Raw genomic sequence first — 115,343 nt, forward strand, 5'->3', positions numbered from 1 at the left:
CTGAGAAGAGATATAGCGACTTTGATTTTCAAGATGGAGATTTCTTTGTCTTTGGTAAAGAAACGAAGGGTCTTTCTGCTGAAATTCTGGAAGCGGGTAAAGAAACAAAAATGCGCATGCCAATGAGTGATGCTGTGAGATCGTTAAATTTATCGAATTCTGCGGCTATTATTGTATACGAAGCCCTTCGACAACTGGATTTCCCTAATCTTGTTTAGAAAAAGACATTTTTTTTGTTTTTTTCAGCAGGATTCGACAATTTAATAACGAAATATAATGAATGAGCCGAAATAAATAGTAGCTACAAATTATTAGTTGAACAGGAGAGGTGTACGTTAGATATGAAACCTGCTGGTGTAGTTCGCAAAGTGGATCAGCTGGGTAGAATTGTTCTGCCTAAGTCCCTGCGTAAAAGGTATCAAATGAATGAAGGCGACCCGGTTGAAATTTTGGTACAGGGTGACCATATCATCTTGGAGCGTTACCGTCCAAAATGTGTTTTCTGTGGATCGATGGAAGGTGTAAGTGAATATAAAGATCGTTATATTTGCGCTGCATGCCTCTCGGAAATGACACAATTGCCAAGACACGCCTAGGAAGTACATATTTACACATTTAGAATTCTGACAGCCTATAGTTTTCTAAACAAAGAAACTGTCCCATTCGTAGACTTCTTCTACTTATGAGGCAGTTTTTTGTTTCATACTTATAAAAAATGCCTCAGAGCCAAGTGGCTACTGAGACATTTCTTGCTTATAAGCCTTTTGTTTTGTCGTCGTTGTAAGAAGAGGTAAGGATGCCGACCATAAATAACACAAATACGAACGTTACGATCCAAAAGGTTAATGAGAACGACATACTGGCACCTCCATTAGCAAATGTATTCGTTATCAAGATTATAACCTGCAAATCAATAAAAATAAACGCAAATGTGATATGTTGCATAGACATTTTACTATAATCATTCAAAAAACAGGAAATTCGTAGGAACAGCTCTGAGATTTCCATCCGATGGTTTGTTGACTACTCTTCCGTTGAAGATGAGCGAAGACGATCCTCCACCATCCAGATTATAAGCATCCATCACGCCCATGTTATATAGCTTGTTCTGAATTTCCTCTAGCTGTGCTCCAGAGCTACCTAGCTCATTATATCCATCCGCTACAAAGATGAGAAGCTGATCATCCTTATAATTACCGATAACTGTACGTGGCGCCCGATTAGGGGATGTTTTCCACTTTTCCGGGATGGGTACTTTGACGTTGTTCTTAAGTAGAACAGGCACAAAGGTTGCACCGAATACGGGTTCGAGTTGATCTAACTGTGCACGACTGTAGAATTTTCCGCCGATTAACTGGCCGGATTTATTGAGACCTACGAAGCTGAGATCCTTGAATGTCGGCTCGAAACCATTGAGATACTTTCCATCAACGACAGTTGTGCTTAAGGGATAGCGTTTTCCGGCTTTATCCGCAAAGCCTCCAGCATTAATACCTGCAATAGCGCCATGACTTTGTACAGCATGCATAGTGGTTTCTGCGCCACCAGTAGCCTCCTCAGCAAGACTCATCTGCATCGCAGTAGGATCCTTCAATTTGATCTTTAAAGCATAGGCCTTATAGTTACCTGGATTCAGCTGATACAGCTCGATTCTAATCCGGTCGCTGCTAAGGACCTCAGAAGGTATGCCAAGCTTGGCGGAAATCCGGCGGTTGTAGATAAGCTCAGGACGGCTCGCTTGAGTCTTCGCAGTCTCTACCAGCTTATTCATTACAGCAGTGGTTCCTTTATATAGCTTCGCACTAGCGCTGATTGCATCTATAGTGTAGGATACAGTGCCTTCGGCTAGGGTTAGATCCTTTTTTAGGTCAGCTGTTTCATTCAGAGGTCCTGAAATAGCTGTGAATTGTCCTACATCAAGATCCAGCTCGAGCGGTGGTCGATACCACCACATACATATCAGTAAACCTAAAAAAGGTGCGGTTAGAAGCAGAAAGAAACGGTTTACTCTTTTTACTGGCGTCATCATTTGATCAGATCCATTTTTTTCTTCAAGGCTTCTAACTGTTTGTTAACTTCGCTCAATTGCGTATATAGCTTATTACTATTGTCTGTCTTGGCACTAGCATTATCTTTAGTGAAGGTTAATAGTTCGTTAAAACTTTGCACAGTATTCTGCAATTCCTTCACCTCTTCAGTGAGAACGGCAATTTTTGATTCATAGTCGGTCTTCAGAACGGTAAGTTGCTGCTGGCTCTGAGTGCTAAGTTCGCTTAGCACCTGCTGCTTCAGATGGTTCGTGTAGCTGTATACAGCATATACACCAATTCCAATCATCACGATCCAGAACAGTAAAAACCATTTTACGGAAGGGCCGTTTCTCACAGCAGCACGGCGCGAGTGTACCGGTGACGTTTCCGCTAGCGGTTGCATTTGATCACCTCGGGTTGGTCTTTTTTTCAAGTCCCCATTCTATCAGACTTTGACTAGTTTCGCAAAAATGTAAGAGAGTGTGAAAACTAGAAAAAGTAATTGCATCCTATTAAACTACTGCGATACAATTTCTATAGATTGGAATTTCTGATAGACGTACTCAAGGTAACCAGCGAGAGAATAAACGAACAAGTCATCATACTTCCTTGCTTGCGTTTAAACCGGAAACGCTGCGGCGCTTTCCTTTCTGGATGATTATATAAAGCAGGAGGTCTGGGCATTAATGATGAAGGTTTGGCAGGTGGTTATTGTGGGGTGTCATCCTACAAGTATGCTGGGGACAAAATTGATTTTGGAAGAGGGAGGAGAGCTTAAAGTTCTAGGAATGTATTCAACTTGGGACGAAGGCGCTTCCATCGTAAGGGAAAAGAATCCCGAGCTAGTGCTGGCAGATTATCATATGCCTGAAGGTAATATTGAGAGTGTGCTGTTAAATATGAAAAAAAGCTCACCAAACTCACATTTTGTCGTGATGACGGATGAAGACGGCAGGGATCTGCTTCAGCCCCTCATAGAGCTAGGAGCCAGCGGGATATTCTCCAAAGGAGCATCTCCACATCAGCTTTTACAGCTAATCCTGGGTTTGCGAGTAGGTTTTCTTTCAATGCCGCTAGAATGGATAGAAAAAGGATCCTGGCCGATTTCGACATCTAAAGGACTGGATGATGTTCTGCAGCTGACGCAGACAGAGATGTTTATTATGGAGCGAATCGTACAGGGGATTACCTATGATAAAATAGCGCTTGAAATTGCAGTAAGTCGTCGTTCGATTGACAATTACTTGCGCAAAATTTATGTGAAGCTTGATGTTTCAACGCGAGCGCAGGCCATTGAGAAATTTGCTCTCTTTTCAAGACAAAACAGGCAAATCTACGCATAACCCAAGCTATACGACATAATGGCGGTAAAGGCGGAATATTCTTGAAATAGAAGAAAGCATATCACGTTGAATGGATAATCGTCCTTGGAAGAGGATAACTAAGCCATTTCTTCTTGGTACTAGGGAAGGGGGATTTCGCATGCTTTACCAATTTTCTGCTCGCGCGCACACACTGCTATCGTCACCGCTTCTAAGTATTCGCACCCAAACACGGAGAAGCTCCATGATATCGCTTGCTGAAGAATTACCAGCGGAAGAACTGTTCCCATTATCGCTGCTTGCCGAAGCAGCCTCTACGGTGATATCTGCAGATGCTGGGGCACTTCAATATGGTGATCCTGTAGGATATGGTCCACTTCGGGAGTGGCTTGCCGGGGATTGGCTCAGAGAAAAAGGGGTAACTGTTACTGAAGGTGGAGTTCTGCTAACAACGGGGAGCCAGCAAGCGATTGATTTGTTGTCGCGGGTGTATATTGATCCGGGAGATCGCGTATTAGTAGAAAATCCGACATCTCCAGGCTTCCTACAAACGCTTCGGATGCAGGGGGCTATCATTATTCCCGTAGAGGGTGACTTGGACGGGCTTGATCCAGATCATTTGCGGAAGCAAATTGAACTGCATAAGCCTAAGATGCTGTTCGCAACACCAAGCTTTACGAATCCAAGTGGCATCCTATGGAGCTTACAGAGACGGCGTGAGGTGTTGGATCTTTGTATCGCGTATAACATCCTGATTGTAGAAGATGATTCTTATGGTGATTTACATTTCCAGAAGTATGGTGAACATTGGGCCACAAGATATCCATCCTTGTATGCGCTGGAAAATATAAGTGATGGCGGACACGTATTATATATCGGTTCTTTCAGCAAGACCGTTGCGCCCGCGCTGCGGACGGGCTGGGCTGCAGGTAGCCGGGAAGTGATCGGGATGATGGCTGCTGCCAAGCAGATGGCAGACTGGCAATCGAGTGCATTAAATCAACGGCTCTTGCATCATTTATTGGATGTGACCGCTTTTGATCTTCGCGAGCATATTACGCAGCTCAACCGAGAATATAACACCAGACTGAAGTTAATGGTGGAACTGCTTAAACGACCAGCTTGGAAGGGAAGCTCCTACGATTTGCCGTCAGGAGGTATGTTCCTATGGGTATCTCCGCCAGAGGGAATGGAGGTTATGGCACTGCTGAAATGTGCGTTAGGTAAGGGGGTGGCATTTTTGCCAGGTCCGTTATGTAGTGTGGATGGAAGCGGAAATCACATTCGTCTTAACTTCAGCCATCCCGGTCGGGATGAGCTGTTGCTCGGGATGAATCTGATGAGCGAGGCGGTTAAGGAGTTCACGGCTCGGAGTTAGGTGGGGGGGCTGATCCATTGTACCCTGAAGAGTGTGCTTAATGAATGTTTAAGGAATCTGATGGATCGGACGTAAAAATGTGATGAGCAGGTTGATGAGCGGTCAAATGCGAAGGCAGATGTGCGATCAGATGCGCAAGGTGATGTGTTGGAGGATAAACTAGCAGCTCAGTATATTACACACCCGGAAAGTCATAACAGACAGAGTGAGGCATTAGGCAAGACGTAGAGTGGTGGGAAGGTCATTATAGGGAATTTCTCCCTATAAATTTCAGAAAAAGCCCTTTTTGTGGAGTAATCTATGCATTTATAGGGAGGAATTCCCTATATATCGGATTTTAGTGCGTATATTGAGTAATTATAGGGATGATTTCCCTTTAATTTAACTTGTCACCTTGAGATTAATGCTTCGAAGGTTAGATCTGTTTCTATGTTAACAAGAAGAGAAGCTTTAGCAAGGGATAGGAATAAGTAGTGGATAGAAAAAGAACTCGAAATTGAGTTCGAAGAGTAGTTTTGCTAAGCTAAAAGGTCTAGCTACTAGTAGGATATGAATGCGATATGAATGAGAAGTGGATCCGATATACATGAGGTACAAATGAGATAGGATTGAAATAAAAAAGCATCCCGAATGTGGGATGCTTTTTGGTGTTGTTTAGACACTTGTTATGTGTGCATTAGAATAATAAGTTTAAAATCCGAGTAAAGGATTAAATCCGAGTTAAAAGATTAGAATCCAAGTAAAGGATTAAAGTCGATAGAAGTTTTCTCAAGTATAGGCAAGCTAATTACTGAGATGATTGCTGTCATTGGAGGCGCCGCCAGTTATAGCGGCGTATTCCACTAGCGCGGCCTGACCGGCTGGGGTCAGGGTATAGCGTCCACGGCTGACACGGTGAAACCAGCCGTAGTAGTTGTGCTGCAGCATAGCGGCGGCGTTCGGTACGCCGCTACGCTTCCGCAGCTCGGCCGGAGAGATCCCGGCCGAGCGAGCGCTTGAGGCAGCGCTAGGGGCACCGCTTCGCGTGCCAGCCGCCGCTGCTCCTGTGCTGCCGTGTTCCCGGCAGCATGCCCCTCCGGCGCTGAGCTCAGCGCCGGGGCTCGTTCAGCGGTGCCTGCCGCTGAACGTCGGGCCGCTGCGAGCGAAGCCTTCGCAGCGGCCTTCTCGGCAGCGACGGCGGCTTCCGCCTCCGCTGCTTGCAGAGAAAGCGCGACACGCAGCGCTTTCTCGCGGTAGGCCGTCACGAGCTTGACGCGCGTGCTGCCACCGATGTTGTAGTCTCCGCTGCGCTCGCGAAACTCATAGAGCAGGCGCTCGCGCCGCCGCTTGTTGCTGCGCTGCGCTGGCGGCGTCTCGTCCGGCTCGACGAGCACCTCGACCAGCGGGGCTTTGGTCTTATAAAAAACAACGGTGACCAGTCCGAGACCGAGACGGCGGCATAACCCGCTAAGCTCGCCCCAGCGCTGGTTTACCGCTCCTTTTTTATCACGGACACGTTCCACTGCGAGATAGACCGTAGGACTGAGTTTTAGCCGCTCCACCCCTTGCAGAAGCAAGGCGAGGTTGAACGATTTTTTCATCTCTACGATTAGAGGGTGCTCTAAATCCTCACGAATACCCACCAAGTCGCAAGTCCGAACCTCACCCTTGATGCTGTATCCTTGCTTTTCAAAAAAAACCTTTAAAGGAGCATACAGCTCCGTTTCATGTCGTACCGCCATAGTGTCACTCCCGTAGCCCTTTATTTTCGGGTTCCCATTAAGGTTTTACTGCCTTTTTATGATTCTCTATTATAGCACAGCAAAAAAGAGGTCAACTATTCCGCGCTTGCCGCATAGGTATGTAATACACTTTTTAACGCTATAGGAGAGCAAGTAGGAGCGCAAGAGGAGGCAGCGAGCAATGGATATTTTTGAGCGAATAGCTTCGTATCGGGCTGAGAACGACCGTTTGGCGTGGAGCGGGACCTTCAAGCAGTATATAGAACTTTTGAGAAAAGACCCCTCTCCCGCTAAGACCGCTCACTCCCGCGTTTATGACATGATTAAGTCGCACGGCGTAGAGGACATAAACGGACGCAAACGCTATAAGTTTTTTGAACAGGAGATTTTTGGACTTGATCGTGCAGTCGAAAAGTTGGTCGAGGAATATTTTCATTCTGCAGCACGCCGGCTTGATGTTCGTAAACGGATTTTACTATTGATGGGACCTGTCAGTGGGGGGAAATCGACCCTAGTCACGCTGTTAAAAAGAGGTTTGGAACAATACTCGCGGACCGATGCGGGTGCGGTATATGCGATTGAGGGCTGCCCGATGCATGAAGATCCACTACATTTGATTCCCCTGGAGCTTCGTCCAGAGATTGAAAAAGAACTCGGTGTGCGTATTGAGGGCAACTTGTGCCCGTCCTGCCAAATGCGGCTGAGAAATGATTATGCGGGAGATATTGAGCAGGTGAAAGTGGCTCGTGTCATTTTGTCAGAAGAAGAGCGGGTAGGTATTGGTACCTTTAGTCCATCCGATCCGAAGTCGCAAGATATCGCCGATTTGACAGGAAGTATCGACTTTTCGACCATCACTGAATTTGGTTCGGAATCCGATCCGCGCGCTTACCGTTTTGACGGAGAGCTCAATAAAGCTAACCGTGGACTGATGGAGTTTCAGGAAATGCTCAAATGCGATGAAAAGTTTCTGTGGAACCTGCTGTCACTGACGCAAGAAGGCAATTTCAAGGCTGGTCGATTCGCGCTGATCAGTGCGGATGAAATGATCATAGCTCACACCAATGAAACCGAGTATAAGTCGTTTATTTCTAATAAAAAGAATGAAGCGCTCCAGTCCCGTATGATTGTCATGCCTGTTCCGTATAACCTTAGAGTATCGGAAGAGGAAAAAATCTACGCGAAGCTGATCGCCCAGAGTGATATGAACCATGTGCATATTGCGCCGCATGCGCTACGTGCCGCTGCTATTTTCTCAATCCTAACCCGTCTGAAAGAAAGCAAAAAACAAGGCATGGATCTGATCAAAAAGCTTCGCATGTATGATGGTGAAGAGGTCGAGGGCTACAAAGAAGCAGATCTTAAGGAGATGCAAACGGAGTATTTGGATGAGGGCATGTCCGGAATTGATCCGCGGTATGTTATCAACCGGATTTCCAGCGCTTTGATCAAAGGTGATCTGCAGTGCATGAACGCACTGGATGTGCTTCGGGCAATTAAAGACGGCCTGGATCAGCATCCATCGATTACGAAAGAGGAGCGGGAGCGTTATTTGAACTTCATCTCCATTGCTCGCAAGGAATATGACATTCTGGCCAAGAGCGAAGTGCAAAAGGCCTTCGTCTACTCCTTCGAGGAATCCGCCAAGACATTATTTGAGAATTATCTCGATAATATCGAAGCCTTCTGCAATTGGTCCAAAATCCGCGATCCGCTTACGGATGAGGAAATGGAGCCAGATGAGCGGTTAATGCGTTCGATTGAAGAGCAAATTGGCATCTCCGAGAATGCGAAAAAAGCGTTCCGTGAAGAGATTTTGATCCGTATTTCCGCGTATTCACGCAAAGGGAAGAAATTTGAGTACAACAACCATGACCGCCTGCGGGAAGCGATTGAGAAGAAGCTATTCACAGATCTCAAAGATATCGTCAAAATCACCACCTCGTCCAAAACGCCGGATGAAAGTCAGCTCAAACGGATCAACGAGGTATGTGCTAGACTGATTGATGGGCACCACTACTGCCCAATTTGCGCCAATGAGCTGCTGAAGTATGTGGGAAGTCTGCTTAATCGGTAAAAAAGAGTTCCTTTATGCGGCAGGGTGTTCCAAAAGCCATAAAAGTGGCTGCGGAGCACCCTTTTTTGCCCTTTTTTTAATTCCTCCTGTTACCCTCCTTCTGTTGATCTAAACGCCTCCGACCCCCCATCTGACTAATTTGGTTGTTACACGTAGGAAGATCGGAGCTGCTAAAGGACACAGATGACCCTAAAAGTTGATTTTGAGCACATTTAGAAGGTTATCGGACTCCATAGACGCTATTAGCAGGAAAAATGCTAAATATGACCCACTTATTGAGTAATAGCTGCACTGGAGTCCGAAACTCCGCTCAAAAGGCGATATTTTTGCAAATAACTTCATCTGGGTCCGAAAGCGAATGGGGATCGATGCATTTCATGATTGGGACAAGCTCTTGTTGTTGTACAGTAATCATGCAGCTCAGCAAAACAGGAACAATTCTCTTCACTCGCAGTTGATATAATGAAATCACCGTACGGGGGAAGGCTGGTGCTGCACTTGAATTACAGTAAAGATATAGAGAAATGTGTTGAATATATTGAAGCTCATATCAAAGAAAATATAACCGTGGAAGAAATAGCCGCTGAGGTTGGATATTCGGTGTTTCATTTTTGCCGAGTGTTCAGCTTATGCAAGGAAATGTCCGTGATGGAATATGTGCGGAGCCGGAAATTATCTTTAGCGTCGATTGAATTGTTTGCCGGTAGAAGGATCATTGATATTGCGCTGGACTATGGTTTTGAGACACAAAGTGGATTTACTAAGGCCTTCCGCAAGGCTTTTGGCTATAGTCCGACACAATATGCCGCAAGGATGGACGGATTTGCTAAAGGAAAAACAATTGAAATCGGAGGTTATATTATGAAGCCTGTTATTGTTCGCAAGCCTGCATTTAAGGTCGCTGGTTATGGGATCCAAACTAATGTTGCGGGAAGTATGTACACTAAGGATGTTGCTTCTTTTTGGAGCCATTATGAAGGTGAGAATTTGGAGTCCAAAATGTATAAACTACTAAACCCGCCTAAACACGGAGAAGTCGGTTTGTGTATACCATCCTCGGATAATGGCAATGCGACCTATCTTCTGGGTGTTATTGTGGAGGACTACTCCAAGGTGGAAGATGATATGTTGACGATGGATGTGCCTGAAGCCGAGTATGCTGTGTTCACAACACCGCCAGTGGACACTACAACGGATATTGAACAAGTGGAATTTGTGCAGGTCATAAAAAGCACTTGGAAATATATCTTCGAAGAATGGTTTAAGGATAGTGGCTACGTCTATGATGACAGTAAGCTGGATTTCGAGTTCTATGACGAACGCTGCCATTCGCGGCCAGATACGGTGATGGAGATTTATGTTCCTGTGAAAAAATCGACTGAATGATTTAAACGAAATTCTCATAGCAAATGCTGCTCGGTGATGATCGTAACTTCGGGGAATGTTTGGACTTTCGGTCGCTGTTGTCTCTGGATTTATTGATTATTCCTTAGCGGATTAAATCCAGAAACAAAGGCGAACGCTACGCTCCTACAGTTCCAAACTTCCCCTACGTTACTTTCACCTCAGCAGCATTTGCCATGTTCTAATTATTCAGTCGATACGGGGTGTCGACGCAAGAAGGTCCGCAGCGGGTTATACGCTGCGGGCTTTCTCATTTATTCAAGCTGAAGATGGATTGATTAGGACATGATTGACGGTTATCCCCTCCCGTAGTCTAATAGAGTCAATTAGACGTGTAACTTGATAATCTAGGGGAGTGGAACAGATGATTAGAGAAGCGAAGGTAGAGGACTGGCAAGACATAGCTGAATTATTAGAACAACTGGATTATCCAGAAACTAAGGCGTTCTTGCAAGAAAAAATAGAGAAGCTAATCCTGCATCCGGACGAGGAGCTATTAGTTTTTGAGGAAGATCATAAAGTAGTCGCTTGCATTTCCATGCATTACATACCTCAATTAGGACTTGCGGGAGATACTGCAATCATAAGTTATCTCGTGGTAAGTAATGCCATTAGGAGCAAGGGAATTGGACGGCTGCTTGAGGAATATTGCACTGATTTAGCTAGAAAAAGAAACTGTGACCGAATTCAAGTACATTGTCACTCCAGAAGAACTGATGCGCATAGATTTTATGCTCGACAAGGATTTACTGAGGCTCCGAAATATTTTTCAAAGATGTTAAATGAATCTGAATAATCAATAGGCATAATAAAGAGCGGTAGATCAGGACGTACTACGCGTCCTGGTCTGCCGCTTTATTTTTCAAGTAATAGAGCACTCTTCACTTAGTCCACTTTTAAATAAACTTCCGCTGCACCTTCTTGCCATCATACGAGAACCGCGCCTTTTTATCCTCCACGACGGTCTGTAGATGAACGGTGCGCCCCCATAAGGAGTAAATATGCGGGAGTGTGCGCTCGAGGTACTTCAGATCCAGCTCGATACTTTCATAGCGGTGGGTGATAAATAATTCGCCATTCTTCTCGAAGTCGGCATCCTCAATGACCAAGTAAGGAGACCCGCCATTGACTCGAGCGAGTACCAGTTGATCACGTACGTTTTCCCATGCTTTGTCGGTGATTTTCCATTCCGGGCCTTTTTTCTCAAAAACATAAAGATCGAGGTCGTTCACCAGTTCCTTGGACAGATAGCTACGGATAAAAGAGGTATCAGACTCCAATTCGCGAACCTCAAATATTTTCTCGCGGTCCCAGCGGCGTTCGATGTCTTCAAAGATTTTTAGTCCCAGGTAGTATGGATTCAGGCTTTGCCGTGAAGGCTGCACGACGGAGGAATTTAGTTTAGCGTATTCTACGGTTTCCTCAACCGTCAGATCCAGTTCACGGACGATGCGCTGATGCCAGTACGAAGCCCAGCCTTCGTTCATGATCTTCGTCTCCATCTGCGGCCAGAAGTAGAGCATTTCATCATGGAGCATCGTCATAATGTCGCGTTGCCAATCCTCCAAGACGGTGGAATATTGCTGGATGAACCAGACAATATCTTTTTCCGGCTCAGGTGGGAAAGCACGGTTTCCGGATGGTGCTTCCTGTGGCCCAGAATTGCTCTTGTCTAGATTCCATAACTCGTCATACGGATTAGTTGATTTGGATCCACCCGGAGGAGCATCCTTGAGTTCTTTCATTTTGGCTTCCAGCAGATGGGTCTTACCTAGCTTGCGCGGCTGGATCAGGCTGGGATCTATATGCTCTTGAATGGCCAGCACCGAATCAATGAACTTCTCCACAGCATCGGTGCCGTAGGTTACTGAATAACCGGCGATTCGGTCCGCTGTAGCCGACATGCTCTCGACCATATCCCGGTTGGACATGGAGAAACGCATATTATTTTTGAAAAAATCACAGTGCGCCAGCACGTGAGCTACAATCAGCTTGTTCTGAATCAGGGAGTTTCCGTCGAGCAGGAAGGCATAACAAGGGTTAGAGTTAATGACGAGCTCGTATATTTTACTCAGCCCGAAATCGTATTGGGATTTCATTTTGTGAAACGTTTTTCCGAAGCTCCAGTGACCAAATCGTGTAGGCATTCCATAAGCACCGAATGTATAAATAATATCGGCAGGGCATATTTCATAACGCATAGGATAAAAATCCAAGCCAAAGCCAGTAGCTATTTCCGTAATTTCAGCAATCGCCCGCTCCAGCGCATTAATTTCTTCGCTTGGCATGATTCTGTGCTCCCTCCTATCATTCTGTAGATCCAACCTGAATAAACCCTCACGAAATGGGGTTTGGCTTCAAATAGATGGGTCGATCAATGTAGTTCATATTATGTATATGGATGGGGGAAGGGCATTATGACGAACTCTTCCTCGCTGTCACTGTATGTGGAAATTCCATCTTTAAGTTGGAAGCTACAGTATTGCAAATTTAATTTAATTAAATATAAATAAGTTTAAATGAACATCGTTTCGGTATTTACAATCGCCAATGCATGTGCTACTTTAGCGATGTAACCGTATTCATATATAGATTTGTTAAATGATTAATGAAAATATAAATCTTGTTTGGACCATTTCTTATTTAGCCTAAATCTAACAAATGGGAGGGATAGGGTGGAAAGCTTATTCGGTTGACGTTGTGAGATACAGAAATGAGCAGATGCACTGAGTATAGCTGCACATCCCAGTGTCAGCTCCTCAGTTATTATGATTATGGAGGTAAAAATGCGCAAATTCAAAATAAACATTTTATGGAAATTTCTACTTTCATATATCATTGTCTTGTTGTTGCCGCTTTCTGTTATTATTTTTTATTACTATCCATATTCCAATTCGATTGTAAAGAATAATATATTGGACTGGAATACACATATTACCGAGCAAGTAGCCAGCAGTATGGATCTGTTTATGCGGCCGATCTATTCTCTTCCTACTTCGATTGTAGCTAATCCTGAGATCAAATTATCCCTTTTAAAAAATGATGCATACCAGAGATACGTCGTAGCTAATGAGATGAAGAAATACAAAACAACGGATACCCTCTTGAATGATACTTTCTTATATATCAAACAAAGTGGGTATCTGTTCTCAAGTACAGGGTATATCTATGAGCTGGAGCGCTTTATGAATCCCAAAAATGGCTATGTATATACTTCTTGGAGTCAAGAGCATTTCAGCCAAGAGATCAATGAAATCAACTCGATTCAAGTTCGTCCATCAGAGGATGTTACCATTCTTGGCGAAGGCCGAGTTAAGATGATTACGGTGATGCTTCCTCTTCCTCTAGGCGTCGACCAATCCGAAGGCTGCGTCATCTATATGATCAGGCATGATACGATCGAACGAATGATGAAATCAGTGTCTAATAGCTATTCAGGTGATTTCATCATTCTTGATCAACATAACAACCCTATCTTCTCACTCAACCAACGTGATGATTTGCGTGATGCGAATTTCAAGCAATTTATTCAACAGCTGCAAGCATCGCCATCAGGCGGTGAAATGGATTATGACGGAGAAGCTTATATTGCCTCCCAGACCGTTTCCAAGCAGAATGGCTGGAAATACATAAGCATGAATCCGCTGGAATCGATACTTCTAGAGACGAAGGAAACGCAGCGCAATACAATCATTCTGGTTATATCCATCCTACTCACTGAGATCATTATCATCTATTTATCCATCCGTAATAATTACGCCCCGATTAAGTCTCTTGTCCAATTCTCCAGGCATGCATTTAAAGGCAACACGGAGAGTGGTGGCAATGAGTTTGATATTATACGCTCCACAATCCAGAATCTGTTCCAGTCAAAAGAGCAATTAGACCGGAATGTCCAAAGCATCGTTCCGAAGTTACGCGATAATATTCTATATGAAATCATAAGTGGACAGTACTCTTCACTCCAAGACATGCTGCTAGAGGCAAAGTCCTATGGCATCACCTTTACGTATGCGAAATGCACGACTGTGGTCATCAATGTGGTTGGAGATATCGAGCAAGTATTTGAAATTGTGAAGAGCGTTGAATTACAGCCCGAGGACGCACTGGAAGGGTATTTTATTCGAAGTATTCATAATGATGATATTCTATTTATTTCCACACATACAGCGGAGCAAGCATTACGGGAGATGTTCATGAAGCTACAGGGTGAGATTGAATGGGTTACCGGTGCTAAGCTTGTGATCGGAATAGGAAATACCGTTGATAATCCAGGTGAATTTCACGCTTCCTATATTAATGCGCTTAGAACAGTCGAACATTTGCGCATCAAGAATGAAGATTCCATCCTGTCCTTTCATGATCTGATGCAGCTGCGGAATGAGCCTGTACCTTATCCAGCAGAAACGATACAATCGCTGGAATTGTTCATCATGACGGGTGATGTCACCGAAGTGCAGAACACCGTTCATCGACTCATTGAATTTCTTCAACATGATCGAACGCCTCCTTATATAATTCGGGCTGTATTTGTAAATATCTCGACCATTATATTAAACAATCTGATCCGTTTGAAGCATCAGGGGAATATGGAGCAGCTTGGGATCACATCGTTTCATAATCGAATTACGGTAGCCCAAATCACTGAGATTTTAGAGAAAAGCGCGGATATATTATGTGAATTGATGGCTAGTTCACGTACTTCCTCTAAGGCTGCTACATTGGATGAAGTGCTTCAATATATTCAAGAGAATCAGTTCGATATCAACTTCTCACTACAAGCTGTTGCCGATCACTTTGGAATGTCAGTGTCGAATTTTAGCCACTATTTCAAGAAGAACGCCGGGCAGAACTTTAAAGATTTTATGGATGGGCGCCGAATCAATCATTCGAAGCAGCTGCTTATCCATTCCGATGAAACCATTGATTGGATTGCAGGCAAGGTGGGCTATACTAACCCTTCCAGCTTTATTCGCGCCTTCAAAAAACATGTAGGGGTCACACCTGGGCAATTCAGATTGTTTAACAAGTGAATGTCTTCTTGTCTATTGTAGATATAAGCTAAGGGGGGGTTCAATATGCGAGGAATGAGACGATGGGTTGTAGTGGTATGTATGCTTATGCTACCGGTGATTACTCTGCTTCAGGGATGCAGTGCGAATAATGAGTCTGACTATGCTAGAGAGCACATTGCAGAGTTGCAAGACAGGGTACAGATTAGCGTGATGACACCTACACATCAGCTATCCAAGAATCTTCAGGATATTCCTTATTTGAATCACATCGCTTCTGATGCAAACATTCATGTGAACTGGATGCAGAAACGTAACGGATGGGAAGAAGCGAAAAGCGCTGCTCTGACAAGCGGAGAATTGCCTGATGCTTTTTTGGCTGGATTGACCGATCAGGATATCATCGGGAATAAGGATGAATTCGTAGACCTTAGCGAATATATCGATAAATATGCCCCGAATATCAAGAGAATGTTTGAGGAAGTTCCCGAAACCAAACGGGTGAGTACATTTCCGAATGGGATGATGTATTCTCTTCCCGGTGTAAGACCGATTAATACAGATAGCTATAATGTCTTGATGATTAATAAGAAATGGCTGGATAAGCTAGGGCTGACAGAACCGACCACGCTGGATGAACTGCGCGAGGTATTAAGCGCCTTTCGCAATGGAGATCCCAATGGCAACGGGAAGCAGGATGAGCTTGGAATGGACTGGTGGGCAGGTGCTGGAGGAAGTCTGGGGAGCAGAGGTCTATTTAGTGTGACCAGTTTGCTCGGCGCTTATGGAGTGACGGATAATTTCACCGAAGAAATGATCGGAGTGACGAAAGGGCAGATCCGCTTTTTGTTCGAAAGTGATGAATATAAGAGCCTAGTCTCTTACCTGGCAGAGCTCTGGAAGGAAAAGCTGATCAATCCTGATGTGTTCACGCAAGATTATTCCGGGATGAAAGCGAGTGCGCAACAAGATGATGTGGCAACGGTTGGTGTGACCTTCGGCTGGTCATTAACAGATCGTGTAGGTAAATGGGCCGATGAATATGTGGCTTTACCGCCTCTGCGTAGCAGTATTAATGTGGAGGCATTATGGCCAACGAGTCCTTCTCGCGTAAGAATAACAACCAATCTGTTTAGCATGACAACAGCTAACCCGCATCCTATCGAGACCATTCAATGGATCGATCAATTCTACTCCGAGGAAAATTCGATCCAAGGCTATTACGGCTCCATACCTGATTATGTGACTAAGGAGCCTGACGGCATATATACCATAGTTCCCGCTCCAGAAGGTGATCAGGATACACAGCAATGGACGAATGCTCTCGTGGATAATGGTCCGCTATACTTTTCGCAGTCATTGGAGAACAAAACGATTGTTCCTCCCGCGGTAACGATACGAAGAGAATTGGACAGCATCTATAAAGCTTATGAGCCTAAACCTGAGGACATCTATCCGATGATAAAATTTTCGTCAGAGGAGCTTAATGAGATGGCCTTGGCCAAATCGGATATATTTAAACTGGTGGATGAGAAATTTGCGGAATGGATTATGAATTCAACTATAGATAAAGAATGGGATCAGTACATTAATCAGCTGAAACAAATAGGATTGCCAGTACTGTACAGAATATATCAACAGGGGTATGAGGATTATTATGCTCAACCAAATTTGAACGTCAACAATAATTGAAAACGCATTCAAAAAAATACCCGAAATCTCCGTTTTGTTAACGCTTTCAAAAATTGTGAATGCTTAAATTCTTGTTCGTATACAGCTGCCTCAATCCCGGTTTAAAGTTGCGTTGTAGCCTTCATGTGAAATGCGAGCAGCTAGAAACAATAAAGGGTATTCCCGTTGCTCGCCTCGCAGTATGATCCTACGCTTTAAACCAAAAAAAGGGAGGTTCGTTGTATGAGGAAATCTTTGTCAAAGGTAATGAAGCCCGTATTAGCACTTAGCCTATTTGGAACAATTCTTGCGGGGTGTGGAGGCGGGAGTAATGATGGTGCCTCTTCTTCTAATTCAGGTTCGTCAACGAATTCTACAACCGGTACAGTAAAACTAAAAGGGATCATGCTAAAACATCCTCTTACGCAAGAGTTATCCAAAATGGAATGGTTGACCAAGGTTGAGGAGCAAGTGGGTGTAGATATTGAGTGGCAAGAAATTTCAGCAGACTGGGATCAGAAAAAAGGCGCTTTGTTAGCCGGAGGAGATATTCCGGATATTCTTATAGGACCGAATGTGATCACGGATGCTGATTTTGCCCAGTTCACCGGACTCTTTCAGGATTTAACTGAGCTGATTTCAACAGGTGGTCCTAACGTTCAACAGATGTTTACAGAAAAGCCGGAGACCAAATTAATCGCTACACAGCTGGATGGCAAAATATACGGTTTACCGAAATATCAACGCTTCTGGCCGGATACGGTAAGTCGGCAATATATCAATAAACAATGGCTAGACAATCTGGGTCTCAAGGAGCCGACCAATTGGGATGAATTGTATAATGTGCTCCTGGCGTTCAAAGAGAAGGATGCCAATGGAGACGGTGATATAAATGATGAAATTCCTATGGATTTTGCTCCGGTGGGGACGACGGGATTTGGTTATTTTCAGCCACAAATATTGCTTGGCAGTTTAGGTATTACATTAACGGATAGTAGTGGTCAAGGATATTTCACCGAGGGTGGCCAGATTAAAAATTACTTTGTGGATGATCGATACAAGCAGTTTGTGGAATTCATGAATAAGTGCTGGCAGGCAGGCTTAATTAACCCGGAAGCCTTCACTCAGGATTATTCCAAATTCCAATCGGTTGCGCGCGGCAGCGGGGACAAAGCGAAGGTCGGCTTCTCATGGGGTTGGGAAGTAACGGATCGATTCGGCAACACCTTGGCTCCGCAATATGAGTCGATTGCTCCTCTGAAAGTATCGGCTGATTCGAATATCAAGATGTCCTATGACTATGACGGATACTCACTGAATTTCGGCGGCAATATGGTCGTCATGTCTGCTAAATCCAAGAATAAAGAAGCAGCAATGAAATTTATCAATGAGCTGTATAATCCTACAGTTAGTATGCAGGTGTTATTCGGATCGCTTGGCACGAACATTAAAGATAATGGAGATGGAAGCTACGCGGTCCTGCCGCCTGCTGACAGCCAAATGGACCCAGGCACATGGAAGTGGACATCCACTTGGGCGGATAATGGACCTACATTTATCTCCGATTCATTGAAACTGACACTTGGAACCGATATGCAATCTGTTGGCAAACAGACAGAGCCGCTGCAGGCGGTCCTCAGTGCGATTGACAAGGATAAAGATATTTTACCAAGCATGTTCATTAAATATAACCCGGAAGACAACAATGCCATGGTGTTAGTGAATACAAATATGATTAATCTGGCGATGTCTAAGTTCTCGCAGTGGGTGACTAAAGGTGGAATTGACAAGGAATGGGACTCCTATGTGAGTAACATTAAGCAGATGGGACTGGATAACAACTTGTCCACTATGCAGAAATACTATGATGATTACAAAAGTAAGAAATAAGCTGTAAAGATTTATAGAACATCCGGAGACAGCTTTTCTTTACAGGATGAAGAGAAGCTGTCTCCTTATTAAGGAGGCTTATGATGTCCTCAATTACGCCCAAGAAATATAGAAGAAATTTAATGGAGCTTAAACGCGACTATCAATTATGGGTCATGATTATTCCGGCGATCGTTGTAGTTATCATCTTCAATTATATTCCAATGTATGGAATTCAGCTTGCCTTCAGGGATTATGATTTCTCGCGTGGATTGGCAGGTGGGGCCTGGCGCGGTCTGCATTATTTCTCGCAATTCATCAATAACTATCAGTTTTGGGATTTGATGAGAAATACAGTGATTATCAGTATCACAACAATCGTTCTTGGTTTTCCTGCACCGATCATACTGGCGCTCATACTGAATCAGGTGAAATGGTTCCGCACTAAGAAGCTGCTGCAGACCATCGTATATATGCCACATTTTATCTCAATTGTAGTTATGGTTGGATTGCTGAATGTTCTCCTGTCACCGAATACAGGAATCCTTGGTCAACTGATCTCCAAGCTTGGCGATACGGACATTAATTTGCTCGCCTCCACGAACTCTTTCGTCCCGGTGTTTGTGATATCGGATATATGGCAGCATGCTGGATGGAACAGTATTATTTATCTGGCCGCATTATCAACAGTGAGTCCTAGTCTCTATGATGCTGCCAAGATTGACGGAGCGAACAAATGGAAGATGATTCTGCATATCGATATCCCTGCCTTGGTTCCGACAATCATCATATTATTTATTCTGAGTATGGGGAATGTTCTGGGAACCGGATTCGAGAAGGTGTTCTTGATGCAGAATTCATTGAACCTTCCCGTATCAGAGGTCATTTCCACCTATGTTTATAAAATCGGTATTCTTTCCAATCAATTCAGTTATTCGTCAGCCATCGGATTATTTAATACCGTCATCAATTTTTTCTTTCTGGTTACCATGAACTGGATTTCCAAACGCAACTCAGAGATTAGCCTCTGGTAAATGGAACGAACATCGAAAGGTGATGCTTATGCAGGCGACAACTATTCACAAGCGCAGCACGGGTGAGATTCTATTTGATATTTCGATCATTATCTTATGTGTTCTAATTTTCCTGATCGTCGCTTATCCCTTGTACTTTGTTATTATTGCTTCTGTCAGTGACCAGACATTGGTCTCCACAGGAAAGGTTACTCTTTTTCCCAGAGGAGTCAGTTTCTTTGGCTACGAGCAAATTTTTCAGGATATGCGTATTTGGATCGGGTACAAGAATACCGTTATTTATACAGTCTTGGGAACGCTGTTTAATCTGCTTCTTACGATCCCTGCAGCGTATACACTATCCAGACAAGAGTTCCGTGCACGCCGGTTCCTGATGTTTTTCTTCGTATTTACATTATTTTTTAATGGTGGACTAATTCCAACGTATATCCTGATGAAGGATTTATCCTTGACCAATTCGATGTGGGTCTTCATTATTCCCTTTGCAGTGAATGTGTTTAATCTCATCATTGCACGCACGTTCTTTGAAGCTTCACTACCTAAAGAAATTTATGAATCCGCTTCATTGGATGGATGTACTCATTTTAAATTTTTCTTCTATATTGCGATCCCTTTATCTAAGTCCGTCATATCGGTCATTGCGCTGTATTATCTGGTAGCACATTGGAATGATTTCTTTACTGGGCTTATCTATATTCATTCGAATGACCTGCAGCCGTTACAAATCATTCTGCGTGATATTCTATTATCCAACCAGGTTTTTTCCCAAGGCGGAGGCTCGGGCGGCAGTGCAGGCGGATATGCCCAGCAATTTGCTGACCAGGTTAAGTACGGAGTTATTATTGTATCTACTTTACCGATTCTCATTGTGTATCCGTTTATTCAGAAATATTTTGAAAAAGGTGTTATGATCGGTTCGATAAAGGGCTAGGAGAACAAACAAACACAATCAGCCGGCGAGATATATTCTCGGCCGGTTATTTTTGTTCTCCAAAATTAAGCATTGCATCACATGATTCCGTCTTTGTTGAAAACAGTGGAGATATTTTCTGAAATTTCCATTGACGCACATTTAGTTTTCAAGGTATATTAAACATTGTTTTAAACAGTGTTTAATTGTATGACGAGTTGAGGAGAGTTCTATGACGAAGGAGAAGATTTTGGACGCCACGCTGCATTTAATTAAATCCGAAGGGATTGATAGTGTCACTATTCGGAAGATTGCTAGTGAAGCTGGCACTAATGTAGCGCTAATTAATTATTATTTCGGGTCGAAAGAAAAACTTATGCATGAAGCAATGAAGATGATCCTGGAAACATTCCGCTCGGCGTTTGATATATTCGATGTTGTGGAATATCCGCCAATCGAACGACTGAAAAAATTTATTTTGACGTATGCCTTATTTCTTAAAGATTATCCTGATTTGCTCAAGCGGATTCTTGGCCATGATCCACTGTTTGAATCGGTAGCCGAATATGTACATTTTATGAAGCAACAAGGGTTCGAGAAATTAAGTGCAGTCATGACAGAAGTGACAGGTGTAACAGATCGAAAGACCGTATTGTTGATGACACAGCATATGTTTGCAGCCATTATGTCACCGTTCACCAAAGTGAATCCTGTTACTAAATGTCAGCCGAACAACTGCATTCAATCGTCTCTACTCGATATTCCTATATCTATTGAGGAAAGTATCGACTTGTTTTTCGAGCATTATTTTCACAAATATTCAGTCAAAATTTAGAAAGCAGAGGTATCACAATGACTTCAAATGCTGCAACAAAACCCCCTACGCAGGAAGGCGACACGTTCTCCCTGAAAGCTATTCTGCCACCTTTGCTTGCGATAATCGTCGGTATGATTATGGTTATTCTGGACAGTACAGTTGTTAACAATGCAGTTCCTAAACTTGTGGAATATTTCAATACTGATCTAAAGACGATTCAATGGGCTATAACGGGGTACACATTGGCACTATCCGCAGTCATTCCACTTGCTGGTTGGATGACCGATAAATTTGGATCAAAGCGTATTTTCCTTGTAACGATTGTGCTGTTTACATTAGGGTCTGTTCTATGCGGCTTAGCCCAATCACCTGAACAACTGATTATATTCCGTATTATTCAAGGTCTAGGCGGAGGTATGGTTGCACCGATCGGGATGGCAATGGTATTCAAATTAGCTCCACCCGAACGTCGCGGCTCTATTATGGGTGTTCTTGGAATTCCAATGCTGATGGCGCCAGCTTTTGGTCCTGTAATATCCGGTTATCTTGTCGATTATGTAAGTTGGCACTGGATCTTCATTATCAATTTGCCAATTGGTATTGTGGCCTTCATTTTAGGCAAGAAATACTTACCGAAGACTGAACCGCAGAAGTCAACACATCTTGATATTCTCGGAATGTGTCTTGCACCGATCGCGTTCGCTATGCTTGCTTATGGTGTGAGCGAAGGGGGAACAGATTGGTCTTCAACAGGTGCTATTGCAGGCTTAACCATCGGTGGTATCGCATTAATATTGTTCATTGTGGTGGAGCTTAGACAGAAGTATCCTTTGCTTGAACTGAAGGTGTTTAAATCATCTGATTTCACTCGCGGTATTATTCTTACTTGGATCGTACAGATGGCATTATTCGGAGCTACGCTGATGATTCCTTTGTATTTACAGAATATTAAAGGTTATACCGCACTTCATACCGGTTGGATCGTGATGCCGCAAGCGTTATGCGCCGGTCTTATGATGCCGATTAGTGGTAGGTTGTTTGATAAAATTGGAGCTCGTCCATTAGCGTTCTGTGGCTTGAGTGTTATCGCCACCGCGATGTTTATTCTCTCGACCGTAACCGTGGATACACCGATTTGGATGGTTATTGCCGCGGTTTGTGTGATGGGGTTAGGTATGGGGTCCACCATGATGCCTCTTAATACACATGTATTAAATTCAGCACCACGTCATTTGGTTAGCCGTGTGACACCGTTGACTTCAGCGGCTCAACAGGTTGTCGTATCGTTCGCAGTAACAGGTCTTACAGCTTATCTGACCTCTCATACAAATACTCATATGGCAACAATCGGAAAGACAGGAAACCCGCAGACTGCCTTAGTAGCTGGCTTTGGAGATACATTTCTCCTAACCGCTTGTATCGTATGTGTTGGTATTGCAATGTCCCTCATCCTTCGTAAGCCGAAGATACAACAAGCTGAAAATATCGGTGAAGAAGTAGATCCAGCGATGATGATGGGTCACTAGTCTTATAAAAGCCCCCCAAGAGGGTCACTTTATCATAAGTGTCCCTCTTGGGGGGCATTTCTTTACAGTGACTTTCTATTTCCTCCAAATGTCCAATTGCTTCTGGATCTCCGTACGTACTTTATCAATACCTGCTTCATACAGCTCATGGTTGAATTTAGGGAGAATGGTATCGACATCAACACTGCCTGTCATGAGACTTGGATAATATTTGCGCCAGACAATCTCAATGTTGTCAATTTGCTCATTTAGCTCTGACAGATCGGGAGTAAAGCCCAGTACTTGGGACTCCACAACCTTGGAGTTGTTGATGCGGAATTGCTCCCACTTGTTTAGTGGGTCAGGGTAGATTCCACCTAATGTACTTAAGATAAACCAGTTTCCCTGAGTGTATTGTATGCCAGTGTAGCCACCGTTCGCCTTGGGAAGAGGATTTCCTTGACTGTCTTTTATCGAACTTAGGACAACCTGGTCATTCTGATCCAGTGTATAATGAACGCCTTCAATGCCGTATTGAAATAAGTTACGCAGGTCAGGATCGGTATTCAATAAGTTTAGAAATTTGATGCTCTCCACAGGATGCTTCGTATGTGCATTCACAACCATCATCCCTCCGCGCACAGCTTCTGTAGTTGCCACCTCGGGTGTTACTGGATTGGTGACAATTTTATACCCCAGATCGTTACTCCAGACGCTCTCAGAGAGTGGACCGCCACTACCAGATTCCCAAAATACCTTTACACCATGTTTCAAACTTCCTGGTTCTCGCAAAGCGGCGTCTTGATTAATGAACCCTAATTGATAGTAACGTCTTAACGTATCCAATATATGTTTGGCTTCACGGGTTTCGAAGATATTGACCACAGGTGCAGCAGGATCCAGAGATTGGATCATTAATGGGAGTCTGTTGTCCCCTATATATTCGTAGCCGTACATAGCAAAAAAATTGTGTGAGTCTCGATCAAGCTCCATGGGCAAATAATCGGGTTCATTTTTTTGTATCATGCGAAGCAGCGGTTCGAGCGATTCCAGTGTGTTATATTGGTTAACTTTAATATTATATTTTTCTACCAGAGAATCAGGATACATCCAATTCTCGCGTACAGCCAATTCTTTGTTGGTGGGGACGCCGTAGATGAACCCGTCATCCATCTCAGCACCCTTCCAAAAGATGGGGTCTATTGCAAGGTACATTTCTTTGGCTAGATTCATGAAATAGTCATCTAACTTCAGCCATACCCCACGTTTGGCATATTTAGCATAATCCGGAGCAAAAGCAATATCAAAAGGGCTGTCAGAGGAGATCATTGTATTCATGCGATCAGCATATTCCTGCCAACCAATTTTATTATAGGTTATGGTAATTCCAATTTTTTTCATCAATATGTCGTTAATTTTGTTGTTAACAAGGGCCAGATCCTTATCAGGATCACCGATTGTATAATAAATCAGATTTACCGTGGGTTCTGCATTAAAGTTCGCAGCGTTCAAGTTCTGCTTGGTGCAGCCAGTTAACAATGTAATGAACAGCAGAATAATGCCACAGATGAAGCAGCTATATCTATTCATGACACGGCCCCCTAAATCACTTTGCAATATACATCCAGCCTTAACTTTTCATCCGTAAACTTGAGGGAGAGGTACCAAAATGATTTTGAAATTGTGTATAAAAATAGTTCAGGTTGTTATAACCAACAGAAAGGGCAATCCAGTGTATTTTCTCATTAGTCGTTTGGATAAGCTCTTGTGCACGATGCATCCGATAGCTCATTAGATACTCTGAGAACTTCATACTTGTTTCTTTAATGAAGATTTGTCCAAGATAGGTACTGTTCATTTGAAATCGATCAGCAACGGATTTTAATGAAATATTATGAGCAAATTCTGTTTTAATCATAATTAATATACGATTGACCAGCTTTGAGAAGGCATCGTAATGTATTCCCAGTACAGGATCAATACTCATGGAGTCAGCATTCACATCTCTAATCGTGCCATGTAAATCTTCGATAATTATTTTTTCAATGACCTCCTGTAGCTTGATTCGATCCACAGGCTTTAATAGGTAATCCTTTACTCCGCAGCGAATAGCTTGCTGGGCATATTGAAAGTCACTATAGCCGCTTATAATAATATATTTGGTTGGAAGGTTCACTTCATTTAGCTTTTGGATGGCCTCATACCCTAAATTTTTGCCGATACATACATCGATAATAGCAATGTCAGGAATTAAATCTACAGCTTTAAATACGGCATCTTCAGTGGAGTCACTTGTTTCTATTTGCTTGAATCCATAGTGCTCCCAATCCAGAATACGTTTCATGCCTTCCAAAATCTGTGGTTCATCATCCACAATCAAAAGTTTGTACATATCTAATCACCTCTTTTAGAAATCTGTACAGAGATTTTGACACCAGCTTCATCATTATTTTCAATGCTGATCGAGAAATCCTCTTGATAGAAAAATTGTAGCCGGGTATAGACATTATATAATCCAATGCTTTTGGTGGCATGTTCATTATTACTTGAAAGGATCCTTCTAATGATAGTTAGCCGTTCTTCATCAATTCGTGCTCCATTGTCAATGAAATCCAGCCTATAGTAGTTCTCATCTTCCCAGCCTGACACGATAAATAAATTAAATTCTTTATTTATATTAAACCCATGGACAAAGAAATTTTCGGCCAAGGGCTGCATCCAGAACTTCACAGTAGGGAGAGCTAGTATTGCATCTTCCACATCAATTTGGTAAAAAAAGTGCTCAGGATATTTAAACTCCATAATTTTCAGGTATTTTCGTAACAGCTCTAGTTCGCTGCCTATTGAAATGATATTTTCTTTCTTAACAATTTCTCGATACAACGCTCCCAAGGTTGCAATGGCATCTGCGGTAGGCTCATTCTGATGAACCAATGCAGTAGATCGAATAACCTCCAAGGTATTATAAAGAAAATGTGGATTGATTTGATGCTGAAGCGCTTTCATTTCTGCTTCCTGCTGTTTTAGCTTAAGCAAGTATTCGTTCCGAATATATTTATTTAATTGGTGTATCATATCGTCGACTTCGCGAGCAATCATACCATATTCATTCATACGATAACGTGCAGGCTTATTAGGAGTGAAGTCGGCAGTTTTCGCACGTTTGATTGACTGTATAATACGGTGCAGAAATCGCGAATCATCACGAAGATTGTAGACTACAAGTAGCAGTACACAGATCATAGCAGTAAAGACGATCATAAAAATATTGAGTAATACCGTGCTATGCTGACGTATTAGTGCAGCCAAGTCTACTGTACTAACAAATCGATAATTGAATTTGGTGGATGAAAAGGTAACGAAGAAAATAGGAATATATCCTTTATTTACGATAAAACCATGATTTTTATTGTGCGCAACCGCTTGTTGGGTGATTTCTTCCGTAATGGATTTTGTGTTACCTATAATGAATATCTCCCCGGTAGAGGGGTTGATTACAGCCGAATTCCCGAGTTGATAATTATTTACGATACTGAATATTCGCTTGCTACTGATCTGAAAGCGGATTTCCCCCACTTCTGTAGCACTTTGATTTAGTTTTTTGCGAGAGACGAAGCCCTTCTGTATACTTTCATCGAAGATTTCGTCAGTATTTGGAACGCCAAACTGGAAGCTAGGAATGCCAAAACTATTAAAACGGATAACATTTCCGTAATCCTTGGTATGAACGCTGATTTGAGTAATATCTCCCTGTGCCCAGCTGTAAAGATATGTTTTAGTATCCTCAGGAAAAGAGAGCAGTGATTGTGATGAATAAGGGCTATTCTCCAATCTTTTAGTCAGATACCCTTCAACGGAGGGGCTCATAAAATAACGGACGTCTTTCATCAGATCCTGATTGGAATACAATCTTTGCATGTAAGCTTCAATCCGATCGGCATCATTTTGAAAGTTGTTCTCAATACGGGAAAAGGCATTCGCAGCTTCAATCCGTGCGTTTCCGATCCATTGATTCACAAGAATAACGCTGGTCATAGTGCCCAGGGTTAACCCGATGGTTACAATGAAGATTAGGTAAGCCCAAAATTTATTGCGATATATTTTAATATGAAAAAAAGAACTCCTCCAAAACCTCATTGTTAATGCCCCCTAAGGTCAAACACATATTATAGAGGAATAAGTCTCTCGTTGCTAGGGTTGAGAGAGCATGTAATTCACTGTAAATATATATGAAGCGTAACTTTAGTTCAAATAAATTTTTAGAGCACTTAAGGAAAACACATGGTATATCAGCCCTGATATACCATGTGAGTTCGTTATGGTTTACTTAAAGTAATTGTTGATTTGTTCTTGAGCAACTTGCATGATTTTGTCCATTCCAGCATTTTTCAGCTCAGACAGCAATTTAGGGATTACCTTCTCAGGGTCAGAAGCGCCTGTAAGCAATTCATATCTATATTTATCATATACAGCTTGGCAGTTAGCAACCTCAGTCTGCAACTCGCCAATATCAAGTGCGAAGCCCAATACGCTAGATGATGCCGCTTGTTCGTTCAATTTTTTCACTTGTTCCCACTGATCTAGAGGAGCTCCCTTCGTAACCGCAAGATTGAAGAAGGTACCTTGGGAGTATGCTGCCAAAGGCCATGTATCACTGATCCGCTCGATTGATTTCTCTCCGTCAATGTTCTTATAGTCGACGCCTAATTCACCAAATGCAAGCATATTTCGTAATTTTGGATCTGTATTCACTAATTGCAAATATTTCATAGCTTCCACTTTGTATTTGGAATTTGCCGAGATTACATTCATCGAGCCTTGAATCGTACTAGTTGTATATAAAGGCCCAAAAACTTGAGTCATGACGTATTTGTCAATACCTGCGGTGATTTGCCAGCCAGCTTCTGCACCAGGGAAGGCTTGTGCGGAGAAGAATGCTCTGTATTTATCGCCTTCAGTTTTGGTTGGTGCATCTGGGTTAACAATACCATCTTTATACCACTGATGTAGCAGCTTTAAGTTGGTCATCACTTCCGGTTGTTCAAACACTGACACGACTTTCCGGGAAGCATCCTCAACGTTAACTCCAATAGGATTGAAACCTAAAGTCATATCATCATAATTGTTTAAAATGCCTGGGAAGCCTTCGCCTTGGATCAACTGCAACGGGTAGAAGCTTTTGCCTTCACCAGCTTTCATATCATGGAATGGTTTGTCTAAATCTTGCATCGTTTTAATGTTTTGGTAGTCGATATTATATTTTTGTACAAGCTTGTCATCGAATACCCAATATTGAGTTAATGAAGAATCCTTATACGTCGGTACAGCGAAATATTTTCCACCAATTTTCACACCATCCCATACTTTGGTAGGGATAGACTTGTAAAGTTCAGGAGCCTCACTTTGTACCAGATCCGTAATGTCCGCGAACGCTCCCATAGCGACCTGCTTACTGTACTTTGTGTTGTTGGTAAACATCATATCAAAGGGTTCACCCGTATTCACAATGGTGTTGATTTTTGTATCCCATTCTCCCCAGCTAGCCACCTTGATGTCTACTTTGACACCGATTTTCTCAGCGGTGTATTCGTTCATTTGCTCAACCGCTTTACTAAAGTTCTCAGGAACCTGTCCGCCGATCAGCCACCATACCAATGTAGGAATTTCCTTGGTGGTTGGTGCATCAGTAGCCGTTGTGCCACTCTCGTTTTCGTTGGTTGCTGTGGGCGCCGCTGGCTTCGAGCTGCCACATGCAGCAAGTAGGGACAGCATTAATGCGAGAATACACAATGTTGAGGCGAACTTTAGGGTGTTCTTCACTTTAACTCCTCCTAGTGTTGAATGATGAAATGTACCGTAGTAAAAGTACGGTTATATATCATAAACCAAGCTTGGCTTGGCTTATTTCGGGACTAGCCTTTGACTGCGCCAATGGTAAGGCCGGTAATGAAGTATCTCTGGAAGAAGGGATACGCGCAGGCAACAGGCAACACGATGAGAATAGCAACAGCCATACGGGCAGATTCTTTAGGCATTGTTGCGACAAGCTCAGCAAAGCTGATACCCATGCTTATTGAGTTTCGGGCGAGCGCATCGGCATTGGACATTAAGCTGTTAAGTAACGCTTGTAGCGAATAGAGATTCTGATTATCGATATACAGCATCGATTGAAACCAGTCGTTCCAGTAACCGAAGCAGAGGAACAGTCCAATCGTAGCTAGTACAGGCAAGGAGATCGGGAGAATGATTGAGAAGAAGGTGCGAAACTGACTAGCCCCGTCAATTTCAGCAGATTCGATTAAGCCATCAGGGATCGTGCTCCTGAAAAAGGTTTTACAAATAATAACGTTAAAGGAGGATACTGCGAGCGGCAGGATGAGTGCCCAAACGCTGTTCTTTAATCCCAAGAAATTTGTGTTGATAAAGTAACTGGATACAAGCCCTCCGTTAAATACCATCGGGATGAATACAACCCAGGTGAGGAAGTTCTTGAGCTTGTAAGCCGGACGTGAAATGACATATCCCATTGTTGTGGTGAGCAGCACGCCAAGTATAGTACCTACGACAGTTACAAGTAGGGATACACCTAGCGCACGCAGAATCATCGTTCCTTGCTTGGCGATATAAGAGTAAGCATCTCCGGATAGCGCGGTTGGGAAAATGCTGTATCCTGTTTCACGAATATAGGATTCATCGGTAAGCGATATGGATAACACGACGATCACCGGCACGACACAGGCAATTGCCAGCAGAATAAAAATCAGGGTGAACAAAGCATTGATGCCGTTACTTGTGCGATTGAATTTCTCCAAGCCAGATTGATAGGTGGGTGTCTTTGCCATTGTCTCTCCTCCTAAATCATTGCACTCTCGGAATCGATTTTTTTAACGATCCAGTTAGCACTCAGAATTGTAATACAGCCCAGCATCGATTGGACAAAAGCGGCAGCGGATGCCATTCCTACTGTGGCGGTTTTTAGCTGTTTATAAACTAGGACATCAACTGTTGTGGCCACGTTGTAAAGGGAGTTGGAGTCTCGTGTGACCTGATAGAACAGTCCGAAATCCGTGTAGAAAATACGACCTACCGACAGAATGAACATCATGACAATGACCATCTTTAGCATGGGTAAGGTAATGAAGCGTGTCTGCTGCCAGATTGAAGCTCCATCAATAACTGCAGCCTCATAATAAGTGCTGTCGATTCCCGTGATGGTTGCCAGATAGATAATCATGCCATAACCAATGCTCTTCCAGATGTTTAAAAAGATAAGAATGTAGGGCCAATATTGCGGCTCCATATACCAATTCACAGCATCATGCCCAATGCCCACAAGAAATTGATTGAGGATGCCTTTATCAAAGCTGAAGAAGGCCCAGCCTACAGCAGAGACGACTACCCATGACAGAAAGTAGGGCAGAAACATCATGGTCTGATAAACCTTGCTTGCTTTGCGGCTATGCAGCAGGCTGATCATAATGGCGAACATTACAGGTAACACGATGCCAAGAATAATGAAGATGATGTTATACCCTATCGTGTTGCGAAGAATGATCCAGGCATCATTTGATTTGAATAAGAATTCAAAGTTTTTGAAGCCGACCCAAGAACTATTTAGTACGTTGCTAATAAAATTGCCGCTGATTTTGAAATTTTTAAAAGCGATAATCATACCGAACATCGGTAAGAAAGAAAATAAGATATACCAGATGAATGTCGGCAAGGCGAGCAGGGTTAACTCGGTATCTTGCTTTCGCCAGTGTATGCGCTTTCTAATTTTGCTTCGTTCAATTTTAGTGCTCATATCATCCGCTCCTTCATGTGTTTCATACATGCTGCTATTTGTAACCGCTTTCCCTGAGTTAATTTTATAGAAGTACGATGAGATGCTTCCAGTTAAGAAACATGATACTTCAGTCAACAAACGTTAGATCCAGGATGAATTTCCTTTAAATGAGCAAAAAAAACATATGCTATGGAGGTTTATACACATTGCCTCTGCGAGCAGCGTCGGCATTGTAATACAACGGAATGATGGGCGAAAAGCGCAAGAATGACACACTTCTAGAACATCAACATAGCGCTGAAACGTATATCATCCCGCAGTACAACACGAAATTCTTGATAAGTGAGAATGACATATTTACGATTTGCTCGATTCTATATAGTGTAAATGTAAGCGCTAGCATTAATGCGATTGGTAACAATTCGATAGATAATGATGCTCACTCGATGATCAGAATGTTCTCATCATTACCTATAAGGAGGGGATGTCGCGATGCAAGAAACAGGAAGCGTACATATGCGAACTGTGAATTCAGCACCGAAAGAAAAGCGTAAGGGCAGAAACGAGACATGGAAGAAGATTTGTCAGAATTGGGAGCTTTACATTTTTATCGCACCCGCATTCTTTTACTTCCTCATTTTCAGCTATGGGCCGATGTATGGGATTCAGATTGCTTTTAAGAACTACATTCCGTCAAAAGGCTATTTTGGCAGTGAATGGGTAGGCTTTGATCATTTCATTCGATTTTTTAACTCGTACTATTTCTGGGATTTGCTGTGGAACACGCTCAGTATTAGCTTGTATGAATTAGCCATTGGATTCCCAATCCCAATTATTCTGGCGCTTGCGTTTAATGAAGTGAAGGATGGCTTCTTCAAGCGACTTGTTCAGACCGTTACGTATGCACCTCATTTCATTTCTGTCGTTGTTATGGCGGGGATGATTATTACCTTCTTGTCTCCATCGAACGGTATGATTATTCATGCCATTGAAGGTTTAGGCTTTAGTGCACCGCAGTTTCTGACAAGTCCTGGTTGGTTTAAGACGATGTATGTATTCTCAGGCGTGTGGCAGAGTGCGGGTTGGGGGACGATTATTTATTTGGCGGCACTCTCGGGTGTAGACCCAGGCTTACATGAAGCGGCAATCATTGACGGGGCCTCTCGCTTCCAACGTGTTCGCCACATCAATATACCAGCGCTTATACCGACCATGACCATTCTATTAATTCTGAATATGGGTGGTTTGTTAAGTGTAGGTTTTGAGAAAATATTACTTCTGCAAAATTCATTGAATATGTCAAGCTCTGACGTGATTTCAACCTTTGTCTATCGATCTGGTCTTGTCGATGCGCAATATAGCTTCTCAACAGCTGTTGGTTTATTTAACTCCATTGTGAATTGCATCCTGCTTATTACGGTGAATCAAATTGTCCGCCGTACGAGCGAGAACAGTCTATGGTAGAAGGAGGTTGGAATTTATGGTATCAGGTATAAAGCTATCTAAGCGAGATCGAATATTTCTAATTTGCACTTATACGTATGTGACAATTGCATTGTTGTTAGTCGCATATCCCATCTTATATATTATTAGCGCATCCATCAGTGATCCGAAGATGGTTGCTTCCGGTGAAATGTGGCTTCTTCCAAAAGGTATTACCTTTAAGGGGTATGAAATTGTATTTCAGAACTCGAAGATTTGGACGGGGTATGGAAATACGATTTTGTATACATTGCTAGGCACAACGATTAACTTGGTCGTTACGATGCCAGCGGCATATGCACTCAGTCGTAAGGACTTTGTAGGCCGTGGGTTTTTCATGGGGATGTTCATGGTAACGATGTTCATTGGAGGGGGTCTCGTCCCTACATACATGTTGGTAAAAGGGCTAGGCATGGTCAACACGATGTGGGCACTAGTACTTCCTGGCGCAGCGTCAATCTGGAATATTATTGTCTCTCGTACCTTCTTCGCGAACTCCATTCCAGCTGAGCTTCAAGATGCGGCTCAAATCGATGGCGCGACGAATATTCGATTATTCCTGCGGATTGTTCTCCCGTTATCGATGCCAATTATCGCAGTTATGGCCTTATTCTACGGGGTAGGGCATTGGAACAGCTATTTCGGCGCCATGATCTACCTGAATGATGATGCGAAATATCCATTGCAGCTTGTGCTTCGTCAGATTCTCGTTCTTCAGGAAATGCAATCTCAAGTAGGTGGCATTATCGATGCGACAGCTGCAGCAGCCCAGAACAACAAGGCAGAAATTGCTTCACTTGTGAAGTATGGGGTCATTATCGTATCTACGCTTCCGATTATTGCTGTCTATCCATTCTTGCAACGTTATTTCGTGCAAGGTGTCATGATTGGCTCTGTTAAGGGTTGATCTTAAGATACAAGTAAAAAAGGGGAGGTTTTTGTATGACGAATTATCGTAAAACTGGACTCATGTTGTTATGTCTTTCCATGTCAATTTCTATTTTTACTGCATGTGGATCGAGTAACGATAAGGGGACGGCAAGCACAGAAAGCTCAGACACAGCCGCAGAGGTTCATAAGACGGGCTTTCCTATCGTGGATAATCCGATTGAGCTTTCTATTATGGCACCGGATGTAGGGCGTCAGGATTGGAACAAGATGCCTGTTATTCAGGAATACGAGAAGATGACGAATATTAAGTTAAAGATTCAAAACGCCCCACAAGACAGCTTTGAGACGAAAAAGAATTTGGTATTTGCAAGCGGTACGCTTCCCGATATTTTCTATGCGGCGGATCTAAAAGGATCGGATCAAGTTACCTACGGAAGTCAAGGATTGTTGCTGCCTTTAGAAAAATACATTGATGAGGGCTACGCACCTAATTTAAAAAAAATTCTCGATGCAAATCCGGATATTCGCAAATCAATGACAACACCAGATGGACATATCTATGCACTACGCAATATTCAGCCATCTGCGGTATGGTATCGTGGACCGATGTGGTATAACGGGAAGTTCTTGAAGAAGTTCGGCATGGAAAACAAATTACCGCAGACAACAGAAGAGCTATACAACTATTTGAAGAAGGTTAAAGAGGAAGATGCGAACGGAAACGGTAAAGACGATGAGGTTCCTCTATCCTCTGTGAAATTAGATGATTTACGGATGTTCTTCCTCGGATTCTGGGGGATGTATAACGAGGATATCTACGTAGATAAGGAGAACAAAGTACACTTTCCACAAGCTGAACCAGCCTACAAAGAATATTTAACCTTCTTGAATCGCTTATGGAACGAGAATTTGCTAGATCATGAAACATTCTCTCAAACCGATGAGCAGAAGAAAGCAAAAGGGAAAAACAATCAAGTGGCCTTATTCTCCGATTACTTCCCATACTTCACGCTTGGTGGTGAACCGAGTGAAGATAACCCGATGATGCAGCCTGTATCTAGTGATATTGCTGGAACACCTGTATACGGCAAGCATCCTGGTATTAACACCATTGGCGGTTTCGCGATTTCAAACACGAACCCGAACCCGGAAGCAAGTATGCGCTGGATTGATTACCAATTTAGCGAAGAAGGGTATTCCTTCTGGGCGTATGGACCTGAAGGTACGTTATTTAAATACAAAGATAAAGCAACAGGCGAGAAAGAATGGCTGCCAGTTCCAGATGGTACGGATCGTGAAGAATACCGCGGTACAATCACGCCAAACTACGGGATTAATACACCAGGTTCCTATGAGAACAGCTATGTTTTAGGTCTTCGTACTAGCTTTGATGACTGGATTGACAAAGAAACAGCTACAAAGCTTACACCTATTGCAAAGGCTCCCTTCCCATCGGTATTCCTGACGGTAGACCAACAGACGGAAATCAAAACACTCCGTTCCGATTTGGATAAATACGTGAAGGAAATGGAAGCGAAATTCGTTACAGGCGCAGAGCCATTATCCAATTGGGACAAATATATCGCTCAAATGAAAAAAATGGGGTATGAGAAGCTCGAATCAACGTATCAACAAGCATACGATACATGGGCTGCTAGTAAATAATTTGTGAAGCTTATACATTCTCATATTTTGAAAAACTTCCCGGTCATCCTAGGCATGACCGGGAAGTTATGATGAACCCTAAGCGAGGAAGGATTATACGGTATCGTTAGGCTCAGTATTGGGATGATTACTATTCATCTGTCGATACTGGCCCGGGGTATAACCGGTTTCCTTTTTGAATTTTCGAATAAAGTTTGGTGTGTCGAGGTAGCCGACGCGCTGGATAATATCTTTTAACGGATCACTTGTTATTACGAGCTGTTCCTTGACCTTATCTAATCGTTTTTGCCAAATATATTGGACGAAGTTGATGCCGACCTTATCCTTGAATGAACGACTGAGATGGGAAGGTGAAATCGTAAACGCAGCAGAAACAGATTCAAGGCTAAGTGAATGATCAACATAGCGCTGGTCGATAAAAGCAACGATATGATCCATGAGTGAATGTTCTTCTTTTTTATGCGTCTGCTCCACCTGTGTACAAATCTGAGTGGATAAACGGTAGAAATTCTGCTCTATCAGATGGACGGGACCATTCATGAAATGGGGAGAAGCATACTGCATCATGTTATCCATCTTTAGCTCAACTGCAGCTTTGAGCATGGTATTCAGCAGGTCGAACAATACGCATCGCATCAGCAGGGTAGATCGTTGTTTATTATCAAGCCCATGGATGGCTGTGTGAATGATTTGTTTGGCGACTTCGTAGTTGCCCTGCTTCAAGCTTTGTGCAAGCTTTAATAGCTCGTTACTAGGGAGTAACACCGTTTGATCATGGGCACTGGATAGCTTTTCAAAATACACGGTGGTTCCATGCTCGGTCGATTTACGCAATTCGAAGGCGGAGCAAGCCTCAACAAAGGATTGATTAAGCTGCTGAGGGCTCTCATAACATTTGCCTACACCGATCATCGGGTGGATATCCATTATGCCTAACGTATATTCACGGATCGCATCCACGATGTGAACGATTTGTGCAGCGAGTGCCTCATCATCTTCGAGCTGTAAGCTCACAATGAGTGCGAGCTGATCCAATTGCGGGAGCTCTACACCGTATACTTGTGTAGCAAGCGCTGGAAATTCAATAAACGCAAGCTTGCGATGTACTTCTTGTCGCGCCTGAAGATGCTGCTGTTCTAAGTCATCCCAGCCCATCATCATGACAAAATGATGACTTTGGTCGAAGTGCAGATGAAAGGTATCGAATATTCCATGCGTCATCATTTGTGCATGTCCATGCTTTAATAGCATGGAGAGAACATGGTTGCGTGCATAGGGCTCTTGGAGATCAACCTTGGAGCTATACTGCTGTAATGTTGTTCGTATATACTCGAGCTCATTTCCGGAGGCCGGTGTATCTGTTTTTTTGTTCGTGAAGCGAACGAGCTCAGCAATCGGAAGATATTGCATCCGAGCGAATAATAGAGCGATGGCCGTTCCTACAATGGCGATCACAATGAATAAAATAATGATGAAGCTCCGAACATTAAGTACACTACTGAAAAACTGATTACTCGCCATTAAAGTCACATATGACCAGCCATTGACATCCGATGTGACGGAAATAACCGAATGATCTTCGTTGTTTATCGATAGATTATGTATGCCGGGTGGAAGCTCTGATAACCGTTGGATATTCTGTTGGCTAGCTGTATCTCCATGGCCACTATAGGATAAAACACGTCCATGATTATCAAAAATATACGTTAATCCTCGATAGTTACCGAGAACGGAATCGATCAGATATGCCAACTCTTTCTCTTTAATGAGGTACATGACAGAAGCATATGGATCTGAGGTGTTGGGAATGATCGGCAGGATATAGGTTAATACAGATTGCTCGAGTGGTGAATTTTGATTCAGCATGTTCGTAAGTCGAATGGATGGAAATTTGGACGAGTTTAAAGCAGTCACAAGTTCATCATTCTTCCAGCTTCCAAACTGATAGGAGCTACGAAATACATCCAGGCTATACATGCCATGGTTGGAATAAATATTAGGGTCATGATGATAGTACAGAAATATATCCTCCACAATGGAATTGGAAGATTTGTAGCTATCTAGTGCCGCTATGGCGTCACGACTTTCATAAGGATCCAGTATGCGATAATGAGCGAGACGAGCGTCGTATGACATCCGTGACGCCATATCTCTTAAATCATTCATGCGTCCATCCACCACCGTTTTAATTTGGGTGAGCTGATTAAAGTGAGCATTTTCAATCTCCTTTTGTAAATTATCGGTAGCATTTCGGTAAATGAAAACGATTACAAATATAAGCGGAATAAGAAGGATAAGTAGATACGAACCGGTGAATTTCAAAAACAATTTCGATTTGAAATAGTTATAGTTCAAAGTGTTTTCCCCCTTTTTATGGCGTATACATGGAGATGTTCCTATCAAGCTATGAATACAGCAAGATATAGATCGGCGCTTGAATACTTATTTATATTCCATAATAGGATGTTTATAGCGGATATTTATTTTTATGTCAAATGTTTTTTTGAAAATATATCATACTAAATCAATAGAATCGCAGCCTCAGAAAAGCTGCATGGAGGTCGTGCAAAAATGAGTGACGCTAATGTTGTCGAGGAGCAAATTGTTGTTGAAGGAGTTCACAATTACAGCACAGAGGAGGAGTACGTTAAGCCGGAGGATTCGCAGCTATTAGATCAGCTGGAATGGTTCAAGGATCAGAAGCTGGGCTTGATGATGCACTGGGGACCTTATTCGCAGCTTGGACTTGTTGAATCGTGGGCGCTTAGTGATAAAGATGGAGATTGGTCACGGGACGATATTGATTGGGGGGTTGATTCGACGGAGCTGAAGCGGCAATACTTCGGGCTGAATAAAACCTTTAATCCGCTCCGTTTTGAGCCTGAGAAGTGGGCAGAGGTTGCTGCAGAAGGTGGCTTCAAATATTTAAATTTCACAACGAAGCATCACGATGGCTTCTGTATGTGGGACACGCAGACAACAGACTATCGCATTACGGGCAAGGATTGTCCTTTCCATGCACATAAGTACGCGGATATTTGTAAGAACGTATTTGATGCTTTTCGGGCCAAGGGACTTGGGATCTCCGCCTACTTCTCCAAAGCCGATTGGCACACACCAACATACTGGGCCCCAGGTATGGAGACGGGGACGTTCATGAATCGAGGTCCTTCGTATCCAACACAAGATTATCCATGGCTATGGGAGCAATTCATACAGTTCACACATGATCAGATCATGGAATTGATGACGAAATATGGCCGGATTGAAATGCTCTGGTTGGATGCGGGGTGGGTATGTCCACAGAATAAGAATAATCCACAGGATATTCGGTTGGGTGAAGTGGTGGAGAAGGCACGTCAGCAACAGCCATGGCTGCTAAGTGCAGACCGTACCGTTGGCGGCCCGTATGAGAATGTCGTTACACCTGAACAAACGTTGCCCGAGCATCCCCTGCTTATTCCATGGGAGAGCTGTATTACGATGGGGACAGCGTTCTCTTATCGGTACGAGGATCACTACAAGACGACACGTCAATTAATCCATTTGCTCGTTGAAGTTGTAGCCAAAGGCGGAAACCTGGCACTTAATGTCGCTCCACAACCAGATGGCCGCTTGTCACCAACAGCGTTGGATCGGATGAAAGGAATGGGCGCTTGGCTCAACGTTCATGGGGAGGCGATCTACGGAACGCGCGTATGCGCGCCATACTCTGCTGGAAATACACATTTCACGAAAAAAGGCGATATCACCTATGCCATTCATTTGTACCCGAAAGAGCAGGAAACGGTGAGCAAAGTAATTTGTATTCCACTCGAGCAGGCTGTAACGCAAATGGATCTTGTTGGCGGACAAGAAAATCTAACATTCGAACGAACAACAACGGGATTGATCGTTCATTTACCAGAGAGCGAGCTTACGGGAATTGCCCCAATTGCACATGTATTTCGAATAAAATAACGAGTTGAGCTATGGGAGGAAGAGCAGATGCAACAATGGTTCACCGATGCAAAGCTAGGAATTTTCATTCACTATGGGATTTATGCGGTACAAGGTGTTGCAGAATCATGGTCTTTCTATAACGGAAGAATGTCTTATGAGGACTACATGAAGCAATTGGATGGTTTTACAGCTTCCAAATTTGATGCAAAGTATTGGGCAGATTTGATTGCGAAGTCAGGAGCTAAGTATTCTGTTCTAACGACGAAGCATCATGACGGGGTAGCATTATTTGATACGAAGTTCAGTGATTTGAGCATTATGAAGGCGACACCTGCCAAGAGAGATATTATTAAGGAGTGGTCTGAGGCGATTCGAGATCAGGGTCTTCGCGTGGGGATGTATTACTCGCTCATTGACTGGTCTCATCCCGATTATCCCTCAGTCTATGAGAACGGTCGCGTACCGGATGACTTAAGCCAGGTAAATCGTTTTTCAAGTCCGATGGATGGTGTTCAAGATTTAGAAAAATGGCAGAAATTCCTTGCATTTAACCGTAATCAACTAGGAGAAGTGTTGTCGAACTATGGTCAGGTTGATCTGTTATGGTTCGATGGAGATTGGGAACGAAGCGCAGAGCAGTGGGGATTGCCAGCATTCAAAGATTATTTAAAATCATTTAATCCTGATCTTATTATAAATTCACGTTTGCAAGGGTATGGGGATTATAAGACTCCCGAGCAAGGTCTTCCCATTACGCGTCCGGAAGGCCCGTGGGAATTCTGCACGACGATAAATACGTCCTGGGGTTATGTGCATACAGACCACAATTATAAATCAATGAATCAAATAATACGAATGTTCTGTGACTGTATCAGCATGGGTGGCAATATGCTGTTAGATATTGGGCCCATGGAGGACGGAACGATTGATCCTAGGCAAGAAGAGATTTTGCTCGGACTAGGTGACTGGATACGTACACATGAAGAAGCCATCTATGGAACACAAGAGGGTATTATGACACGCTACTATTTAGGTGGCAGTACATTATCTCCGGATAAGAAGAACTTGTTCCTCTTCGTTTACGATACACCGAAGGAGAATATTTGTCTCAAAGGGCTATGTAATCCCATTACCCAAATTACGGTGCTTCACTCAGGCAAGAAGCTCACCCATGAAATTCACGGTGGTGTGCCATGGTTTCATATACCAGGTACAACTTGGATTCAGATAACACCTGAAGATATGCATGAACAAGTGACGGTACTTAAATTGGAATTCGATGAAGAAATTGAGATGTACGGCGGCTCAGGCGCAGTTGTAACGCACAACTAAAGTACATTAACGGACAAAGGAGCATTCGCATGGTAAATCGAAGTGGAGTACCAGAGCCACGCATTGTTTCATACGCCCCAAAGCATTATCTATGCAGACGAGCGACGGAGTCGCTTGTCTTGGATGGGAGGCTAGATAAGCCTTTTTGGCAGCATGCAGCATGGACAGAAAAGTTTGTTGATATTGAAGGAGATTTGCGTCCGAAGCCAGGAAAGGATACGAGGGTAAAGATGCTATGGGATGATGAGTATTTTTACTTTGGTGCAGAGCTGATGGAAGATCAGATCTGGGGAACGCTGACAGAACGTGATTCCGTTATTTTTTACGATAATGATTTTGAGATTTTTATTGATCCAACAGGGGATTCCCATCAATATTACGAGTTTGAGATTAACGCCTTGAACACGGTATGGGACTTACTGCTTGTAAAACCTTATCGTGACGGGGGTCCTCCGATTAACGGTTGGGATATCCAAGGCTTGAAGACGGCTGTTCATATCGAAGGCGAGTTAAATAATCCGCACGCTGACAATCGGAAATGGACGGTTGAAGTTGCAATACCATGGAACAGTTTGAAAGAATGTGCTACGGATCGACGATCACCATATGCTGGGGAGTTTTGGCGTGTTAATTTTTCACGTGTTGAATGGCGGACCGAGGTTGTCGATGACAAGTATAGTAAGCTTCTCAATCCTGACACAGGAAAACCTTATCCTGAGGATAATTGGGTGTGGTCACCACAAGGAATCATTAATATGCATTATCCAGAACTGTGGGGTTATGTTGTATTCGTGAATGAAGCGGGTCCATATCAGTTCGACATCCCTCGGGATGAACATATCAAATGGGAATTACGGAAGCTCTATTATCGTGAGCGGAACTATTACGAAACACACGGCATGGTCACAGCCGATTTTAATGCATTGTGTGAAGAAGATACATGGACCATAGAACCGAGCATTGAAACGACGACTAAAACTTTTATTATATCTGCATTAACATCAGATGAGACGTCCCGTCTTTACATTCGCGAGGACGGGTATCTCTGGAAGGAGTAATTAGATTTGGAACAGATTGAACGTAAGTTTCAGGAGAAGAAGAGTTTGGCCAAGGCACGTGCAACGCAGTTATTTCAAATCTTTGAACAGGACTTGACGGAAGAAGAAATAATTGCACTTAAGTATCTCTACGCGTATATGCCAGTGAATGATTTGGCGGATTACAGTGGTCAGCTTTTCTTGAATCATGTAAGAACGACACTAAAGATTCGCCGAGATATGCCATGGCAAGTACCGGATCATATATTTTTACATTTCGTGCTTCCCTATCGTGTTAATACCGAAAACATTGAAGAACACCGCCAAATTCTCCATGAACAATTAGCAAAGCGAACTAGTAAGTTGTCCATGACGGAAGCCATTCTTGAGACGAACTACTGGTGTCATGAGGCGGCAACGTACATTGGGAGTGATTTGCGAACGATTTCACCATTAACAATGATTCGAAATGCTCGCGGTCGTTGCGGTGAAGAATCCACACTAGCTGTGGCAGCCCTTCGCAGTATAGGTATACCTGCACGTCAAGTGTATACGCCACGTTGGGCTCATTGTGATGATAACCATGCATGGGTGGAGGCATGGGCAGAAGGTGAATGGTATTTTATCGGGGCTTGTGAGCCGGAAGCCCGTCTTAATCAAGGATGGTTTGGACCTCCAGCGCGTAGAGCAATGTTAATTAACACGCGTATTTTCGCAAATTATCAAGGTCCAGAAGATATTACGCTTGCAGATGAGTGGTTCACTGAAATTAATGTATTGGAAAATTACGCATCCACGCGGACAATTACGGTTCAAGCGAAGGATGAATTTGGGCAGCCCGTGCAGGATGCAGAAGTACAGTTCCAAGTGTATAACATGGCGGAATTTTTCCCGATTGCCATCCTTCCTACCAATGCTCAAGGGGAAGCAACTTTCAAAACGGGTCTCGGCGACCTTATGATTCGTGCGGCAAAGGGTGGTACTTGGGGGGAAGTGAAAATTTCAGTGGCGGACTGTGAATGTGTTGAGCTTGTACTGAATCAAGAAAATCAGTCCGCTGTAGGTACGATGGTCGATTATGATATGGTCCCACCTCCATCGTGTGAAGGGGAGGTGGTAGAGGAACTGTCTGAAATTCGTATCCAGCGACATAATGAACGCTTGGAGGAAGGGATCTCCATTCGTGCGAAATATGAAGCGACTTTTGTGACAGAAGAAGCAGCGAGGAAGCTCGGGGCAACACTGGGTCTCCCGCAAGATCGTGTATGGACAGTACTTCAGAAGGCGCGTGGTAACAGTGTAGAGATAGCCGCATTTCTGGAAGCAGCCACATCCGTGTATGGAGAATGGGCATTACGGTTATTGGAGTGTTGTAATGACAAGGATTTAATCGACACATTCATTCCAACCCTTACAGATCATGTGGCTGGTGCACTTGCTGTACGTGGTGAGCTCACAGAGGAAGTGTTCGTTCCCTACATTCTGCGTCCTCGTGTTCATTACGAGATGATTACACCGTATCGTACATTTTTCCAACAAGCTTTCACTTCGGATGAAGTGGCATTGTTCCGACAGGACCCATCGAAGCTGGTTCAATTCATAGATGAAACGTGGGATATATGGACTGATCTTCCGAATCTGAAAGGGAAGGGAACAGCAGTGGGTACCTTTGAATTGCGTGTAGGCGATCGCAGTTCCCTGGATATCATGTTCGTATCCATTTGTCGTAGTTTAGGAATCCCAGCGCGAATTCATCCCATTGAATCTAAGCCGCAATTTATGGTGGATAATATTTTCGTGGATGCTCAATTTACCAAAGGCGTTGTTGGAGACGGGATAGAATTTGCGAACGGTACTCTCATCCTTCATCGTGATCAAGGTGCAGGGACAGTCCAACCAACAGCTTCATACTATGAGAATTTCACATTAGCTCGTCTGAAGAATGGTTTTTATAAAACCTTATGTTTCCCACATGGCGCAAATGACCTATATGATACACCACTTGAGGTTGAGCAGGGAGCATATCGTCTGACGACAGGCGTACGATTAAAGGATGGCACCGTGCTTATAAAGTTCACTTATTTCCATATTGCAGAAGGGGAAGAGAATAAGCTGGTGATGCAGTATCGTCAATCTACATTGGAAATTCCAGTGTACGGCAAGGTGGAACGACTTAAGCAGCTGACCTCATGGGCAGGAGTAGAGCAGACTTTCGCAGATCTTCTGGATGGGAAGGGCGCCTATGTCGCTTGGCTGGAGCCGGAACGAGAGCCTTCAAAGCATTTGCTTCGTGAACTATCTGAGTTGAAGCATGAGTTCGATGTGCTAGGTGCTCCCATCATTCTTGTTGTTGGTGACAAGCAATGGACAGCTTCGTTTCATCCCGAGGACTACCCGGATCTTCCTGCAAATACAGTGTTTGTTCGTGATTCAACATATAATCTACTACCTGAATTATTTGCATCGTCCCACGCGAGTGAAGCGGGCTTCCCGCATCTTATCATTGTGGACCGTGAAGATCAGATTCGTTACATTTCATCAGGATATAAGATTGCAGCAAGCAAGGAAGCGATTCAAATCTTAATCAGGGTGTGAAAGGATGGATCAACAAATGATTGTAGCAGGCTACGTGAGTGATTCCAAACTATCTGAGTTAACGCATGACCACTTGATGAAATTAACGCATCTCAACATTGCATTTGGTTATGTGAAGGATGATCAGATTACAACAGCACATTTGCAATTCACGAACCAGCTACAAGAGATGAAAGCGATGTATCCGAATCTGACGCTAATGCTCTCCGTTGGCGGATGGGGGAATGGGGGCTTCTCTGAGGCCGCTTCTACCGAAGAAGGACGTCAGAAATTTGCAGCTTCGGCTGTGCAAGTGGTAACAGATTTCCCGTTCGATGGAATAGATTTGGATTGGGAATATCCTTGTTACAGTGAAGCGGATATTGAAGCGTCTCCGGATGATAAATGCAATTTCACACTGCTATTAAAGACAATTCGAGATGCACTAGATGTGAAAGGTACAGCGGATGGCAGACATTTCTTGCTTACGATTGCGGCAGGTGCTGATCAGTATTACATAGATGGCACCGAGATGGATCAAGTGCAGCAATATTTGGATTTTATACAGCTGATGACCTACGATATGCGTGGCGGATTCCAGATTCTAACGGGACATCATACGAATTTATTTCATACGACAGGAGATTTGTATCGTATCAGTACAGAGGCATCGGTGAATATGTTCATTCAGGCAGGCGTGCCCCGAGAGAAAATCGTCATTGGCGTGGCGTTCTATTCCCGAATGTGGAAGCAGGTGCCTAATAAGAATCATGGATTTCTACAAATGGCGGGCACAACAGGTGGCTATGGCCCAGAATATACAGAACTGTTTGCTAATTACATCAATCAGAATGGCTACACACGACATTGGGACGATGAGGCCAAAGCACCGTTTTTATTTAATGGAGACACGTTTATTTCCTATGATGACGTGGATTCTATCACACATAAATGTGAGTATGTCAAACGTGAAAACCTTGCGGGTGCCATGTTCTGGGAATATAGCTGTGATAGGACACACACGTTGCTTGATGCACTGTATGCAGGCTTATATGAGAGCGTGAAGTGAGGCTACCTGTTCAATTAGTTAAGAAACATGATACTTCAGTCAACAAACGTTAGATTCAGGATAAATCCCCTTTTAAAGCGCTTTATTATGATTTAAAGTAGGGGTGCAAGTAGCTCTAGACATACTGAAAACGTTGTTGCAAATCACAATTGTAGACATGGAAGGAGATTATGAGATGAGTAGAATCATAGGTGACAAGCTATCTAATATTCCTTGGCAAGATAAGCCGAGTGGCTATAACGCTCCAGTGTGGCGATATACCCATAATCCGATTATTCAGCGAGATGCACAGTTAAGCTCGAACAGTATTTTTAATTCCGCGGTTATTCCTTTTGAAGAGGGGTATGCAGGGGTATTCCGCTGCGACTCCAGATCCGTAAGTATGGACATATTCGCTGGTTTCAGTCAGGACGGGCTTCATTGGGAAATTAATGAGAATCCGATCCAATTCGAAGGCGACGAATATGTCACAAAGCGGGAGTATCGTTACGATCCACGCGTGTGCAAAATCGAGGATAAATATTATATTTCTTGGTGTAACGGATACCATGGTCCAACAATTGGTCTCGCATATACGTATGATTTCAAAACCTTCCACCAATTAGAAAACACTTTCCTGCCATACAATCGGAATGGTGTATTATTCCCGCGCAAAATAAATGGCAAATATGCGATGTTAAGCCGTCCAAGTGATACGGGGCATACACCATTTGGAGATATCTTTTTTAGTGAGAGTCCTGACCTGACGTACTGGGGAAAGCATCGTTACGTGATGGGTACGATCAACTCGGACGCTTCTGCATGGCAATCGAAGAAAATTGGTCCAGGGCCGGTTCCTATTGAAACAGATCGCGGATGGTTGTTGATCTATCATGGTGTCATAAATACGTGTAACGGGTTCGTATATCGGATGGGTGTTGCTTTATTAGATTTGCATGAGCCATGGAAGGTGCTAGCACGTTCACGGAATTATATTCTTGGACCAGAAACATTGTATGAGTGTGTAGGAGATGTGCCGAATGTTACCTTCCCTTGCGCAGCACTTTCCGATGGCGATACAGGTCGAATTGCAATTTACTATGGCTGTGCTGATACCGTAACAGGGATTGCGTTCACAACTGTGGATGAGTTGTTCTTCTATATGAATAAGTATCCGCTTGAGAATTAGTAGAGAAAGCGAAGCGTCATGGCTAGTTAGAATAACTATAGGGAGAGATCGAGATGTCCAGCAAACGACCTTGGAAAATATACGCAATCCATCATTCACATACAGATATCGGATATACAGAGCGTCAAGAGAAAATTCAGCAGTATCATGTTAATTTTATTCGCCAGGTCCTGCATATTTTACGTGAAAGCAAATCGGGACGTCGTCCGGAATGGCAAGGCTTTAAGTGGGTTTGTGAGACCTTTTGGCCGATTGAAACCTTTCTTAAGCAGGCGACAGAGCAAGAGAAGATAGAGTTCGCTGAAGGCGTGAGACAGGGAGATATCGGGTTGTCGGGGACTTATCTAAATATGACAGAATTAATTGGTAAAGAGCTGTTCCAATCGATGATTGCTCGGGTATGTGATTACGGACAGTCCATACAAATTCCTGTAACATCGGCAATGACAGCAGATATTAACGGTTTTAGCTGGGGGTATGGTCAGGTATTGCTGGATGCTGGGATCCAGAATCTGTCCACCTGTATTCATACGCATCACGGAATGTTCCCTTGCTGGAAAAAGCAGCAGCCGTTCTGGTGGGAGATGCCTTCAGGGGATCGCCTGTTGACGTGGAGCGGAGAGCATTATGTGTTCGGAAATGATCTGGGGCTTGTACCTGGCATGGGTGGTAAATATACGATTAAAGATGAATTCGATATGAGCAAGGGCGCGGATTTTGAAATTGCTGAACAACGGATCGAGCGTTATATCGATCGTCTGACAGAGGATGGCTATGCATTCGATTTCTTTCCGGCGATGTTCTCAGGCTTACCAACGGATAATAACCCACCCAATGCGGCGGCAATGGAGTTTATCCAGCAATGGAACACCAAGCATGGGGACCGGATTTTGATTCAAATGGCTACGCTAGATGACTTCTTTGCAGAAGTCCGTGCCCATGCAGCTCAGCACCCGGAAGATATTCCTGTCTATCGCGGAGATTGGCCCGATTGGTGGACGGATGGGGTTGGCTCTACACCAAAGCATGTGCAAGTATTTCGTGAGGCGCAGCGGGTGTACCAAAAAGTAAGAAGACTAGATCCTAATTATGACATCATTTCTCCGGAAGCGATTAAAGAAATGGAATATCAATTAACGATGTTCGCTGAACACACATGGGGCTATCATTCTTCCATTTCGGAGCCTTGGAACCCGTTTGTTCAAGAGTTGGGTTTGCGCAAGGAGGCTTTTGCTGCAAATGCGAGCACCGCTGCACATCGTGCGTTGTACGAAATCCTTGAAGCCAAGGGAGATGCACTGCTTGCACCGGGTCGGCCGATGAAGTTCAAAATTTGTAATCCTTACAGCTATGTTCAGGAGGATCATGCCCATCTTATTCTTGAGGGTTGGTATTACGAGCAGATTAAGGAAGGGTTTGAGGTGCGTGATTTCAATACAGGTGAGGTGCTCCCATCTCAACTGCGTCTTGCGCATCGCGGGGTTATTGTAACGATTCCGGTCATGTTGGAGCCCCAGGAAGAAAAAGTGCTTCATATCGTAGCGGTTAAGCCAACAATCAAAACCGCATATATGAATGATTATGTGGCATCGGATCGTGTATTGGATTTGGATGTTACTCATGAAGTAAAGGACTTCCATGTCACATCCACATATGCTGAAACACCATTTGTACGCATTGAATGGAAGAAGGGTGAAGGAATCACCTCTTGGAAGGATAAGCAGACTGGACAGGAACTGCTGCGTGCGGACCGGAATCATCATGCATTCACGCCGGTATATGATGTCACACCAGCCACAAAGGTGGTCGAAATGACGGAGGTTCGTCGTCTTATGGGCCGTAATCGGAAAGGTCCGAATGCGATTGTATCTACAGGTTTATTGACAAGTGCAGAAATTATTGAACAGGGGACGCTTTATAGCATGATTCAATTGACCTATGAAGTCTCCGGTTGTGAGCATTATTCCTTATTCTTAACCGTGTATGCGGATCGTCCTCGTGTAGACGTGGCGGTACGGATGCATAAGGAAAGTGTATGGAAGCCTGAGAATTTGTACGTCTCACTTCCGTTTGGCAGCGCATTGACAACCTCTACGCAGGAGCTGTGGGTAGATAAGATGGATGCCCTAACTCGTCTGCGCAAGGATCAATTACCAGGCAGCTTGGCTGATTATACGGCTGTTGGCGAAGGTGCTGCATACATTTCGAAGGATCAAGGTATTGTGATCGCGATGCCAGACACTCCGTTGATTCAACTGGGCGCTTTAGAGCATAAATATCGTCTACTTAATGGTGATGCAAGACTGGAACAGGACCCTGCACACTTATATGCCTGGGTGATGAATAACTATTGGGAAACCAACTTTGCAGCTACACTTGGCGGCTTCTATGAATTCCGCTATTACATTACATGGGGTGAGAAGTTTAACAACCCTGAAGTATCGTTCAACATGTGTCGGGGGATGAATGCAGGAATCCTGGCGTGGAGACAGTTCTAGTTCAGGTGAACGGGAGGACTTGTAGCTATGAGGTATAAAGATTCATCCTTGCCGATTCATGAGCGTGTTAGAGATTTATTGGCCCATATGTCGCTGGAGGAGAAAATCGGGCAGCTCCTCCAGCCCTTTGGCTGGAAAGCGTATGAGAAATCAGAAGGCAGGATTCAACTGACTGAAGCATTTAAGGGAGCAGTCGCAAAAGGTGGCGTGGGTTCTTTGTATGGTGTGCTGCGTGCAGATCCTTGGACAGAGGTAACGCTTGAAACAGGGTTGTCCCCGATGGAAGGTGCAGAAGTAACGAATCTGATCCAGCAATATGCCATTGAACATACACGTCTGGGTATTCCGATTCTGTTGGGCGAGGAATGCTCTCATGGTCATATGGCGATTGGTAACACCGTCTTTCCCGTACCGCTTGCCATTGGAAGTACATGGAATAGGGAATTGTTCCGGCAGATCTGCCAAGCAGTGGCTGCAGAGACTCGCGCTCAAGGAGGGACAGCAACCTACTCCCCAGTACTAGATATTGTACGTGATCCGCGTTGGGGGCGAACAGAAGAATGCTTTGGGGAAGATCCATATTTAAATAGTGAAATGGCAGTTGCTGCAGTGAGGGGCTTACAAGGTGATTCATTAAATACAGACCATACGATCCTGGCAACATTAAAGCATTTCGTCGCGTATGGCAGCTCGGATGGTGGTCGTAATGCTGACACCGTACGGTTGGGAAAACGCGAATTAATGGAGAAGGATTTGCTGCCATTCCAGAAGGCAATTGAAGCTGGGGCGAAGTCTGTTATGACTGCTTACAATGAGATTGATGGTGTTCCGTGTACCTCAAGCAAGGCGTTGTTAACAGATGTGCTTCGTGAGCAATGGGGCTTTGAAGGCTTCGTCATTACGGATTGTGGTGCGATCAGCCAGCTTAAACACGGTCACCAGATTTGTGAGACCGAAGAAGAGGCAGCATCACTTGCACTTAAAGCTGGTGTGGATATGGAGATGTCTGGTGAAACATTTGGCAGATGTCTAATGAACGCATTGCGGCTTCAGTTGATTGAGATTTCCGATATTGATCTCGCAGTTGAACGAATTCTGCGTGCGAAGTTTGAATTGGGACTGTTTGAACGTCCCTTTGTTGATCCGGCAACAGCACAGCGCGTCGTTGGACAGCAGTTGCATGTAGAGATGGCGCGACAAGCTGCACGCGAAGGTATCATTCTTTTGAAGAATCATGATGATGCTCTGCCGCTTTCTCCGTCACTTGGTAAGATTGCTGTTATTGGGCCGAATGCCAACAATATTTATAATCAATTGGGTGACTATACTTCGCCACAGGAGCGTCATCACATCGTTACCGTTTTGGACGGGGTCCGTGCTAAATGTGATGGACTCAGCGAAGTGCTGTATGCTCCGGGCTGCCGCGTGAAAGATCCATCGAAAGCAGGCTTTGAGATGGCAATGGAGGTAGCGTCAGCAGCGGATACCATTATTGCAGTCGTCGGGGGATCGAGTGCACGTGATTTCGGTGAAGGTACGATTGATTTGAAGACAGGCGCCGCCGTCATTACGGATCAATTTAGTCTTAGTGATATGGATTGTGGGGAAGGCTTCGATCGTGCAGAGCTCAACTTATGCGGTGTGCAGCTTGAACTGCTGCAGGAGCTGCACACCTTGAACAAAAAACTGATTGTTATCTATATCAATGGTCGCCCCATTGTCGAGCCTTGGGTAGATGAGCATGCGGATGCCATTCTGGAGGCTTGGTATCCGGGACAGCAGGGTGGGCATGCGATTGCTGATATTTTGTTCGGAGACTATAATCCATCCGGTCGCCTTACGCTGTCCATTCCAAAGCATCCAGGGCAATTACCGATTTATTATAATAAGAAACGCTCCAGAGGTCATCGCTATCTCGAGGTGGACTTTCATCCACAATATGTATTTGGTTATGGTCTAAGCTATACAAGCTATCAATACGAGCATATTCGCTTGGATCAGACACAAATAGAGTTGGATGGTTCTTGTACTGTATCCGTGGAGGTAACGAATATTGGCGATGTTGCTGGACATGAGGTTGTTCAACTATATATAAAAGATTGCACTAGCACAATCACACGCCCGGAACGAGAATTAAAAGGATTTCAGAAGATTTATATTGAGCCTGGTGAGATGCGTATCGTTCAATTTCATATTACTCCGCGGGAGCTGCAGTTTGTCGGCTCTGATTTGCAGTGGATGGTTGAGCCCGGCAAATTTGAGATCATGATTGGATCGAACGTAGGCAGTACCATTTCAACAAGCTTAGAGGTTGTTCCTCGTAACTTGAGATCGTAATCACGGGAGGGTTACCAAATTATGAAAGAGCATCGTTTACCTACTATTGAAATTAATAAGTTCCCTCTGCCTCAGGCGGTTCAACAAGTCATGAAGGACGCTAGTGAACGTCTGGCTCATCGTCCAAAGCTGCGTCAATTGTTCCAGAATTGTTTTCCAAACACATTAGAAACAACTACTAAACTGCTGGATGACGGAACAACGTTCGTGTTAACTGGCGATATTCCGGCGATGTGGCTGCGTGACTCTGTTGAGCAGGTTATTCATTATGTTCCTTTTGCCAAGGAAGATGCTGAGCTTCAGCGGATTCTAGAAGGCTTAATACGCCGTCATATGTTTTATATTCAAATCGATCCCTATGCGAATGCCTTTAACGAGTCTGCAAATGATTGGCACTGGAATGCAACGGATGAGACAGACAGCTCGCCTTGGGTATGGGAGCGTAAATTCGAGCTGGATTCCATGTGCTTCTCATTCCGCTTGGCATACCTATATTGGAAAGAAACTGGACGCACCGGGATCTTTGATGAAGTTTTCCGAACCTCACTACTGAAGATGTTGAACGTATGGCAGATTGAACAGGAGCACAAGGAGCAGTCAACCTACCGCTTTCAACGTCACAACGGCATCGTGATAGATACATTACGTAAGAACGGTTTGGGGATGCCGGTAAATAATGTTGGACTGATCTGGTCAGGCTTCCGCCCCAGCGATGATGTGTGTGACTTTCACTTCAATATTCCATCGAATATGTTCGCCGCTGTAACGCTTCGACAATTGCAGGAAATTGCTCAATATGTATATAGAGATTCAAAGCTCGTAGCCCGAATGTCGGCAATGGAAGAAGAAATCCGGCATGCAATTGAGCTTTATGGAATCATTGACCATTCCAAATACGGCAAGATGTATGCGTTCGAAACGGATGGTTTCGGTAACCATTTATTGATGGACGATGCAGGTACCCCTAGCTTGATGTCTGCACCCTATCTAGGTTACTGTGCGCCAGATGATCCGATATATTTGAATACCCGTAGATTTGCTCTTAGTGAGGATAATCCCTATTTCTTCAAAGGCGAGAAGCTGAGCGGCATTGGTAGTCCACATACTAGCACGGGATTCGTATGGCATCTTGCTTATACGATGCAGGGTTTAACTGCAGTTGATCCTCAAGAGATGCTCGAGATGATTGAAATCTGTGAGTCGACAGATGCTGGTACTGGATTTATGCATGAGGGATTTGATGTAAATGATTCTACTAACTTTACACGTGAATGGTTCGCTTGGTCGAACAGCCAGTTCGCGCAGCTTGTGTGGAAGGCATTAGAATCAGGCATATTGACCTAAAGTATAGTCACCATAAGCGGGATAGAATTCATTCAACTGTATAGGAGTGACAACTATGTTCGAGAAAAGACCTATTAACCCTATTCGGTTCATTCAACAAATGAAGCCAGATACAGTTACGCCTTATGCAAAAGCTGGAGTGCAGCGAGGTTTTGAGGCAATACTGTCCCCGCTACTTCAACAAGCAGCGATGAATTCCACTAGTGTTATTCACGTTGCGATTGATGGAACGCACGGTGCCCAATATCAGGACGTCCTGGCAAGGATCATAGATGTATTGCAACAAGAGGGGCATAAGACAGTTCTCATCGGAACCAATAGCTTTATGAAGACAAGTGAAGAGCTGCGAACGTTCTTTGAAGCGAATATTACAGATAATCGTGCATTTGGTTATTTTTCGGATGCTAAGCTTGCAGATTATTTCATTCCAGAAGCACAAGACAAGATAGACAACTTCAAAAAACAGATTCAATTCCCTGTCGACCAAACAACCTTCATCATCACGTTTGGACCAGGGGCCTATTGGCTCGGGAACGGCAACTACGATATTACCTACTTCTTGGATGTCTCTCGTGAGTATCAGCAAGTGGAGCATAAAGCACATTTATTGAATTTCGGTTTTAGTTGGAACCGAGATGTAGTGGAGAAGTATAAAATCTGTCTATTTGTGGAATGGCCTGTGCTAGAAACTTACCGAAAAAAAGTATTGGATTCGATCCACTATTACGTTGATATGAATGAGCCCGAGTGTCCCAAGCTTACAACGGTCTTCACCCTACGCCAGATGATTGCAGATATCGCCAAGTCCCCTATGCGTGTGAAGCCGTTCTTCGCGCCAGGGATATGGGGCGGTCAATATTTGAAGAAATTCGCGGAGCTTCCGAAGGAGTGGGCCAACTGCGCATGGAGCTTTGAGCCGATTGCACCGGAGAACTCCATTTTGCTGAAGTATAACGACGAAATAATTGAGGTCCCTTTCCTCATCGTCATGCATTATGAGCATCCGGCCATTCTCGGGAATCGTATTGTCGGGCTGTTTGGCGATTATTTTCCGATTCGCTTCGACTACCTTGATACCATCGACGGAGATAGCTTGTCGTGCCAGGTACATCCGAAGCAGGAGTATATTCGGGAGACATTTAATGAATTTATGGCACAGCAAGAATCGTACTATATCATGGAGAATTTAGAGAATACATCTGTGTTTCTGGGGCTGACCGAACAATGTACGAAGGAGGAATTCTTTAACGCCGTACACCATGCACAAGAAACAGGTGAACCCATTCAAATCACTGATTTCGTTAATCAATATGAAGCGAATAAGGGAGATTTATTCCTAATTCCTACAGGGACTGTTCATGCTTCCGGAAAGAATAACTTAGTACTCGAAATATCCTCTACGACATGGTGGTTTACTTTCAAGATCTACGATTTCCTACGTAAAGGAATGGATGGCAAGCCACGTCCTATTAATATAGATCATGCCTTTGACAATATTGATTTCGATAAAAGAACGGCATGGGTTGAGGACAATTTGATTCCTAAGCCAAGCTTGCGGCAAACGCAGGGGCTTAACGAGGAGTATGTTCTTGGACAGCGTGACGATCTACTGTTCTATGTTCATCGTGTGCATCTGCATGATACATGGGAGGATCATACAAATAACGAAATGGTAATGTATAACTTGGTTGAGGGAGGTAAGGTCCGTATAGTATCCTGTGCAGATGAATCTATTTATGTCGAGTTACAATACGCGGAATCATATATCCTCCCAGCCGTGTTCGGTGCCTACAAAATAATAAATATCGGAAATAAGCCGTGTAAGCTTGTGAAAGCTGGCGTATCCAAGGCATGGGATGTGAGTCTCCTTTGAAGCCTAAAGTCGTGATCGCTTTAGACGTGGGAGGAACCTTTATTAAATCTGGTTTAGTCGTGGACGGGGAATTGCTACAGGCTAGCTGTAAGCAGTATCCTGCCCTTGCTGACCAAGATGCCGATGTGATTATTGAGCAATTTATTTCTATATTCGAAGATCAATATCAGTTCTATACCGTTACACTAGGGATAGCGGCAGACTGTACTTGGTGTATCGGTCTAGCTTTTCCCGGGCCTTTTGATTATCAGCAAGGTATATGTTACATTCAGGGGCTTAGTAAATATGAGGCGTTGTATGGTGAGAATATACGAGAAGTATTGTATACCCGGTTCAAAACCATACAACATAAGGAACGGGCGAAGCACCTGCTGCAGGCAGATATTCGCTTTGAGAATGATGCCAAGTTGTTTGCCTTAGGCGTAAGCAGGTTGTTTCCAAATGAACGATATATTTCGTTAACTATTGGGACAGGGTTAGGCTCCGCGTTTATTGATCATGCATCGCTCCTTAACGAAGGGCCGGGTGTTCCTAAGGACGGTTGGCTCTATGATAAACCTTTCCTAGAGAGCTCCATAGATGATGCCTTATCACGTCGCGGAATTCTTCGCCTGGCTGAGCAGATGGGAGCTCTAGAAAAAGGGATGGACGTGAAGGAACTCGCAGAACATGCAAGAAACGGGAATAGCATGAGCTGCAAGGTATTTGAAGAATTCGGTACACGATTGGCTGAAATGCTAAAGTCCTATGTTGTAGAATATCAGCCAACCCGCATCGTTATTGGCGGTCAGATTTCCAAGAGCATCGATTTATTTGGTCCCGCTCTCCAGACGGGACTAGCTGATTCATCCATTGTTATATTTACTTCAGAGAATGTATCTGAGTTCACGCTTATCGGAATATCGAGATTATTTGATAATTCCTTAGGACTCAGGTGAGATGAACAATAACCAGAGCTGATTGGGTATCCAATCGGCTTTTTTTGTTTGCTGGCTAATTTTCTATTAATCTCCCTATCATCCGATATCCCCTGAAGGGATACCCAGCCCCCGTTATTATTGGTATACTTTAACAAATGATTCTACTTATGGAGGGTTTAAGGAGGTTATGATCGATGAGATCGAGCGGTATTCTTCTTATTTTTATAGCGCTTATAGTAACCGGTTGCTTTTATCAGCTATCCAATGGAAAAGACAAATTCACTACTACCATTAATGAACAAGAAGATGTGATAAACAGCCATGGAATGATTGTTAAGAATCTTAAGAAGCTGGATGCTTTTATCCAAAATAAAAAGGGTACCCAGCGTGTGGTTCATTACACAATTGAAGGTGATCCGATCTTTAATGACTTGAAATACACTGACCAAGGAATTGAAATGCGGCATGATAATTCAGAAGATACGTTTGGTAGTCCCCAAATAACCATATACACTTGTCAGAACCTTGTTAGAAACGAAACGGATAAACTTCTGTCGTATACCTTAACGGGGTGTGCGGGTGAACAAGCAAAGATTGAGCTGCTCCAGATCCCTTTTGACGTAACGAAACAAGATAAGTTTGAGTTTGTTTTAAAGTATGGTGTGAACCAAAAGAACGAAATTAATACGATAGAGAAGAAGTTGGTCAAAGATCTCCAGAATGGGGAAGTAGTCGAGGTTAGCGATTTTGAGCTTTCTGAACAGGAACGAGGACAAATCTATAAAGAAATGGTTCTAGCGAATTACTTAGATGAAAAAGAATTATCTACTGAGTGTAATCGAAAACCTGCTGTAAGTTACGATTTATCGGTTCAGATCAATAGTGGTGAGCGTCATTATCAGTGGACGGAATGCCAGAATACTGAGGATGACGGTCAGATGACTGAACTAGCCCAAGCGATCATTACAATCGTGCAGGCCGGAAGCATTTATAAGCAACTGCCTGAGGTTAAGGGGTATTACGAATAATTACACTATATAAATTGAATTTTGAAACTTTGGAAAAGGGAACGGAGTGACGGAGGGGAATTTTGGAACTGTAGGAGCGATAGCGTCCGCCTTTGTCACTGGATTTCAACCGCTATAAGCGGTACAAATCAAGAAATCTGGTGACAACAGCGGCTGGAAGTCCAAACATTCACCGCAGTTGCGACTGATCTTTAACTATATTCAGCATTCATATTTATTCTCAAATCATTGGAGGCAGTATTCATGCACCGTATATTATTAATTGAAGATGACGAAGCGATTAGTGAAATGGTTAGGTCCTATTTAGTAAAAGAGGGCTATGAAGTGGAAACGGCGTTTGATGGTGAAGTAGCGGAAAGAACATTCCGTACTAGCAATTCTTTTGATCTTGTATTATTAGATCTCATGCTGCCCAAGCGTAGCGGTACTGATATTCTCCAGACGATCCGTGCGACAAGTCTAGTTCCGGTGTTGATCATGTCGGCCAAAGACAGCGATGTGGATAAAGCGCTTGGACTTGGCTTTGGGGCGGATGATTATATTACCAAGCCTTTTTCAATGATCGAATTAGCTGCTAGAGTGAAGGCTGCGATTCGACGAGCGGGTTATGCTACTCCCCCAATCCAAGCAGAGGCTCCCATTCCTGTGAAGCAAATGATTTCCATTGGTAGACTGACTGTGGATTTGGATAATTTCTCTGCGCTAAAGAACGGGGAAGAAGTGAAGCTAACGTCCAAGGAATTTCATATTCTAAAATTGTTCGTCACGCATCCAGGCAGAGTCTTCACCAAAGCGCAGATTTATGCAAGCGTGTGGGCAGATGATTATTTTGGGGATGAGAACGTTATTAATGTACATATGAGAAGATTACGCGAAAAAATAGAAGATGACCCCTCGCATCCAGAGTACATCAAGACGTTATGGGGGATCGGGTATAAGCTGGGAGAGCAGCTGTAATGAGTATGGCGCTTAGCGTGGTTATTGTACTCCTGCTCGTCGTCGTTGGATGGCAATATCAGCATTCGCGTAAAGCTTCTAGAGACCTGAAATATATTCATGACAAGCTAAGTAGCATCATGGCCGAAGGATCACACGAAAGATTGCTGTTATTTAGTAGTAATGTAGAGCTGCAAAGCGTGCTGATTGATCTAAATCGGCTGCTCGACGTTAACCATAAAGGAAGCATTGAGCGCGTGAAGCTGGAGAAGTCCATGCGTAATATGCTGTCAAACATTTCCCACGATCTAAAGACTCCGCTAACGGTAGTACTCGGTTATATTGAAACGATTCAGCAGGATGAGCAGATGCCAGCCGAGGAACGGGAACGCATGATGAATACGATTCACCAAAAAGCGAACGAAGTGATCCATCTGATGAACAAGTTCTTTGACTTGGCCAAGCTCGAATCAGGGGATCGGGAAATCAATCTTACACGTGTTGAGGCAGGCGAAGTATGCAGACGTAATATCCTTTCCTTCTATGATATCCTTAGCGCCAAGGGCAGTGAGGTAGAAATAGAAATCCCTGATGAATCACTTTACTTCATGGGGAACGAAGAGGCGCTTGACCGGATTTTGTCCAATTTGTTATCGAATGCGATTGCTTATGGGGATGCCGGAGGCGTATTAGGCTTGAAACTCTATAGTGATAAGAACAAAGTATACATAGATGTTTGGGATCGTGGAAAAGGCATTAGTGAAGCTCACCAGGATAAAGTATTCGAACGGCTCTATACACTGGAGGATTCGAGAAACCGATCATATCAAGGGAGCGGTCTAGGTCTAACCATTACCAAAAGATTAACAGAGCAGATGAATGGAACCATTACACTGGCTAGTCAACCGTTTGTGAGAACGGTTTTTACCCTTTCTTTTCGCAGATTAAGCTTCTAAGGAGTGAAATTGTGCGCAGCTTAAGATTTTTGTAAGAATCGAGTAATAAAAAAGAAAATTCTGCTGTGTACAATAAGAACTAAGGAAGACGAGACGAAAACAAAGGGGAGCGCGGAAATGACTACGATACTTCGAACAAGAAATTTAACGAAAACCTACCAAGGCAAAGAAGCCGTTAGCAATGTGAATATGAATATTAAACAAGGTGAAATTTATGGCTTTCTCGGACCGAACGGTGCCGGCAAAACAACGGTCATGAAAATGATCACAAACCTTGTTAAACCTACGAGTGGTGAAATTGAGTTTTTTAATGAAAAAATGACAAATCATTCTTATGAAATGCTCAAACGGATGGGCTGCATCATTGAATATCCAGTGTTCTATGATAAGCTGACAGCCAAAGAAAACCTGATCCTGCATGGAGAGTACATGGGCTATTATGATCCGCAAGCGATTGGAGAAGCGCTGGAGCTGGTAAAGCTTACGGGTATCGATAAAAAGCCGGTGAAGCAATTTTCGCTTGGGATGAAGCAGCGTTTGGGTATTGCCAGAGCCTTCATGACAAAACCTGAGCTACTTATTCTGGATGAGCCAATTAATGGACTAGACCCTGTGGGAATCAAAGAGATGCGTGAAGTGTTTCGGATGCTTAGCCGTGAATATGGGATGACGTTACTTGTATCTAGTCATATTCTGGGAGAAATTGAACAGATCGCTGATACTATCGGTGTGATCCGGCAGGGTGCTCTGGTAGAAGAAGTGGCGATGGATTCCATTCGCGGTCAAAATACAGAATATATCGAAGTGGTTACAAATGAGATTAACAAAGCAGTGTACGTGTTGGAGCATAAGCTTGGCCTCAATAATTTCAAAGTGCTTGATCATATTATACTAAGAATATATGACGGTGGAATCTCACAACGTGATCTGAATAAGGCGTTAGTGTTAGCAGATGTGGAGATTGAAAGCATCAGCAAGAAACAACATACGCTGGAAGATTATTTTTTACAATTGATTGGGGGTGAGGGCGTTGCTTAAATTAATATCTTTGGAGATTCGGAAGAATAAGCTAAAAACTCTTCTTACAGGTGCAACAATCGTCAATCTTGCTATTGTTGGGTTTATGATTATGGTTTTATTCGTTGATAGAAATGAGGGTGAACCGTCGTTCGCTTCTTATGCAGATATGTTTGAGGGTGTGTTCGTTTTTGTGAAGGCTGCTTATATTATTTTCGCTTCCGTTATTATTAGCAAGCTGGTGATTGATGAGTATAAGAACAACACCATTACGCTTCTCTTCATGTATCCTATCTCACGTAAAAAGCTAATGACTGCAAAAATATTGATAGTGTTCGCCTTCACATTTGTTGCCATCATCGTGTCAGACATTGTAGTTGGCGCTATCCTAATAGGATTCAATTCTTTTGTAGGGCTTATTCCAGGTGAATTAACCCTTCCTATGCTCACTACAGAGCTGATTAAGTTAGGACCAAACGCATTTTATGCAGCGGGAATCGCTCTAATTCCATTGTACTTTGGGATGAAGAAAAAATCAGTCCCAGCTACCATCGTCTCTGCTGTATTGGTTACTTCCTTGATTTCTGGTGGATTTGATCAAGCGCGTTTAGGTAATTTAGCGGCGGTGTCGATCTCGCTTGGCTTGCTAGGAGCAGGTATTGCCTATATGGCGATTCGCAATATTGACCATAAAGATATAGCCTAAGATATTTACAGAAATCCCTCTTAAGAATCTCAGTGCGATGTGTAAGTCATCGTGGCTGGACTCTAAAGGGGGATTTGGTGTTTATCTGGGATCAATTAAGGTGAATTTGATATAATGGTCGAAATAGAAGAATTTAAAATTTGAGATGATTTCCGCTCGTTTTAGGGTAATGATAATGGATGAGAGAGCCTGAGGTGAAATGAATTGTGGATAAAGACTGGACATCCATACTAACACGATTGCTTTCGGAAGAGAGCGCTTATAAATCGTTATATGACCATCATCCTAATTTGGTATTTGTTTTGGATCGGCAAGGTCGCTGCTTAGGAACTAATCGCACGTTCTATCTAGATTCCAGTGCAGAAGCATCGTTTCAAGATATAGGTCTGACATCACTTAAAAAAACCTACTTTGTTGATGTAGCTAACTTTGAGGCTGCCCTGCAAGGAAATCCGTCTAGCTTTGAGTTGCAAGATCTGAACGATCCCAAAGCGGATGCCGTGAGAGGTAACTTTATTCCTATAACGATAGATAAGGAAATTGTCGGGGTATTCGCGATCATTCAAGTAGATTACGGCAACTATCATATTTATTCGGAAGGGTTACAGGACTGGCTAAACGCATTAGCGGATTCTTTTCATGCTAAATTATCGGATAAGGTAGAACTGGAGACAAACTTCAAGCCTGCTTTAGCTACTGAAGTCGAGAATAAGAGAGCGAGCCTGATTCTGAACTCCGTCTCAGCTGGAATATTCGTACTAGATAATATGGGGCGAACGCTCTTTATTAACCGTGAGGGTGCGGATATGTTAGGCTACCAGCCTACAGAACTGGTGGGTCTGAAGCTAATGGAATATATTCATCAAATCCAAGGTGATGGCTCACGTTATTCAACTCCTGATTGTCAGATTAGTCTTACGATTGCAGATGGAATTATCCGCAGGAAAGACGATGAGATCTTCTGGCGTAAGGATGGAACCAGCTTTTTTGCGAATTATCGGGTGTCGCCTCTTATGGATGAAGGGATGATCGCAGGTGCAGTTATTGCTTTTAGCGATATCACGAATGCGAAAGAAATCATTCGCGCTAAAGAATCTGCAGAGCAGGCGGCGCAGGCCAAATCTGATTTCTTGGCAATGATGAGTCATGAAATTCGGACACCAATGAATGGAATGATTGGGATGTCAGACCTTTTACTTGAAACAGATCTTGGAGAAGAACAACGAGGTTATGTTGAGATTTTACGAAGCAGTAGTTACACGCTATTACAGATCTTGAATGACATTCTTGATTTCAGTAAGATGGAAGTGGGTAAAATGCCACTGCAATCCGAATCATTTGATCTTCGAGAGATGATATCGGACATCATTGATTTATTTACGCCTAAAGCCGAAGAGAAGAAGCTGGCCTTGCGGTGGTGGGCGGACACGAGTGTTCCAACAACGTTACTGGCCGATCCGATCCGTTTGCGACAGGTTATTGTCAATCTGGTAGGTAATGCACTGAAATTCACAGAACATGGAAGCGTCACGCTATCGGTTAAGAACATCCCACTTTCGGATTCAAAAGAATATTTATTGGAATTTTCTGTACGCGATACAGGTGTTGGGATTGCCGATAATAAACTCAATTTATTATTTCAATCCTTCTCACAGCTGCACCCGACCATCAACCGTAAATATGGCGGTACTGGATTGGGACTCGCTATTTGTAAGCAGCTTGTTGAGCTAATGGGTGGGACCATCTTTGTAGAAAGCGAAGAGAATAAAGGTTCAACGTTCCGGTTTATGCTACCCTTCATAAATGAAGGGACGGAGTTAAATTCAACTTTCAATCAGGAGGGGTAAACACACAAATCTCCGGTCGATTGACTTACGAAGCAATGGCCGGAGATTTGTGTGTGAGTATTAATCTTGAAGCATATACATGAGACCTACAGTATGTGGACCACAATGACTTCCAATAACACAACCTGCGTTGAGGATAGCTATTTCATTAACTTGAGTCTTTTCACGTAGAGCTGCTTCTAGGTATAATGCATCTTCTTCCGCCAAGGTATGGACAACGATGAGCAGCTCGTTATCCATCCGATCGACGTTAACCAAGGCGTTCTGGAGCATTTGTTCTACGGCTTTTTCTTTTTTGCCACGGCTTTTGCTAATAGGGACGATGCTCCCATCCACCAGTTTTAGCACAGGGCGGATTTTGAGTAGACTACCGATGAAATTCTGCATACCTGAACAGCGTCCACCCATATATAAGTAATCAAGCGTATCTACAACGAATTCTGTTTCTACAAGATTACGGCTGTGCTTCAGCATAGCTGCAATCTCATTAGCACTGTGACCTTTTTCAGCGGCTCTGACAGCTTTCATAACGAGAAGAGCAATGCCTCCACATAAGGTCTGTGAATCAATAACCTGTACACGACCCTCAGGAAATTCTCCAGCAGCCAAAAGTGCATTCTGATATGTTGAGGATAATGATGAGGAGAGGCTGATATATACAATATCATTTCCACTGCTAATTACTGGATGAAAAGCGGCGATAAAGTCAGCTGGCGAAGGCGCGGCCGTCTTTGGCAATACTCCGCTTGCTGCGACACGGCGATACACTTCTTCTGGTGTGATATCTTCACCATCTTTGTAGGTTCCTTCTTCAAACACTACGTAAAGGGGAACGATGCCGATATTAAAAGTATCCTTCCAGCCTTGAGGCAAATCGGAAGTGCTGTCTGAAAATATTTTTACAGTAGACATGAATTTCTCCTTCACCGATAATCGGACGACAATAGTCATTATTGAATCACATAATCTATTTATTATACCAAGATTAGGCCGATTCTCAAAATGAAATCGTAGAAATTCTGAAAGAAAGAAAGACTATCCGGAATTCCGAATAGTCTAAGTAAGCATTAATTTTTTTTCATAACCGGTATCCAGATCTCGCAGCGATAATCCTCTGCATCAGGTCTTCCCGGAAGGTATAACTCAAACTCGGGTCCTCCTGTATGCTCATAGCCTGTTGCAGGGAACCATTCCTGAAAGATCCGTGACCATGCTTGCTGAATAGCATTCGGCATTGGTCCTACTGAGGTGAACACAGCCCAACTCGCAGCTGGTATCGTTGTAGAAGGAAAGCCTTGAGTATCCGTCTCTGGAGAGGCTTCGACAGCAATCCAATAGGAGAAGGTTTCTTTTTCGTGATTGAAATCTTTACAAATACCAAGGATATCCTTATCAACACCGATCTCAATCAGCTTATCCGATGTACCATTTTCGTTAGCTTCAATCCACAGCTGGGGGATACGGCGTAAATTCTCCCCATCTTTCGTTGTCATTTCCTCTACTAGTCCGATAACATTAAAAGCGTCTCTTGTCTCAATTCTGTAGTCCATTTCTTTATCTCCCTTCAGTGATAGATGGAAGGAGAGTCTAGGGAAGGCTTTGAGCTGTACCCCTGACTCCCGCGCAGCAGAAGGAGTAATTCCATGTGCTTTGCGGAATGCTTTGGCAAACGACTCGGGAGAGTCATATCCGTATTTTAATGAGACATCTAGTACCTTAACTTTAGAAATAGCGAGTTCCTGTGCAGCGAGAGTCAATCTGCGCTTACGGATATAGTCTTTCACTGATACTCCAGTAAGCATATAGAACATACGCTGGAAGTGAAAAGGGGAGGAGTAAGCCACCTTTGCTATATCTTCTATATTAAAGGCTTCCTCCATTTTACTCTCCATATAATCTAAAGCTTCTTTCATGCGGATAAGCCATTCCAAGCCTGCCATCTCCCTTTGAGTTCATACTATCATGCCACCATTTGCAAATCCTGTTATTCCTTGCTCTCTAATGACAGGTTGCTGGTGGATGAGTGATTTTAACAAAATCACCCTATATAGTATAACTCAGGATGGTAGAGAGAGTCAGCTTTGTAATCTGTACACTCTTGCTTCGTAAGGGCGCAGAATTTCTCGTGTTGGTGATTCATCTGGGTAATTTCCAATGATTAAATCAGTAACGTTGCTCAGCTCAACGGAGAGATCAACGTTTTGAGGAGCCTCGTTGAAGTTCAGAAGAATCAGCCATTGTTCATCCTCTAAAGTTCTGGTATAAGCATAAATGTTCTCATGGTCAGGCAACAGTAGCTTATATTCTCCATATACCATAATCGGATTCTCTTTGCGTAAAGCAATTAGTTCCTGGTAGTAGTAGAAGATTGAATCAGAATCCGCCAATGCTTGCTCCACATTAATTTCCTTGTAAATCGGATTTACTTTAAGCCATGGTTCTCCCTCTGAAAATCCAGCATTAGCAGATGCATCCCATTGCATTGGGGTACGGGCATTGTCTCGGCCTTTGACATGGATAGCGTTCAGAATCGTATCATGATCTGCGCCACCTTCAATTACTTTTTCACGGTACATATTCAGAATTTCGATGTCTTTATAATTTTCCAGCGTTGTGAACTTTACATTCGTCATCCCAATTTCTTCACCTTGGTAAATATAGGGAGTACCTTTAAGCGTATGTAGTAAGGTAGCAAGCATTTTGGCAGATATTACGCGATACTTCCCATCATCACCAAATCGTGACACCATACGTGGCTGGTCATGATTGTTTAAGTACAGACTATTCCAACCCTTGTCAGCCAGACCGACCTGCCATTTATGGAGTATGTCGCGCAGCTTAGTTAGTGTCCATGGGGCTACATCCCATTTGCCTCCTGGGCCGGAATCTACGTCCATATGCTCGAATTGGAATACCATTTGAAGCTCTTCACGATCTTCGTCTGTGTAAAGAACGGCATCCTCTACTGAAGCCCCTGGCGTTTCCCCAACGGTCATTATGTCATAGCCCGAAAGGACCTTTTGGTTCATTTCATGTAAAAACTCATGGACCCGGGGCCCATTCATAAAGTAATCGCCACCCCAAGCAAGCTCTTCTGGCGCCTCGCCCTCGATTTGAAAGGAGGGTAGCCCTTCCGCTTTAGAAATCAAATTAATGACGTCCATCCGCAATCCATCCACACCCTTGTCGAGCCAGAAGGTAATCATCTTGTATAATTCCTCGCGCAGCTTTGGATTGTCCCAGTTGAGATCCGGTTGCTTGCGTGAGAATAGATGCAGATAGTATTCACCGGTTGTTTCATCTAGTTCCCAAGCCGGACCGCTGAATATGGAGCTCCAATTGTTTGGGCGTTCGCCATTCGGTCCACCTGGACGCCAAATGTAGTAATCACGGTACGGATTATCCTTTGACGAACGGGACTCTACGAACCATTGATGTTCATCTGAAGAGTGGTTGATGACAAGGTCCATCATTAGCTTAATGCCACGATCATGCAGTCCAGTCAGTAGTTCTTCCCAGTCTTTTAGCGTGCCAAACTCATCCATAATATCTTCATAATCGCTGATGTCATAACCATTATCATCATTTGGCGATTTATATACTGGTGACAACCACACTACATCGACACCGAGCTTCTGCAAATAATCCAAACGTGAAATGATGCCTTGCAGATCTCCAATACCGTCACCATTACTATCTTGAAAGCTGCGTGGATAGATTTGATAGACGACAGCTTCCTTCCAAAAGGTTCTTTTCATTAATAATCACTCCTTATATAAGATATCCATTTAGGATAAAAAATAAAGAGACCCTAAAAAGCTATTAGCTTCAAGGGTCTCTTGTGGTGTCGGTTTATACTGTGACGGAATTGCTGTTAGCAGTGATGCTGCTTAGTCCGTTCACGGTATATTCTTTGTCATAGATAGTAATAGAAGCTGGGATGTCTGTTTCATTCGTAACCGTAACCTGTGCGTCCGAAACGCTTACTTTTAGACGGGAGCCGCGGAACATGATTTTGAAAGAGTACGCTGACCAGTGACCTGGGTTCGATGGGCTCAAAGTCAGTCTGCCATCATGAACGCGTAATCCGCCGAAGCCATGGACGATTGACATCCAAGTACCAGCCATACTAGTGCTGTGTAAGCCGTCTTCGGTATCATTATTATAGTTATCAAGATCCAGTCTTGAAGTACGCAAGTACATTTCATAAGCCTTATCCTTATATCCTAGCTCGCTGGCTAGAATAGAGTGGATACAAGGGGATAGGGAGGACTCATGAACAGTGATCGGCTCGTAAAAGTCGAAATTCCGTTTTTTGGTATCCAGATCGTAACGGTCCCCTAGGAAATATAATCCCTGCAGAACGTCCGCTTGTTTAATGAAGCAAGAACGAAGGATACGATCCCAAGACCATTTTTGGTTTAGTGGCAGGTTCTCAGCTGCCAGATCCTTGACTTGGATAATCTCTTTGTCTAGGAAGCCATCTTGCTGCAAGAAGATACCCAGTTCTTCATCCGCTGGATAATACATTTTGGCAATGATATCATTCCATTTTGCAGTTTCGCTCTCTTGGAGTCCTAGTTTGTCAACTAGTTCTGCATAGCGCGTGGATTCGTTCTTTTTCAGATAATCCAAAGCTTCTAGGGTATATTCCATAGTCCAGGAAGCCATCCGGTTGGTGTACCAGTTATTATTTACGTTATTTTCATATTCATTAGGTCCCGTTACACCAAGCATCACGTATTTGTCTTTACGATTTGCATAGTGAACACGTTCTTCCCAGAAGCGGGAGATTTCCACTAGAACTTCAAGGCCATATTGACCAAGATAAGCTTTGTCTCCAGTGTAGTTCACATAGTTGTAAATCGCATAAGCAATGGCACCGTTACGGTGAATTTCTTCAAATGTAATTTCCCACTCATTGTGACACTCTTCGCCGTTCATTGTAACCATTGGGTACAATGCGCCTTTTGTGAAACCAAGCTTACGAGCATTCTCCTTAGCCTTCTCCAAATGCTTGTAACGATAGATCAACAGGTTGCGAGCAATAGAGGAGTCTGCTGTACTGAGATAGAAGGGAACACAATACGCCTCTGTATCCCAGTAAGTGCTGCCGCCGTATTTTTCACCTGTAAAGCCTTTAGGTCCAATGTTCAAACGGTCATCTTCACCATTGTAAGTTTGGTTCAGTTGGAAAATATTAAAGCGAATCGCTTGCTGTGCCGAAACGTCACCTTCAATAATGATGTCGCTTTCTTTCCATTTCTCTCTCCAAGCGTCTACTTGCTCTTTCAGAAGGGTTACAAAACCAGCTTCCTTAGCAGCTGTCAGAGCAGTTTGTGCGGCGTCGACCAATTGACCAAGACCGTGATTACGGGAGGTAACGTTGGCAACATATTTATAAATAACGATTTGATCACCAGCTTGTACGGATACATTCATTTTGCTGGCTACATATTTCTCTTGTTCAATGGCTTCAGCATCAGCGTTGACTTTCTCACCGTTGACAAGGATATCAAAAGCCATAGCAGAGGTTACATGGAAATCGAGTTTTTTAGTCTTAAGGGTGAGGTGCCCACCTTCAGTGCCTGCTTGCTTCTCCACTTCATTCCAGAATTTCTCGTCATAGTTGGAATCCTTGTTCTTCACGTCACCGTCGAGATAAGGAGTGATTGTAATCTTGCCTGCAAAATTAACAGGAATGATGGAGTAACGAATAGCACCGATTTCTTGACGAGTCATGCTGACGAAACGAATACTCTCAACTTTAACTTCCTTACCATCTTCGAGTGTGGCAGTGAAGCTACGGGAAAGCGTACCTTCCTTCATGTTAAGGACACGACGGAAATCGGAAACCGTGGATTTAGCCAGGTCTAAAGGAGTTCCTTCAATGTCGATGTTAATACCAATCCAGTTTGTGCTGTTCAGTACTTTAGCAAAATATTCAGGATAGCCGTTCTTCCACCAGCCAACCCGAGTTTTGTCAGGATAGTACACGCCAGCCATGTAGCTACCTTGCAGGCTACTTCCGCTATATTGCTCTTCAAAATTAGCTCGACCACCCATAAATCCGTTGCCAAGGCTAAATACACTTTCAGAGATTTCTTGTGTCTGTGGATCAAAAGATTCTTCAATAATGGACCATTCATCAATTGTTAAATATTGTTTCACGATAACCGGCTCCTTTAAATATGTTGTGGGGATATATAATGAACAAATCATTCTTCCATTAAAATCCGGTGGTATAAGTGTGACTGCGAGGAATCTTTGGACTTTCGATCGCTGTTATAATCAGATTTCTATATTTTAGCCGCGTTTTGCGGATGAAATCTGATTATAAAGGCGAACGCTACGCTTCTACAGTTCCAAAATTCCTCTCCGTCACCTCATCACCAGAAATCTAATGAATAATACTTAGTTCATTTGATTGTAGGTAGATGCAGCAGGGCGAATCACATTAACACTTTCAGTTGATTAATGTTCGTTAGACTTTAAGCAAAAGATTTTTTGAGTTGTGGCACGCTCATATGAGCGAGTGATGGAACTACGATATTCGCCGCATTGAGCGTTTCCGGTGAGCCAATACCAACGCTGAACATCCCAGCTCGCGACGCAGCTTCAATTCCTGCTTCTGCATCTTCGAAGACAACACAGTGTTTAGGATCAGCGCCAAGTGCTTTAGCTCCTAGAAGAAAAACTTCCGGATCAGGTTTAGCAGCACTAGTGTGTGTGCCATCGATGATCGCATCAAAGTAAGGGGTCAATCCGGTATTATTTAAAATCGTCATTGCGTTCTTACTAGCAGAACCGAGGGCAACTTTGATGCCATTCTCACGGCACTCTTTTAGAAAATCAAGCGCACCTGGCAAAATCTCTGAGCTATCCATCTTCGCAATATATTCGACATAACGATTATTCTTCTGTTCCGCAAGCTTAGCTTTCTCTTCTTCATCGATAGTTAGTCCGCCGATTTCCAGCAAAATGTTTAGCGAGGCAGTTCTGCTGACTCCTTTAAGGCGTTCGTTATCTTGTTCTGTGAAGAGAAACCCCAATCCATCTGCAAGCTCTTTCCATGCGATATAATGGTATTTGGCAGTATCAACGATAACACCATCCAAATCGAACAAGCAGGCTTTAATTTCCGACATTGTAGTACCTCCTAAAAGTTGTGACAGTATCGTGATCCATTGGGTTCGTACCTGAATTTGATTTCGATCCGTATAAGCTTTACTTGAGATAGTTAAGTTTATCCTAACCTTAAATTCGAATATTCACCCTTAAAGAACTGGGTCAAGAAGTGTTTAATGAATTAGCGCAAACGTTTGTACAGATTTTCAAAAAATAAATGAAGCGTTGATCGCTTCACTTATTCATTCGGTTTTGTTCTTCGCATGTGAGTACATGGATGATTCTCTTACGATCAGGCGATGTGGAATAACAAATCGGTTTGTATATCCAGCATCGTGATTTGGACTTTTGATATTCTGGATAAGTACCTGAGAGGCCGTGTATCCAAGATGATAAATTCCAATATCAATACTACTGATCGGAGGGCTGGATAACTCAGATAATGGAATATTATTAAAGCTTACAATAGCGAGATCGTCAGGTACTTTGTATTTCAGTTCATTCAATCCGCGTAAAATTCCGAACGATACCATATCATCTACTGCAACTAGAGCAGTAGGCCGATTTGGCAAATTCATGAAAAAAGACATCGCTCTATATCCGCTATCCTGTAGAAATTCACCTTCTACAATCCATTCATCACGCATTTCAAGACCGCTATTCTGCAATGCTTTACGGTACCCTGCGAGACGATCGCGAGAAACAATTAGATTAGGCGGTCCACTTACGAAGCCAATTCGTTCATGCCCCATTGAAATGAGGTGGTTAGTAGCATCATATGCTGCCATCACATTATCGTTATCGACAGATAAAATATTCTCATATCGATCGCTTCGACCTACCAGCACGAATGGATAATCGTTACTCTCTAGAAAATCAATAACAGCATCATCCGTACGTGAGTACAGCAGAATAACACCATCTACACGACGCCCCTTTAGAAGTCTTGAAACGGCTTCCAATTCTTCCTTCTCGTTTGCTCCAGAGCTAATTAACACATCGTAGCCGGAACGACTAGCTTGTGTAACGATCCCCCGGATTAATTCCATAAAAAATAGATTTGAGAACAGCTCTTCAGCTGGTTTAGGAAGACTGAAGCAGATGCTGTTTGTAGTTTTCGATACTAGACTCTTAGCCATCATGTTAGGTGTATAGCCCATATCTTCCATAATAGCTTTGACCTTGCGGGAAGTTTCCAGGCTGATTCTGGGGTGATTGGACAATACCCGGGATACCGTGGAGGGAGATACTCCCGCTTTCTTGGCCACATCCTTAATGGTAACTGTCATAGAAACCTCCTTATGGAACCGTTTGCTTTACTACAGTAATATTAATCTAAGAGTTCTAAATTGTAAATAGATAAAGTCATTTGGAAGGGCATTATTACTACTTTTGGAAAGAGTATTAGAAATTTGAATGTAAATTTGTTTGTTTTCACCAAAAAAGTATGAATGATTAAGCAAGATTGATCTTAATATATATAAAAGATAGCCAATTTCTTCGAAAGGAGCAGTTCTTAAATGCAAACGTGTGGCTTAAACTTTTTTGGAACAATTGCTGAAGTATATATTAGATCCGAGTAGAGGAATGAAATTAAAGATACTATCAAAAAAACGGATAAATCCTAATGGAATTATCAGGTTTACTTTTCTTTATTTTTACTTTTATGATAAATTGAGTTCGTTCAACACATAAAAATACTGGTTGACAATACCATAAATACAGCATTAGTATGTAAATCAAAATATAGCAAGCGTTTACATTGGGCGATTTTGGATCGATACCAGTTGTGTTAAGGAATGAGTTTTATGTATTTAGGTTTGTGCACGTCTATTTGCAAACGTTTGCACTAAGTTCATGGTTTTGGGTTGATATTTAACTTTGATGGGAGGATGATGCCGTTAATCTGGTTTGACAAGCCGCTAACATAGACCTTCTCCAACTTTAGAAGGAACAGGCATGATTTCATAACCTCAGAATAATTGGCGGGGTTCGCGAAATTATGTATCCGCTTGCAAAAAGGGAATTCATAAACATAGGAGGTTTTACAAAAATGAAAATAACTTTATGGGGCAAGAGGTCATTCGCGATCTTCATGATCGTTGCTCTCGTGTTCTCCAGTCTTGGATTACACCCAGTTAGTGTTTCTGCAGAAACGACAAAGGTGGTTTTGGTCGGTGATTTGCAGTCCAAGTTTATATCCACTGGGGCGGAAAATGCTGGAAATGATTGGGATGAAAAATCAGTAGTCACTCAAATGACTTACTCAGACAATGGTTTGTATACTTTTGCAGGGACTCTGCCAGCGGGGGAATATAACTACAAGGTTGCTCTGAACGATAGTTGGGATGAGAACTATGGATTTGCAAAGTATACAAACCCTCAAGGGAAAAATGATGGAGAGAATATCCACATAAAGTTAGAAGAAGAAACGACTGTAACCTTTTATTATAATGACATCACTCATAAAATAGCTGATTCTACGTACTATACGCCAATTGCTGCAGATAAGTTTCCAAGATTGACAGGAAACCTGCCAGCAGAGGCGTTGTCCACATTAACAGATTCCGATTTTGATGGAGTGTACAGTACGGTTGTTACTGTGCCGCAGGGTGATTACACATACAAGGTTTCTGTTCCGGGCGCCACAGAAGCAGAGGATATGTCTTATCCAGAAAGCGATCTAGCGTTGAGCCTACCGTTAGATCTTAAGGTAACCTTCAAGTACAATACTGCAGATCACAGTGTGACCGCAGAATATAAAATCCCTACTGAACCTGTAGAGGTTACACCTGTTCCCGCAGGGCACATTCGTGTTCACTACAAAGCTAGTGATTACACTGATAAGGGATTGTGGTTATGGGGTGATGTTGTAAACCCTTCTGATGGTTGGGCTATGGGTGCGACCCCTTTCCCTGAAGGACAAATGGATTCCTATGGTGCATATGTTGATGTGCCGATCAAGGATGGGGCTAAGAAAATCTCATTCATCGCACTTAAGCGTGCAAGTGGTGCTAAAGACGGAGGAGATAAGAACTTCTCGATTAATACTCCACAAACTAATGAAGTGTGGATCACTGAAGGCTCCGATGTAGTTACGCCTTATGAACCGGTTAAGCTTCCGGCAAATACCGTTCGGATCCATTATATGAGATCAGATTCCAATCAAAGTCAGTATGGATTATGGTTGTGGGATGATGTTGCAGTTTCACTTAAGGATTGGCCTAAAGATGCAATTCCATTCCAAGCAGATCAAGTAGGTCGCTTTGGTGCTTATATTGATATTCCATTGAAAGAAGCTGCCAAAAAAATTGGGTTTCTCGTAGTGAACCCGTTGAATGGCGATAATAAAGACGGTGGTGACAAAGGATTTACTCTACTGGATCGTTACAACCAGCTGTGGATAAAAGAAGGAGACAACAATGTATATGTATCTCCATTTGGTGAAACACCTATCGGTTTAGTTTCGGCAGAGGTGTTATCGACAAGCAAAATCCTTCTTGGTTTCACGTTAACGGACGGCTTAGATGCAGTAGCATTGAAGAATGAGATTACCGTTAAAGATAAAGACGGTGTTGCTATTCCTGTATCGGCTGTAACTATCACTAGCAAAACTTCAATTGAAGTTGATACAAAAGCCTTTGATCTGGATAAAGTTCCGCTTAGCGTTACTTATTCAGGTAAAACGGTCTCTGCGGCTAGTGGTTGGAGAATGCTTGATGAAATGTACAATTATACAGGAGACGATCTAGGGGCTACGTATAACGCTGACAAAACAGCTACGTTAAAATTGTGGGCACCTAAAGCTAGCTCGGTTGTCGTTAATGTGTACGATAAGAATGACTCCAACGTGTTCGTGGGTAGTGTGGACTTAACGAGCGGTGAGCAAGGAGTCTGGTCGGTGGACTTAAAGCCGACTGATTTGACAGGCACTACTACAAACGATGTAAGAGGATTCTTTTATCAATATGAAGTGACGAATGACGGTGTAACCAATAAGGTCCTTGATCCTTATGCTAAATCAATGGCGGTATTTACTGTGGATACCACAGGTGCTGCTGGTGCTGGCGGGGATACAGTCGGTAAAGCGGCTATCGTTGATTTAAGCCAGACGAACCCGGATACCTTTGGTTATGCAGATATTAAAGGCTACGAAAAACGCGAGGACGCTATTATATACGAGGTCCACGTCAGAGACTTTACATCCGATGTATCGATCCAAGATAGTCTGAGTGGCGAAAGATGGGGCTCTTATAGCGCTTTTGAAAAGAAACTTGATTATATTAAATCTCTTGGTGTGACCCACATTCAGTTACTTCCTGTAATGGCTTGGTATTACGGGGACGAAACGAAGATGGATACTAGAGAGAGCGATTATTCTGCAAAAAACAATGAATACAACTGGGGGTATGATCCTCACAGTTACTTCTCTCCGGACGGTGCTTATTCGCAGAAACCTGCTGATCCTGAGGAGCGGATTAAAGAATTAAAAGGTTTGATTGACGCCGTACATGAAGCTGGAATGGGTGTCATTCTGGATGTAGTGTACACACATATGGCTAAAAAAGAATTTTTAAACGACATCGTTCCTAATTATTACGCGTTCCAAGATGCAAATGGCAACTTTATCGGAGGTTTCGGAAACAATCTGGCCACTAACCATAAAATGGCTGAGAAACTGATGGTAGATTCCGTGAAATATTGGTTTGAAGAGTACAAGATAGATGGAATGCGCTGGGATATGATGGGCGATGCGACAGCGGAGGCTGTACAACATGCTTATGATGCCGCGGCAGCAATAAATCCGAAGGCACTTTTTATCGGTGAAGGCTGGAGAACATTCGGCGGTGCCGCAGCCGATCCTTCCCTTGCTGGAAAAGGTGCAGATCAGGACTGGATGGATAAAACGGATAGCGTCGGTGTTTTCTCTGATGAATTCCGTAATGAATTGAAATCTGGTTATGGTTCTGAAGGTCAACCTAGATTTATTACGGGCGGTGCGCGTCCAATAGCGACAATCTTTAACAATATTAAGGCGGAGCCCTCAAATACGCCTGCTGATGATCCAGGTGATATCGTTCCGTACATCGAAGCGCATGATAATCTGACGCTGCACGATGTTATTGCACAAACGATCAAGAAAGATCCTAAAAATGCAGATAATGAGCTTGAAATCCAGAAAAGGATTAGATTAGGAAACATGCTTGTTCTAACCTCCCAAGGCACAGCCTTCATTCATGCAGGCCAGGAATATGGGCGTACCAAGCAATGGAATAGCACTACGGTTCCTCAGGATAAATACACAGAAATGTTTGATAGTGAAGGCAAATCCTTTGGTTACTTCATTCATGATTCGTATGATTCTTCGGATGCGGTCAACATGTTTGATTGGACCAAAGCAACGGATGAATCACAGTTCCCTGTTCAGAACACGACACGAAAATATACGTCGGGTCTGATGGAATTGAGAAAGTCTACGGATGCATTCCGATTGGGCGACAAGGATTTGGTTGATTCCAATGTTAACCTAATTCCTGCTCCAGAAATGAAGACTGATGATCTTGTCATTGGCTATTCTAACAAAGCTACTGATGGCACAGGTATCTATTATGTCTTCATGAACGGCGACAGTACAGCTAGAACACTGACCTTATCAGAGGATTTGACGGGTGGTAAGGTGCTTGTCGACAATGATGAAGCTGGTGTTACTGCGATATCGGCTGATCATAAGACAGGTTTTTCCTTAACAGCAAATTCAATTACGATAGATCCTCTAACTGCAGTAATTATTCAAAAGGATGCTGTGCCTGTTACGCTTACCTCCCTGGAAACAGATAGTGCAAGCTACACGCTGGCAGCAGGCAATACGCATCAAACAGCTGTTTTTGCGAAGTACGACGACAACAGCAGAAAAAATGTTACGCAATTGGCTACTTACAATTCCAATAAGCCTGAAGTGGCTACAGTAACCAATAAAGGTCAAGTGAAGGCAATTGGTAATGGAACAGCTGTAATTACCATCACTTATGGCGGTATTTCTACAACCGTTACAGTTAAGGTTACGGATAAGAGATATGTTCTGTTCACTTATACCCGTAGTGATAACGATTATAAGGATTGGAACATCTGGGTCTGGAATACGGGAGTTAAAAATGACCAGATCGATTTTACTACCTTTAAGGATGGTAAAGCGAGTGTCCTAATTGAGGTTGCTGAGAATGCGACAAGTGTAGGGTTTGTCCTTCGTAAAGGTACCGATTGGTCGATTAAGGACCCCTACGGGGATGACCGTATCATTCCGCTGACGCCTGGTGAATTATTCACTAAAGTGAACGTAACTAGCGGGGTGAAGGAGTTTGATATCAGCCCAAGTATTAGCGGTCCTATTCTTAAAGATGGAACGCTAACTTTCTTCTATCGCGATGATGCATTGTTCCGCAGTGGGAATATGGATGCGATCACAGCTGCAAAAGTAAAAGTGAATGGAAAAGCATATCCAATGGTTTATGATGCTGCTAAGGAGTTGTTCACTTACACGTTGACTGATTTAGTAGAAGGTACGTATAAGTATACGTTCTTGATCACGAAAAACGGAATCACTACTGAATTTACAGATCCTAAAAATACAGTGAATGATGAATCTATTGTTGTGTATCATATTCCTGACGTTACGATTACGACATCCGTAATCCCGGAAGCAGTTACATCGAATCAGAATGCGATTGTGACTATTAATGCATCTTCTTCAGAAGATGTAACGTATTCGGATGGATATATGGATTTATCTAATCTTGGAGGATCAAGCAAGGTTAAGTTAGATACAAACTTGATGAAGCAGACGGTCGCTGTGAAGGACACGGTGTCGGCGGGAATCAAGAATATTCCGATTACGCTCGTGGACCAGTACGGAAATACACATAAAGAAAATGCTAAACTCGAGGTAAAAGCGAGAACCTACACAGGTGATAAGCTGGATTTTGATTGGGATGAGGCTCGTATATACTTCGCGCTTACAGACCGCTTCAAAGACGGTGATCCAACGAATAATGAGAATGTAGATAAAGATCAACTGGAAGCATACCACGGTGGTGATTTCCGAGGAATGATCGACAATCTCGATTATTTGCAAGAACTGGGTATTAACACACTATGGATTACGCCAATTGTAGATAATATTGATTTTAATAAAGGTGATGGCTTCAAACAATACGGATATCATGGCTATTGGGCCAAGGACTTTACAAAGCTCGACGAGCATCTTGGTGATATGGAAACCTTCAAGGAATTGATCGAGAAGGCACATGATAAGGGCATCAAGATCATGGTCGACGTTGTACTCAATCATACGGGCTACGGTTTAAAGGCTGAGGATAATGAGCCGACAGTTACAGCTGAGGATAAAGCACGTTTTGAAGGAATGCTTCGTACGGATGGTGTATCCGCGGATACAGATCCAATCAAAGGTGAGCTTGCAGGGTTGCCGGATTTCAAAACGGAAGATCCAGCCGTTCGTGAAAAAATTATCGCTTGGCAAACAGGGTGGTTAGATAACGCTCGGACGGAACGTGGAGATACAATTGACTATTTCCGTGTGGATACAGTCAAACATGTAGAAGATACAACTTGGAAAGCATTTAAAAATGCACTGACTTCAATTGATCCAAACTTCAAAATGACCGGTGAATACTTCGGCGGAACCATTGATAGCAATGGTGGAATGCTCGAAACAGGCCAGATGGACGGACTGCTTGATTTTGGATTTAATGATGCTGCGAAAGACTTTACTGATGGTAAAGTTAACAGTGTTGATTCCTATTTGCAGGAACGAGAGTTAAAGATTGATAACACGAAGATGATGGCTCAATTCCTGAGTAGTCATGATGAGGATGGCTTCTTGTCCAATTATGTGGATGGAGACAAAGGCAAGCTGAAGATCGCAGCTGCACTGCAAATCACCGCCAAAGGACAGCCAGTCATTTACTATGGAGAAGAACTGGGCAAATCGGGCAAAAATGCAGGAGACATGTCTAAAGGTGAGTTCAGTGAGAACCGTAAGGATATGCCATGGGATCAGTTGACTGCAGAGAAGCCACTTCATGATCATTATCAGAAGCTGCTCAACATCCGTGCAAAATACTCCAAAGTGTATTCCAAAGGTACGCGCACGAAGCTGGTAGGTTCAGATGATTTAGGTTATTTAGCCTTCAACAAGTCTTACGATAATGAGAACGTCGTGACGGTTATTAACACTAAGACAAGTGAGGAATCCGCAACGATTCCAGTACCGTTTGCTGCCAATTCATCTGTAAAGGATGAGTACAGCGGTAAAACATACTCAGTATCCGAAGATCAAAAAGTAATCATTGATTTACCAGGTAGAGATAATGGGGGTACGGTTATTCTGGTAGAGGCATCGGATGTAACACCGACACCAACACCAGAGGTAACGCCGACACCAACAGCGTCACCAGAGGCAACTCCGACACCAACAGTGTCGCCTGAAGCAACACCGACACCAACGAAGACACCAGAAGCAACGCCAACACCAACGAAGACACCAGAAGCAACACCGACACCTACGGTGACACCAGAAGCAACACCGACAGTAACACCATCGCCATCGCCAGAAACAACGTATGGACCAATTGTTGTTAGCCCAACAACTCCTTCCAATGCCCAAGTTGTCAGTGAGGATAGCTTAAAGAACGTGAAAGAGGGTAAGGTGGAAATTGTTATTGCTGCAGGTAAGTCAGCGGTACTGTTACCGTTGCAAGCTGCAAAAACATTGGGATCTAATGATCTAGTAGTAAAAGTGGGGGATCTGTTAGTTACTATCCCTAACAAACTGTTAAGCACAATTCCAAGTTTAGCTTCAGGAATGGATGCGGAAGGTTCACGAATCTTATTGGATTTGAGTCCTCTGGTTGAGTCTGCTACAAAAGCATTAATCGATGGTTTAAACAAAGAGGTGGGGAGCGTAACTTCGCTTTCCGATGTGTTTGAACTGAGACTTAGCATTCTGAAGAAAGATGGTACCCGGATTGTAGTTAAGAAGTTCGATGAGCCAATTACGTTATCGTTTAAGATTAAAGGCCAATCGAATAAAGATCTAGTGGGCATCTACTATTTAGGCGATAATGGCGAGCTTGAGTACGTAGGTGGACAGCTGAATGGAGATGTGATATCTACACAGGTCACGCACTTTAGTAAATATGCCGTACTTGAGATTGTGAAGTCGTTTAAGGATGTTCCAACTACTTATTGGGCATTCCATGCCATTCAGTCTCTTGCCGCAAAACAAATTGTTTCAGGGGTTACAACAACCGAGTTTAATCCGAAGAGCAATGTTAGCCGTGCGGAATTTACCGCATTATTAATTCGTGCACTTGGTTTAAATGCGGATGGGCAAATTAAATTTACCGATATTAAGTCAGATGCATGGTATTCATCATACGTAGCAACAGCTTCTAAGCTGGGCATTGTTAGTGGTCGAAGCAAGGATACCTTTGCGCCGAATGCCTCCATTACCCGTGAGGAAATGGCTATTATGGTGATCCGTGCGCTTGAAGTGAAGTCTGGTAAGAAGATTGAACCAGCAGTGGGTGTCACGACATTTGCAGATGCAGCTAGCATTAGCAAGTGGGCAGATAGCTACGTGAAGACTGCAGCAGGTTTAGGGCTTCTGCAAGGCAGAGAGAACAATCAATTTGCTCCAAAAGGGTGGATGACCCGCGCCGAAAGCGCACAGATTATTTATACACTAATGAGCAAGTAAACTGGACTTCGGTGTGCTGATTGTTAGTGCACCGAAGTATTAGTTGTTGGCTAGTAAGGTGTAAGTCATCCTTCGTAATCTCTAATAGAAAACAGGGTATCCCACTGCTATCATAGCTAGTGAGATACCCTGTTTTTTATGTTTTATACGTCAAAAGCATTTAAATCTAGTTGATTGCTTTAAGTATAGCGAAACCATAAGCAGGCATCTTCATGATCAGCTTTCCACGTTCAGCACTCACTGTATCGCCAGTGAATAAGTTTTCCCAATTTCGCTCGTCTACATCGATACGGAACGTCTGAGCGGTCTCTTCACTGTTGATCAGTACAACTATATTCTGAAGATCCAATCGGCGCTCATAGGCAATCTTACTGCCTTGTCGACCTGCCTCCAAGAAAGTAAATGTCCCCGTACGAAGTGCAGGTTGATCATTGCGTATTTGAATGAGCTGACGATAGAATTGGAACAGATTACGATCCTGCTTCTCAGGGTTCCACTCCATGCATTTACGACAACCTGGGTCACCCTCACCGTCCATTCCGAACTCGTCGCCATAATAGATACAAGGAGTACCCATAAAGGTGAACTGGAATAGTGCAGCTAGTCGCATTTTATTTTTGTCCCCCGCAGCCAGCGTAAGCAAGCGTGGAGTGTCATGGCTATCTAACAGATTGAAAGCAACTTCACTTGCTTGCAGTGGGTAGCGAGATAACTGCCTGCCAATAGAGTTGGCAAATCCTTCAGCATCAAGGCTGCCATGAACAAAGAAGTCTAGGACGGCATCAGTGAAGGGATAGTTCATAACGGCATCAAATTTATCTCCTTCTAACCATGGAGCAGACTCATGCCAGATTTCCCCAAGAATGTAGGCCTCAGGATTAGCACGCTTCACCACTTTGCGGAATTCACGCCAGAAATCATGATCTACTTCATTGGCTACGTCAAGGCGCCAACCATCGATTCCTACTTCTGTGATCCAGAATTCTGCGACCTTCAGCAAGTATTCTTTAACTTCAGGATGCTCGGTATTAAGCTTTGGCATATGTGGTTCAAAGGCAAAAGTATCATAAGTAGGAATGCCGTTTACAACCTGAAGTGGAAACTCACGAATATGGAACCAGTCTTTGTAGATGGAGTCTTCTCCCTTTTCCTTAACATCCAAAAACGGAGCGAAGGTTCCACCAGAGTGGTTGAATACGGCGTCTAATAGCACTCGGATTCCACGTTTATGGCAGAGGTCAACTAGTTTTTTTAGTGTTGCAATATCCCCAAAATGCGGATCAACTTTCATGTAATCTTCTGTATCGTATTTATGATTAGTAGTTGCTGTGAAGAGAGGTGTGAAATAAATAGCATTGATGCCAAGCTCGTTAAGATGATCCAAGTGATCGATAACCCCTTGCAGGTCACCACCAAAAAAGTTGGTTGGTGTTGGCTCTGCTCCCCATGGCTGGACATTTTCCGGATCAAGACTAGGGTCGCCATTTGCAAAGCGTTCAGGGAAGATCTGATAGAAAACAGCGTCCTTTACCCAGGCAGGCGGAGTGAATACATCGACGGGATTAATAAATGGGAACTCGAAAAGCTTGTTTGGATTTTCAGGCCGGTTTGTTTGAAAATCATTTTCGGTCATCCATACTTTCTCGTTATCCTTTTGCAGTAAGAATCCATATTTCAATCGGCGATAGATGGGAACAGAGGCGCATTCCCAATAATCGAACATCGCATCAGAGGTGAAGAGGGTCATGGGAATTAGCTCTTTCGTGGTATCCCAAGTGTACTTATCCCCTGCAAAAGCAAATACTTCTGTTAAATCCCCTTTTTTAGCGCGGAGACGTAAATGAATCGTGCTCTCATTATAGGCATAAGACCAATTTAACCGCGGACGATGGTACACAGCTTCCAATAACATGAATAAGTCCTCCTAAAGTTTTGTAAGCGATACTTTCCTGATCAGCTTCGGCAAAACCACTTCGAAAGCATACGCTTAGTTTTGTAAGCGATACTTCCCTGATCAGCTTCGGCAAAATCACCTCGAAAGCATACGCTTAAGTTTTGTGAGCGATACTTTCCCGAACAATTCACCACAGCGCGTGGATTTTAGAATGTCGCTATTGTTATTGGTTGCACAGTTTTTTATGCAACATGCGCAAAAGATGAGGCAGACTTGCACATAACAAAGAGGCACAACCGCCGCGAAGTAGCTTGTCCGAGGTTGTACCTTTCATAAGTAACATTGCCTTTTAATTATAAAGAACAGAAGGCAGACAATAGATGAGATGATTCATGTTGGGTTGCCTCTTAACGATTTGGATTATAGCATGGAATAAAAGGGCTTTCAATACTCTTGTTCAAACCATTGCACAAATTTTCACTTGAGTATATAAGCGTTTCTACTGCTTGATAATTGTAAATCTATTGGAAAAGTGAATTTGTGGTATATCAGGGGTAAATAAAATAGCAATTCCATTTTTAAACACATGAAATATCGATTAATTAAAAGATATCATGTGAAAAATGGAGATAAATGCCTATATTGTTTATCAATTAATGGAAAATGGTCAAATATGGTATGTGCAAACGTTTTTAAAAACAAACGATACTGTTGTATGATGTATTCATGAATGAAGCGCTTTCTTGATCTGCTAATGCAGCTTTAGAAGGAGTGAGCTAAAAGAATAACTTTTTTTTTAGCTTTTCTGAAATCGTTTGCGCAAGTTTCTGCTCTACTATTTTATCATCTTATGCTTTTTTAAAATTGGGAGGGGTTAAAGTAATGAAGTTAAAAAAAGTGATGGTTATCACCGCTGCTGTCTCTATGGCACTGTCCGTTACAGCGTGTGGTTCGAGTAACAATGGGAATGCCGGGGGTAACAACGCAGCAAAAGCTACTAATGCTGCTAATAACACTACAGAGACTGCAGCGCCAGAGGGCACAGATGCAGCAGCGACAGATGAGATTGTACCTGAAGATGGAGCGACTCTAGTTGTATGGGAAAGTAAGGAAGAAAGACCATTCGCAGACGAAATTGCTAAGCAGTTCACAGCAAAATATAACGTTCCAGTCAAGATTGAAGAGTTGGCACCACCAGATCAAGTAACTAAACTTACGCAAGATGGTCCTTCAGGATTAGCAGCAGACGTTATCCTTATTCCTCACGACAACTTAGGTAAAGCGGCAAGTGCGAGCTTGGTTCTTCCTAACGATGTCTTCGGTGAAGAAACAAAAGCTAGCAATACTGAAGCTTCGATTATCGGATCTTCGTATGAAGGCGAATTGTATGGCTACCCAAGAGCAGCAGAAACTTATGCATTGTTCTACAATAAATCACTTGTTAAAGAAGCACCTAAGTCTTTCGACGATGTTCTTGCTTTCAGCAAAACATTCACAGATAAATCCAAGAACAGATACGGAATTATGTGGGAAGTAGGAAACTTGTACTTCAACTACATGTTTATCGCTTCCGATGGCGGATATCTATTCGGTAAGGACGGTACAGATAAAGACGATATCGGACTTGCTAATGATGGAGCTGTTGCAGGACTTAAAGAATTTGTGAAAATGAAAGAAGCATTGCCAATTAAGAGCGGAGATATCAACGCTGATATCAAACGCAGCTTGTTCAACTCAGGTGATGTAGCAATGGATATCACAGGTCCTTGGGAGCTTGGAGGATACAAAGCAGCTCTTGGCGACAACCTTGGTATCGCACCGATCCCTACAGTGAATGGCAAAACAGCCATCACATTCTCTGGTATCAAAATTTTCGCAGTTAACTCGTTTACTCAATATCCGAATGCTGCTAAATTGTACGCTCATTTTGCATCAAGCAAAGACGCTCAATTGCTATTGAATAAAACGATCGGTTCTGTTCCTACAAACAACGAAGCGCTTCTTGATCCACAAATCGTTAACGATCCATTTGTATCCGCTTTTGCAGCACAAGCTAAGAGCTCCCAGCCTATGCCTTCCATTCCTGAAATGGGTAACGTATGGAGCCCTGTAAATGCTGCACTTCCAGAAATTTGGGATAAAAATGTAGATCCAAAAGCAGCAATGGACAAAGCTGTTCAACAGATTAAAGATTTGAACAACAGTTCATCGCAATAAGGATCATAAATCACAGTCTTAACAGCATACAGTGAATCAAGCTGCCCGTCGCATGTTTAGCGGAGGGCAGCTTCTTATTTTCACTCGGAGAGGAGAACGGAAGCGAAATGCAGCGACATCGCACGAGGGCCGCAGTACTGTCGACGATTTTCATGGGATTGGGACAAATATATAACCGCCAATTCATCAAAGGAATCATGTTTTTAGTTGTAGAAGCCGCCGCTGTTTATTATTTTATTCAGAATCTTGCTACTGCTTTATGGGGTTTTGTCACACTAGGAGAAAACCCTAGCCGTTTGGTAAAAGTAAAAGGCATCGCTAAGATGGTAGCTGGGGATCACTCGATTTATATTTTGATTCAAAGCTTGATCACCATTCTAATGCTTATCATCATAATCCTCGCTTGGTATTTGAACATTAAAGATGCTTATAAGACTGGAGAGAAACGCGATAACGGTCTTCAGGCAAACACCTTTAAACAAAGTGTTCGCTATATACTAGATTATAAGTTCGCTCAGACGTTCTTGGTCTTGCCGGGTATTGGTGTTCTGTTCTTTACGATCATGCCAATCATCTTCATGATCCTGCTAGCGTTTACGAACTATTCCGCACCTGATCATCTTCCACCCGCTAAACTGGTGGACTGGGTTGGATTTCAGACCTTCCGTAATTTATTGGTTCTCAAAACATGGAGCCACACTTTTTATGGCGTATTAACGTGGACGATTATATGGGCAGTTCTTTCAACGATTACTACATATTTCGGAGGACTATTGGTAGCCTTATTGGTGAGCCAAAAAGGCATTCGTTTCAAAGGAATGTGGAGAGTTATTCTGATTGTGCCTTACGCAGTACCGCAGTTAATCTCTTTGCTGCTCATGCGCAATTTATTTAACGGTCAATTCGGCCCTATCAACCAATACCTCGGGTATTTTGGAATGGGCGGACTGCCATGGCTGACAGATCCATTCTGGGCTAAGGTTACCGTTATTATTGTTAACATGTGGGTTGGTATTCCAGTCTCGATGTTACTTATTATGGGCGTGCTGACTACAATTCCTCGGGATATGTATGAAGCCGCTGAGGTGGATGGAGCATCAGGTTATCAGAAGTTCCGGATTGTTACGCTACCAATGGTATTGTTCTCTACCGCACCTACCCTAATTACGCAGTTTGCAGGTAACATTAACAACTTTAATGCGATCTTCCTATTAACAGGTGGTAGTCCTGTAAATGGTGATTATCAATATGCGGGTTCCACGGACTTGTTAGTAACCTGGCTATACAAATTAACACTTGATCAGAATAAAAACAATATGGCTTCGGCAATAGGGATTATTATCTTTATCATTGTTGCATCATTCTCCCTGTACAATTACCGCCGGACGAAATCATTCAAAGAGGAGGATATGATCCAATGAGCAGAAAGATCGCGAACTTTATTCGCTTAAGTGGTAGTTACATCATCTTGATTGCTTTGTCGATAGCGGCACTCTATCCGGCCCTCTGGATTCTATTTGCTTCCTTCCGACCTGGTAAATCACTGTACAGTAAAACGTTTATCCCTGAGCAATTCACCTTCGATCACTACAGAGAATTGTTCACATCACCGAGCTATATGTTTGGAACTTGGTATGCGAATACATTGAAGATAGCCGTATTCTCCATGCTTATCGGTGTAGTTCTTACCTTGTTAACCAGTTACGCTGTATCCAGATTCCGGTTTAAAGCGCGTAAAACAGCGTTATCGACCGTTCTGATTCTTGGTATGTTCCCTGGTTTTATGAGTATGATTGCCATTTATATGCTCCTTAAGGAGTTTAATTTGCTGGATACACATATTGCCTTGATTATTGTTTATGCGGCCGGGGCGCCGCTCGGGGGAACATTTATCGCCAAAGGCTTCCTCGACACGATTCCTCGTTCATTGGATGAGGCGGCTCGAATAGACGGGGCGAGCAATTTCGGGATATTTATGCGAGTCATTCTTCCCTTGTCACGCCCTATGATCACTTACATGGCACTGACTCAATTTGTCGGTCCTTGGGTGGATTTCATTTTCGCCAGACTTATTTTGCGGACGAAGGAGAACTGGACCGTCGCAGTCGGAATGTGGGATATGGTTAACTCGAACCAAAACACTAACTTTACCTTGTTCTCTGCCGGTGCTGTTCTGATCTCTATTCCAATTATGATTTTGTTTGTATTCTTGCAACGTCTGCTTGTTGATGGATTGACTGCAGGAGCTAGTAAGGGGTAAACGAATTAGCTTCTTCATACTAAAGAATGAACAGGGTACAGCCTTTGTACAGAAATGGAAGGCTGTACCCTTATTCCATCATAGGGAGTGAACTTAATGAAAAAACTATGGACTCTACAATTTAGATCAGTTGGAATAAAATTGTTCGTTATTTTATTCAGCTCCATAGTGCTCTTATCCTCTGTACTGGGATTGACTTCATATTTTGCTGCCAAAGATATCATTACAGATGAGGTTGCTGCAGCCTCCTCACAGTCAGTAGTTCAAGCGGCGGACAAGCTGGATTTTGTTCTAACAGAATATGAAGCGCTTTCAAGACAATTTGCACTCGACACCGCATTAAAAGGTGATCTGGAAAAAATAAATAGTGGCGAACTTACAACGGTAGCCAAAGTTGCTGCAGAAGATCGGATTCGTAGAAAGCTGGATTTAGTTAAAGGATCAGATGATCGGATGTATGGCGTCAGACTGGTGTCTAAGAGCTTGGAAGAGACGGAATCGTATAAATCTGTAGGCATTAGTGGCCTTCGTAGTGATGAAGGTGTTGCTGAAAGACTGAAACAAGTTGCAGATGCCAAAGGAGAGCCAGTTTGGTTTCCGGTTCGTGAGAAGGGATTCTTTGATGCTTATACGGAGCCTACTTTAACTATGGGAAGATTACTTCGCAATCTTTTACATCCTGAAGCGGAGTATTACATGCTGATCGAAGTTAAAGGGAAGGCCATGACTGAAATGTTGTCTAATCTTCAGATTGGAAATACCGGTGAGCTTCGAATTTTGAGCACAGAAGGTAACATTGTTTATGGTGCAGATAAGACTAAACTGGGTCAACCCTCTTACATAAAAGTAACAGAAGAGCAAAAAGTAGAAAAGAATCATTCCTTTACAGCAGCCGATGAGAACGGAAGTCCTCAGCTTGTCGTTTATCAGCCTTTAACGACGGCAAAGTGGACGCTCATGGGATATGCACCGGTCAGTGATTTTACGAAGTCGGCGGACAAGCTTCTTTATATCACTTTCTCTGTATTGCTGGCCGCTGCCGTGATAGCCCTGTTAATTGGTTATATTCTAGTTCGTTTGGTTGGGCGTCCTCTAGGTAAGCTGGCGACCTTAATGGAAGAAGGTGAGCAAGGGGACCTTCGTGTACGAACGAATTTTAAGGGTAAGGATGAGATTGGCAGGCTTGGGTATAGCTTTAACAAAATGATGGAGCAAATTTCTCTGCTTGCAAGCCAGAGTGAGATGTCAGCGGATGAAGTGCTTGGTACTTCGGAACAATTAGTCAAAGCATCAGGTACAACCTCACTTCATGCCAGAGAAGTTGCATCTGCAACGGGTGAGATTGCACTTGGAGCAGCCAGCCTTGCTGTCGAAGCAGAACGAAGCCATCACAATGTCGAAATCATTGGCAGCAAGATGAGTGAAGTGACTGAACTAAATACAGTAATGGACGCTTCGGCGGAGCGAGTGATTGAGGTTAGTGATCAGGGGACAGAGCTGATGAAGCTGCTAGTAGAGCAGAGTGAATCTACGGTGGAGATGTTCAATCGAATACAAGAAAACTCCAATAAACTTAGAGAGAGCACTCATTTAATTCGCACTATTCTTAGCCCTATGATTGCCGTAAATAAGCAGACCAATATTTTGGCGCTAAATGCCACTATAGAAGCGGTAAGAGCCGGTGCGGCAGGCAGAGGCTTTATAGTGATTGCTGATGAAATCAGACAGCTCGCTAACCAATCGAATGAGTCGATCCAATCAGTCTCCAAGATTACGGAAGAGATTGGTCTACACATTGAGAACACGGTTAAAGATATCAATGAGACCGCTCCAAAGTTCCGTGAACAGATTTCTTCTGTACGTGAGTCGTCAACGATCTTTGCAAGTGTCAAAGAGGAAATGGAATACTTCATGGGGCATCTTAGTGAATCTTCGGCCTCTATCCATGACCTGATAGCGTTTCAGCGTCAATTAGGTGAATCCATGGCGAGTGTCAGTTCCATTGTGCAGCAGACGACGGCTTCGACGCAGGAGGTAGCTTCTATGTCTTCACAGCAATTTACTGTAAGTGAGGAGCTAGTTGCCTTATCCCAAAAGCTAGAGAGCTTAGCAGCAGACCTTAAGCAATCCATGGTCTCTTTTCAAGTATGAGAATTAAATCTTAATAGTAAAAACAATAAAACGAGCAACGCTCCTGTGTATTGGAGTTTTGCTCGTTTTTTCTAACTTCATGACTTCAAGGAGCTCTTCTTGTCTTAGAAGTGGTTTGGGAGATACACTTGGATTAACATTTTAATAGAAGAAAGGAGTGATCGGTTGACGAATTTGCCTCTAAATAATCTGAGCGGGAGTCTTTTTCAGCAGGCTTTAATTGAAGGGGAATATAGTCCTCATTTTTTTGCTTACTATTATAAACAGTGGAACAACTACAATATGTCTTACCATCAGCATAATTCAACCGAAATCATGTATTTGATCTCAGGAAGCTGTGTCGTGGATGTCCGTCCAAGAGCAGGTGGAGAAGAGAGGTTTAGATTAAAGCGGGGAGAACTGATCATACTCGATGCAAATGTACCGCACAGACTGATTGTCGAGGATGGATCGCCCTGTCGAATGCTGAATGTGGAATTTGGATTTATGGAATATACAGGGGTTGCTCCATCTATCGGCAAGCTCGCTCAGAAAGAAACGGCGCTTGCTGAATGGTTACAGGTTCCCTTTTCCAGTCTAGTCATGCCTGATCCGGAGGAAATCTATCATGTTCTTAAGGGACTTGTACTGGAGCTAGATCAAACTGGCGGGAAAGGTGGAAGTATGGTTGATTTATTGTTCTGTGAGCTTCTGCTTCGACTATCCAGCTTGCGACAGGACCAGCTTCATGCTAGCCAACAGCCTTCACAGCTCTATGTGCGGCGGAGTATCGAATTCCTGCATCAGAATTATGATCAAAGTATTCAGGTTAAGGATATCGCTGCCGCGGTCAATCTGCATCCCGGATATCTGCATCGTATTTTTAAGTCACATACAGGCCGGACACTCAGTGATTATTTGAATATGCTGCGAATGGAGAAAGCAAAGATGCTGCTGGGTCAGAGTGATATTCCGATTGCTGAAATTGCCGATTATGTTGGAATTAGCAGCAGGCAATACTTTCATCTCCTCTTCAAAAAATACACCGACAAGACACCCGTAGAATATCGTAATTCCATTGAGCGTCACTCCTGGAACTATGAAGAGATGGATCTTCAATAGATAGGTTAGGATTTTTGACACCTTCCTTCAAAAGTGGTCATGATATTGGTTACGCTTTCCTCAGCTCCCTTGCTACAATGGACAGGAAGAATCAATTCATTACCGGAGGATGATAAGGATGTCATTTAAAGTGTCTTTTATAGGGGCTGGCAGCATTGGATTTACCCGTGGATTGTTGCGGGACTTACTAACCGTACCGGAATTTAATAATATTGAAGTCTCATTTATGGATATTAATAGTTACAACCTGGAGATGGTTACCGAGCTGTGCCAACGTGATATTGAAGAGAACGGATTAAATATTCAAATTCAGGCGACGACAGATCGAAGAGAAGCTCTGAAGGATGCCAAGTACGTATTTTGTACTATTCGCATGGGTGGATTGGAAGCATTTGCTACGGATGTGGATATTCCATTGAAATACGGAGTCGATCAGTGCGTAGGAGATACCCTTTGTGCAGGCGGCATTATGTATGGACAGCGCGGAATTGCGGAAATGCTGAATATTTGCCGTGATATTAGGGAGATGGCTGATTCGGATGTACTCCTGCTTAACTATTCGAACCCTATGGCTATGCTGACTTGGGCTTGCAACAAATACGGTGGTGTACGGACGATTGGTCTGTGTCATGGTGTGCAGCATGGGCATGGGCAAATTGCAGATGTGTATGGGCTGGAGAAATCGGAAGTTGATATTATTTGTGCGGGCATCAATCATCAGACCTGGTATATTTCGGCGAGTCATAAAGGTAAAGATTTGACCGGAGGTCTTTTAGAAGCTTTTGAGAATCATCCAGAATTCAGTCGCACGGAAAAAGTTCGGATCGACATGCTGCGCCGCTTTGGATATTACAGTACAGAATCCAATGGGCACCTAAGTGAATATGTGCCATGGTACCGTAAACGTAGCGAAGAAATCATGGATTGGATCGATCTCGGAAGCTGGATTAACGGCGAGACTGGTGGATATCTACGTGTCTGTACGGAAGGGCGTAATTGGTTCGAGACAGATTTCCCGAACTGGATGAAAGACCCGGCATTGGAGTATACGGTGGAGAAGCGCGGGGAAGAGCACGGCTCTTACATTATAGAAGGATTGGAAACCGGGAGAGTGTACAGAGGACACTTTAACACTGTGAACAATGGCGTGATTTCTAATCTGCCAGATGACGCGATCATCGAAGCACCGGGGTATGTAGACCGGAACGGGATCTCCATGCCGCTGGTAGGCGAATTGCCGCTTGGTCTCGCAGCGGTGTGTAACGTTAGTATCTCAGTGCAACGCTTAGCTGTCGAAGCTGCTGTGCATGGCGATGACAAGCTACTGCGTCAAGCATTTATGATGGATCCGTTGGTAGGCGCTGTATGTAACCCAAGAGAAATCTGGCAGATGGTTGATGAGATGCTCGTAGCTGGGGAGCAGTGGCTGCCTCAATATAGCGAAGCTATTGCAAAAGCGAAGGAACGCTTGGCTTCAGGAGATCTTATTCCAACGAATGCCAACAACGAGGGCGCTGCTCGTCTGAAGGTGAAGACGGTGGATGAGATGATGCAGGACCGGGAAGCGGCGAATAAAAATGCTGGTGAATCTGACAAAGGCAAGGATAGAGAGAAGGTTCTGTAGGTTGTAGCTTTTTAATTATATAAATAACCTCCACATCCCGGAGCTTGGGAGGGGAGGTTATTTTCATAATGAAAATCTATTCAACTGTCCGGAGCCGTTCCACAATACACTTGTTATCACTTAGATAAAATATGCCAAGAGGCAGTCCTAGGCCAAGTGCTAATTGAACAGGTAGTGTGGTAATCAGCTGTAAGGTGAAAGAACTGACAACCGGGTCAATGGGTTGTTGCTCTCCATTAATCCGCTGAAGCTAGTTGCTCTAACCAAAGAAAAAGAACCGGGATGCTCCAACAACGGAAGGGTGAATGTAGGATCGCGAAACAGAAAGTACTGGAACCCCGCCGTTGTTTTTCAGTTTTCCAAACATACTTTCCGGCTTATCCTCTGATGATTCGGACCCAGATGACGCTATTTAGCAATTTAGGGCTTTTTGAGCGTGGTTTCGGACCCCAGTGCAGCTATTGCTTGGAATGAAGCTCTGTGAGGGTGTTTTTTGTGCCAATAGGGGCTATGGGGTCCGATAGCGAGGCAAATGTGCTCAAAAGTAGCATATAAGGTCAGCTGAGTCCGAAAGCGTAGAACCCCGAGCCCACCGATTCTCCAAGAGCTCCCCGATTGTCCCCGTGCCCCAGTAATCCTTCGGTTGCCTACTATATACTATTCTAGCTCATCCCCTGATATCTACGGACCCAGATGACGCTATTTAGCAAATAATCACCTTTTGAGCGTGGTTTCGGACCCCAGTGCAGCTATTGCTTGGAATGAAGCTCTGTGAGGGTGTTTTTTGTGCCAATAGCGGCAATGGGGTCCGATAGTAAGCCAAATGTGCTTAAAAGTCGCGTATAAGGTCATCTGAGTCCGAAAGCGTAGAACCCCGAGCCCACCGATTCTCCAAGAGCTCCCCGATTGTCCCCGAGCCCCAGTAATCCTTCGGTTGCCTACTATATACTATTTTAGCTCATCCCCTGATATCTACGGACCCAGATAACGCTATTTAGCAAATAATCGCCTTTTGAGCGTGGTTTCGGACCCCAGTGCAGCTATTGCTTGGAATGAAGCTCTGTGAGGGTGTTTTTTGTGCCAATAGCGGCTATGGGGACCGATAGCGAGGCAAATGTGCTCAAAAGTCACGTATAAGGTCAGCTGAGTCCGATGGCTACTTTGTACGGGTGAATGATACTGAATCAAACAGAGGAAGTATGGCGTTTTGTTCAAAGCGGAGAAACCCCCAAAAAAACATGGGTATTCCAAAAGCCACGAATTGGCTGAGGGACACCCATGTATAGGAGATTATGAATTAACAGCACCCTTTTGACTAAAGAAGGTCTTTAGCGCCTGGTACACTTCTTTTTTGTCTTTAATGACATAATGCATGAATTGTTCATGCTTCAGATGACGATAAGCAGACATTAGTGTACTGCTGCGGTTATACTGATTCACTTCACCATAGCCAAACATATTGCTTCGTTTCAGCAGTTCTCCGATTAGCTTCACGCAACGTTCGTTGTCGGAGGTGAGGTTATCCCCGTCGGAGAAGTGAAACGGATAAATATTGTACTGCGCAGGTGGGTATCGGCTATCGATGATCTCAATCGCTTTTTGATAAGCTGAGGAACAGATGGTTCCCCCACTCTCGCCACGAGTGAAAAAATCATGCTCGCTGACCTCTTTAGCCTCTGTATGGTGGGCGAGAAAGACAATCTCCACCTTTTCATACTGGCGGCGCAGAAATCGGGTCATCCAGAAGAAGAAGCTGCGGGCGCAATATTTTTCAAAAGATCCCATCGAACCTGACGTATCCATCATCGCAATAATGACCGCATTGGAGTGAGGCGTTCTAATGTCATCCCATGTTTTGTAGCGCAGATCATCAGGGCTTATACTGTGAATTCCGGGATTACCTCTGCTTGCATTACGCCGAAGATTCTCCAGAAGGGTACGTTTCTTATCGATGTTGGACATCATACCTTTTTTACGGATATCGTTGAAGATGATAGATTTAACCTCGATCTCTTCCTTATTCTTGGGCTTCAGATGAGGCAACTCCATATCCTGAAACAAGATGTCCTCCAGATCCTCCAGATTCACCTCTGCTTCCACGGTGTCTTGACCGGGTTGATCGCCTGCTTTATCCCCTTTGCCTGGCTGTGCCGACTGTGAATCGCGCCCAAGTACATCCCCGACCTGACTTTCCCCGTCGCCCTGTCCTACATGCTTTTGCTTACGGAAGTTATAGATAATTCGATACTCATCCAGACTGCGAATCGGAACCTTTACAATCTGCTTACCGCCTGACAAAATAATATTTTCTTCGGTCACGAGATCCGGCAAATTATCCTTGATAGCTTCTCTGACCTTTTGCTGATGACGTTCCTGATCCTGATGACCTTTGCGATGAAGGGACCAGTCTTCTTTTGAAACTACAAAGGAAAAGGGACCAGATGATTGCGACAGGATGACCACCTCCCATGGAATATAAATGTTGATTGAAGGAACCTTTTGCAAAGTAAATACTTGTGGTGATGTTTTGAAAATATAAGATAGTATAAGTTTCACCCTATACATTATCCTTATATTTCTACAAGAAACGGTTATCGTCTTTAAAGACGACAACGTCGTTTCTTCTTGGGTTGTAACTAAAGTATATTCATGGGGATGGGGGATATGTGATTTCTTATTCACTGATCTCTTCCACGGTCAATGTATAACTGTTCGATTGGCTCTCTCCAGAGTATTCACGTCCATCAAGATTGAAAAAATATTGAGCGGTTACTAAGCCTTTAAGGAAACGACCCAGTACATGTTCACTTACCCGGACAAAATAATGGATGTTTACAGTAGCAGCAGCTTTGACAGTCCCAAGCGACAAGATACCGTCAAATGAAGATTGCGGATTTGGAATTCCGTCAATCACAATGCTGCTAGGATCAAGAAGACATTCCTCCGGCGTTAGCCGATCAAGGGATACTTCTGCAGGCCAATTCCCACTATTCGTTAGGGAGATCCAGCACTGGACATGCTCTCCTTCTTCCACTAGGGTCGGCTTTGCATGAGCTTCGAGAGAAATGACAGGTGTGACAATTAAGGTAGTAACGGTATTGGAACGAGAGGTTTGTCTTACTGTTCGTCCGTCCGGGAGCACAAAAGTATACTGAACACTGCCATGGTTTTGTACGGCCGCGATGGCATGAATGTTTATAGCCGCAGGTATGCTCACTTGAAAGACCACGACCGCTGAAGTTCCGCCTCTTAATGTGCCTAGCTGAATGCCATCTGCAGGAGGGGCGCCTTTTTGCATCACTCCGTTTAAGAGAACGCTATCCCATACGAAAAGAGTGCCCGAAGGGATAGCATCGGTCAGAACCGCATTTACGGCCAAGTTCCCGCTGTTGGTTACTGTTAGCTCATATCTTAGGTTGTCACCTGGAGCTGCTGTAACATGATCTACTCTTTTGCTGATGGTGACGCCTGCCAGAACAAGTGAGACAACGACGGTGTTGCTCTCGGTTGTATTGGGATTGTCGTCGACGGTATAAGTTACAGCTGCACGATTAGTCAGGTCCAAGGATGAAGGGATCTCTGTCACTCGGACGCGAAAGGTAATATCCATGCTTAGGTCTTTATCAAGTTGACCGAGTAATATTCCTTGCGTAGGATCTGATTCTGGATAATAGATTCCACCTGCAATGACACTCCCTGGAATGAACAGGGCTCCGTTCGGAATAGGTATCGTTGCGATGATTTGGTTTAATAGGCTGTTTCCTTCGTTCGTGAGCCGCAATGTGTAGGTAATTACATCCCCTATAAAAGAAGTTGGAGTGCTTGCAGACAACGAGGTAGATAGCTGATAGGAACGTAAAGATACTAGTACGGTATTAGAATATAAATCTCCGTTAACGATTCTTCCCTCCGGTGTGGCAAAAGAAAAACGGCCTAGCGCTTTATTTTGCAGCACTAGTGGAGACGGCAGTGAAATGATGACGACTTGAAAGGCGATGCTCACTTGACTTTGCGGAGCAATAGAACCTAGCGGTATGCCCGAAGACGGTGTAGCCCCTGGGAGAGGCACACCGTCTCTGAGCACGCTGTTGGAAATAAAGGATACACCCTCTGGAAGAATGTCATACACCGTTAACACAGCTTCTGTGTTTCCATCATTAGAAGCTTGAATGGTGTACACCAGAGTGTCACCTAATGAGGCATGGAGTTTGTCTGTACTCTTCAGCAATGAAAGCACGGGGCCCACGACCGGGGTGTTAACGGTATTGGAATAGACAATGCCGTCAACACCCGCTGCCGAGTTGAAGAGTACCATGGATTGATTGGTTACGACAGGCTGGGTACGTGAGCCGGGAATCATAATGCTACTACCTGAACCTGGAAGGTGATGGTTGAAGAAGCACCAGCAGCAATCGTTCCAATGGCAATACCGGAAGCCGGGCTGCCATTAGGTCGTGGGGTTCCGTCTACAGTGATGCTGCCTGTTACAAACTGACTGCCTGCTGGGATAGGGTCAACCATGATAACGTTATTGACTGCTGATATCCCCAAGTTGGTAACAACAATGGTATAGGTGATGATATCGCCGACAACGGCATCTATAGAGGTAGTGCTCTTAACGACACTCACATCCGGAGAAGAGACAGGGATGATTAGGACGTTTGAAAGTGAAGTTCCGGTGAGCAGACGTCCATCGGGTGGTGTGAATGAGAAAGTTGCTGAAGCTTGATTGACTAACTGCTGCGGTGAAGGGAGGGAGGCTACAGTAACTTGCAGGGTTATGGTCACTGTTACCGTGCTTCCCGGAGCAACTGCTCCAATATTTAATCCAGCGGACGGATCGGAGCCCGGTTGTGGCACTCCATTTACGAGCACGCTGTTTGGAACAAAGATGGCTCCGCTAGGAATTGTATCGGATACGACTACATTTGCTATGAGATTACCGGTATTCGTTACATTCAGGAAGTAAGTAATCGTATCTCCGACCGTTGCTGCAGTTCTATCCGCGCTTTTGACAACAACGATAATTGGCTGATATACAGGAATAACAAGCGTATTAGAGAAAGAGGATCCCGAGAATGCTCCAGATGTGAAGCTGACGGAAGCTTGATCGGTTAGCGTTGCAGGATTAGGCAGTACATTGACGATAGTGTTGAACGAGATATTGACCGTAACGCCCGGTGCAATTGTGCCAAGCGAGATACCATTCGCTGGATTGGCATTAGGATGTGGAGTGCCATTAACGATCACACTGCCAGCAACAAAAGTAGACCCCGCGGGTATTGGATCACTGATGTTTACATTGCTAATATTGGCTATTCCACTATTGGTAACCGTCAAGTTGTAGGTAATAGTATCGCCAACAACGGCATCTGTAGCTGGTGAAGACTTTGTTACGATCACATTTGGTGAGGATACTGAAATAGTTGTCGTATTGGAATTGATCGAGCTGTTAAATGTCCGCCCATCAGGCAAGGTGTAAGCAAATGCTACCGATGCTTGATTTATAAGCTGCTGGCTTGCTGGTAGTGTAGAAATGAGTACGGAGAACATGACAGACAGTGTTGCACCTGCGGATATAACACCGAGTGGAATGCCAGCGGCAGGATCTGCTCCAGGAGCTGGAGCACCTTGAATAAGCACACTGTTTGGCACAAAAGTTGTTCCAGACGGGATGGTATCACTCAGAGTAGCCAAAGCCCCATAATTTCCTGTATTGGATACATTGATCGTGTAAGTAATGGTATCTCCGACGGTCGCTTGAATTGAATTCGAGCTTTTTGCTGCGGCTAAAATCGGTAAGTAAATAGGTGTTGATACAATATTAGAAAAGGCTACATTTGAGAGGACGCCTGAGGTAAAGCTGACCGTTGACTGGTTATTTAGTAGGCCTGAGGGTGGCAATGAGACTGTATTCACTGTGAACGCTACAGTTACGGTTACACCTGGTGCAATACTTCCCAAAGTTACCCCCGTGGAAGGGCTAACCCCCGTACGAGGTACACCATCGACTAGCACGCTGCCTAATACAAATGTAGTACCCGCAGGAAGGGCATCCGTGAAGACGGCATTATTTACCGGTTCAATTCCGTTATTGGTAATCGTAACAGAATAGGTGATCGTGTCTCCAACAGTAGTTGCTGTGGTTGGGGTAGATTTTACAACAGCCAGATTTGGAGAAGAGACAGGGATGGTAACTGTATTAGATAGGATTGAACCACCAAGTGTGCGGCCGTCAGGTAAAGTGAAGCTATACGCTACTGTACCCTGGTTGACCAGCTGCTGAGGAGTGGGTAGTGAGGTGATATCAACCGTGAATACTACTGCTGTTGTACCACCGGGAGGAATAACTCCTGCAGGAATACCTGTAGACGGATCTGCTTGCGCTAATGGGAGTCCATTAATGAGCACACTGTTCGTAACGAAGGTAGTGCCGGCTGGGATATTGTCCGTAATGATTAAGCTTGCTGGATAGTTACCAGTATTACTTACGGTAAGAGTATAGCTGACAGCGTCACCCGTAGTAGCATTAAGTGTACTTGATGTTTTGACAACGGAGATGTTCGGCTGGAATACTGGGATGGTAACGGTATTAGAGAAAGTCGAACCGGAAAAAACACCTGATGTAAAGGTTACGGATGCTTTATTGATGAGTGTAGCAGTAGGAGGAACAGAGGTGACAGTAACGCTGTAAGCAACCAGAGCTGAAGCTCCAGGCGCTAGGGTACCAATTGATATCCCCGAAGAAGGATTCAGGTTTGGAAAAGGTACTCCGTTCACGGATACGCTACCCGTTACAAAAGCAGCACCTGCAGGCGTAGGATCATTAAGTATTATGCTATTGACAGCTTCTATACCGTTATTTGTAATATTTACGTTATAAATGACTGTATCTCCGACCGCAACAGAAGTTGAAGTTGAGCTTTTGACAACTACGATATTAGGAGCAGAGACCTGTAGTGTGACTGTATTTGATACGGCAGTTCCGCTTAAGGGCCTACCGTCAGGAGGGGTATAGGTGAAGCTTGCAGAAGCTTGATTGCTGATTTGTTGTGGCGATGGTAAGGAAACGATACTTACAGAGAAGCTAACAGGAATACTGGCTCCCGGTGCGACACTCCCAACAGCTATGCCCGTATTTGGCGCTGCACCTGGTTGCGGCATACCACCGACAATAACACTGTTAGGATTAAAGACGGTTCCAGCTGGAATGTTATCGGTTAGGGTTACATTTGCTGCTAGATTTCCTGCGTTACTTACAACCACCGTATAGTTTACGGTATCACCGACAACTAAAGCATCGACATTACCGTTTCCATCCACGGCACTTTTTAATAAGGAGATCTGTGGCTGAATGACTGGTGTGCTGGTAATGTTAGATGAAGAAGAACCGGAGAATACACCGGATGTAAAACTGACGGATGACTGATTATTAATCTGTGATGGTATCGGCATCGTTATCCTCACCTCGAATGTTACGGTAGCTGTGGCGCCTGGACCCAGACTACCGATTGGAATGCCGGCGGACGGAACTGCTAGCGGCTGGGTAATGCCACCTACAATTACGGTTCCGGGAATAAAAGCTACATTCTCAGGCAGAGGATCGCTGAGAATGATGTTGCTTACTGTAGCAATGCTGTTGTTCGTCAATACAGAGGTGAATGTAAGGATATCACCTGTAACTGCGGTAGCAGCATTTACGCTTTTTACGACACTGACGTTAGGTGCGGAAACAGGGACAGAGAGCGTATTGGACACTACATTTCCTCCGAGTTGACGCCCGTCTGGGAGGGTGAAGCTATAAGTTGCCGAAGCGGAGTTCAGCAACATCTGTGAAGGAGGTAATGCTGTTATCGTGACCAGAAAGCTCACGGATACACTGTCACCTGGTGCCAATGTGCCTACAGGGATTCCGGTTACAGGATTATATCCGGGTAAAGGTGTTCCGCCAATAATTACACTGTTCGCGTTAAATACAGATTGAGGTGGAAGATTATCAGTTAATAGTAGAGTGGTTGCAATATTCCCGGTATTGCTGATGAGGATCGAGTAAGACAAAGATCCCCCTACAGATGCCTGAGCTGTATTCGCGCTTTTGACCATATTAATGATCGGTTGATACACAGGTGTTACTACCGTATTCGATAGTGAGGAACCAGTGAAGGCACCGGATGTGAAAGAAGCACTAGCTCTGTTTGCAAACTGCGATGGATTTGGTAAAGAAGAAACATTCACTTTAAAAGAGACCGTTATAGAGCTGCCTGCCGCAATACTACTGATAGATATTCCAGTACTTGGATTTGCGGCTGGTACCGATGAACCTCCAACAATAACGCTCCCTGCTACAAAAGTGCCTCCCGTAGGGATGGGGTCAGAGACGACGACATTATTCACAGCTACGCTACTTGTGTTGGACACTACGACTGTGTAAGTCAGATTCTCGCCGACTGCGACATCAGCGACACTTGCGGTTTTACTTAGCGTAATGTTTGGAGCAGAGACAGGGATGCTAACAGTGTTTGATTGGCTAGTACCGGATAAGGATCTACCGCTTGGTAATTGGTAAGTGTAACTGCTGCTGGCCAGATTGTTCAGAACAGGTGGTGAAGGCAGAGATTGGACAGAGACCAGAAATGTTACGGGCACAACAGTTCCAAAGGCAATTGTACCTAGATTAATACCCGTAAGTGGGGAGTCTGTTGGTCGTACGACTCCGTTTACAGTTACACTACCCGATACAAAGGCTGCCCCTGAGGGAATATTGTCGGTTAAGGTTACAGCTGCTCCAATATTTCCAGAGTTCTGAACATTTAATGTATAAAGAATATTGCCGCCTACTGTTGCACTAGCGGTGTTCGAGCTTTTGACAATTTGAATGATGGGTTGATATACCGGAGTCGTAGTCGTGTTGGAAAGCGAAATGCCAGTAAAGGCTCCTGAGCTGTAGGATGCCGTAGACTTGTTCAATAGCTGTGATGGACTAGGTAATGAGATAACATTGACCTGAAAGGTGACGGCAACCGAACTTCCTGCAGCGATTGAACCAACAGTAATCCCTGTTCCTGGATTTGCAGAGGGTTGTGACGTCCCCGCAACTGTAACACTTCCTGAAACCAGCGAAGTCCCTGCAGGAATGGTGTCTGTAAGGGTGACGTTAGTAATTGCTTCAATCCCGTTGTTGGTGATCACGGAAGTATAAAGGAGTGTATCGCCGACAGCGACATCAGCAAATCCTGCGCTTTTGACCACGGTAACATTTGGGAGTCTAACTGGAATAGACAATGTATTGGATGAGGCTGATCCAGCTATAATTCGCCCATCTGGAACCTGAAAGGTATAGGCAGCGCTTGCTTGGTCGACCAGTTGTGGTGGAGACGGAAGGCTGTTCACTAATACACGGAATTGAATGGTAGAGCTACCTCCAGCAGCGATCGTCCCTATAGCAATACCTGTAGCAGGATTTCCAGCGACTGGCGTTCCATTGACGGTAAAACTACCCGCGACATAAGAGCTTCCTGTAGGAATGTTATCCGTAAGTGTCGTTAGCGCACCGATGTTTCCAGTGTTGGTGATTTGAAGCGTATAGGTGATTTGATCTCCGACGGTCGCATTTGCAGTGTTGGCTGATTTTATAATGCTAAGAATGGGCGAATACACGGGTAAAGTTACTGTATTGGATGGAATGACCCCGGTCATGATAGAGCCCCCGGCTACACTTTGAAACGTAAAGGCAGCATTTGCGGTATTAGCGATATTCTGCGGACTTGGTGGTAATGAAGTGACTTTGGCTTGATATGTAACTGTTATTGAAGTGCTCAAAGCTAATGACCCCAAAGAGATTCCCGCTGTAATATCAAAGGTTGGCCTTGCGACGCCGGCCACTACAACGCTTCCGGTAACAAAGGTTGATCCTGCTGGCAGCGCATCTGATAAAACGACGCTAGCCGCACTCGCTGTACCTGTATTACTGACAATGACAGTGTAAGTTACCGTATCCCCGACTATAGGTCCGGTCACATTGGCACTTTTAGTAACGTTTATTTTGGGTGCGTTGATATCAACTTGTATGGCATTTCCATTGAGCACATAAGCATCACCAGAGGTAGTTAATTGTAAAATGGCGGAAGACTGGTTATTTGCAAGTCTGGCCGACACGTCAACATTAGTAATGTCCCAGCCTTGTCGGCCACCGATAATGTTGGTGCCTGGATTTCCGTTTGTTTGATTGCGATTTCCGAATGTTCCAGTGGTATCCAGTACACCTAGATCGTTGTTAATCTGTGAAGCGAAGAAGTTGTTGGCAAAGTTATTGGGTCCTGATAAAGCTACAAGCGTAGCTGATGTAGGCCCGAACAATGCCTGGTCTCCCGAACGATTCGCATCACCCTCCTGTGCGCTAAATAGTGCCCTGCCTCCAAGTGCACCTGTAATAGGAGTTGCAAAGCCTGTTATTGTAGTAGAGACTGGTGCAGAAGTTGCCTGTACAAGTATTGCGCCTGCCCGTAAGGACATATTACGGAAGGGCAAGGATGTATTTTGATAGATTACACCAAGTGTCCAGCCCGCATGATTAGCTGTGGAATCACTAGGAATAACGATCGTACCAACTACACCGCCAGTGGTGTAGGTCCCAGCGCCGCCTTGTAAAATAATGCTGGTGACATTGGCAGAACGGACATATGCGGAAGCACCACCTCCCAAATCAACAGTATTACTAGTAGCTGCATCGGGAGTTATGCTGAACGTACTTCCGGTAGGCGTAATTAAAGAGACTGGGTTGTTTATGGCCGCACTGAGATTCACAGTTCCGTTAATATAAGTACCGCCCCATATCAGCTCTGCATATAGCACAGTGCTGCCTGATGGCAGGACCAGTATAGCGGATGAACTGTTGCTCGTATAAAGACTTGTTGTTCCATTAGGATAGGTGCCAAAAATAGATGTAGTGTTAACAGTGGTGAAACCGCCGATGCTGTCTAGTGTCCCTGGCACTCCGACCGTATCGGAGCGACTAAGTCCAAGTGTGTTGCCTGTAAATGTGATAGCACCGGTCGCATTGATCGTTGCCCGTACGACTAGTGGAATGATTCTCACCTCCTTCGAGGTCAATTTGCTTTTAAAAAAGTGAACCGTCCCATAATCAGGACGGCACAGTTAATACCTGTATGTTAGCCTATGATGTAATTCGGGTATTATTGTATGTCCCATCAATAAATTATAGGAAATTTTGTCTATCGTGTGATTTTAGCCTGCGTTTCATAAGAACACGCGGTTCAGCGTAATGCCCTCTACTCATCAATTCCAGCTCATGAATAGAAATATCTTCTTTGATTACGGTGAAGTGGTACATGATTTCATGCACAACATTGGCTTGAAGCGTCTTTAGTATTTCTAATTCTTCTGTTTCATAAAGAGGATCTTCATAAGGGTATTGATAGAAAAGCTCCATCCGCAGCAATCGATAATCGAACGGCGGCACCGGGATGGGATAGTCAGGAATCGATGGGCATACTGGACCGGACGGGGGCTGGAAAAAGGATCCTGTGAAATATCTCGGAGTATATTCATCAAACTTCTGCTTAAAGGTAGGATTGGACATATGAACAAAACTGTGGGCATACGGGACCAGTATACAAACAATGGCTTTGTGGGTGCTAATTCTGTGAATTTCCGACATAACCGCGGATAAATCGTCGATATAAGGTAATACACGACTAGCCATTACAAACTCGGCGGTATTGTCCGGCAAAGGGATGCCTTGGCTAATGTCACAGACAATATCTACGTTGGGACCCGCGATACGATCGATCCCGAGATAACCTGCTTCTTTACTGGATCCGCAGCCGATATCGATTCTCAAGGGGACCACTCCTTAGGGATAAATCAGGCTCAACACTATTGTATTAATCTCGCTTAAGCCTGCATCCGGCGGATGCCTATTAAAGATTGGAAGTTACTAAAAATAACGTATTATGAAACCTTAGCAGAGTTGATACGTTTATAGGAGTAGGCTTATAGAAAATGACTTTGCAAACAACCGCTAAACATAGAGGAGGCAGTCAACATGAAAAAACAACGTTCCTTACCCGCTATAGCTGCAATCGCAGCATTAACGCTAGCCCTAACCGCTTGCGGTGCTACTAATAATTCAGCACAGCCATCTGCAGAACCAAGTGCAACAGCTTCTCCAGTACCAACAGAGGAGACCACAAGCACACCCGTACCTACAGAAGGTACAAGTACCACTGCACCAACAGAGAATCCAAGTACTCCCGCACCCAAACCTACTGCAAATCCAGAAGCTAAAATTCTTAAAGGAACAGGCGTTTACGTCGGCCAAATAGATAGTCATTCTGTTGAGATTGAGACCAAAGAAGGTCCTACGGCTTTTGAGATCACAGCTGGTATGGAGAGCGTTATTGAGAAGTTAAATACGGATGATCCTGTAGCTTTTGAATATGTTGAAAAAGCAGTGGAAGGCGATGCTACAGTTAAACAGCGTGTACTTTCGAAGCTGTCACTTGCAAAATAAAGAAACGCTATCATTTATGAATAACAAAAGGGCTGCTCCTGATTGATTTCAGGAACAGCCCTTTTGTCTTGGAATTAGAAATGAACGTTATAGCGTCCCGGCATTGACTAAGAAAATAGTAATAAGCAGCATAAAGAGTAGGATAATCACACCGTTGATGATAGTGCCTATAACGCCGAAAACCTTACGTCTCTTCCGGATGGAAAGCCCAATAATGCCGATGACAACACCAATTACATTAAGCGCTGAAAGAATAATAACAGTCATTCCAAGAAGCATGATGGACTGCGATGATTCGGCTAATAGATTCGAGTTCTCGTTAACCATGGAAGAAGCTTTCATAATAATGAAAACGAAGAGGGCTGCATAACCCATAATGGTCACGAGACTAATGATGAAAGAAGCAATACCAGGTCCAGAGTGCTGTAAGTCATGTTCTACTTTTTGATACGAAGACGACGAACCAGCACCTGGCTGACTCAAATCAGGTTGGGGATTTCCTACCTCTGCTGTAGGCACATCAGATTTTGAGAGAGAATTAAGTTCCATAGGTTGCACTCCTTGAGAGATAAGAATGAAATGTTGTTAATATCCACTTTTTCATATTGATGCTAAAAAAGCAACCCCTGTTTATGGCTAATTCATAAAGGCTGCTGGAAAAAGCAACCGTTAATCGTATATGATAGAAGAAGTCTAATATTAAGGAGTTGTAATCGTATGCAACGGAAACTTATGGCCTGGGGGGCTTTGCTAGCGATGCTGGCAGTTGGAGTAGGCGCTTTTGGCGCTCATTTATTAAAACCTGTGATCAGTGAAGAATATATGAAGGTATATGAGACGGGTGTACAGTATCACTTGGTACATGCGCTGGGTGTAATTCTGATAGCACTGGTTGTAGGTCAATGGGGAGAAAGTACCCGGTTACGCTGGGCAGGACGGTTGTTAATAGCAGGCACTATTTTATTCTCAGGTAGCTTGTATGTTCTGAGTATCTCCGGGATTAAGGTGCTTGGAGCGATTACGCCTATTGGTGGTGTATGCTTTATAGCAGGCTGGTTATGCTTGGTTTTGGAAGCATTCTCACGCAGCAAAAAAGCATCTTAAGCACCCAAGTTATAATTGAAAGATAAATAAGCATCCGTTCCGTATAGGGGCGGATGCTTATTTATCTGTAACGTATACGTTTACAGAAACTCGTCGATTTCATTTAGATTAAAGCTATAGACCTGTTTCTCATCCACATGGTAGACACTGATAGAATTGGCATCTTCATCAAAATTTAAAATACGACAGGGCATAGACACTTGCTTTCCATACCGATTCGCGCGTAAACGTACTAATTGGTTGTTCTGAATATACTGACGAATTTTCCCGTATGCATCTGCTGGCGTCTCAATAGCTGACTGCTGTGCAGGCAATTCTGCCTGTTTATCTATCGGTTTATCGAGCTGCTTTTTAGTGGTCTTTGGTGGTAGCTTAAATGAAATGGGAGGTGCAGAGCTTTGATTCAAGGCTAGTTTGGCAGAACGAAGCAAGCTGTCAATGGTTCTCCCCAATTCAAGACCGGAGTTAATGTTGAAATCTGTGATTTTGTCGTTATTGTTCAACATTTCAAGCAGATATTGCAATGCAAGCGGGTTGGTACGGGCATTAATCAGGATGTCGACATTAAATAAATAGTTGCCGTCTGTGTGTTGTAGTTTCTCGTCCATAGATCCCCCAGCTTTTTGTTTGAACATTTCTTTACAATTATAAGAATGTAAATAAACTATAACATTAAACAAGTAATAATCATATACCTGACACTAGAGAAAATGGGACCAAGGTACTGTGTTTTTTACGAAAAGCCTAGGACTACCAACTGCACATCAGCAGGGAGTGAAGCATACATATACATCGTGGTTGGTGAATAAAGGAGGTGCTGCTATTGGTTACTATAGAGCCCATTATCGTAGGTGAACATACGCTGATCGGGGTAGAGGTTAAGCTTCCGAAAACAACGCTGCTCTCAATCAACACAAGCCGAGGTTATATTATGTGTGGTGCGCTGGATGTTGGTCTGCTCAATGAGAGGCTCAGTGATCGGCATATTATCGCAGCCAGGGCGGTTGGTGTTCGCACGCTGTCACAGCTGTTAGCTGCTCCATTGGAGTCTGTAACCATAGAGGCGGAGCGTCTAGGTATCGTACCTGGTATGACAGGTTCGGATGCATTGCTTCTTATGGTCTGACTGAACAATCTTACAAAATCCAAAGAACAAGAGGCCACTGGCCTCTTGTTCTTTTTTGCATGAATCTGAATTTGAACATAATGGAGAGCGTCTCTAGGGAGAGTAATTTAAACAGAAAGTTTATGGAAGGGTTCTCCTTGTTTCGTCGTACATGCTAAGGGGTAAATTAAGAATAGACAAGTTGCTGCCGGACGAAGAATTAAGCAGCCCGGTAAATATAAAGGATAAGGATGGGATCATCTCATGGCTAAAGCATCTAATAAAGTAAATACAACTTCACTGGAACAAATTTTGAACCGTCAGGTTGCTAACTTGAATGTACTGTACGTTAAAATTCATAATTTTCATTGGTACGTAAAAGGAGAACAATTTTTCTCTCTTCACGTGAAATTTGAGGATCTATATAATGAAGTGACGCTGCAAATGGATGAAGTTGCAGAGCGTCTGCTAAGCATCAAAGGAAGTCCTGCTGCGACGATGAAAGAATATTTGGAATTGGCAACGATTCAAGAAGCTACTGGTAAAGAAGATACACGTGGGATGGTTCAGTCTCTGATTGAAGACTTCGCTACCATTTCTGAAGAGCTGACAGAAGGCATCGAGCTTGCTGAGGAAATTAAGGATCAGCCAACTTCTGACATGTTGATAAAAATTCGTGGTGATCTTGAGAAACATCAATGGATGCTGCGTTCTTACCTTAGCTAAACGATAAAGCGTATGAAATAAGGCTTCCTGCGGGAGGTCTTATTTTTTGCGTTAGGTTGGGTATGAATGAACATTGGGGATTAACACTAAAAATAGCGAATTATGCGGTTCTTCATAGAGAAAATAAAAAGAGATATTTGTAAAAAAACAGGCTTTGTTATAAAATTGTTGAGAATCATTGATAATCATTGTGATTCAATTTATAATAATTATAATGTGATATAGAATCTAATTGTGCTGGGAATCAGGAACATCCTGTTTCAATACAACTTTTGATTTCGCAAATCGATCAATGGAGGGAATAATATTATGGCAGCAGATTTTGTCATTGAGGGACTTAAAGCGACGATTGAGGGAAAAGAGATTTTGAAGGGGATTAACCTTCAAATGAAAGGTGGCGAAATTCACGCCATCATGGGACCAAACGGTACAGGTAAAAGTACCTTGGCGTCAGCTCTTATGGGTCACCCTAAATATGAAGTAACTGAAGGAACAGCAACACTTGAAGGTGAAGATCTTCTGGAGATGGCGGTTGATGAACGCGCACGTGCAGGTCTTTTCCTTGCTATGCAGTACCCAAGTGAAATTTCCGGAGTAACAAACTCCGATTTCTTGCGCTCTGCCATTAATGCCCGCCGTGAAGAGGGAAGCGAAATTTCTTTGATTCGTTTTATCCGTCTTATGGAAGCGAAGATGAAAGAACTGGACATGAATCCTGAGTTCCTACACCGTTACCTGAACGAAGGTTTCTCCGGTGGTGAGAAGAAACGTAACGAAATTCTACAAATGATGATGCTAGATCCAAAAATCGTGATTCTGGACGAAATTGACTCTGGTCTTGATATTGATGCTTTGAAAATTGTAGCTGAAGGCGTAAACTCCATGCGGAGTGAAGATCGCGGCTTCCTGGTTATTACCCACTATCAACGTCTCTTGAACTACATCAAACCTGATTTTGTACATGTTATGATGCAGGGCAGAATTGTGAAATCCGGTGGTCCTGAGCTTGCACAACGTCTGGAAGCAGAAGGCTACGAGTGGATTAAAGAAGAACTTGGAATTGAAGACGAAACAGTAGGGCAAGACGCGTAAGAAACGCCAGGAAGGAGGAGAACACTTATGACGACACAGACCATTCTTCCGGTGGATGCCGAGCGCTTGAGCGAATTATCGCATAGTAGCGGCGAACCGGGTTGGCTGAAAGAAAGCCGCTTGAAAGCACTTGAACTGGCAGCTACTCTGACACTGCCTAAATTAGAGAAGACACGGATTGATCGTTGGAATGTGAACAATTATGGTAGCTACAAAACAAGTGAAACCATAGCTTCACTGAAGGATGCACCTGCTTCCATTTCCTCCTTGATCAAGGATCAGGAAGAAGGCAGTCTGATTATTCAACGTAACTCTGGTGCAGTATATACACGACTAGCTCCTGAGCTTGCAGCACAAGGTGTTATTTTTACCGATCTGCAAACAGCTGTTAAAGAGCATGGAGATTTGGTACAACGTTACCTGCATAAGGCAATTCAACCTGACGAGCATTCAATCGCTGCGCTTCATGCAGCACTATGGAACGGTGGAGTATTCCTCTATGTTCCTAAGAATGTAGTGGTTGAAACTCCACTTCAGGCGGTGTTGTTAACAGATGATGCGGAAGCTTCATTTGTTCCTCACATTCTGATTGTAGCGGATACTAACAGTTCCCTGACATACGTAGATAACTACGTGTCGGATAAAGAGGAAGCTGGATTACACAATGGTGCTGTAGAAGTATTCGTGGGTGCAGGTGCTAAAGTACGTTATGCTACAGTGCATCAGCTGGGCGTGGATACAACAGATGTGACTTACCGCCGCGCTGTTGTTGAGAATGACGGAACCATCGAATGGATCGTTGGTGAGATGAACTATGGTGATACAGCAAGTGATACCAAGTCTGTGCTCAAAGGCAATGGCTCTAGCTCCGATGCTAAAGTAATTGCTGTAGGTACGGGATCACAGAAACTGAATTACACTACTCAAGCTCAGCATTTCGGCAAAAACACCCCAAGTGACATGATCACTCGTGCGGTTATGCGTGATAATGCTACTTCTATCATCAATGGAATTACCAAGATCGAGAAAGGTGCTACTAGAGCCGACGGTCAGCAAACGGAGAAAGTCCTGATGCTAAGTCCAAAAGCCCGTGGTGACGCCAATCCGATCCTGCTGATTGATGAAGATGATGTTACAGCAGGCCATGCCGCTTCCGTAGGACAGGTCAATCACGAGCAAGTCTTTTACCTGATGTCCCGCGGAATTACACGGCATGATGCAGAAACTCTGATCATCTATGGCTTCTTGGCTCCTGTTGTGTCGCAAATTCCACTAGAGGGACTGCGTAATCAGCTCCAATCTCTTGTGGAAAGGAAGTTAGGTCAATGATTAGCAACGCCATCCGGGAGCAATTTCCCATACTGAACCAGAATGTGAACGGACATCCACTGGTCTATCTAGACAGTGCTGCTACTTCACAGAAGCCTCGTCAAGTAATTGAGGCGGTCAAGTCGTATTATGAGTGGGATAACGCCAACGTACACCGTGGCGTCCATACTCTAGGCAGCCGTGCAACAGATGCCTACGAGGGAGCCCGGGAGAAGCTAGCTAAGTTTATTAACGCCCGCAGCACTAAAGAAATTATCTTTACGCGCGGTACGACCACTGCCCTAAATCTTGTCGCCTCTTCTTACGGGCCATCTGCAGTGGGTGAAGGCGATGAAATTGTCATCACCCTGATGGAGCATCATAGTAATTTGATCCCTTGGCAGCAGCTAGCTAAGAAGACAGGCGCTACTTTAAAATATATACCGTTGCAACCTGATGGAACAATTACGCTTCAAGATGCTGAGGAGACGATTACGGATAAAACCAAGATCGTTGCTATCGCTTATGTATCTAATGTTATGGGAGTGACTCATCCGATTAAAGAGCTTGCGGCAATTGCTCATCGTAACGGTGCGGTAATTGTCGTAGACGGCGCACAGAGTACACCTCATGTGAAGGTCGATATGCAAGATCTGGATTGTGATTTCTATGCACTTTCCGGACATAAAATGCTAGCACCGACTGGAATTGGGGCATTGTACGGCAAAAGAGCACTCCTTGAAGCCATGGAACCTGTTGAGTTCGGTGGCGAAATGATCGATGATGTCGGTCTCTATGAATCGACATGGAAAGAGCTGCCTTGGAAGTTTGAGGGCGGAACGCCGATCATTGCTGGAGCTGTTGGATTAGGTGCAGCCATAGATTTCTTACAGGAAATCGGCATGGATGAGATTCACAGCCATGAGAAGAAGCTTGCAGCCTACGCAGAGCAGCGTCTATCTGAGATTGATGGTTTGACCATTTATGGTCCGCGCAATCGTGAAGTTGGCGTTGTCACCTTTAATCTGGGTGACGTTCACCCGCATGATGTCGCTACAGTACTAGATGCAGAGGGGATTGCCATCCGTGCTGGTCATCACTGCTGTCAGCCGCTGATGCGCTGGCTGGAAGCCAGCTCAACAGCACGTGCGAGCTTTTACCTGTATAACACCGAGCAGGATGTAGATCGACTGGTGGACGCTTTAATCAAGACAAAGGAGTACTTCGGCTATGAACTTGGATGACTTGTACAGACGAGTAATTATGGATCATTATAAAAGTCCTCGGAATCGTGGTTCATTTGAAGATGATGCTCTGAAAATTGAACTGAATAATCCAACTTGTGGTGACCGTATTACACTTCAGCTTAAGGTAGAAGATGGAATCGTAAAAGATGCCCGTTATAACGGTGAAGGTTGTTCGATCAGTATGTCATCCGCTTCGATGATGACTGAGGCGATCAAAGGACAAACGGTTGAACGTGCGCTTGAACTAGCCGACAATTTCTCCTTACTGATGAAGGGTGAAGACGTGGATTTCGGAGATTATGAAGACATTGAAGCCCTATCGGGTGTGAATAAATTCCCTGCGCGGATCAAATGCGCAACACTGGCTTGGAACGCACTTCGTAAAGGAATTGACGAAGAAGAGCAACATAAATAATAGAAGAACAAGGAGGCTGACACCATGGCTAAGAAAGCGCCTGATATGGAAGAGTACCAATACGGGTTCCGTGATGAGCATAAGTCGATATTCCAGTCTGGTAAAGGTTTGACGGCCGAAATTGTTAAAGAAATTTCAGCAATCAAAAATGAACCACAGTGGATGCTTGATTTCCGCTTAAAATCCCTTGAACAGTTCCGTAAAATGCCGATGCCTACATGGGGCGGCAATATGGACGATTTAGATTTTGAGGATATTCAATATTATGTAAGACCTTCCGAGAAACAAGGGAAGACTTGGGAAGAAGTTCCTTCCGAAATCAAGGAAACCTTTGATAAGCTGGGTATTCCTGAAGCGGAACAGAAGTTCCTCGCCGGCGTATCGGCACAATATGAATCTGAGGTTGTATACCACAGCATGCAGAAGAGCCTTGAAGATCAAGGGGTTATTTTTACAGATACCGATACTGCACTGCGTGAACATCCAGAACTTCTTAAGAAGTTCTTCGGGACGATCATCCCTCCAACCGATAATAAATTTGCAGCACTTAACAGTGCCGTTTGGTCAGGCGGAAGCTTCATCTACGTTCCTAAAGGTGTGAAATGTGAAGTTCCTTTGCAGGCTTACTTCCGTATTAACTCCGAGAACATGGGACAGTTTGAGCGTACCTTGATCCTCGCTGACGAAGATAGCTTTGTGCATTATGTAGAAGGCTGTACAGCGCCAATCTACAGCACGAATTCTCTGCACAGTGCGGTTGTTGAAATCTTGTGTATGAAGAACTCACGTGTTCGTTATACTACAATCCAGAACTGGGCACCTAACATCTACAACCTCGTTACTAAACGTGCGGTTGCAGAAGAGAATGCTACGATGGAATGGGTTGATGGCAACATCGGTTCCAAGCTGACCATGAAATATCCTGCGGTTGTTCTTAAAGGCCGTGGAGCTAAAGGTTCAGTACTATCCATCGCAGTAGCGGGTAAAGGCCAGCATCAGGATGCAGGTGCCAAGATGATCCATCTGGCTCCAGACACAACATCCACTATTGTATCGAAATCGATCAGTAAGCACGGTGGTAAAGTAACTTATCGTGGTCTTGCTTCCTTCGGCCGTCAGGCAGAAGGCGCGAAATCGAACATCAAATGTGATACGCTCATTTTGGATAACGAATCCACTTCGGATACGATTCCTTACAATGAAATCATGAACGATAACATCGTGCTTGAGCACGAAGCAACGGTATCCAAGGTTTCTGAGGAGCAGCTGTTCTATCTAATGAGCCGCGGCCTAACAGAAGCTGAAGCGACTCAAATGATCGTCATGGGCTTCATCGAGCCGTTCACCAAAGAACTGCCGATGGAATATGCGGTCGAAATGAACCGTCTGATCAAATTCGAAATGGAAGGAAGTATCGGTTAACCTTGATTTTCAAGGGGGACCAGCTTCATTCTAATAAGTAATAGCAAATACGTATTCGCAGTGATCTTGATGCTTTTATGCTCAAGTCACTCGGATACGTATTTTTTATTGAAAATAGAAGTGGGGTTTTCATTTGAGAGGATTAAATCCAAATTTTATGAAAAAAAGCCTTATAAAGGTTTTCTTTGAGGGGTGTGGTCACATCAAGGATCATGATGTTTCTTAATTCAACAGCATTAAGGAGGAAACTCGAGTATTTTAAGACAATGATGGTCGTTTATCACCTATATATGGGTCTTTTTTCCGAAATAACAGGATAAACGCTCAAATCTACGCTTTGCCGCTTTAAATTAGGGATGATACACTGCTTAAAGTCACTAAAATTGAAAGCGCTAAAATAGATAGGAGGAGAGATATGGATGTTCTCAGGCAACTGCGAGGCTATTACCGAGAGAAGCTGCATTATTTGATTCTTTCGATTGTATGCTTGGCCGCCGCAACTGCAGTGGGGCTAATTACCCCCAATTTGTTAAGGAAGCTGATCGATGATGTAATTGTTCCACTCAAGTTTAAAGAGGTGCCCGTGTTGGCTCTCAGTGTATTGGCTGTAGTAATCGTAAAAGCTTTACTACAATTTGCACATGGTTTTTTTGGAGGGCGGTTAGGTAATTTTCTAGCATATCGGCTACGTAACGCTTGTTATGAGAAATTGCAATTTCTATCTTTCCGTTATTATGATACCGCGAAAACAGGAGATCTGATGTCCCGGCTGACCGGGGATTTAGAAGCGATCCGGAACTTTATCGGTTTTGGTTTCGCTCAGCTGCTAAATGTGTTTTTTATGGTGCTTTTTGGTTCTATCATGATGTTCACCATTAATTGGCAGCTAACATTGGTTACATTGATTACTATGCCATTTCTGGCAGCAGTAGCTTTAAGATTTGAGTCGAAGATTCATCCGGCCTTTCAAGAGATGCGTCTTGCGTTAAGTTCTCTGACAACGGCTGTACAGGAGAATATCACCGGTGTGCGTACTGTCAAATCGTTTGCTAGAGAGGCTCACGAAGTTGAGAAATTCTCACACCGTAATGAACGTTATAAGAATAATCAGATTTTTGCCGCAGAGCTCTGGAGTAAGTTTTTTCCTATCATGGAGCTTTTAGCATCGGTCAGTATAGCTATTCTGTTAGGCGTAGGTGGTACACTCGTCATTAACGACAAAATGTCACTAGGTGAATTGGTTGCCTTCTTCAGTTTGATTTGGTACATCATTGGACCGGTATGGGGTCTTGGGTTTCATATTAATAACTATACACAGTCCAAAGCTTCGGGAGAACGTGTACTTGAGGTACTTAATCAAAAAATTGATGTGAAGGATAAAGAAGATGCACGTGAACTGGTACCTTCTGAGGTTAAAGGGGACGTTGCCTTTAATCATGTCACCTTTGCGTACGGGAACAAAATGCCTGCCGTTACTGACATCCATTTTGAAGCTAAATCAGGAGAAATTATCGGATTTCTTGGAGGCACAGGTTCAGGTAAATCCACTATTACTCAACTGATGATGCGTGCTTACGATGTCAATGAAGGTAGTATTACGCTGGATGGCATTGATATTAGAGAATACAGTGTGCGCAGCCTGCGGTCACAGATTGCCACCGTATTCCAGGAAACGTTCCTGTTCTCCTCATCCATCCGCAACAATATTTCATATGGCTTGAAAAATGTAAGCATGGAAGAGATTATCCGTGCTGCACAGTTGGCAAAGGCGCATGATTTCATTATGGAGATGGCAGACGGATATGACACTGTAGTGGGCGAACGCGGAATGGGTCTCTCCGGCGGACAAAAGCAGCGGATTGCCATCGCAAGAGCGCTGCTTAAGAATCCGCGTATCCTCATCCTCGACGATGCGACCAGTGCTGTCGATATGGAAACAGAGCATGAGATTCAGGCGGGTTTCCAAGAGGTCATGAATGGGCGTACAACACTTATTATCGCCCATCGGATATCCTCCTTGCGACATGCGGATCAGATCATTGTCATGAATGAAGGTCATGTTCAGCAGCGTGGTACTCATCAGGAGCTAATTGAAGTTCCGGGTCCATACCAAGATGTATACCGGATACAATATGCTGACTATCTGGCCAGAGCTACCGGAAGAGGGGAGGAGTGAGGCAAATGAAACTTGAAGCCAAACAGAACACCGCTACGGGAGCAAAGCGAAAAGCAGCCGAGCAGAAGACACTTGATGAACGCTTCGTGTACAAAGATGATGATGTTATCGACAAAGCGTTTGACTGGAAGCAGTTCACCAGACTATTTAGCTATATGAAGCCTTACGCCAAACAGATGCTTCCACTGGTTTCTATCATGATGATTCTGGGAACCATTACGAAGCTGACTGTTCCTTTCTTGACAAGCTTAGCTATCGACCGTGCCATAGCGCCTAAGGTTGGGAATCCCAGCTTAACACTTCTTTATTCGCTTACGGCAGGTGTGATTGTCTTATATCTCATTCAATGGATTGCAGGTGTGTACCGGATTAAGTACACGAACATTATTGGACAACGAGTGATTTATGATTTACGTTCTGACTTGTTCAAGCATATTCAGAAGCTCTCGTTTAACTTCTTCGATAAACGCCCAGCAGGCTCGGTATTAGTACGTGTGACGAATGATATCAACTCACTGCAGGATTTGTTCACGAACGGGGTAGTCAATCTGATGATTGACTGTGTGCAGCTTTTGGGGATTACCATTATTCTGTTATTGATCAACTGGAAACTTGGTCTTGCAGTAATGGTTACAGTTCCGATCATGTTCTTTATTTCTACTAAGCTGCGTCAGAAGATTCGGATCGCATGGCAGGATGTGCGGATGAAGAACTCTAGAATTAATTCTCACTTGAACGAATCGATTCAGGGGATCAGAGTCACACAGGCTTATACACAAGAACGTGAAAATATGAATTATTTCGATTTTATGAATACAGACAGTAAAAAATCCTGGAATAAAGCCTCTGCGATGAACCAAGCTTTCGGACCGATGATCGAGATCACTGGTGGGTTTGGAACGATGGTCCTCTTTTGGCTAGGGGCTTATTTGATCCAATCTGGTGAGCTTACAGTCGGTTTGCTTGTAGCGTTCAGCTCTTATGTCAGTAACTTCTGGGACCCGATTAACCGTCTGGGCCAGATGTATAACCAGTTGCTCGTAGCGATGGCTTCCTCGGAACGGATCTTTGAATATTTGGATGAGCAACCTTCGGTTCAAGATAACCCAGGAGCTAAGCCACTAGGAACAATTCGTGGAGATATTAATTTTAATAATGTTGTTTTTGAATATGAAAAAGGTCGGGCGGCTTTAAAAGGCATCGATCTGGATGTAAAAGCTGGGCAATCGATCGCACTAGTAGGTCATACCGGATCAGGGAAAAGTACGATTATTAACCTGATTGGCCGGTTCTATGATATTAAGAGCGGAAGAATTACGATTGACGGTGAAGATATCCGTGACGTTACACTGGATAGTCTGAGAAGGCAGATCGGAATCGTGCTGCAGGATACCTTTATTTTCTCAGGAACGATTCGTGACAACATTCGATTTGGTCGACTGGATGCTACCGATGAAGAAGTGGAAAATGCCGCGAAAGCAGTAGATGCCCATGACTTTATTATGAAGCTTCCTGGAGGGTATGAGACAGAGGTAGAAGAGCGCGGTAGCGCCTTGTCCATGGGACAGCGTCAGCTTCTCTCCTTTGCCCGCGCACTATTAGCGAATCCACGGATTCTGATCCTTGATGAAGCTACAGCTAGCATCGATACAGAAACGGAGCTGAAGATTCAGGAGGCACTCAAAATCTTACTTCAGGGCCGGACCTCCTTTATCGTTGCCCATAGACTATCTACCATCCGCCATGCGGATAAAATAGTCGTTCTGGATCACGGAGTGATCAAAGAAGAAGGAACTCACCGAGAACTGACGTCACGTGATGGTGTGTATAACGGTTTGATTGAAGCGCAATTCCGCTTCCTATAGCTCAGAACAACAGCCCATTCCCCTAGCGAAAGCAATAGAGGAGTGGGCTGTTTTATATCGTACGTTCAATTACTTCGGGCGCTTGGGCAACCTTCCCGTTATACGTATCTCAAACATTTGGGCACAAATCTCCTGATGCCACTGTGTATCCGTTGTTTGTTCCGCCAACAGTATTTCATTCTGTAGTCGAGCTATCTCCCAACAGTAAGTGGCGTTCACCTGAAGGCATTGCTGTTGTTCCATTTCTTCGGAGGCTGTAAGCTGGCGTAGACGACTTAGAGTGAATAGCTCGGCAAGACGTTCATGGACTGGAAGCATACGTTTTACCTCCTAGAAATATTTAAGCCACATATTAGTCTCGCCAAGAGGTTTGTATTTCAATCATCTATTGCAGTATTTACAATAGAAACATCGATTCAACCTCATAAAATAGCATCTACTGCACTTTGTGCAACAGTATTAGGAAAATGTGCTTATAAAAGACGTTTTCTTTATTTTTGATTGCACAAAATACAACAGAACTACAATCCAGCTCTACGTACATAAATTCTGTTGTGCAAAATACAACAGAAAAAATCCCCCGAAAGAAAACGGGGGATCATGGATGTCGAAAGAAAGCTTTGAGGCCCCGATCTTTGCGCCAGCAAAGCAGGAGCCTCAAGGAGAGGTTACACAAGGCGTCGTTCCTTCTATCCACCACCGCCACAAGTTTACATCAAACTTCCGGGTGTCCAGAGGGCGGAGCCCTTGGGGTCCCCCTTGGAAGGGAGGGTTTGGGAGGGATCGAAATGCCTTAGTCCATGTAAATCTCTACAATAGCAACGTTCCGTTCGCGAGAAAGATCCACGAACATTCCGTCAACGTTTACCAGTGGACGGAAAATATCCACCAGATTGTTCATAATAATCACGCCAATATCACCTGTGTTCAGTAATACACGCTTGCCGATGAAATTGGGCATTAAATGCTGGATAAACGCTTGAACCGTTTTAGCGTTCAGTTTACCGAAACTTAGATTGTTTATTTCACGCAGGACGGAAATA

79 protein-coding genes (2 of these 79 cut by a window edge) are annotated in these 115,343 nt (G+C 43.7%); 52 read left to right on the forward strand and 27 right to left on the reverse strand.

Annotated elements, in window-relative coordinates:
* A protein-coding gene (gene trmL, locus QNH28_RS08295) for a tRNA (uridine(34)/cytosine(34)/5-carboxymethylaminomethyluridine(34)-2'-O)-methyltransferase TrmL (RefSeq protein WP_042125678.1) crosses the window boundary here: on the forward strand, positions 1 to 218 show its final stretch. Its footprint begins 247 nt before the window's first position; 218 of the gene's 465 nt are visible here — the last part of the coding sequence; the start codon falls outside the window, past its left edge; its stop codon occupies positions 216 to 218.
* A gap of 123 nt (positions 219 to 341) precedes the next feature.
* Complete coding sequence (locus tag QNH28_RS08300; RefSeq protein ID WP_039871533.1) at positions 342 to 596, forward strand: AbrB/MazE/SpoVT family DNA-binding domain-containing protein; 255 nt, start codon at positions 342 to 344, stop codon at positions 594 to 596.
* Between the two features lie 365 nt (positions 597 to 961).
* Here the strand turns inward: QNH28_RS08300 and QNH28_RS08305 are convergent, their stop codons facing one another.
* A complete protein-coding gene (locus tag QNH28_RS08305; protein WP_283910948.1) occupies positions 962 to 2,029 on the reverse strand; it encodes a phosphodiester glycosidase family protein in 1,068 nt (355 codons plus the stop codon).
* Positions 2,026 to 2,433, reverse strand: coding sequence for a hypothetical protein (locus QNH28_RS08310; protein ID WP_283910949.1), 408 nt, complete (start codon positions 2,431 to 2,433; stop codon positions 2,026 to 2,028). Before QNH28_RS08310 ends, QNH28_RS08305 begins: the two co-directional genes overlap by 4 nt.
* 283 nt (positions 2,434 to 2,716) lie before the next feature.
* Here QNH28_RS08310 and QNH28_RS08315 point away from each other — a divergent pair, with 283 nt between their 5' ends.
* Together QNH28_RS08315 and QNH28_RS08320 are read left to right on the forward strand one after the other, a co-directional pair.
* Entirely contained in the window at positions 2,717 to 3,373 is a 657-nt protein-coding gene (locus tag QNH28_RS08315; protein WP_042186245.1) for a DNA-binding response regulator, read from the forward strand.
* A 139-nt stretch (positions 3,374 to 3,512) separates the two neighbouring features.
* Positions 3,513 to 4,730 carry an aminotransferase-like domain-containing protein gene (locus QNH28_RS08320; protein WP_283910950.1) on the forward strand — a complete coding sequence of 406 codons (1,218 nt, stop codon included), beginning with the start codon at positions 3,513 to 3,515 and terminating at the stop codon, positions 4,728 to 4,730.
* Between the two features lie 783 nt (positions 4,731 to 5,513).
* On the opposite strand, the gene QNH28_RS08325 is transcribed toward QNH28_RS08320, so the two are convergent.
* Positions 5,514 to 5,657, reverse strand: coding sequence for a DUF2161 family putative PD-(D/E)XK-type phosphodiesterase (locus QNH28_RS08325; RefSeq protein ID WP_283910951.1), 144 nt, complete (start codon positions 5,655 to 5,657; stop codon positions 5,514 to 5,516).
* Positions 5,597 to 6,451 (reverse strand): DUF2161 family putative PD-(D/E)XK-type phosphodiesterase, encoded by an 855-nt coding sequence (locus QNH28_RS08330; RefSeq protein WP_283910952.1) that lies wholly within the window; start codon positions 6,449 to 6,451, stop codon positions 5,597 to 5,599. Before QNH28_RS08330 ends, QNH28_RS08325 begins: the two co-directional genes overlap by 61 nt.
* A gap of 181 nt (positions 6,452 to 6,632) precedes the next feature.
* Between QNH28_RS08330 and QNH28_RS08335 the strand changes: the two genes are divergently transcribed.
* From QNH28_RS08335 to QNH28_RS08345, 3 genes are all read left to right on the forward strand, one after another.
* Complete coding sequence (locus QNH28_RS08335) at positions 6,633 to 8,528, forward strand: PrkA family serine protein kinase (RefSeq protein ID WP_283910953.1); 1,896 nt, start codon at positions 6,633 to 6,635, stop codon at positions 8,526 to 8,528.
* Positions 8,529 to 8,990: 462 nt separating this feature from the next.
* Positions 8,991 to 9,914 (forward strand): AraC family transcriptional regulator, encoded by a 924-nt coding sequence (locus QNH28_RS08340; RefSeq protein ID WP_283910954.1) that lies wholly within the window; start codon positions 8,991 to 8,993, stop codon positions 9,912 to 9,914.
* A gap of 382 nt (positions 9,915 to 10,296) precedes the next feature.
* On the forward strand, positions 10,297 to 10,728 hold the full coding sequence (locus tag QNH28_RS08345) for a GNAT family N-acetyltransferase (RefSeq protein WP_283910955.1): 432 nt from the start codon (positions 10,297 to 10,299) through the stop codon (positions 10,726 to 10,728).
* A gap of 100 nt (positions 10,729 to 10,828) precedes the next feature.
* Here the strand turns inward: QNH28_RS08345 and QNH28_RS08350 are convergent, their stop codons facing one another.
* A complete protein-coding gene (locus QNH28_RS08350; RefSeq protein WP_283910956.1) occupies positions 10,829 to 12,220 on the reverse strand; it encodes a SpoVR family protein in 1,392 nt (463 codons plus the stop codon).
* A gap of 498 nt (positions 12,221 to 12,718) precedes the next feature.
* Here QNH28_RS08350 and QNH28_RS08355 point away from each other — a divergent pair, with 498 nt between their 5' ends.
* The 7 genes from QNH28_RS08355 (at position 12,719) to QNH28_RS08385 (ending at position 22,771) form a co-directional block, all read left to right on the forward strand.
* Positions 12,719 to 14,965, forward strand: coding sequence for a helix-turn-helix domain-containing protein (locus tag QNH28_RS08355; protein ID WP_283910957.1), 2,247 nt, complete (start codon positions 12,719 to 12,721; stop codon positions 14,963 to 14,965).
* A gap of 45 nt (positions 14,966 to 15,010) precedes the next feature.
* Positions 15,011 to 16,636, forward strand: coding sequence for an extracellular solute-binding protein (locus tag QNH28_RS08360; protein ID WP_283910958.1), 1,626 nt, complete (start codon positions 15,011 to 15,013; stop codon positions 16,634 to 16,636).
* A gap of 222 nt (positions 16,637 to 16,858) precedes the next feature.
* Positions 16,859 to 18,505: an extracellular solute-binding protein gene (locus tag QNH28_RS08365; protein WP_283910959.1), complete on the forward strand. Its 1,647-nt coding sequence runs from the start codon at positions 16,859 to 16,861 to the stop codon at positions 18,503 to 18,505.
* Between the two features lie 83 nt (positions 18,506 to 18,588).
* On the forward strand, positions 18,589 to 19,518 hold the full coding sequence (locus QNH28_RS08370) for an ABC transporter permease (protein WP_283910960.1): 930 nt from the start codon (positions 18,589 to 18,591) through the stop codon (positions 19,516 to 19,518).
* Positions 19,519 to 19,546: 28 nt separating this feature from the next.
* Positions 19,547 to 20,449: a carbohydrate ABC transporter permease gene (locus tag QNH28_RS08375; RefSeq protein ID WP_283910961.1), complete on the forward strand. Its 903-nt coding sequence runs from the start codon at positions 19,547 to 19,549 to the stop codon at positions 20,447 to 20,449.
* Between the two features lie 211 nt (positions 20,450 to 20,660).
* Positions 20,661 to 21,263 (forward strand): TetR/AcrR family transcriptional regulator, encoded by a 603-nt coding sequence (locus QNH28_RS08380; protein ID WP_283910962.1) that lies wholly within the window; start codon positions 20,661 to 20,663, stop codon positions 21,261 to 21,263.
* A gap of 17 nt (positions 21,264 to 21,280) precedes the next feature.
* Positions 21,281 to 22,771, forward strand: coding sequence for a DHA2 family efflux MFS transporter permease subunit (locus QNH28_RS08385; RefSeq protein ID WP_283910963.1), 1,491 nt, complete (start codon positions 21,281 to 21,283; stop codon positions 22,769 to 22,771).
* A 75-nt stretch (positions 22,772 to 22,846) separates the two neighbouring features.
* On the opposite strand, the gene QNH28_RS08390 is transcribed toward QNH28_RS08385, so the two are convergent.
* The 6 genes from QNH28_RS08390 to QNH28_RS08415 form a co-directional block, all read right to left on the reverse strand.
* The gene (locus QNH28_RS08390; protein WP_283910964.1) at positions 22,847 to 24,340 is read right to left on the reverse strand and encodes an ABC transporter substrate-binding protein; all 1,494 of its coding nucleotides are present in this window, start codon (positions 24,338 to 24,340) and stop codon (positions 22,847 to 22,849) included.
* A 40-nt stretch (positions 24,341 to 24,380) separates the two neighbouring features.
* Positions 24,381 to 25,142 (reverse strand): response regulator transcription factor, encoded by a 762-nt coding sequence (locus QNH28_RS08395; RefSeq protein ID WP_283910965.1) that lies wholly within the window; start codon positions 25,140 to 25,142, stop codon positions 24,381 to 24,383.
* Between the two features lie 2 nt (positions 25,143 to 25,144).
* A complete protein-coding gene (locus QNH28_RS08400; protein WP_283910966.1) occupies positions 25,145 to 26,887 on the reverse strand; it encodes a sensor histidine kinase in 1,743 nt (580 codons plus the stop codon).
* 186 nt (positions 26,888 to 27,073) lie between these two features.
* A complete protein-coding gene (locus tag QNH28_RS08405; protein ID WP_283910967.1) occupies positions 27,074 to 28,570 on the reverse strand; it encodes an ABC transporter substrate-binding protein in 1,497 nt (498 codons plus the stop codon).
* Between the two features lie 92 nt (positions 28,571 to 28,662).
* Positions 28,663 to 29,592 carry a carbohydrate ABC transporter permease gene (locus QNH28_RS08410; RefSeq protein WP_283910968.1) on the reverse strand — a complete coding sequence of 310 codons (930 nt, stop codon included), beginning with the start codon at positions 29,590 to 29,592 and terminating at the stop codon, positions 28,663 to 28,665.
* 11 nt (positions 29,593 to 29,603) lie between these two features.
* The gene (locus QNH28_RS08415; RefSeq protein ID WP_283910969.1) at positions 29,604 to 30,554 is read right to left on the reverse strand and encodes an ABC transporter permease; all 951 of its coding nucleotides are present in this window, start codon (positions 30,552 to 30,554) and stop codon (positions 29,604 to 29,606) included.
* A gap of 474 nt (positions 30,555 to 31,028) precedes the next feature.
* Here QNH28_RS08415 and QNH28_RS08420 point away from each other — a divergent pair, with 474 nt between their 5' ends.
* Genes QNH28_RS08420 through QNH28_RS08430 form a run of 3 tightly spaced genes read left to right on the forward strand, consistent with a single transcriptional unit; the run spans position 31,029 to position 34,574 of the window.
* Positions 31,029 to 32,000 carry an ABC transporter permease gene (locus QNH28_RS08420; RefSeq protein ID WP_283910970.1) on the forward strand — a complete coding sequence of 324 codons (972 nt, stop codon included), beginning with the start codon at positions 31,029 to 31,031 and terminating at the stop codon, positions 31,998 to 32,000.
* 16 nt (positions 32,001 to 32,016) lie between these two features.
* Complete coding sequence (locus tag QNH28_RS08425) at positions 32,017 to 32,925, forward strand: carbohydrate ABC transporter permease (protein WP_042186276.1); 909 nt, start codon at positions 32,017 to 32,019, stop codon at positions 32,923 to 32,925.
* A gap of 35 nt (positions 32,926 to 32,960) precedes the next feature.
* A complete protein-coding gene (locus QNH28_RS08430; RefSeq protein WP_283910971.1) occupies positions 32,961 to 34,574 on the forward strand; it encodes an extracellular solute-binding protein in 1,614 nt (537 codons plus the stop codon).
* A gap of 93 nt (positions 34,575 to 34,667) precedes the next feature.
* Here QNH28_RS08430 and QNH28_RS08435 read toward each other — a convergent pair whose 3' ends face one another.
* Positions 34,668 to 36,929: a helix-turn-helix domain-containing protein gene (locus QNH28_RS08435; RefSeq protein ID WP_283910972.1), complete on the reverse strand. Its 2,262-nt coding sequence runs from the start codon at positions 36,927 to 36,929 to the stop codon at positions 34,668 to 34,670.
* 216 nt (positions 36,930 to 37,145) lie between these two features.
* Here QNH28_RS08435 and QNH28_RS08440 point away from each other — a divergent pair, with 216 nt between their 5' ends.
* From QNH28_RS08440 to QNH28_RS08520, 17 genes are all read left to right on the forward strand, one after another.
* Positions 37,146 to 38,534: an alpha-L-fucosidase gene (locus QNH28_RS08440; RefSeq protein ID WP_283910973.1), complete on the forward strand. Its 1,389-nt coding sequence runs from the start codon at positions 37,146 to 37,148 to the stop codon at positions 38,532 to 38,534.
* A gap of 27 nt (positions 38,535 to 38,561) precedes the next feature.
* A complete protein-coding gene (locus tag QNH28_RS08445) occupies positions 38,562 to 39,848 on the forward strand; it encodes an alpha-L-fucosidase (protein ID WP_283910974.1) in 1,287 nt (428 codons plus the stop codon).
* Positions 39,849 to 39,877: 29 nt separating this feature from the next.
* Entirely contained in the window at positions 39,878 to 40,906 is a 1,029-nt protein-coding gene (locus QNH28_RS08450; RefSeq protein ID WP_283910975.1) for a carbohydrate-binding family 9-like protein, read from the forward strand.
* A 6-nt stretch (positions 40,907 to 40,912) separates the two neighbouring features.
* Positions 40,913 to 43,480, forward strand: a complete 2,568-nt coding sequence (locus QNH28_RS08455; RefSeq protein WP_283910976.1) for a transglutaminase domain-containing protein — start codon at positions 40,913 to 40,915, stop codon at positions 43,478 to 43,480.
* Between the two features lie 4 nt (positions 43,481 to 43,484).
* Entirely contained in the window at positions 43,485 to 44,528 is a 1,044-nt protein-coding gene (locus QNH28_RS08460) for a glycoside hydrolase family 18 protein (RefSeq protein ID WP_283910977.1), read from the forward strand.
* Between the two features lie 175 nt (positions 44,529 to 44,703).
* Entirely contained in the window at positions 44,704 to 45,696 is a 993-nt protein-coding gene (locus tag QNH28_RS08465; protein ID WP_283910978.1) for a glycoside hydrolase family 130 protein, read from the forward strand.
* A gap of 53 nt (positions 45,697 to 45,749) precedes the next feature.
* Positions 45,750 to 48,194 carry a glycoside hydrolase family 38 N-terminal domain-containing protein gene (locus QNH28_RS08470; RefSeq protein WP_283910979.1) on the forward strand — a complete coding sequence of 815 codons (2,445 nt, stop codon included), beginning with the start codon at positions 45,750 to 45,752 and terminating at the stop codon, positions 48,192 to 48,194.
* A 27-nt stretch (positions 48,195 to 48,221) separates the two neighbouring features.
* Positions 48,222 to 50,531 carry a glycoside hydrolase family 3 N-terminal domain-containing protein gene (locus QNH28_RS08475; RefSeq protein ID WP_283910980.1) on the forward strand — a complete coding sequence of 770 codons (2,310 nt, stop codon included), beginning with the start codon at positions 48,222 to 48,224 and terminating at the stop codon, positions 50,529 to 50,531.
* A 21-nt stretch (positions 50,532 to 50,552) separates the two neighbouring features.
* Positions 50,553 to 51,875 carry a glycoside hydrolase family 125 protein gene (locus QNH28_RS08480; RefSeq protein WP_283910981.1) on the forward strand — a complete coding sequence of 441 codons (1,323 nt, stop codon included), beginning with the start codon at positions 50,553 to 50,555 and terminating at the stop codon, positions 51,873 to 51,875.
* Positions 51,876 to 51,930: 55 nt separating this feature from the next.
* Complete coding sequence (locus tag QNH28_RS08485; protein WP_283910982.1) at positions 51,931 to 53,748, forward strand: class I mannose-6-phosphate isomerase; 1,818 nt, start codon at positions 51,931 to 51,933, stop codon at positions 53,746 to 53,748.
* Positions 53,745 to 54,686, forward strand: coding sequence for an ROK family protein (locus QNH28_RS08490; RefSeq protein ID WP_283910983.1), 942 nt, complete (start codon positions 53,745 to 53,747; stop codon positions 54,684 to 54,686). The genes QNH28_RS08485 and QNH28_RS08490 overlap by 4 nt, the downstream gene beginning before the upstream one ends.
* 176 nt (positions 54,687 to 54,862) lie before the next feature.
* A complete protein-coding gene (locus QNH28_RS08495) occupies positions 54,863 to 55,696 on the forward strand; it encodes a DUF4362 domain-containing protein (RefSeq protein WP_283910984.1) in 834 nt (277 codons plus the stop codon).
* A gap of 243 nt (positions 55,697 to 55,939) precedes the next feature.
* On the forward strand, positions 55,940 to 56,653 hold the full coding sequence (locus QNH28_RS08500) for a response regulator transcription factor (protein ID WP_283910985.1): 714 nt from the start codon (positions 55,940 to 55,942) through the stop codon (positions 56,651 to 56,653).
* A complete protein-coding gene (locus tag QNH28_RS08505) occupies positions 56,653 to 57,588 on the forward strand; it encodes a sensor histidine kinase (RefSeq protein ID WP_283910986.1) in 936 nt (311 codons plus the stop codon). The genes QNH28_RS08500 and QNH28_RS08505 overlap by 1 nt, the downstream gene beginning before the upstream one ends.
* 117 nt (positions 57,589 to 57,705) lie before the next feature.
* Positions 57,706 to 58,626: an ABC transporter ATP-binding protein gene (locus QNH28_RS08510; protein ID WP_283910987.1), complete on the forward strand. Its 921-nt coding sequence runs from the start codon at positions 57,706 to 57,708 to the stop codon at positions 58,624 to 58,626.
* Complete coding sequence (locus QNH28_RS08515; RefSeq protein ID WP_283912087.1) at positions 58,610 to 59,311, forward strand: ABC transporter permease; 702 nt, start codon at positions 58,610 to 58,612, stop codon at positions 59,309 to 59,311. The genes QNH28_RS08510 and QNH28_RS08515 overlap by 17 nt, the downstream gene beginning before the upstream one ends.
* Positions 59,312 to 59,517: 206 nt before the next feature.
* Positions 59,518 to 61,158 carry a PAS domain-containing sensor histidine kinase gene (locus QNH28_RS08520; RefSeq protein ID WP_283910988.1) on the forward strand — a complete coding sequence of 547 codons (1,641 nt, stop codon included), beginning with the start codon at positions 59,518 to 59,520 and terminating at the stop codon, positions 61,156 to 61,158.
* A gap of 60 nt (positions 61,159 to 61,218) precedes the next feature.
* Here the strand turns inward: QNH28_RS08520 and QNH28_RS08525 are convergent, their stop codons facing one another.
* The 6 genes from QNH28_RS08525 to QNH28_RS08550 all read right to left on the reverse strand — a co-directional run bounded on the left by QNH28_RS08525 (position 61,219) and on the right by QNH28_RS08550 (position 69,575).
* Positions 61,219 to 62,070 (reverse strand): DegV family protein, encoded by an 852-nt coding sequence (locus QNH28_RS08525; RefSeq protein ID WP_283910989.1) that lies wholly within the window; start codon positions 62,068 to 62,070, stop codon positions 61,219 to 61,221.
* 155 nt (positions 62,071 to 62,225) lie between these two features.
* The gene (locus QNH28_RS08530) at positions 62,226 to 63,089 is read right to left on the reverse strand and encodes an AraC family transcriptional regulator (RefSeq protein ID WP_283910990.1); all 864 of its coding nucleotides are present in this window, start codon (positions 63,087 to 63,089) and stop codon (positions 62,226 to 62,228) included.
* 144 nt (positions 63,090 to 63,233) lie between these two features.
* The gene (locus QNH28_RS08535) at positions 63,234 to 64,916 is read right to left on the reverse strand and encodes a glycoside hydrolase family 13 protein (RefSeq protein ID WP_283910991.1); all 1,683 of its coding nucleotides are present in this window, start codon (positions 64,914 to 64,916) and stop codon (positions 63,234 to 63,236) included.
* A gap of 94 nt (positions 64,917 to 65,010) precedes the next feature.
* The gene (locus QNH28_RS08540) at positions 65,011 to 67,329 is read right to left on the reverse strand and encodes a glycoside hydrolase family 65 protein (protein ID WP_283910992.1); all 2,319 of its coding nucleotides are present in this window, start codon (positions 67,327 to 67,329) and stop codon (positions 65,011 to 65,013) included.
* 320 nt (positions 67,330 to 67,649) lie between these two features.
* Positions 67,650 to 68,306, reverse strand: a complete 657-nt coding sequence (pgmB, locus tag QNH28_RS08545) for a beta-phosphoglucomutase (protein WP_283910993.1) — start codon at positions 68,304 to 68,306, stop codon at positions 67,650 to 67,652.
* Positions 68,307 to 68,528: 222 nt separating this feature from the next.
* Positions 68,529 to 69,575, reverse strand: coding sequence for a LacI family DNA-binding transcriptional regulator (locus QNH28_RS08550; RefSeq protein WP_283910994.1), 1,047 nt, complete (start codon positions 69,573 to 69,575; stop codon positions 68,529 to 68,531).
* A gap of 764 nt (positions 69,576 to 70,339) precedes the next feature.
* Between QNH28_RS08550 and QNH28_RS08555 the strand changes: the two genes are divergently transcribed.
* Positions 70,340 to 78,061 (forward strand): pullulanase, encoded by a 7,722-nt coding sequence (locus QNH28_RS08555; RefSeq protein WP_283910995.1) that lies wholly within the window; start codon positions 70,340 to 70,342, stop codon positions 78,059 to 78,061.
* Between the two features lie 166 nt (positions 78,062 to 78,227).
* Here QNH28_RS08555 and QNH28_RS08560 read toward each other — a convergent pair whose 3' ends face one another.
* Positions 78,228 to 79,973, reverse strand: coding sequence for an alpha-glycosidase (locus QNH28_RS08560; RefSeq protein WP_283910996.1), 1,746 nt, complete (start codon positions 79,971 to 79,973; stop codon positions 78,228 to 78,230).
* 864 nt (positions 79,974 to 80,837) lie between these two features.
* Between QNH28_RS08560 and QNH28_RS08565 the strand changes: the two genes are divergently transcribed.
* The 6 genes from QNH28_RS08565 (at position 80,838) to melA (ending at position 89,308) form a co-directional block, all read left to right on the forward strand.
* On the forward strand, positions 80,838 to 82,172 hold the full coding sequence (locus QNH28_RS08565; RefSeq protein ID WP_042186329.1) for a sugar ABC transporter substrate-binding protein: 1,335 nt from the start codon (positions 80,838 to 80,840) through the stop codon (positions 82,170 to 82,172).
* Positions 82,173 to 82,279: 107 nt separating this feature from the next.
* The gene (locus tag QNH28_RS08570) at positions 82,280 to 83,593 is read left to right on the forward strand and encodes a sugar ABC transporter permease (RefSeq protein ID WP_042125830.1); all 1,314 of its coding nucleotides are present in this window, start codon (positions 82,280 to 82,282) and stop codon (positions 83,591 to 83,593) included.
* Positions 83,590 to 84,432, forward strand: a complete 843-nt coding sequence (locus tag QNH28_RS08575) for a sugar ABC transporter permease (protein ID WP_042186333.1) — start codon at positions 83,590 to 83,592, stop codon at positions 84,430 to 84,432. Before QNH28_RS08570 ends, QNH28_RS08575 begins: the two co-directional genes overlap by 4 nt.
* A 96-nt stretch (positions 84,433 to 84,528) precedes the next feature.
* On the forward strand, positions 84,529 to 86,583 hold the full coding sequence (locus QNH28_RS08580; protein ID WP_283910997.1) for a methyl-accepting chemotaxis protein: 2,055 nt from the start codon (positions 84,529 to 84,531) through the stop codon (positions 86,581 to 86,583).
* A 189-nt stretch (positions 86,584 to 86,772) separates the two neighbouring features.
* The gene (locus QNH28_RS08585; protein WP_283912088.1) at positions 86,773 to 87,684 is read left to right on the forward strand and encodes an AraC family transcriptional regulator; all 912 of its coding nucleotides are present in this window, start codon (positions 86,773 to 86,775) and stop codon (positions 87,682 to 87,684) included.
* Between the two features lie 118 nt (positions 87,685 to 87,802).
* Positions 87,803 to 89,308: an alpha-glucosidase/alpha-galactosidase gene (melA, locus tag QNH28_RS08590; protein ID WP_283910998.1), complete on the forward strand. Its 1,506-nt coding sequence runs from the start codon at positions 87,803 to 87,805 to the stop codon at positions 89,306 to 89,308.
* Positions 89,309 to 90,598: 1,290 nt separating this feature from the next.
* On the opposite strand, the gene yhbH is transcribed toward melA, so the two are convergent.
* The 4 genes from yhbH to QNH28_RS08610 all read right to left on the reverse strand — a co-directional run bounded on the left by yhbH (position 90,599) and on the right by QNH28_RS08610 (position 101,168).
* Positions 90,599 to 91,762 carry a sporulation protein YhbH gene (gene yhbH / locus QNH28_RS08595; protein ID WP_283912089.1) on the reverse strand — a complete coding sequence of 388 codons (1,164 nt, stop codon included), beginning with the start codon at positions 91,760 to 91,762 and terminating at the stop codon, positions 90,599 to 90,601.
* Positions 91,763 to 91,982: 220 nt separating this feature from the next.
* The gene (locus tag QNH28_RS08600; protein WP_283910999.1) at positions 91,983 to 93,668 is read right to left on the reverse strand and encodes a DUF11 domain-containing protein; all 1,686 of its coding nucleotides are present in this window, start codon (positions 93,666 to 93,668) and stop codon (positions 91,983 to 91,985) included.
* The gene (locus QNH28_RS08605) at positions 93,665 to 100,417 is read right to left on the reverse strand and encodes a DUF7507 domain-containing protein (RefSeq protein WP_283911000.1); all 6,753 of its coding nucleotides are present in this window, start codon (positions 100,415 to 100,417) and stop codon (positions 93,665 to 93,667) included. The genes QNH28_RS08600 and QNH28_RS08605 overlap by 4 nt, the downstream gene beginning before the upstream one ends.
* A gap of 106 nt (positions 100,418 to 100,523) precedes the next feature.
* Positions 100,524 to 101,168, reverse strand: a complete 645-nt coding sequence (locus tag QNH28_RS08610; protein WP_283911001.1) for a methyltransferase domain-containing protein — start codon at positions 101,166 to 101,168, stop codon at positions 100,524 to 100,526.
* Between the two features lie 204 nt (positions 101,169 to 101,372).
* Here QNH28_RS08610 and QNH28_RS08615 point away from each other — a divergent pair, with 204 nt between their 5' ends.
* Complete coding sequence (locus QNH28_RS08615) at positions 101,373 to 101,840, forward strand: LytA/YqiH family protein (RefSeq protein WP_076284187.1); 468 nt, start codon at positions 101,373 to 101,375, stop codon at positions 101,838 to 101,840.
* An 87-nt stretch (positions 101,841 to 101,927) separates the two neighbouring features.
* Here the strand turns inward: QNH28_RS08615 and QNH28_RS08620 are convergent, their stop codons facing one another.
* Positions 101,928 to 102,389: a hypothetical protein gene (locus QNH28_RS08620; protein ID WP_283911002.1), complete on the reverse strand. Its 462-nt coding sequence runs from the start codon at positions 102,387 to 102,389 to the stop codon at positions 101,928 to 101,930.
* A gap of 168 nt (positions 102,390 to 102,557) precedes the next feature.
* Between QNH28_RS08620 and QNH28_RS08625 the strand changes: the two genes are divergently transcribed.
* Positions 102,558 to 102,944: a DUF423 domain-containing protein gene (locus QNH28_RS08625; RefSeq protein WP_283911003.1), complete on the forward strand. Its 387-nt coding sequence runs from the start codon at positions 102,558 to 102,560 to the stop codon at positions 102,942 to 102,944.
* An 80-nt stretch (positions 102,945 to 103,024) separates the two neighbouring features.
* Here the strand turns inward: QNH28_RS08625 and QNH28_RS08630 are convergent, their stop codons facing one another.
* Positions 103,025 to 103,579: a hypothetical protein gene (locus tag QNH28_RS08630; protein WP_283911004.1), complete on the reverse strand. Its 555-nt coding sequence runs from the start codon at positions 103,577 to 103,579 to the stop codon at positions 103,025 to 103,027.
* Positions 103,580 to 103,767: 188 nt separating this feature from the next.
* Here QNH28_RS08630 and QNH28_RS08635 point away from each other — a divergent pair, with 188 nt between their 5' ends.
* From QNH28_RS08635 to QNH28_RS08675, 9 genes are all read left to right on the forward strand, one after another.
* Positions 103,768 to 104,070 carry a YunC family protein gene (locus tag QNH28_RS08635; RefSeq protein ID WP_283911005.1) on the forward strand — a complete coding sequence of 101 codons (303 nt, stop codon included), beginning with the start codon at positions 103,768 to 103,770 and terminating at the stop codon, positions 104,068 to 104,070.
* Between the two features lie 243 nt (positions 104,071 to 104,313).
* On the forward strand, positions 104,314 to 104,775 hold the full coding sequence (locus QNH28_RS08640; protein WP_283911006.1) for a Dps family protein: 462 nt from the start codon (positions 104,314 to 104,316) through the stop codon (positions 104,773 to 104,775).
* Positions 104,776 to 105,084: 309 nt separating this feature from the next.
* Positions 105,085 to 105,867, forward strand: a complete 783-nt coding sequence (gene sufC, locus QNH28_RS08645) for a Fe-S cluster assembly ATPase SufC (RefSeq protein ID WP_042186351.1) — start codon at positions 105,085 to 105,087, stop codon at positions 105,865 to 105,867.
* A gap of 27 nt (positions 105,868 to 105,894) precedes the next feature.
* Positions 105,895 to 107,196 (forward strand): Fe-S cluster assembly protein SufD, encoded by a 1,302-nt coding sequence (sufD, locus tag QNH28_RS08650; RefSeq protein WP_283911007.1) that lies wholly within the window; start codon positions 105,895 to 105,897, stop codon positions 107,194 to 107,196.
* Positions 107,193 to 108,419 carry a cysteine desulfurase gene (locus QNH28_RS08655; protein ID WP_283911008.1) on the forward strand — a complete coding sequence of 409 codons (1,227 nt, stop codon included), beginning with the start codon at positions 107,193 to 107,195 and terminating at the stop codon, positions 108,417 to 108,419. Before sufD ends, QNH28_RS08655 begins: the two co-directional genes overlap by 4 nt.
* Entirely contained in the window at positions 108,406 to 108,837 is a 432-nt protein-coding gene (sufU, locus tag QNH28_RS08660; protein ID WP_036684339.1) for a Fe-S cluster assembly sulfur transfer protein SufU, read from the forward strand. The genes QNH28_RS08655 and sufU overlap by 14 nt, the downstream gene beginning before the upstream one ends.
* A gap of 24 nt (positions 108,838 to 108,861) precedes the next feature.
* Positions 108,862 to 110,259 carry a Fe-S cluster assembly protein SufB gene (gene sufB / locus QNH28_RS08665; protein WP_042186357.1) on the forward strand — a complete coding sequence of 466 codons (1,398 nt, stop codon included), beginning with the start codon at positions 108,862 to 108,864 and terminating at the stop codon, positions 110,257 to 110,259.
* A 415-nt stretch (positions 110,260 to 110,674) separates the two neighbouring features.
* A complete protein-coding gene (locus QNH28_RS08670; RefSeq protein WP_283911009.1) occupies positions 110,675 to 112,435 on the forward strand; it encodes an ABC transporter ATP-binding protein in 1,761 nt (586 codons plus the stop codon).
* 5 nt (positions 112,436 to 112,440) lie between these two features.
* A complete protein-coding gene (locus QNH28_RS08675; protein ID WP_283911010.1) occupies positions 112,441 to 114,300 on the forward strand; it encodes an ABC transporter ATP-binding protein in 1,860 nt (619 codons plus the stop codon).
* 69 nt (positions 114,301 to 114,369) lie between these two features.
* On the opposite strand, the gene QNH28_RS08680 is transcribed toward QNH28_RS08675, so the two are convergent.
* The gene (locus QNH28_RS08680) at positions 114,370 to 114,618 is read right to left on the reverse strand and encodes a DUF7667 family protein (RefSeq protein WP_283911011.1); all 249 of its coding nucleotides are present in this window, start codon (positions 114,616 to 114,618) and stop codon (positions 114,370 to 114,372) included.
* 475 nt (positions 114,619 to 115,093) lie between these two features.
* Positions 115,094 to 115,343 carry the 3' portion of an HD-GYP domain-containing protein gene (locus QNH28_RS08685; RefSeq protein WP_283911012.1) on the reverse strand. 791 nt of this gene lie beyond the right edge of the window, so 250 of the gene's 1,041 nt are visible here — the last part of the coding sequence; its start codon lies off the right edge, out of view; its stop codon occupies positions 115,094 to 115,096.

The sequence above is a fragment of the Paenibacillus sp. G2S3 genome, assembly GCF_030123105.1.
Lineage (GTDB): Bacteria > Bacillota > Bacilli > Paenibacillales > Paenibacillaceae > Paenibacillus_AQ.

What these genes read in the sequence shown, in the direction of transcription:
- QNH28_RS08305 (WP_283910948.1), bottom strand. Translation starts at nt 2,029, where the DNA reads ATGATGACGCCAGTAAAAAGAGTAAACCGTTTCTTTCTGCTTCTAACC.
- QNH28_RS08640 (WP_283911006.1), top strand. Translation starts at nt 104,314, where the DNA reads ATGGCTAAAGCATCTAATAAAGTAAATACAACTTCACTGGAACAAATT.
- QNH28_RS08680 (WP_283911011.1), bottom strand. Translation starts at nt 114,618, where the DNA reads ATGCTTCCAGTCCATGAACGTCTTGCCGAGCTATTCACTCTAAGTCGT.
- QNH28_RS08465 (WP_283910978.1), top strand. Translation starts at nt 44,704, where the DNA reads ATGAGTAGAATCATAGGTGACAAGCTATCTAATATTCCTTGGCAAGAT.
- QNH28_RS08675 (WP_283911010.1), top strand. Translation starts at nt 112,441, where the DNA reads ATGAAACTTGAAGCCAAACAGAACACCGCTACGGGAGCAAAGCGAAAA.
- QNH28_RS08550 (WP_283910994.1), bottom strand. Translation starts at nt 69,575, where the DNA reads ATGACAGTTACCATTAAGGATGTGGCCAAGAAAGCGGGAGTATCTCCC.
- QNH28_RS08555 (WP_283910995.1), top strand. Translation starts at nt 70,340, where the DNA reads ATGAAAATAACTTTATGGGGCAAGAGGTCATTCGCGATCTTCATGATC.
- QNH28_RS08600 (WP_283910999.1), bottom strand. Translation starts at nt 93,668, where the DNA reads ATGATTCCCGGCTCACGTACCCAGCCTGTCGTAACCAATCAATCCATG.
- sufC (WP_042186351.1), top strand. Translation starts at nt 105,085, where the DNA reads ATGGCAGCAGATTTTGTCATTGAGGGACTTAAAGCGACGATTGAGGGA.
- QNH28_RS08315 (WP_042186245.1), top strand. Translation starts at nt 2,717, where the DNA reads ATGATGAAGGTTTGGCAGGTGGTTATTGTGGGGTGTCATCCTACAAGT.
- pgmB (WP_283910993.1), bottom strand. Translation starts at nt 68,306, where the DNA reads ATGTCGGAAATTAAAGCCTGCTTGTTCGATTTGGATGGTGTTATCGTT.
- QNH28_RS08460 (WP_283910977.1), top strand. Translation starts at nt 43,485, where the DNA reads ATGGATCAACAAATGATTGTAGCAGGCTACGTGAGTGATTCCAAACTA.
- sufD (WP_283911007.1), top strand. Translation starts at nt 105,895, where the DNA reads ATGACGACACAGACCATTCTTCCGGTGGATGCCGAGCGCTTGAGCGAA.
- QNH28_RS08655 (WP_283911008.1), top strand. Translation starts at nt 107,193, where the DNA reads ATGATTAGCAACGCCATCCGGGAGCAATTTCCCATACTGAACCAGAAT.
- QNH28_RS08485 (WP_283910982.1), top strand. Translation starts at nt 51,931, where the DNA reads ATGTTCGAGAAAAGACCTATTAACCCTATTCGGTTCATTCAACAAATG.
- QNH28_RS08510 (WP_283910987.1), top strand. Translation starts at nt 57,706, where the DNA reads ATGACTACGATACTTCGAACAAGAAATTTAACGAAAACCTACCAAGGC.
- QNH28_RS08560 (WP_283910996.1), bottom strand. Translation starts at nt 79,973, where the DNA reads ATGTTATTGGAAGCTGTGTACCATCGTCCGCGGTTAAATTGGTCTTAT.
- QNH28_RS08375 (WP_283910961.1), top strand. Translation starts at nt 19,547, where the DNA reads ATGCAGGCGACAACTATTCACAAGCGCAGCACGGGTGAGATTCTATTT.
- QNH28_RS08470 (WP_283910979.1), top strand. Translation starts at nt 45,750, where the DNA reads ATGTCCAGCAAACGACCTTGGAAAATATACGCAATCCATCATTCACAT.
- QNH28_RS08625 (WP_283911003.1), top strand. Translation starts at nt 102,558, where the DNA reads ATGCAACGGAAACTTATGGCCTGGGGGGCTTTGCTAGCGATGCTGGCA.
- QNH28_RS08575 (WP_042186333.1), top strand. Translation starts at nt 83,590, where the DNA reads ATGAGCAGAAAGATCGCGAACTTTATTCGCTTAAGTGGTAGTTACATC.
- QNH28_RS08330 (WP_283910952.1), bottom strand. Translation starts at nt 6,451, where the DNA reads ATGGCGGTACGACATGAAACGGAGCTGTATGCTCCTTTAAAGGTTTTT.
- QNH28_RS08310 (WP_283910949.1), bottom strand. Translation starts at nt 2,433, where the DNA reads ATGCAACCGCTAGCGGAAACGTCACCGGTACACTCGCGCCGTGCTGCT.
- QNH28_RS08425 (WP_042186276.1), top strand. Translation starts at nt 32,017, where the DNA reads ATGGTATCAGGTATAAAGCTATCTAAGCGAGATCGAATATTTCTAATT.
- QNH28_RS08415 (WP_283910969.1), bottom strand. Translation starts at nt 30,554, where the DNA reads ATGAGCACTAAAATTGAACGAAGCAAAATTAGAAAGCGCATACACTGG.
- QNH28_RS08360 (WP_283910958.1), top strand. Translation starts at nt 15,011, where the DNA reads ATGCGAGGAATGAGACGATGGGTTGTAGTGGTATGTATGCTTATGCTA.
- QNH28_RS08355 (WP_283910957.1), top strand. Translation starts at nt 12,719, where the DNA reads ATGCGCAAATTCAAAATAAACATTTTATGGAAATTTCTACTTTCATAT.
- QNH28_RS08670 (WP_283911009.1), top strand. Translation starts at nt 110,675, where the DNA reads ATGGATGTTCTCAGGCAACTGCGAGGCTATTACCGAGAGAAGCTGCAT.
- QNH28_RS08580 (WP_283910997.1), top strand. Translation starts at nt 84,529, where the DNA reads ATGAAAAAACTATGGACTCTACAATTTAGATCAGTTGGAATAAAATTG.
- QNH28_RS08505 (WP_283910986.1), top strand. Translation starts at nt 56,653, where the DNA reads ATGAGTATGGCGCTTAGCGTGGTTATTGTACTCCTGCTCGTCGTCGTT.
- QNH28_RS08440 (WP_283910973.1), top strand. Translation starts at nt 37,146, where the DNA reads ATGAGTGACGCTAATGTTGTCGAGGAGCAAATTGTTGTTGAAGGAGTT.
- QNH28_RS08395 (WP_283910965.1), bottom strand. Translation starts at nt 25,142, where the DNA reads ATGTACAAACTTTTGATTGTGGATGATGAACCACAGATTTTGGAAGGC.
- QNH28_RS08430 (WP_283910971.1), top strand. Translation starts at nt 32,961, where the DNA reads ATGACGAATTATCGTAAAACTGGACTCATGTTGTTATGTCTTTCCATG.
- melA (WP_283910998.1), top strand. Translation starts at nt 87,803, where the DNA reads ATGTCATTTAAAGTGTCTTTTATAGGGGCTGGCAGCATTGGATTTACC.
- QNH28_RS08340 (WP_283910954.1), top strand. Translation starts at nt 8,991, where the DNA reads ATGAAATCACCGTACGGGGGAAGGCTGGTGCTGCACTTGAATTACAGT.
- QNH28_RS08325 (WP_283910951.1), bottom strand. Translation starts at nt 5,657, where the DNA reads ATGCTGCAGCACAACTACTACGGCTGGTTTCACCGTGTCAGCCGTGGA.
- QNH28_RS08565 (WP_042186329.1), top strand. Translation starts at nt 80,838, where the DNA reads ATGAAGTTAAAAAAAGTGATGGTTATCACCGCTGCTGTCTCTATGGCA.
- QNH28_RS08500 (WP_283910985.1), top strand. Translation starts at nt 55,940, where the DNA reads ATGCACCGTATATTATTAATTGAAGATGACGAAGCGATTAGTGAAATG.
- QNH28_RS08620 (WP_283911002.1), bottom strand. Translation starts at nt 102,389, where the DNA reads ATGGAACTTAATTCTCTCTCAAAATCTGATGTGCCTACAGCAGAGGTA.
- QNH28_RS08570 (WP_042125830.1), top strand. Translation starts at nt 82,280, where the DNA reads ATGCAGCGACATCGCACGAGGGCCGCAGTACTGTCGACGATTTTCATG.
- QNH28_RS08525 (WP_283910989.1), bottom strand. Translation starts at nt 62,070, where the DNA reads ATGTCTACTGTAAAAATATTTTCAGACAGCACTTCCGATTTGCCTCAA.
- QNH28_RS08370 (WP_283910960.1), top strand. Translation starts at nt 18,589, where the DNA reads ATGTCCTCAATTACGCCCAAGAAATATAGAAGAAATTTAATGGAGCTT.
- sufU (WP_036684339.1), top strand. Translation starts at nt 108,406, where the DNA reads ATGAACTTGGATGACTTGTACAGACGAGTAATTATGGATCATTATAAA.
- QNH28_RS08495 (WP_283910984.1), top strand. Translation starts at nt 54,863, where the DNA reads ATGAGATCGAGCGGTATTCTTCTTATTTTTATAGCGCTTATAGTAACC.
- QNH28_RS08335 (WP_283910953.1), top strand. Translation starts at nt 6,633, where the DNA reads ATGGATATTTTTGAGCGAATAGCTTCGTATCGGGCTGAGAACGACCGT.
- QNH28_RS08630 (WP_283911004.1), bottom strand. Translation starts at nt 103,579, where the DNA reads ATGTTCAAACAAAAAGCTGGGGGATCTATGGACGAGAAACTACAACAC.
- QNH28_RS08535 (WP_283910991.1), bottom strand. Translation starts at nt 64,916, where the DNA reads ATGAAAAGAACCTTTTGGAAGGAAGCTGTCGTCTATCAAATCTATCCA.
- QNH28_RS08480 (WP_283910981.1), top strand. Translation starts at nt 50,553, where the DNA reads ATGAAAGAGCATCGTTTACCTACTATTGAAATTAATAAGTTCCCTCTG.
- sufB (WP_042186357.1), top strand. Translation starts at nt 108,862, where the DNA reads ATGGCTAAGAAAGCGCCTGATATGGAAGAGTACCAATACGGGTTCCGT.
- QNH28_RS08380 (WP_283910962.1), top strand. Translation starts at nt 20,661, where the DNA reads ATGACGAAGGAGAAGATTTTGGACGCCACGCTGCATTTAATTAAATCC.
- QNH28_RS08410 (WP_283910968.1), bottom strand. Translation starts at nt 29,592, where the DNA reads ATGGCAAAGACACCCACCTATCAATCTGGCTTGGAGAAATTCAATCGC.
- QNH28_RS08345 (WP_283910955.1), top strand. Translation starts at nt 10,297, where the DNA reads ATGATTAGAGAAGCGAAGGTAGAGGACTGGCAAGACATAGCTGAATTA.
- QNH28_RS08445 (WP_283910974.1), top strand. Translation starts at nt 38,562, where the DNA reads ATGCAACAATGGTTCACCGATGCAAAGCTAGGAATTTTCATTCACTAT.
- QNH28_RS08420 (WP_283910970.1), top strand. Translation starts at nt 31,029, where the DNA reads ATGCAAGAAACAGGAAGCGTACATATGCGAACTGTGAATTCAGCACCG.
- QNH28_RS08615 (WP_076284187.1), top strand. Translation starts at nt 101,373, where the DNA reads ATGAAAAAACAACGTTCCTTACCCGCTATAGCTGCAATCGCAGCATTA.
- QNH28_RS08300 (WP_039871533.1), top strand. Translation starts at nt 342, where the DNA reads ATGAAACCTGCTGGTGTAGTTCGCAAAGTGGATCAGCTGGGTAGAATT.
- QNH28_RS08350 (WP_283910956.1), bottom strand. Translation starts at nt 12,220, where the DNA reads ATGCCAAGCGAAGAAATTAATGCGCTGGAGCGGGCGATTGCTGAAATT.
- QNH28_RS08450 (WP_283910975.1), top strand. Translation starts at nt 39,878, where the DNA reads ATGGTAAATCGAAGTGGAGTACCAGAGCCACGCATTGTTTCATACGCC.
- QNH28_RS08320 (WP_283910950.1), top strand. Translation starts at nt 3,513, where the DNA reads ATGCTTTACCAATTTTCTGCTCGCGCGCACACACTGCTATCGTCACCG.
- QNH28_RS08475 (WP_283910980.1), top strand. Translation starts at nt 48,222, where the DNA reads ATGAGGTATAAAGATTCATCCTTGCCGATTCATGAGCGTGTTAGAGAT.
- QNH28_RS08400 (WP_283910966.1), bottom strand. Translation starts at nt 26,887, where the DNA reads ATGAGGTTTTGGAGGAGTTCTTTTTTTCATATTAAAATATATCGCAAT.
- QNH28_RS08390 (WP_283910964.1), bottom strand. Translation starts at nt 24,340, where the DNA reads ATGAATAGATATAGCTGCTTCATCTGTGGCATTATTCTGCTGTTCATT.
- QNH28_RS08365 (WP_283910959.1), top strand. Translation starts at nt 16,859, where the DNA reads ATGAGGAAATCTTTGTCAAAGGTAATGAAGCCCGTATTAGCACTTAGC.
- QNH28_RS08385 (WP_283910963.1), top strand. Translation starts at nt 21,281, where the DNA reads ATGACTTCAAATGCTGCAACAAAACCCCCTACGCAGGAAGGCGACACG.